Here is a 108,964-nt window from a genome sequence, read left to right as displayed (position 1 = left end):
GCGGCCAGGCTGTGGACTTTGCGGGTCGGGTGCCATTCATCCCAGTAGTAATGGCTATCCGGATCCGCACACACGGGTTTGACGTCCGGGTAGGTGGCTTGGCACGGGGTATCCAGATCCTTCAGGCCCGCCACCTCGGGTGCCGCGCGAAGCGTGTTGCTGAAGGCCAGATGGTCGAAGTAGCCAATGCTCACGTGATGGGCGTTAGCCAGTGTTGTCAGCACGGCGGGCAGTTTTTGTTCGAGTATCTGCTGGTAGTGCGTTGCGTTCTTGACTTGATTGCCCTGCACCACAGCCGGCACATGGCTCAAATCCGTGGTCCCCACCACCATCAGGTGCTTCGCCCCTGCGGCGATCAGCGTCTCGGTGCTCTTCTGTATGTTCGCCACGCTGTTCTGGCCAAGCACGTCAATCGTTTCCGGGTGCGCGAAGTCGGCCCATTCAAAAAAGTCGTTGGCTGAGATGAAAATGAAATACAGCGCATCCGGATCCGCCTTGTGTGTTTTAGCGGCCTTCAGGTGATCGGCGATTTGGCCGAAAACCCCAGTGTCGCGAGAGGGCTGCATCCAGGCGTAGTAGTTGCCGTTGCCGCTTTTGGCGCCGCCAATGGCGTAGTCGGTCAAGGGGATTTTCAAGGCCTGCGCCAAGTGCTCGACCGCGGTGGGACCATTGCTCCAGCGTCCCTGCCAATACAACGAACCGGGCAGCTCCTGTGCATCTTTGACCTTCTGCGCGGCCATGGTTTTGGTGAAGGTTTCACCCGCGCCATTGTCAGAGTAGCTGTCACCGAAAGCATAGAGATGATCGTAGCCCGGGCCGCCAAAGGCGGTTGCGGCAGTCATGGTCAATAGAGCGGCCAAGCAAGCGCGTCGAATCATTGAAAGTCTCCCGGGTGGTGCTCTTAGACTACCGGTGGCGACGTTTTGCCTCGCCACGCTTGCGACCTGTATTTAGCCGAGGGCGCAAAGAGTGTGCTGTTCGCGACAGGTCGGTGGCGGGTGAGTCCTGCGGGTGCGCCTTTTTTTTATCCCGCCTGTTGCCTTGGGTGCTTGGCAGCGCCGCACGGGTCGGCTTCAATAACCGCCCCTTTTCATGTTCAGGAGCTAGAAGGATGCAGCTTTATTACCGTTGGGCGGCCGCATGGGTCATGGCGTGGGTACTGGGAATCGGGCTGGCCCAGGCCGAGGAACGGCCACAGGTGGCGGACAAGATCCTGGCCTACACCGGGCCGCACGGGGTGAAGGTCTGGACCTTGCGCATCGGTGAGCGCAGCGCCAATCAGGCGCTGGTGCAGGTGGAAGACGCCGACCACGACTGGAACATGCGCATTCAGAAAATGAACGTGGAGCAAACCGATCGCGACACCCGTTACTTCACTCAGGTGGACGGGCAGAAGTTCGTGGTGCTGCTGCTTCAGGAAGGCTATGGCGAGTTGCATCTGCCGGGTGAGGCCAAGCCGCTGAAGGTGGGTTATGACAGCAACCTGTCCAGCTATGGCGATGCCCAGGCGTTTCTTAATGAATACCTCAAGGCCCAGTAAGCGCTTGGCGGGCGCTATATGGCCCGCCTTGATTGCCGCCAGTCGTGCTCGAAACGCCTCGATCGCGCCGGCAAAAACGCCTCCCTAGGGAGGCGTTATCGTTTTACCCGGTCTGAAGTGGCCTTGAAGCAGATCAAGCGACTCGGGGCCATCACCTGCCGCGGCCTATCAGTCAGCGACCCTGCGCTGCATTAGGTCCGTTTGAAAAACAACATTGCATCAACGAACCGCTGAGCCTTCTGCTGCGTGTCGACCTGCGAACTGTTCAGCACTCCACCTGCCTGGTTCCTGGTCTGCACGACCCAACGACCACGCTTTGAGTAGAGCGTGACGCTACCAATCGAGTTGAAGTAGATACGGGTTTGCACCGCTTTGGAGGAAGTCTTGGAGCTGCCGGCTGCTATGGCTCCTACACCGATAGGCGTTGCACTTGCAAAGCCACTGGTAGCAGAAATAGTCCCACTTCCGTAGCCAATGTATTCATCCGTGAAGAACACTTGTTCGGGCCTGGTTTTCAGCGGTTGTTCCATCAGTACCTGTTCAATGATCGATTCCGCCTGACCCTGTGTAATAGGCAATGCCTTGTATTCAACAACCTTTGCTACGCAACCTGTAAGTAACAGTAGCGCTGCGATGACAATAGCTTTCATCCCTGACTCCCTGAATTGATGCAGGGCATTTTGCCATAGTGGACCCAGCACCGCGCGAGTTCGCAGAGCCTTTTGCCTGACACTGATTCTGCTGCTGGGGGGAACAAGAGGGGTCGAGGAATTCGCCAGCACTTGCCACAGACAGCCGTAGCCCTCGACCTGAATACTCAAGTCGAGGGCCGCCAGTTGCTGGACGTTAATCCCCTGCCCTCAACGCAAATCGAACCGATCCAGGTTCATCACCTTGTCCCAGGCCGCGACAAAGTCGCGCACGAACTGCTCACCCGCATCCGCCGCTGCATACACCTCGGCCAGGGCCCGCAGTTGCGAGTTGGAGCCCAGCAGCAGGTCGACCCGGGTACCGCTCCATTTGTATTGCCCGCTGGCGCGGTCGCTGCCCTCGTACAGGTCGCGGGCCTCGGACTGGGGTTTCCATTGGGTGCCCATGTCCAGCAGGTTGACGAAGAAGTCGTTGCTCAGGGTGCCCGGGCGCGAGGTGAACACGCCGTGGGGCGATTGCCCGACGTTGGCCCCCAGCACTCGCAGGCCGCCCAGGAGCACGGTCAGTTGCGGGGCGGTCAGGGTCAGCAGTTGCGCTCTGTCCACCAGCAGGGCTTCGGCGGTGACGCCGCTGACCGGCTTGAGGTAGTTGCGGAAGCCATCGGCCACGGGTTCAAGGACGGCGAAGGAGTCGACGTCGGTCTGTTCCTGGCTGGCGTCCATGCGCCCCGGGGCGAAGGGCACGCTGATGCTGTAGCCGGCATTTTTCGCCGCCAGTTCCACCGCCGCGCAACCGCCGAGGACGATCAGGTCCGCCAGGGATACGCGCTTGCCAGTGCTTTGCGCGCTGTTGAAGGCGCTCTGCACCCCTTCCAGCGCGCGCAGCACCTGGGCCAGTTGTGCCGGTTGGTTAACCTCCCAGTCCTTTTGCGGGGCCAGGCGAATCCGTGCGCCGTTGGCGCCGCCGCGCTTGTCCGAGCCGCGGAAGGTCGAGGCCGATGCCCAGGCGGTGGACACCAGTTGCGCCACGGACAGGCCGGAATTGAGGATCTGTCCCTTGAGCTGCTGGATGTCCTGGGCGTCAATCAGCGGGTGGTTCACGGCGGGAATCGGGTCTTGCCAGATCAGTTCCTCGGCCGGCACTTCCGGGCCCAGGTAGCGGGCGCGCGGGCCCATGTCGCGGTGGGTGAGTTTGAACCAGGCCCGGGAGAAGGCTTCGGCCAGTTGCTCGGGGTGCTCATGGAAGCGCCGGGAGATGGCCTCGTAGGCCGGGTCGAAGCGCAGCGACAGGTCGGTGGTGAGCATCGACGGCGTGCGGCGTTTGTTCGGGTCGTGGGGGTCGGGCACGCTGTCGGCCCCGGCGCCGGCTTTGGGCCGCCATTGGTGGGCGCCGGCGGGGCTGGTGGTCAGCTCCCATTCAAAGCCGAACAGGTGGTCGAAGAAGTCGTTGCTCCAGCGGGTCGGGGTGGTGGTCCAGATCACTTCCAGGCCGCTGGTGATGGCGTCGCCACCGACGCCCGTGCCAAAGCTGCTTTTCCAGCCCAGGCCCTGCTCTTCCAAACCGGCGGCTTCCGGTTCCGGGCCGACATGGGTTGCGGGGCCGGCGCCATGGGTCTTGCCGAAGGTGTGGCCGCCGGCGATCAGGGCCACGGTTTCTTCGTCGTCCATGGCCATGCGGGCGAAGGTTTCGCGGATGTCCCGGGCCGCCGCCAGCGGGTCGGGGTTGCCGTTGGGGCCTTCCGGGTTGACGTAGATCAGGCCCATCTGCACCGCCCCCAGGGGGTTCTCCAGCTCGCGGTCGCCGCTGTAGCGCTGGTCGTCGAGCCAGGTGGTTTCGCTGCCCCAGTAGACGTTGTCTTCCGGCTCCCAGACGTCCTGGCGGCCACCGGCAAAGCCGAAGGTTTTAAAACCCATGGATTCCAGGGCGACGTTGCCGGTGAGGATGATCAGGTCGGCCCAGGAAATCTTGCGCCCGTACTTCTGCTTGATCGGCCAGATCAGCCGCCGCGCCTTGTCCAGGCTGACGTTGTCCGGCCAGCTGTTGAGCGGGGCGAAGCGCTGCTGCCCGCCCCCGGCACCACCCCGGCCATCGGCGATGCGGTAGGTGCCGGCGCTGTGCCAGGCCATGCGGATGAACAGCGGACCGTAATGGCCAAAATCCGCCGGCCACCAGGGTTGGGAATCGGTCATCAACGCCTGCAGGTCGCGCTTCACCGCGGCCAGGTCCAGGCTGTTGAATTCGGCGGCGTAGTCGAAGCCCTCGGCCATGGGATCTGACAGGCGCGAGTGCTGGTGGAGGATCTTCAGGTTCAGTTGGCCGGGCCACCAGTCACGGTTGCTGGTGCCTTCGCCGGCGGTGTGTTTGAACGGACACTTGGATTCGTTGGACATGGGACTCTCCTTCGGTCATCCCTACCCGGCTGCTCGATATGGGCCCGAGGCTGGACGTGCGTATGAAAAGCGTAGTGAACGGCAAGCGAAGGTAAAAATAGACCCGCTTGATGACCCTGGCAGAAAAAAACCATGACGCCTGCAAGGTTTCTGCGCGGGGCGCCCTGCCCCCTGGGAACCTGCCCCGGATCTGGCGAGCGGAGCCCAGGCTTGTTTAGCGCAGCCGATGCTGAACCGCGGCCTGAGCCTGGGCGTCCAGGCGGCGCTGGGTGTCGGCATCGATCTGCTGGCGCAGGGCCTGGAACAGCGGGCTGGCATCGGTGTAGCGGCGGCCGTAGCCGAGGTTGAAGCGATAGTCGAAACCCGCCGGGTTCTGGCCCTGGGTGTGTTGCAGCAGGGTTTCCAGCTTGTCCAGGGCCTTGACCGCGCGCGCCTCGTTGCTGGCGGCGCCTTCGTATTCGTCCCACAGCTCCAGCAGGTGCTCGCGGGCCGGGGCGTCCAGGGCTCGGGCCAGCAGTTGCAGGTCCGCGCGCTCCTGCTGGCTCTTGTCCGGGTGGGCGGCCTGGGCCACCGCCGGGATGTCGCCGTGAATGGCCTCCCCCAGGTCGTGGACGATGCACAGTTTCAGCACCCGCAGCAGGTCCAGGTCCCCCAGTTGGTCTTCGAACAGCAGCGCCATCAGGCATAGGCGCCAGCTGTGCTCGGCCGTGCTTTCCTGGCGGCCGCTGGAGGTGTGGGCGCTGCGCAGCACGTCCTTGAGTTTTTCCGCTTCACGGAGAAAGTCGAGGCGGCCACTGAGAAGTTCACTGTTCATGGAAAGACCTGCGCGGGTGGGCAAAACACAGCCGGCACTGAAAGGCGGCGAGCGATGGCTAACCAGACTAGCCAAGGGGTGCTGCCGGGGCCACGGATAAAATATCCGTGGCGCCGTTTCAGAGGGTTTCCACCAGCCGCACGGCGTTGCCGTCAGAGAGGTTGAGGCGGGTCCAGCGGCACTGGCTGGGGGCGATGGGCACGATGGCCGAATCGTTGTGGCCGCTGAAGAATTCCAGGGACGGCGGCGCCAGCACTTCGCGCCAGCCCAGGTCATCCAGGGCGGCTTCCTTGCGCACGATTTCCTCGGTGCAGAAGCCCCACAGGGAGTGCCCCAGCAGCTCACTCAAGGGCACGCCGAACTGCCCGGCGCGGGTGGCGGAACAGGCCAGCAGGCGGTGGGTCAGGTCGCACACCAGGTGCACGGCGCGCGGGCTGTCGTTCACCAGCCGCGCCAGGGCCTGATCGGCGGCGGCGCTGAGGTTGGCCGCCAGCAGTTGTTCCAGGCGCGCGCGTTCCGCCGGTTCCATGGCTTGCCGACCGTTTTCCCAGCGGGAAATGCTCGACTGCGCCACACCGAACAACTCGGCGGCGTGCTGCTGCTTGACCCGGTGCAACAGGCGCCAGCGCCTGAGGGCCAGGCCCAGATGGGGGGAGGTGAACGGGGCTGCGGGCATGGAATAAGTGATAGGGGTAAAGGGGCCGACAGTTTCGCAGCCCCGGCGCTTGACGGGCAACTGGCGCTGACCCACGCCATTCACCCGGCCTGCCACAAGTTGCTGGACAGCGCGGCCAAAGCCACGAAAAATCAGCGCCTTTGCCCTGCCCTCCATGGGCCGGGCGCCTGTGCCAAGGAGTTCGGCCCAATGCTCAATGTCCTGTTTGTCTGCAGCCAGAACAAGCTGCGCAGCCCCACCGCCGAGCAGGTGTTTGCCGACTGGCCGGGGATCGAAACCGCTTCGGCGGGGCTCAACCACGATGCCGAAGTGCCCCTGGGCCCGGAGCTGGTGCAATGGGCCGGGCTGATTGTGGTGATGGAAACCCGCCACCGGGAAAAACTGCGCAAGCGCTTCAAGGCGCAGTTGAACAACCAGCAGATTGTGTGCCTGAACATTCCCGATGATTACGAGTTCATGGACCCGGAGCTGATCCAGTTGCTGCGGCAGAAGGTGCCGCAGTTTCTTCCCGATGGCGGCGAGGCTCGCTGATATGCCCCTGATATTCAGGGCCCCACCTGAGCTGCGGGTGGAGCTGGACATCCTTGGCTACCAGTTCCCCGGCAGCCACGATCACCTGGACGCCAACTGGCTGATGGTGCAGGGCCGCATCGAGCATCCCCAGGGCGACTGGCGTTTCAAGGATGCCTGCCTGAGGACTCATGAGCTCGATCAATTGGCCCAGTGGCTACAAGCCCTGGATCAGCCCGAAGGCCCTCCCCGGCCCTGCTGGTTCACCGAGCCCTGCCTGGCGTTTCACTACCTGGGCGGCCCCGAGCCGCAGATCCAGATCCACTTTTGCCTTGAAGCCGCACCGCCCTGGCTGAACCCGGAGCAACGGCTGGACGGCTGCCAAGTGACGCTGCCCCTGGCCTGCAATTCCGTGCCTCGGCTGCTGGCAGGGGTGGATGCCCTGCGCCGGGATTTCCCCCATCGCTGAACCACAGCCGCCCGTCTGTAGCCGCTGCCGCAGGCTGCGATAGGCACCGAAGGGGCCTAGGCGCCAGGGGGATCGCCAGCGAGCCTGCGGCTCGTGCGCAGCCTTCGGCAGCGGCTACAAGAAGCGGGGCACGCGCGGGGTTGGACTCTTTGTGGCCGCGAAGGAGCCTCGGTGGTGGTTAGACGGAGCCGAGGGCGGCGATCAACGCAGGGGAGGCGTTGTACAGCGGCGTGCTGCCCTGCAACAGAATCTGCGCGCTACGCCGGTAGGCGGCGCCATCGATCAGCAGCTCTCCACCGGCCAGCCGGGCGTTGATCAGGGTCTCCAGCACCCCGGCGGGGTTTTCAATCGCCAGCGGGTATTCGCCCGGCTCCTCGCCTAGCACCGGCGCCCGCGCCAACAAGGCGTGGGCCACGGTGCCTTCGGCCAGGCAGGCCGCCGCCAGGCAGCAACCGCCGGACACCGCCAGGGACGGGTGGGCGTTCTGCGGGGTGAAGTAGCGGGTGGCAATATCGCCGCCTTCTCGCGCCGGGCTGACGATGCAGATCTTCGGGATGGTTTCGCTGCGCCGCAGCTCGTCGGCGCTCATCAGGCTGCCGTCGCGCTTGCGCAAGCCCATGCGCAACCCGCCCAGCACCATCAGTTCCAGCAGGCGCGCCTTGAATTGCGGGTCGGCGTCCAGCTGGGCCGGGGTTTCCTCGCCGGTCTTGCCCAGGTCCGCCGCGCGCAGGATGACCATGGGCACCGCCACGTCGATGCAGGTGGCGGCGATGCCGTCCAGCAGGTCCACCCGTTTGCCGGTGGGGAACAGCGCGCCGGTCTTGGCCCCCACCGGCTTGTCGAGAAACAGGTCGACCCCGGGAAACACCCCGTTGACCCCGGGAATCCGCGTGTCGCTCAGCAGCCGGCCATTGGCGAAGCCCAGGCGCGCATACATCGTGGTCTGGGTGTTGCTGTTGTAGATCTCGATCTGCCCACCGCCCTCCCCGGGCTCCAGCCAGCCGCGCTGCAGGGCATACAGCGGCAACGCCGCGGACATGTTGCCGCAGTTGACGCTCCAGTCGATGGCGCTCTTGCCCGCCGCCAGTTGCGCCAGTGTGCTGACCATGCGCGTCTCGCCGGGGCGGCGCTCAACGATGAATACCTTGTTGCTGGTGGGCCCGCCGCGCCCCAGGCCGGTGATCTGGGTATTGCCCGGCCACTCGCCATGCAGCGGCACGCCCATCAGGTGGCGCAGCAGTTCTTCCACCAGCGCTTCGTCCCGGGGCAGCGCTTCGCGGGCCAGGATCAGCCCGGTGGAGGTGCCGCCACGGGCGTGGCACACGGGGAATTCAGGGATGGCAGCAGGCTTGGGCAGATCAGGCATGGCGGGCGCCTCCAGGGTGGGCGAATGGAGCAGCCCCTTGTCGCACGGGCAACGGGCGGCAGCGCAGCATGATAAACCGTCGCGGCCGATCCCGGGGCTTGCCGCTTGGCGATCCGGGGTCGCCCGATTGCGCATCGTGCCCGGGGCCGATCACGACCTGGGCCTGAGCCATGCCGCCCAGGCGGCGCTATGGGCCGATCAGCACCTGGGCCTTGGCACGGGTGCTACAGGCTTGTAGTCCGAAGCGGCCGGGACGCCCTCGCGGCGCTTTTTTGACCGGCCCATTTGACTAACAGTCTTGAGCTTCTAGATTCCACTGGCGACCTCATGGAAGTGCATTTCGCCCGGTGCCCGACAGCTGTTGCGCCGCGCCCGGATGCTCGGTGGCCGCACGCTGCACAGCCGATGACACCCGGGCCTGGATCGCCAGGCCCATAGCGCGACAACAGGGAGCCGGACATGAACGAAAACATCGTGGATATCCTTGTCACCATTGACGTGGACACCATTCTGGAAAGCAACGGCAAGACCTTCGACGGCGGCAACACGCTGACCTTGAGCCAGCACAGCGCCACCCCCACTCAGCTCTACAACTACTACAGCAACGGCCAGCGCCTGTCCGACCAGGTGGTCTACATGGTGGCCCGCCGCGACAACACCGACGGGCCGGACGGCGGCTCCGAACTGGCGGTCAACCTGCGTCAGGGGGACATTGTCCGCTGGCGCGCCACCAGCCTGTCCAAGGGCATGTACAACGCGGTGCTGCTGTACCAGTACACCCAGACCAACCCGGTACCGAGTGCCGGCAATCCGCCCTATCTGACCGACGTCACCCCAATCGTCCTGGACAGCACGCCGCTGCCCATCATCGACAAGGACAACCCGGCCGGGCAGCCCATCGCGCAAAGCGTGCAGAACTACTACTGGCAGGCCAACGCCACCCGGGTCGGCTCGCGCATTACCTACACCTGGGCCTTCATGATCCTGGACAGCAACAACAAGGTGATCGCCTACTGCTCCTGGGACCCGTACTTCTCCATCCACTGATGGCCATGGCCTCTCCCCGTTGCGGGGAGAGGCTTGCTCCAGGCTTCAGGCGCGCCGGGCCAGCAACAGCACCGAGGCCGCCGCCGACAGCAACGCCGCGCAGCAGCGATTGAACAGGCGCTTGCCCGCAGGCTCGCTGAACCAGCGGCGCATGTGCAGGCCCATCAGCGCATAAGCGCTGATGGCGATCCACTCCAGCAGCAGGAACAACAGCCCCAGCACCAGGAACTGCGAACCCACTGGCGCCCCGGGCTCGACGAACTGCGGCAGAAACGCGGTGAAGATCAGGATCGCCTTGGGATTGCCGCAGGCCACCAGAAATTCCTGCCGGCTGAGGGCCAGCAGCCCGGACACCCGGCTGCGCTCCGCACTCTGCACCTGGGGGTCCGCGGTCCACAGCTGATAGGCCAGGTACAGCAGGTAGCCCGCGCCGAGAATCTTGATCCCGTAGAACAACAGCTCCGAGGCTTGCAGCACCACCGCCAGGCCGGCGGCGGCCAGGGCGATCATCAGGGCGAACGCTGCCAGGCGGCCGATGCCCGCCAGGCACGAGGTGCGAAAACCGTAGGTGCTGGCATTGCGCACCGACAGCAGGTTGTTCGGCCCGGGGGCCATGTTCAGGGCGAAACAGGCCGGGAGAAATAGCGCCAGGGTGGCGAGGTTCATAGGCACTCCAGAATCGGCAAGGCGTCGTTGTTGACCGGCAAGGAACATAAAACGCCTGGGCCCCGGGACACAAGCCAGCCCCGGCGATTACGCCCCGGCCAGGCGCAAGGCATAGGCACGGATGTCCTGCGGCCAGTCCTCGATGCACTGTTGCAGGCGCGCCAGGTCCGCGGCGAACAGCGCCCGGGTGGCTTCCTCATAACCGGGAAGATCGCCGCCCATGGCCAGCATGAACTGGTAGGCCGCCTCTTGCGCGGCCCGCTGGCGCTGCGGTTCGGCGCCATGTCGCCGGGCTTCGTCCACCAGCCGGCGCAGCACCGCCGAGGCGCCACCGGGCTGCTCGGCCAGCCAGTCCCACTGGCGCGGCAACAGGGTCACTTCCCGGGCGATGACCCCCAGCTTGGGTCGCCCCCGCCCCCGGGGCGCAGCCTCTTCGCCCTCGACCGGCGCAGCAGCAGGCTGGCGCGGGCGATAGCGCCCGTTGCCCGGCGCCGGCGTGGCGGCCAGGCGCTGGCGCACTTCGTCCGGGGTGCCCCGCAGGTCGAGGTCGATGACCCGGCCGCTGGCATCGTCGAACACCAGCAACGGCTGCGGCGCCGCCTCTTCGCTGGCACGCTTGACCGCCAGCGCGACCTCCAGCAACGGGCCGGCTGCCAGCACCTGCTGGGCCTGAAACGCAGTGACGGGTTGGGCAAGTGAGTCGGACATGGTTATGGCCTCAAGGAAACGAGGCTGCATATTACCCGGGTATTAATAAGACAAGCAATAATACCCGGGTAATATTTAAACGGCGGTCGGCCCTCGCGACTGCCGCTGTGGGGCCGGCTCGCTGTCGGCGGGCATCTCGATGCCCCAATCGCCGTCCAGGTACCAGTCCTCCCCGAGCATTTCCGCCGGGTGCATGGTGCGATCGGAACCATTGCCGCAAGCCAGGGCATTGGCCGCGCAGTAGCGGTCGCAGCCCCAGCAGATCCGCTCGGGGTGTTTGGGGCGCAGGGGAAAGGGCTTGGCCATGACGGCTCCCGGAACCTGGATGAAGGAGCCTGCACCTTAGAACCTGCGGGACCTTCGAGCCTTGATCCCGATCACAATGGCAGGGTGCGGTCCTGGATCACCTGCTTCATCACCAGGGTCGAGGTCAGGCGCTGGACGTTGGGCAAGGTCGACAGGCGTTCGTCATACAACCGCTGGAACGCCGGCAGGTCGCGGGTGATCACCTGCAGCAGGTAATCGGGTTCGCCAAACAGCCGCTGCGCCTCGACGATCTGGACAATGCCCTGCAAGGCAGTTTCGAAGGCCGCCACGGCCTGATGATCGCCCTCGCGCAGGGTGACGAACACCATGGCCGAGAAATTCAGCCCCAGGGCGCTGGGCGCCAGTTGTGCGCGATAGCCCAGGATCACCCCGGACTGCTCCAGCGCCCGTACCCGGCGATGGCAAGGGGACAGGCTGAGACCGACCCGCTCGGCCAGGTCGGTGACCGAAAGGCGGCCGTCGGCTTGCAGCTCGGCAAGAATCTTCTGATCAATCCGATCCATTTGAATAACTCTCCCCATTCGAAGGTTTGCAGTTGGAATATTAGAGAAAAAATCCCCCTCGATCTTCACTATTCTTTCTTCACACCTTGAAGCCCCTGTTCACCGCAGCTGTGCGGCGGTCGAGCCCCTGATGACCGTGAGAAAGCCCCATGCCCTACCCCCTTGCCAAGCCGCACCCTGCGCTGCCTAGCGCGACCGCCTGCCCCGCCCACGCTACCTGCAGCCAGCCGAGGTAAGCCAACATGGAACCGAGCATGTTGGCCGCGTTCTGGGCAGTGTCGCTGCTGTTCGTGATCACCCCCGGCGCCGACTGGGCCTATGCCATCTCTGCCGGGCTCAACGGCCGGGTGGTGATTCCCGCGGTATCCGGGCTGCTGAGCGGGCACCTGCTGGCGACCCTGGTGGTGGCCGCCGGGGTCGGCGGGCTGGTGGCGCGTTACCCCCTGGCCCTTGCGGGCCTGACCGTGGCCGGTGCCGGCTACCTGCTGTGGCTGGGCGTCGGCCTGCTGCGCCACCCGTCCACGCCCCAGGCCGGCGCAGGCCAGGCCGATGCTTCCTGGGCGCGCTGGTCGTTCAAGGGCCTGTGTGTCAGCGGCCTCAATCCCAAGGTCTTCCTGCTGTTCCTGGCCCTGCTGCCACAGTTCACCAGCCCCGCGGCCGCCTGGCCGGTGTCGCTGCAGATCCTCGCCCTGGGGCTGCTGCATGCCTTCAGTTGCGCGGTGATCTACCTGTTGGTGGGCTTCGGCTCGCGCACTGTTCTGCAGGCGCGGCCGGTGGCGGCGCTGTGGGTCAGTCGCCTGTCGGGCGGGTTGATGGTCCTGATTGCGCTAGTGTTGCTGGCGGAACAACTCCTGGCTTGAGGAAGACCCATGCACAGCTTCAGACAACGAGCGGCTCGCGGGCTGCAAAGCGGTGACAGCTTCAGCCTGTCGCGATGCTTCACTCCCCAGGACATCCAGCGCTTTGCCGAGATTTCCCGGGACTACAACCCGGTGCACTACCACCCGCCCTTCGCCGAGGCCCGAGGGTTTCGCGAACCGGTGGCCCATGGCCTGCTGACCGCCAGCCTGGTGACCGAGATCGGCGGGCAGATCGGCTGGCTGGCCTCGGCGATGAGCTTCCAGTTCCGCCGCCCGGTCTATGCGGGGGATACCGTGACCTGCCGCTGGCTGATCACCGAGGTGGATGCCCGGGGCCGGGCTACGGCGGTCATCACCCTGAGCAACGAAGATGGCGTGATCGTGCTCGAAGGCGAAACCCGCGGCGTGCTTCCCGGCGAACAGGAACGGCAGTTACTGAGCCAGATGCTCGCCGAAGGCGACCCGGGCAACCCCTTGGCTCGGTAGGCCTCAAGCCCTGCGACGCACCCGAAGCCCCCTTCGCTGGCAAGCCAGCGCCTACGCAAAGCCCCACCACTACCCCACCTCGTAGGAGCCGGCTTGCCGGCGAAGAGGCCCTCAAGCCCTGCGGCGAACCCGAAGACGCCTTCGCTGGCAAGCCAGCTCCTACGCAAAGCCCCGCCACCACGCCATCTCGTTGGGGCTGGCCGGGCACAGAATTTTCTCTGACAGCGGCTACGGGATCGCTATGATGGATCACCATGAACCCCAGCCCCGCGATCCGCCAACCCTGTCCGCCCGGCGCCTGCATTTGCGAGCGCGAGCAGTTGCTGGACACCCCCGGAGCCGACCTGCGCATCCTCAATCTCACGCGCCAGGAGGAAAAGCGCCTGCTCGAACGCCTGGAAAACCTCAAGGACCTGGCGGACCTGGAACACATGCAGCGGCGGATGTACGAACAACTGGGCATCCGCGTCCAGATCAGCCCCAGTGACAACGTGGTCCGCAGCATGCGCGGCATCGCCATTTCCCTGGGCGAGTTGCCCGGCCTGTGCCGCAAGACCCGGCAATCGATCCCGGCCGCCATCCGCCGAGCCATGGAGCAGCGCCCGGAAATCGCCTACCGCCTGCTGGACTCCCAGGACCTGTTGCGCGGCACCTGAGGGCCGCGCACTCAAGCGCCGCCCATACCGTTCAAGGCTTGCAGCCCGGGGCCTGAACCCGGAAACTTGCCGCTGCTTTTTCCAGGACTTCTCTCATGCAAAACACCCCATTGAACGCCGCCGACTTCGAAACCCTCGAAGACACCCTGCTCAAGTACGGCGACGACCACTCGGTACTCAACCCCTGCGAGCTGGACGGCTATTTCACCGCGCTGGTGTCGGGCCCGACCCAGGTGGATATCGCCGAATGGTTCCCGGCGATCTGGGGCGGCGAGAACCCCAATTGGGAAACCCCGCAAGAGTGCCGGCAGTTCATCGACCTGTGCGTGCGCCACATCAACACCCTGGCCGAACAACTGGCCAGTGATGCCCAGGGTTTCCATGCACGTTTCGAAACCACCGAACACCAGGGCCAGGACCTGCTGCTGGCCGAAGAATGGTGCTTTGGCTACCTGCGTGGGGTGGCCGTGAGCAACTGGCCGCAGATGCCGGCACCACAGACCGGCCTGTTGCAGACGATCATCGACTGTGCCGAACAGGACAACTTCGAACTGCCGGCCGACCTCGACCTGGACCAGCATCGCCAGCAGGTAGCGGCCATCGAACCGGCCGCTCGGGCGCTGCATGCCTACTGGGCGGCGCAGCGCTGAAGTAAACCGCATCCAAAAAAAACGCCGCGGGCTCCAATCAGGGCCCGCGGCGTTTTTGTCTGCGTCCTGCCAGCAGCGCGAGGCTTACAGCAGTTTGCGTTGCACCGCTTCATCCAGGGTGCTGCGGGCCAGTTGCTGGACCACGTCGCGGGTATCCGCCTGGAAAGGAATCGCCACGATCAGCAGCAGTTGCATCCAGGTGCGCACCGACTCGCTCTTGCGAATCCGCCCCAGTTCCTTGCCGTCCTTGTCCTTGAACACCGTCTCCAGGGTGAAGGTGTTCTTCGCCGTGGACGGGATGATGAAGAAGGTGGCGCCGGTGATGATGGCCGAGGCCATGCTGAACTGCTCGTTGTTGTACAGGGTGGCTTCGGCGTACAGGTCCGACTCGACCTTGTCGGTGCTGACCCGGGCAAAGCGCCCGGACTGGCGGTAGGTATCGGCCACCGCCGCTTCCCAGGCGGCGGCCGGGGCGCCGGCGGCAGCATTGGCCGGGCCGCCATTGACCTGGTTCATCGCGGTGGTGCGCACGAAGGCCGTGGGTTTGTGTTGCTCCGCCTGGGCGGTGGGTGGCCAGGCCGTGACCGGTGCCAGTTCGTGTTGCGAATAGGACACGCAGCCGCTCAGCAGTACCGCGGCCAGCACCAGTAGGTGCTTGATGGAACCGAACATGTGACGCTCCTTGATCCTAGTGCGCCAACCGGGCGGTGGCGTTGTCGAGCAATTTGCCAACCAGCTCGTTGAGCTGCTTGGCGCCCTGGGTCGGGGCCCAGTATTCGCGCCCGTAGAGACCGACATTGCGCTCGAACTTGAGCTGCTCCCTGGCGCTGGCCAGTTCCTTGCCGTCGCGATCGACGATCGACAGATCACCGGCCAGGTCGAAGCTGTCGACGTAGATCGGGCCATTGACCCAGATCCACAGCGTCAGGGTCAGCAGGGCCCCCGGTACATAGCCCGGGTGCGGCCCGCGATGGCCCTTGAGGGAGGTCATGTTGAACTTCAGCACCACGTCGTTTTCCCCCAGGCGGGTAGGAAACTCGCTGAGTTGCGGGAAGTAGCCGGCGCTCTTGACGTAGGGCGTCAGTTGGGCGGTCAGGGAGCGACTGATGGCGGTACGGGTGGCTTCGTCGATACCGGCGGCGGAAACCTGCACATCGGCGATTTGCGCGGTGCGCGGGCTGCTGGCAGGCGCGGGATGCAGCGGTGCGCCCAAGGGGCCGGTGACGTTGTAGGACACACAGCCGGTCAGCGCCAGGGTGGCGACAAGGGCGGTGGCCCTGAGGAGGGTTCTGAACACGAAATATCCTTATTGAGGGACGGACAGCACCAACGTCTCGACCCCGGCGCCCAGAACTTTAGGAAAACCTCGCATTCGGTTGGGCGGGACAGGCCCGCTCCCGGGCCTTATTGATAGTCCTCTTCATAGGCCTGGAGCAGATTGAACAAGTGCTCCTGGGGCATCGCGCAGTCCTCCAGCGCTTCGGGCGCAACGCCGTTCCACTCCTCATCGGGGTCGCTTTCGACAATCAGCAGCGGCACCTGAGCGTTGTTGCAGAAGGCGAGGATGTCGCGCAGTTCCTGCTCACGTTCCACATGGTCGTTGTGAAACAGCTTGGCGCTGTAGAAGAAGCCCTCGGCGCCACGGCGCAGATAGCCCTGGGCAACGCTCAGGGACAGGCCCAGGCGTTGATGGAGAAACTTGACCAGCGCCAGGTCAGTGCTGGGAGTCGCGGCGGCGATGCTTATTCTGGACATGGCAGGTTCCTTGATAAATCGGCGGGCAGCCCTCGCCCTGCTACTCGGGCCGCCACAGTTCGAGCCCCTCCACATGGCGCTCGATGTCGTCCATGTCGTCCTCCCCCAGGGTACGGTCGAAGGGTTCGCTGAGAATCCTGCGCACCTGGGCCAGGCGCTGGGTGACCTGCTGGTTATCGATGAAATCGGTGGTGGCGCGCTGGTAGTCGGCCACGGGTTTATCCATGTAGTAGGCGCCCATCTTGTGCAACGAGATCAAGACGAACTCCAGCTCCGCCAGGGCCTGCAGCGCCTGCTCGCCAGAGAGGGTGATGGTGCGGTTGCTTTCCAGCATCGAAACTTCCTTGGTGCTCAACAGTTGGACAGAACGCCGCCTGGGTGGCGTGCGGCGCGCGCTTCAATCAGGCAGGCCACGGCCCATGCTGATCATGGCCTGGCCGGGCTGAACAACAGGCCCGGCTGACACCGCTCACCGACTCGGTGCCGGAGCCAGCTTGAGCCGGGTCGGATCGACCGCGCAGGCCATGTTGCGCAGCTCCCCGATCAACGATTGACGGGGAAAGGCGGCCCATTGCGCAAGATCGTCCTTGCGCATGACCTCCACGCCCTGGGCGAAGGGCTCGGAGAAGTACACCCGGCCGAATTGCGCCGACTCATCCTTCTCGCAGTTGATCACCCGGGTCGCGCGGGAGCTGTAGATCGGCGGCTTGCCACCGCCCAGCGCAGCAGGCTTGGCGTAGTTGTTGACCAGATAGAACTGCCGCAGGTTCGGGTTGTTCTGGTAGAGGGCCAGCGAGTTGGCGGCAAAGTAGGTGGCCAGTTCCGGGCTTTCCAGCACCTTGAACATGCCGTCCGGACGCTGCGGCGCCGGGGCCTCCCCGGGGGTACCCGAATGCGCGCAACCGGCGAGCAAAAGCGCCGCGCTCAAGCTCGACAGCTTGTTCATCGGCCCGCTCCCTGGGCCAGGTCCGGCCGCTCCTGCTCCAGCAATGGCTGATCGACAGTGCCCTGCAGCGAGCAGAGCAAACGGGTCTTGCCGTCTTCCTGGCTGAGCATGAGGATCTTTTCCGCGGAGCCCGGCGCCGGGGCGATGCCCGAAGCGGCGGCCGGGTTGTCCTGCCAGGGGGTCGCGGCGTTGAGTTTGATCTGCGGCCGGGAGACGAAGTATTCGCCAGTCTCCTGCCAACCGGCCTGGGGCAGCGCGGCCATGACGGCCTCGCGGCTGGCATCGATTTCAAAGCCCCAGAAGTGAAAGGTGCCCTGCTCGCCCAGGTCGAACTGGCGGTCGTAGTAGGCGGTCAGGGGCAGGCCCTGATCCAGCAGCGGCCGGGAAAACGCCATCAGCGCGGTGGCGCTGTCGCGGCGCTCCGCCACCGGAATCCAGGCGATGCCCTGGCGCTGATTCTCCGCCAGTTTCACCACCTGCCCGAGTTCGGCGCGCTGCTGATACAGGGCCTTGAAAAAGCTCGGCTGGCACTCCAGCAGGCTCTGGCTGAGGCTGGCTGCCTGGGCAGCGCCGGCACTCAAGCCCAGGAGCAAGGCCAACAGCGGTGAGGTGGAAAGGCGGGGCAAGGTGCGCGTCCGTTGCATGGTCTGGAGCATCCTGAGCAGGCGAAAAAAACGCGACTCTACTCCCGCCGGCACCGCCGAGACAAATCCGCCTGCAGGCACCAGGCCTGCATGGCAGAGCGGCGCCGCAGCCGGTTCAGAGGAAAATACGGCCCTTGAGGTACAAGGCGCCGTAGCCGCTGATAATCACCCGCCCGTTGTCCAGCACCTGACACTCCAGCTGGCCCTTGCGCGCCCCGCCCTGCTGCGCCCGCAACTGACGCTTGCCCAGGCGCGCGGCCCAGTAAGGCGCCAGGGAGGTATGGGCGGAACCGGTGACCGGGTCTTCATTGACCCCGACCCGCGGGCCGAACCAGCGCGAGACGAAATCGAATGCTCGGGACGGCGCCGTCACGGCGATGCCGCGCACATCGAAGGCGGCCAGTGCGGCGAAATCGGGCTTGAGCGCCTCCACCAGAGATTCGTCGTCCACCACCAGCAGGTAATCGTCGGTGCGATACAGGGCCTCGGCCGCCGGCAACCCCAGGGCTTGCAGCAGGGCCGGAGCAATCGCCACGGCTTCGGGCTGCTTGGCGGGAAAGTCCATGGACAGCAGGCCGCCCTCGCGGCTCACCCGCAACTCGCCGCTGCGGGTGGCAAAGCGCAGCACGTCGCGGCGCTCGCCCAACTGCTCGAACAGCACCCAGGCCGCCGCCAGGGTGGCGTGCCCGCACAGGTCGACCTCCACCGTGGGGGTGAACCAGCGCAGTTCGAAGACTTCGCCCCGGGGCACGAAATAGGCGGTTTCCGACAGGTTGTTCTCCAGGGCGATGCGCTGCAGGACCTCGTCCGGCAACCAGGCATCCAGGGGGCACACCGCCGCCGGGTTGCCACCGAAGACGTGGGAGGTAAAGGCATCCACTTGAAAGATATCGAGCTGCATCGCGGTCATTCCTCGGCGCCTTGGGCGCGGATCTGTTCCAGGTAGTTGTAGATGGTGTAGCGGGTCACCCCCAGGGCCGCGGCGGCCTTTTCGATCCCGCCCTTGACGATGAACACCCCGCGCTCCTGCATCTGGCGCACGGCGTCGAGCTTGTGTTGCTTGCTCATGCGCGCCCCGTTTCCCGGGCAGGCGCCCTGGATGATCTGGGCCAGCAACTGTTCCATGTCGGGGGCTTCGTCGCGGCGCGGCGCAGGCGCGCTGCCCAGGCCCAGCAACTGCCCGAGGCAGGCATGAGCGGCGGCGATACCGCTCAGGTCGCTGTTGCTGCACAGGCTGGCGAAGGGCTGCCCGCTGCTGTCGCGAAAGATCACCGTGGAACTGCGCAGCTCGCGGCCGTCGGGGGCCAGGGTCGGGTAGTTCTCCAGCACCAGCGGGGTCGCCGCGGAGCGGTCTTGCAGGGCGCGTCGCACCGCGGCAAAACCCAGGTCCTGGCGCGGCCCGACCAGCACCGGGTCGCCTACCCGGCGCCCGGTGACATGACCATTGGCGATGGCGACGATCGAGCACTCGGGGCGGTCCAGGTCATGCAGGACAATCTCCACGTGCCGGCCGACCACGCTGCCCAGCATCTGCAAAGTGCTGTGCAGCACCTGCAGCACCAGCTGACGTTCGGCAAGCAGGGAAGCGCAAGATCGGTTCATGGGTGACTACCAAGGTGAACGGCCAGGAAAAATATCAACACTTTGTTGAATATTCAACTTCTTGTTCGATTGATCCCGGTCATGCCCGCCCATCATGGCAATTGCATAGCCAAGGGCATTGCTGCAATATTCGCAAATGTAAAACGTTCTCATTAAATATTTCCATTCAAGTGCTCTGCCCCATGACCCCCAACCTGCTTCTCGTGGAAGACGACGCCCGACTGCGCGACGACCTGGACCTGCATTTCCGCCAGCGCGGCTTTACCGTCACCACCTGCACCGACGGCCGCCAGGGGCTGGCCGCGGTGCGCGCCGGCCACTTCGACCTGGTGCTGCTGGACATCATGCTGCCGGGCATGGACGGCCTGGCCCTGCTGGAAACCCTGCGCCAGGAACAGGGCACGCCGGTGATGCTGATGTCGGCCCTGGGCGCCGAGCAGGACCGCATCACCGGCTTTACCCGAGGCGCCGACGACTACCTGCCCAAGCCCTTCAGCCTGGCCGAACTGGACGCCCGCGCCGACGCCCTGTTGCGGCGCATGGCCCGGGTGCAACAGCTGCAGGCCACGCGCCAGGACCCGATCCTCAGCTTCGACGACCAGGCCCAGGACGTGCTGCACCAGGGCCGCGCAGCGGGCCTGACCGGCTCGGAATACCGGCTGCTGGTGACCCTGCGCGAGCACCCCGGGGAAACCCTGAGCAAGCCGTTTCTCTATCAGCACGTACTGCACCGCATCTACACGAGGCTCGATCGCGGCCTGGATGTGCACGTGTGCAACCTGCGGCGCAAACTCGCGGACCTTGGGGTGCAGCACCTGCAGATCCAGGCGGTGCGCGGCGCGGGCTACATCCTGGTGGAAGCGGAACGCCACTGATGCGCCGTCACCCCCTGCTGTGGAAACTGGCGCTGTTGCAGATCGGCTTCTGCCTGCTGCTGACCTGGATCATCTGGACCTGGGGCCTGTCGGCCGAGCGCAGCACCTATTTTCTCGACCCCGCCGACCGCCAGTACCTGGCCAGCTACGCCCAGCAGGCCGAGCACGCCTGGCGCCAGGGCGGCGTGGCCGCGGTCGATGAGTTCCAGCGACAACTGGCAACCCGGGAAGACACCTGGGTCGCGGTGATCGGCGATCGCCTGCAGAGCCTGGGCAGCACGCCGCTGACCGCCGAGGAAGCCAGCCACCTGACCTTCATGCGCAAGCTCGACTGGCCCATGAGCCGGCGCCTGCAGGACGAGTTGCCCTACGTCAGCATCGAATTCCCCGAGCACCCGGAGCAAGGCCGGCTGGTGCTGCAACTGCCCGAGCGCCTGCTGCCCAGTGGCCTGACGCCCTGGACCCACCTGCTCAGCCATGGCGTGGTGCCGACCCTGCTGGCCGCCCTGCTCGGCCTGTTGCTCTACCGCCACCTGGTGCTGCCGTTGAACCGCCTGCGCGACCGCGCCGATGCCTTGCGCGCCGACGACCTGGAAAGCCAGGGCCTGGGCACGCCCCTGGTGAACCGCCACGACGAACTGGGGGAACTGGCCCTGGCCTTCGAGCACATGGCCGAGCGCCTGCGCCAGAGCCTGGCCCAGCAGCGCCTGCTGCTGCGCACGCTGTCCCATGAGCTGCGCACGCCCCTGGCGCGGTTGCGCATCGCCCATGACAGCCGGTTGCCGCCGGAGCAGTTGCGCCAGCGCCTGGACCGGGAAATCGCCGACATGCAGCGCCTGCTGGAAGACACCCTGGACCTGGCCTGGCTCGACACCGAGCGCCCGCAACTGCCTACCGAAGCGGTGCAGGTGCTGTCGATCTGGGAAGCCCTGCGCCAGGACGCCTGCTTCGAAAGCGCCTGGGACGCCGAGCGCCTGCCCTGCCTGCTGGACGCCGAGTGCCGGGTCCAGGTGCACCTGGACAGCATCGCCCAGGCCCTGGAGAACCTGCTGCGCAATGCCATCCGCTACTCCCCCGCCGGCGGCCGGGTGAGCCTGCGCGGCTGGCGCGAAGGCGCCTATTGGCACCTGTGCCTGGAAGACCAGGGACCAGGGGTCGCCGAACAGGACCTGCAACGCATCTTCCAGCCCTACCAGCGCCTGGACTCGGCCCAGGGCGACGGCTTCGGCCTGGGCCTGGCCATCGCCCGGCGCGCCGTGGAGCTGCACCAGGGGCGGATCTGGGCCAGCAACGGCCACCCCGGGCTGTGCATGCACCTGCTGCTGCCCGCCGCCTAGGCCCGACACAAGCGCGCCCGGCTCCCTGACAGAACCTCGTACCGACCTGGAAGTGTTTAGAAAGTTAATGCGCTTTACTCGCAAATAGCAGTCATTATCATTCGTGATCTTCTGTTTCTGCCTCTGTCCGGAGATCACCGATGTCCATGCGCTCGATGCGTCCTTTCGCCCCTTTCCTGCTGTCCACCTGCTGCCTGCTCAGTCAGGCCGTGCAGGCTGCCAATGAAGGCTCGACCCAGCCGGTCCTGGAGCTGGAACCCCAGAGCGTCATCGCCACCGCCAAGGAAGAAACCAAGCAGGCACCGGGGGTCTCGGTGATCACCGCCGAGGACATCCAGAAGCGCCCGCCGGCCAACGACCTGTCGCAGATCATCCGCACCATGCCCGGGGTCAACCTCACCGGTAACTCCACCAGCGGCCAGCGCGGCAACAACCGGCAGATCGACATCCGCGGCATGGGCCCGGAAAACACCCTGATCCTGGTGGACGGCAAGCCGGTGGGCAGCCGCAACTCGGTGCGCTACGGCTGGCGCGGCGAGCGCGACAGCCGCGGCGACACCAACTGGGTACCGGCCGACCAGGTCGAACGCATCGAAGTGATCCGCGGCCCGGCGGCGGCCCGCTACGGCAACGGCGCCGCTGGCGGGGTGATCAACATCATCACCAAGCAGGCCGGCATCCAGACCCACGGCAACGCGACGATCTACAGCTCGTTCCCGACCCACAAGGACGAAGGCGCCACCCAACGCATGAGCTTCGGCCTCAACGGCCCGCTGACCGACAGCTTGAGCTACCGGGTCTACGGCAACGTGGCCAAGACCGATTCCGACGACGCCGACATCAACGCCGGCCATGAATCCCTGCGCACCGGCAACCAGGTCGGCACCCTGCCCGCTGGCCGCGAAGGGGTACGCAACAAGGACCTCAACGGCCTCTTGAGCTGGCACCTGACCCCGGACCAGAGCCTGGACTTCGAAGCCGGCTTCAGCCGCCAGGGCAACATCTACACCGGCGATACCCAGAACACCAACAGCAACAGCACGGTGAAAAACCTGCTGGGCCACGAGACCAACCGCAGCTACCGCGAGACCTATTCGGTGACCCATCGTGGCGAATGGGACTTCGGCAGTTCCATGGCCTACCTGCAATACGAAAAGACCCGCAACACGCGGATCAACGAAGGCCTGGCTGGCGGCACCGAAGGCATCTTCAGCAACAGCGAGTTCTACACCGCGGTGCTGCGCGACCTGACCGCCCATGGCGAGGTCAACCTGCCCCTGCGCGCCGGCTTCGAGCAGACCCTGACCCTGGGCAGCGAATGGTCCCAGCAAAAGCTCGACGACCCCAGCGCCAACACCCAGAGCACCAGTGAAGGCGGCGCCGTGGGCGGCCTGAGCTCAAGCAACCGCAGCACCCAGTCCAGCGCGCAGATCTTCTCGCTGTTCGCCGAAGACAACATCGAACTGCAGCCGGGCACCATGCTCACCCCCGGCCTGCGTTTGGACCACCACAGCATCGTCGGCGACAACTGGAGCCCGTCTCTCAACCTGTCCCACGCCCTGAGCGACACCCTGACCCTCAAGGCCGGCATCGCCCGGGCCTACAAGGCGCCGAACCTGTACCAGCTGAACTCCGACTACCTGCTCTACAGCCGCGGCCAGGGCTGCTACGGCCAGAGCACCAGCTGCTACCTGCAGGGCAACGACAAGCTCAAGGCGGAAACCAGCGTCAACAAGGAACTGGGCCTGGAATACAAGGCCGACGGCTGGGTGGCCGGCCTGACCTACTTCCGCAACGACTACAAGAACAAGGTGGAATCCGGCCTGGCCCCGGTGAGCCATGCCAGCGGCGGCAGCGGCGCTTACCGCAACTCGGCGATCTACCAGTGGGAAAACGTGCCCAAGGCCCTGGTGGAAGGCCTGGAAGGCACCCTGACCATTCCGTTGGCCAGCCAGCTGACCTGGAACAACAACTTCACCTACATGCTGCAATCGAAGAACAAGGAAACCGGCGACTACCTCTCGGTGACCCCGCGCTACACCCTCAACTCGATGCTCGACTGGCAGGCCACCCAGGACCTGTCGCTGCAGGCGACCGTGGCCTGGTACGGCCAGCAGACGCCGAAGAAATACGACTACCACGGCGACCGCGTCACCGGCAGCGCCACCCAGCAACTGGCGCCGTACGCCATTGCCGGGGTCAGCGGCACCTACGCCCTGACCCGCAACCTGAGCCTGACCGCCGGGGTCGACAACCTGTTCGACAAACGCCTGTTCCGTGAAGGCAATGCCCAGGGCGTGAACAACATCGCCGGGGCCGGCGCCGCCACCTACAACGAACCCGGGCGCACCCTGTACACCAGCCTGACCGCTTCGTTCTGAGCCATTACCAAGAGCCATCACCAAGAGCCTGCCGAGAACGCCTGATGAGAACTTTTTTCCTGCCCCTGGCCCTGGCCTGGGGCCTTGCGGGAGCGGCCCTGGCCGCCCCCGCCCCGGACCAGCCCATGGACCGCAGCCTGCTGCAACGCCAGGACCTGCCCTACCGCTTCACTAGCCTGCAACTGGATTCCGCCGACGGCCAGCGGCACTACCAACTGTGGATCGGCAAGCCGTTGCAGGCGCCGCCGCCACAGGGCTACCCGGTGCTGTGGATGCTCGATGGCAACGCCGCCATCGGCGCCCTCGACCCCGAGCAGCTCAAGCGCCTGGACCAGGGCCAGGCGCCGCTGCTGGTGGCAGTGGGTTACCAGACCCCGCTGCGTATCGAGCGCAACGCCCGCACCTATGACTACACCCCGCAGCAACCGGGCCAGGCGCAGCAGCAAGACCCGCTGACCGGGCAACCCAGCGGCGGCGCGCAAGCCTTCCTGCAACTGCTGCGCGAGCGCATGCGCCCGGCCGTGGCGGCCCAGGCACCGATAGATACCGCGCAACAGACCCTGTGGGGCCACTCCTATGGCGGCCTGCTGGTGCTGCAGGCGCTGTTCAGCCAGCCCCAGGCGTTTCGCCACTACGCTGCCGCGAGCCCTTCGCTGTGGTGGGGCGACGGCCTGATCCTGCCCCAGGCCCAGGGCCTGGCCGAGCGCCTGCAGGGCCATCATGCGCAATTGCTGCTGATGCGCGGCGGCGCCGAGCCGGGCAACCCGCGCCAGCCAGCAGGGCCCGAGGCCGACCAGCGCGCCCGACAGTTGCAGGCGCAACTGGCCCAGGTGCCGGGGTTGGCCCTGGACTACCACAGTTTTGAAACACTCAGCCATGGCCAAACCCTGGCGGCCTCGTTGCACTACGTGCTGGAGCGGCTCTACTTGCCGGCGACCAAGGACTGAAAACCCTGCGCCCGGGTGCAAGGCCCGGGCCGCGAGTTCCAGCGCAAGAGACAGGGTGCAAGCCTTGGGGCGGCGGGCTAATCTGCCGCTCGCCCCGCCACTTGTTCCGGATCACCAATGCCCACCTGCCCCGCCACTCGTTTTCTTGCCGCACTGGATGCCGACTGGGCCGCGCTGATCGCCGCCGTCGGCCCCTGCCTGCACCAGCCCCGCCCGGAGCGCGAGCCTTATCAGGCGCTGGTGCGCGCGGTGGCCTACCAGCAACTGCATGCCCGCGCGGGCGACGCGATACTCGGCCGCCTGCGCGCTTTGTTTCCCGGGCAGGACTTCCCTACGCCCGGGCAACTGGCCGATGCCAGCCTGGAGAGCCTGCGCGGCTGCGGCTTTTCCGCACGCAAGGTAGCGACCCTGCAGGGCATCGCCCAGGCCACCCTGGACGGCCGCGTCCCCGATGCCGCCAGCGCCCGTGGCCTGGATGACGAACAGTTGATAGAGCGCCTGATCCAGCTGCCCGGCATTGGCCGCTGGACCGTGGAGATGCTGCTGATCTACAGCCTTGAGCGCGAGGACATACTGCCCGTGGACGACTTTGGCGTACGCGAAGGTTATCGCCGACTCAAGGGCCTGGAACAACCGCCCAGCCCCCGGCAGCTGCGCCAGATCGGCCAGGCCTGGAGCCCCTGGCGTACCACCGCTGCCTGGTACCTGTGGCGCGTGCCGACGGCCTGAACACCGCGCACTTGACCCGGTGCGGACTGGCCGCTGCGCGGTTCGCCGGCAAGCCGGCTCCTACGGGATTATGCGCGCCTGTAGGAGCTGGCTTGCCAGCGAAAGCGCCCGCAAGATCGCCCATTCCCTCGCCATCAACCGCGCCCAATGGCCGCTGCGCGGTTCGCCGGCAAGCCGGCTCCTATGGGGATATGCGCGCCTGTAGGAGCTGGCTTGCCAGCGATGGGGGCGCTACATGCCCAGCCAGTTGGGCAAGGCCAGGGAGATCAGCGGCACGTAGGTCACCAGGATCAGGAACAGCAGCAGGATCATCAGCCACGGCATCGCCGCGCGGATGGTCTGGCCCAGGGTCAGGCCGGTCACCGCCGAGGTCACGAACAGGTTCAGGCCCACCGGCGGATGCACCAGGCCAATCTCCATGTTGACCACCATGACGATGCCCAGGTGAATCGGGTCGATCCCCAGCTTCATGGCAATCGGGAAGAAGATCGGCGCCAGGATCAGCACGATCGCCGAGGGCTCCATGAAGCTGCCCGCCACCAGCAGCACCACGTTGACCATCAGCAGGAAACCGATCGGCGTCAGGCCTTCGGAAATCACCCAGGCGGTGATTTCCTGGGGGATCTGTTCGGTGGTCAGCACATGGGCGAAGAGCATGGCGTTGGCGATGATGAACATCAGCATGATCGACAGCCGGCCCGACTCCAGCAGCACCTTGGGGCAGTCCCGCAGCTTCATGTCGCGGTACACGAACAGGGCGACGAAGGCCGAGTACACCGCCGCCACCGCCGCCGCCTCAGTGGGCGTGAACATGCCGCTGTAGATGCCGCCAAGGATGATCACCAGCAACAACAGGCCCCAGAACGCCCGGCGCGCAGCACTCAGCCACTGGCCAAAGGTGGCCCGTGGCTGGGCCGGCAGCTTTTTCACCCGGGCCACGATGTAGATCGCCACCATCAGCAGCAGGCCCAGCAGCAACCCGGGCACCACGCCGGCCATGAACAGCTTGCCCACCGAAGTCTCGGTGGCCGCCGAGTACACCACCATGACGATCGACGGCGGAATCAGGATGCCCAGGGTCCCGGCGTTGCAGATGATCCCGGCGCCGAACTCCTTGGGATAGCCGGAGCGCACCATGCCCGCCACGGCAATCGAGCCTACCGCCGCCACGGTGGCCGGCGAGGAACCGGACAGCGCGGCGAACAGCATGCAGGCCAGCACCGCGGCAATTGCCAGGCCGCCACGGATGTGGCCGACGCAGGCGTTGGCGAAGTCGATCAGGCGCTGGGCCACGCCGCCGGTGGTCATGAAGGCCCCGGACAAGAGGAAGAACGGAATCGCCAGGAAGGTGTAGGCGTCGGAGGTCTCGAACAGCTTGATCGCCAGGGAGCTCAGGGAGTCCTGGCTGAACATCAGGATCGACACCGCCCCCGACAGGCCCAGGGCAATGGCGATGGGCACGCCGAGGAACATGAACACGAACAGCAGCAGAAACAGACAGAGCACGGCCATCAGTGACGCTCCTCATGGCTGCCCGCCAGCTTGCTGGCCTCGCCCGCCTCGTCGGCCAGGCCCAGGCCGAACTGCCGTCGGGTGAAGATGCGGTAGAAGATTTCCAGGTAGCGGATCAGCACCAGGGCGAAGCCGATGGGCACTATCACCACGATATGGCTGACCTGGATGCCGAAGCGGTCCAGGTCTTCGGCGCCGATATGGGCGGCCATGATCGCGCTCAGCCACTTGAAGCTGGCGACCATGAACAGCCCGGCGTACACCAGGCAGCACAGGCAGGCGAGCAGCGCCAGGTAGCGCTGCACCGGGCGCGGGGTCAGGCGCACCAGGGCGTCCACCCCCAGGTGCCCGGCGGTGCGCACGCCATAGGAGATGCCGAAGAAGATCAGCCAGCCGAACATCGCCTTGGTCAGGGCCACGCTCCAGGTCATGTCCTGGGCCAGGCCCATGGTGGCGTCGCCCAGAGCGTTGAAGAAGGCGCTGCTGGCGGCCCATTTGTCGGCCAGCGCGAAGAACAGGGTGTAGATGTTGTTGAGCATCACGTAGACGAAGGTCACCAGGGTCATGGTCGCCAGCAGCAGGGCAATCAGGCCCTCCTCCAGGTGCTCCCAGATACGTCTCAGGGACTGCATAGAGATACCTCGCGAAACGGGCAGTGGCCGTCCGCCGCGGACGGCCGGGAGGGCGTATCAGTGGCGCTGGTTGGCGGCGTCGGCGGCCTTGATCAGGTCGGCGCCGATCTCGTCCTCGAACTTGCTCCACACCGGGCGCATGGTGTCGCGCCAGGCCTGGCGCTGCTCGGGGGTCAGTTCGATGATTTCGCTGGTCCTGGCCTCGACGATCTTCTGCCTGGCGCTCTGGTTCAGGGCCTCGGCCTGTTTGTTCACCTCCAGCGAGACCTCGGCCATGATGGCTTCCAGCTCGCCGCGCACGTCCGCCGGCAGGCCGTTCCAGAAGCTCGCGTTGGTGATCACCATGTAGTCGATCAGGCCGTGGTTGGACTCGGTGAAGTACTTCTGCACCTCATTGACCTTCTGGCTTTCATAGTTCGACCAGGTGTTCTCGGTGCCGTTGACGGTGCCGGTCTGCAGGCCCTGGTAGACCTCGGCGAAACTCATCTTGCGCGGGTTGGCGCGCATCGCCTTGAACTGCTCTTCGAGCACGCTGGAGGCCTGCACGCGAAACTTCAGGCCACGGGCGTCCTTGGGTTCGTGCAGGGGCTTGTTGGCCGACAACTGCTTCAGGCCGTTGTGCCAGTAGGCCAGGCCGAGAATGCCCTTGCCCTGCATCGAGGTCAGCAACTGCTTGCCCTCGGCGGCCTGGAAGCGGTCCACCGCCGCCAGGTCGTCGAACAGGAACGGCAGGTCGTAGATCTGGATCTTTTTCGTGTACTGCTCGAATTTGGCCAGGGACGGTGCCAGCATCTGCACATCCCCCAGCAGCAGCGCCTCCATTTCCTTGCCATCGCCGAACAGCGACGAGTTGGGGTAGACCTCGACCTTGACCCGCCCCGGCAGGCGCTCCTCGGCGAGCTTCTTGAACAGCAGCGCGCCCTGGCCCTTGGGGGTGTTCTCGGCCACCACGTGGGCGAACTTGATGATGATCGGGTTGCCGGTGGATTCGGCGGCCTGGGCCACCCCGGCAGCGAGCAATGCGGCGGCACAGAACAGCGCTCTTGAGAGCTTGAACATGGACTTCACCTTTTTATTGTTGTGATTGAGGGAAGAGTGCCTAAGGCATGGCGTATAGAGAATTTCGAATTTTTGATACCCGCGTTCACCCCCGCCGAACGCTCCGCCCCATGTAGGAACCGGCTTGCCGGCGAAAGGGCCCCCGAGTCCTGCGCCACCCCCGCCAGCGCCTTCGCTGGCAAGCCAGCTCCTACAACGGGCAGTGCCTGCGCAATCGGCGCCGCCCACCTCCCCGTAGGAGCCGGCTTGCCGGCGAAAGGCCCTCGAGCCCTGCGCCGCCCCCGCCAGCGCCTGCAAGGGGCAATTGAACCGCGGGCGCGTAACCCCTAAAGTCACGCCTCCCGATATCACTCTGAGATCGTCGATGACCGCCCTTCGCTTGACCACCCTGCATACCACCCAAGCGGTGCTGGACGCCTTCCGTGACAGCGACGTACCCGCCCAGGTGCTGCTGGAGGGCAGCGGCATCCAGCTGGCGGACCTGGAGCTGCCCAACAGCCTGATCAATATCAGCCAGGAAATGCGCGTGTTCAGCAACGCCGTGCAGTTTCGCCAGGACCTGGGGCTGGTGCTGGGGCGCAACCTGCACATTTCCGCCTACGGCATGTTCGGCCTGACCCTGCTGACCAGCGCCACCCTGCGCGAAGGCTGGTCCCTGGCGCTGCGCTACCCCTTGCTGCTGGGCACCTTCTTCCGCCTCGACCTTGAGGTCCGCGACGGCCTGGCCTGGCTCACCGCCGACCAGTACAGCGAAAGCGAACTTGAGGTGTTCAACACCGATTTCTGCATGTCGTCCTACCGGGTCACCTGCCAGGACCTGCTGGGTTGCTCCCTGCCCCTGCGCCAGGTGCAACTGATGCATGGCCCCCAGCCCTATATGGACAGCTACGAGCAGGCCTTCAATTGCCCGGTGCAGTTCAATGCCGGGCGCAATGCCATCGGCTTCGACATGGAGTGGCTGGACCGGCGCCTGCCCCTGGCGGACCTGGTGACCCAGAACGACATGCTGCAACGCTGCATCCGCCTCAACGAGGAGCTCAGCGCGCGGCCGACCTGGATCGACCAGGTGCGGCGCATCCTCAATGAACAGCTGCACGCGGTGCCGGATTTCGACAGCCTGGCGCGCCAGGTGCACTGCTCCCCCAGCACCCTGCGCCGACGCCTGCGAGCCCAGGACACCAGCTATCAGCAGTTGCTGGACGAGTTGCGCTACGCCCGCGCCCAGCAGTTGCTGGGCCAGCACAGCCTACCCATCTACCGCATCGCCGAAGCCCTGGGCTTCAAGGAAACCGCAAGTTTCCGCCACGCCTTCCAACGCTGGAGCGGCGTCGCTCCCGGGCGCTTCCGCCAGCTGGCCGGCCAGCTCGGGCCGCTCTCGGACTGCGCCGAAGATTGACGCTAAATATCCCCTATTGACCGTTGCAAGCATTCTCTCTGCGACCTATCCGACGAAAAATGTCCGCCTCGGATGGTTCCGCTCATTTCGGACATGGAGTTGTCATATGAAATCGTTGCACACCGCCCTCTCCCGCCTCGCCACGGCCTGCACCCTCGGTGCCCTGGCCCTGGCCGCCTCTGTCACCGCCCAGGCCGCCCCCGAGCGCACGGTGAACATCTTCAACTGGTCGGAGTACATCGCTCCCAACACCATCAAGGATTTCCAGGCCCAGAGCGGGATCAAGGTCAAGTACGACATCTTCGAAAGCAACGAAGTGCTCGAAGCCAAACTGCTGACCGGCAACAGCGGCTATGACGTGGTGGTGCCCTCCAGCGGTTTCGTCAGCAAGCAGATCAGCGCCGGCGCCTTCCAGCCCCTGGACCGCGGGCAGTTGCCGAACTGGAAGAACCTCGACCCGGCCGTGATGAAGCTGCTGGAGCAGAGCGACCCGGGCAACCGCTACGTGATTCCCTACATGTGGGGCACCAACCTGATCGGCTACAACCGCGACAAGGTCCAGGAATTGCTGGGCAGCGACGCGCCGGTCAACAGCTGGGACTTGGTGTTCAAGGAAGAGAACCTGAAGAAGCTCAGCCAGTGCGGCGTGACCTTCCTCGACTCGCCCACCGAAATGCTGCCCCTGGCCCTGCACTACCTGGGCCTGGACCCCAACAGCCAGAACCCCGAGGACTACCGCAAGGCCGAGGCCATGCTGCTCAAGCTGCGTCCCTACGTGCGCTACTTCCATAGCGCCAAGTGGATGGGCGATATCGCCAACGGCAACATCTGCGTGGCCGTGGGCTACTCCGGCGGCTTCCTGCAGGCGGCCAACCGCGCCAACGAAGCCAAGAACGGCGTGCACATCGAAATGCGCATTCCCAAGGAAGGCACCCTGGTGTGGATCGACACCGTGGCCATTCCCGCCGGCGCCAAGCACGTGGACACCGCCCACGCCTTCCTCAATTACCTGATGGAACCCAAGGTCATTGCCTCCATCAGCAACTACGTCGGCTACCCCAACGGCGTGACCGATTCCAAGCCGTTCATCCAGCAGTCGCTGCTGGACAACCCGGACCTGTTCCCCAGCGCCGAGACCATGACCCGCCTCTACCCCCTGGCCCCGCTGCCGGCCAAGGCCGAGCGCACCCGGACCCGGACCTGGGTCAAGGTCACCAGTGGCCGCTGAGTCATTCACTGCGAAGGCCCGCCAGGACGCCGCCAACGGCGTCCATGCCGCCTTTCCACGCCGTGGCGCAGCCCGCGCCCGGCGTGCTTGAACGAAGAGCCGAATATGCCGTTGCCCACTTCCAGCCAAGCGGCCCTGCCGCACCTGTCGATCGAGGCGCTGCTGCAGGGTTTCGCCACCTTGCAGTTCACCCCGGTGGACGTGCTGCAGGCCGTGCTGGCGCAGATCGAGCGCCACGAGCCACAGCTCAACGCCCTCTGCGAACGCCAGGACCCGGCCTCGCTGCGCGCTGCCCAGGCGTCCACCGCGCGCTGGGCCGCCGGGCAACCCATGGGCCGGCTGGATGGCATTCCGATCCTGGTCAAGGACAACAACGACGTACAGGGCTGGCAGACCCGCAGTGGTTCCCGGGCCCTGGCCAACCGCCCGGCCATGACCCGGGACTCCAGCCTGGTGGCACGCCTGCGTGAAGCCGGGGCGATCTTCATCGCCAAGACCACCCTGCCGGAACTGGGCAGCACGCCCCTGACCGACAGCCCGTTGACCGGCATCACCCGCAACCCGTGGAACCTGGCCCTGCATGCCGGTGGCAGCAGTGGCGGCAGTACTGCGGGGGTCGCAGCCGGTTATGCCCCGGCCGCGACAGGCAACGATGCCGCCGGTTCGATCCGTACCCCGTCGAGCTTTTGCGGCGTGGTCGGGTTCAAGCCCAGCCATGGCCTGGTGTCCGCCTGCCCGAGCATCGACCCGGGCGGCATGGCCGCCGAAGGCCCGATTGCCCGCCACGTGCGCGACATTGCCCTGTTGATGGAGCTCATGGCCGTGCACGAGCCCGGCGAGCCCTTTGCCTGGCCCCATGGGCCCAGGGATTTCCTCAGTTCCATCGAGGACGGCGTCGCCGGCCTGCGCATCGCCTTCAGCGCCGACCTGGGCTACGCCGCCCATGTCGACCCGCAGATCGCCGCAGCCTGCCTGAACGCTGCCAGGTTGTTGCAGGAAGCCGGCGCCACCCTGGTCCTGGCCTCGCCGGACATCGGCAACCCGGCGCCGAACTACCTGCGGGCCTGGCCGGTGGAAGTGGCCTGCGCCGTGGCCCAGGAAATACCCGCCGAGGACCGCCATCTGGTGGGGGACTTTCTCCAGCAGGCCCAGGTCCGCGCGCGCCAGCTCAATGCCCTGGACTACGCCTGTGCGGTGCAAGAGCGCCATAAGGTGGCGCAGAAGCTTCACGCTTTCCTGGGTGAGTACGACCTGCTGCTGACCCCTGCCGCGGTGGTCGAACCCTTCGCCGTGGAACGCCTGTTGCCGCCGGACTGGCCGGAACAGATCAGCGCCATGTGGCAGCCCACCACCTTCCCGTTCAATTTCAGCCGCCAGCCAGCGTTGAGCCTGCCTTGCGCCCTGAGCGAGGCGGGCCTGCCCATCGGCCTGCAGATCGTCGCCCGCTTCGGCCGCGACGCCCTGGTACTGAGGGCCGCACGGGCCCTGGAAAAACGGCTGCCCGAGGGGGTGTTCCGCCACCCCGCCGGGCTGCACGACGCCCCCCAGGCGTCACCCGCAAACCGCTAGACCCGCACAGAACACAATGCCGACGCCGGCCACGGCGAAGGCTCACGGACAAGGAGGTGGACCATGGATTCTTCAAGCAGTTGGTATCAAGACACCCAATTCGACCACGACATCTACGTGATGATCATTCGTGAACCGAGCTCTCCCAGCCTTGATCCCCATCAGTCCGGTTCCAGCTACAGCTACGTCGGCCGCCTCACCGGCCACGGCCAGCACCCGTGCTTTTCCGTGCACTTCGCCTGCCCGCCCTACGGCAATGACTACGCCAGCACTGAAGCCGCGCTGCAGGCCGGCCTGGCCCATGGCCGGGCGCTGATCGAGCACTGGCGCACCCGTGGGCGCAAGCCACCGGCACGCACCGCCGAAGTGGCGCTGTCCAGCTACAGCAACTGACGCACCAAGGCCCCTGGCTGGCAGGAGGGCAGCGGCTGTCGTAGGCTGCCCTGCCGCCCGTTCATGTGCCATCACCTGGAGTGTCGATCCATGCCCTATATCAACCTGCAGATCACCAAGGGCGCCACGCGCCAGCAGAAGGCCCAACTGGTCAAGGAATTCACCGAATCCCTGGTGCGGGTACTGGGCAAGAAGCCCGAGCATACCCACATCGTGATCCAGGAAATCGACGGCAGCGATTGGGGGTTTGCCGGCGAGCTCAGCGACGACGACCAGGCCTGAGCCGCTGCTGGGCGCAGGTATCACGAGCTCAGTCGCACGCCAGTGAGTTCAGGTAATCCGTGGCCTGGCGGTACTTCTCCAGGCGCCGCAGGTCTTCGGCACCCGGTTCGGGGATGCGCGACAGGTCGCTGTTTTCCGCCAGATCCGCCAGCTTCACTTGCCGCGCCAGGGGGTTCGCGCCTGCGCGGCGGATGAACGCCGGGTAGTCCTCGCCTGCAACCTTGGTCAGCGCCAGCAGCGCCGCCAGCACCTCTTCGCTGAAGCCCTCGCCCCGCAACTGCTCCGGGGTGATGGGGCAGTCTTCCAGGACATCGTGCAGCACCGCGACAATCCGCGCCTCGGGGTGTGTCAGGCGCAGCATCACGCGCAAGGGATGCAGGATGTAGGGCGCGCCGCCCTTGTCGACTTGCCCGGCATGGGCCTGGGCGGCCAGCGCGATGGCCCGCTCCAGGCTGCTCATCGGACGCTACCGCAGGTGAATGGGGCTGAACCGTGCATGGTGCCACCTCGATAAAAAGACCGCGCCATTCTACCTGCGCCGCGGCCCGGGCGCAGGCTCAGGCCATCGCCAGCAAGCGCTGGGCCCGCAGCAGCACCGGGGCATCGACCATCTGCCCATCCACCTGGTAGGCCCCGGCACCCTCGCGCCCGCCTTCCACCACCCGTTGGGCCCAGGCCAACTCCTCGGCGCTGGGCGCCAGGGCCTGGTGGATCACCGGCACCTGGGCCGGGTGGATGCACAGCGCACCGGCAAAGCCCATGGCGTAGGCGTGGCGGACCGAGGCGGCCAGGCCCTGGCTGTCGGCGATGCCGGGAAACACCCCGTCCAGCGGCGCCTGCAGCCCCGCCGCCCGGGAGTGCAGGATCAGCGCCAGCCGCGCCTGGTCCAGGGCGAACTGGGCCGCCGCCGAGCCGCTGCTGAGGTTGAGGTCCAGGGCCAGGTCCAGGCCGCCGAACGACAGGCGCTGGACCCCGGGGGCGCTGGCGATCTCGCCCAGGGTCAGCAAGCCCCGGGCACTTTCGATGATCGGCCAGACCAGGCGGCCGCTGGCGGCCACCCGCGCCACTTGGGCTGCGCTCTCGACTTTCGGCAGGAGAATGCCCACCACACCGGCATGGGCCTGGCAGAACGCCAGGTCGGCCAGGTGCTGGGGGTGCTCGGGTGCGTTGATTCGCACCCAGGCCCGCACCTGGGGCTGCGCCAGCAGGAAGCGCCCCAGGTGCTCTCGCGCCTGCACCTTGAGGGGTTCCTCGACGGCGTCCTCGAAATCGACGATCACCGCATCGGCGCCACAGGCCAGGGCCTTGGCGAAACGCTCGGGGCGGCTGCCGGGGACGAACAGCGCGGAGCGGACAATGGGGTTGGACATGTTCGGATCCTTGTTATTGGAAGACCAATGGCGGCCAGGCTTGCTGCCCGGCCCCTACGGCAAGAGCCTGGTGTTGCCCTGCCCTCCGTAGGAGCCGGCTTGCCGGCGAAGGCGATCTCGCGGCCTCTACGCTGGCAAGCCGGCTCCTACGGCGAGGTTGGGGTTCAGATGACTCCACGGGCCTGCAGTTGCTCGATGCCTTGCGGGCTCAGGCCCAGCTCGGCGAGTATCGCTGCGCTGTGCTGGCCCAGCGCCGGGACTGCGTCCATGCGCGGCGCATAGGCGCTGTTGCGCGCCGGTGGCAACAGCGCCGGCAGGCGGCCCGCCGGGCTGTCCACCTGGCGCCAGGCGTCCCGGGCCGCCAGTTGCGGGTGCTGCCACACGCCCTGCATGTCGTTGACCCGGGCGTTGGCGATCTGCGCCTGCTCCAGCCGTTCGATCACCTGGGCGACGCTGAGCCGGGCAAAGCGCTCGACGATGATCTGGCGCAGCGCCTCGCGGTTGGCCGAACGCTTGAAGTTGGCGCCAAAGCGCTCGTCCGTGGCCAGTTCGGGCAGCTCCAGCACCTTGTCGCAGAAGGCCGCCCATTCCCGTTCGTTCTGCAGGCCGAGCATCACCGTACCGCCGTCACCCGCGGGAAACGGCCCGTAGGGGTAGATGGTGGAATGGGCCGCGCCGGCCCGGGGTGGCGGTTCGGCGCCTTCGAAGGCGTAGTACAGGGGGTAGCCCATCCACTCCACCAGGCTTTCCAGCATGCTGATGTCGATGCGGCTGCCCAGGCCGGTGCGCCCACGCAGTAGCAGGGCCGAAAGAATGCCGCTGTAGGCGTACATGCCGGCGGCAATGTCGGCGATCGAGCAACCGGCCTTGGCCATCTGCTCCGGTTCGGGGCCGCCGGTCACTGATACAAAGCCGCCTTCGCTCTGGATCAGCAGGTCGTAGGCCTTTTTCCGCTCATAGGGGCCGCCTTCGCCGTAGCCGGAAATATCGCAGACGATCAGCCGCGGAAAGCGCTCATGCAGCGCCTCGAACGACAGCCCCATGCGCGCCGCCGCCCCCGGTGCCAGGTTCTGCACCAGCACGTCGGCCCCGGCCAGCAGGCTGTCCAGCAGGCCCTCGGCTTCGGGCTGCTTGAGGTCCAGGCTCAGGCTTTCCTTGGAGCGGTTGGTCCACACGAAGTGCGAGGCCAGGCCCTTGACCCGCTGGTCGTAGCCCCGGGCGAAATCGCCGCTGCCGGGGCGCTCGACCTTGATCACCCGGGCGCCCAGGTCCGCCAGCTGGCGGGTGCAGAACGGCGCGGCAATGGCGTGTTCCAGGCTGACCACGGTGATGCCGTCCAGGGGCCGTGGCTGTGCTGTGTTATCAGTCATGTTCGGTCCTCGCCCTGTTCGATGTCGGGCATTCAGAGCAATGAGTTGAGATCGGCAGCGTCCCGCAGGGCCCAGACCCGACGGATCAAGGCATTGCCCTGCTCCGGGGTGCGGGCGCCGGAGAACTGCAGCAGGCGCTGGAACTTGTCTTCCAGCTCAGCCCGGGACAGGCCATTGCCCGGGTCACCCTTGGGCTCATCGATGGCGCCGTGCAGGGTGCGGCCGTCCACGCACTGCACCTCGACCCGGCCCAGCCAGCGCGCTGGATAGGCCGCATCGACTTCAGGGTCCAACTGCATGCCGACCTTGTCGCGAAACGCCGCGACCCGGGGGTCGTTCAGCCCATGGCGCTGGAACTCCGGCAACCCGGCCTTGCCGTGCACGGCGATCAGGCCGAGCACGGTGCCCATGGAGAACTTGGCCTGGTGCACGGTCTGCGGCACCTGGACCCGGCCCAGCACATCGATGGCGCCCTGGTGCACCCGGGTCAGCACCCGGGCAATCTGCCCGTGTTCCAGGCCTTCGCGCTGCATCACCTCAAGCAAGGCATCGGCGGCGGGATGGGTGTGGCGGCACGAGGCGTGGAACTTGAACGAGGTTTCCAGCAGCGCCCAGCGGCTGCCCAGGCGGGCACTGAGCAATGCCGGTTCGGCATCCCGGGACATGCCGGCGGCCATGCCCTGCTCGCCTTCGAGGATATTGCGCGCGCCGCTCAGGCCGTCCCGGGTCAGGTAGGCGGCCAGCAGGCCATCAGCGGCGGCCTTGGCGGTGTGCAGTTGCTTGGAGTCGGCGGCGTCGCGCAAGAATTCCCAGAGCCCGGCGGCCTGGGTTCCGGCGCTGCCCAGCAGGTTGATGAACTGCTCGCTGTCGAATTCCATCAGCTTGCCCACCGCCACCGCAGCGGCCAGGGTGCCGACGGTGGCCGTGGTGTGGAAGATCCGGTAGTGGGAACGGCCCATGAATTCGCCGATGCGGATCCCCGCCTCATAACCGGCCACCGCCGCCAGCAGCAGCTCGCGGCCGGACTTGCCCAGGTCCTGGGCCGCCGCCAGCGCCGCCGGGAACACCACGGTGGCCGGGTGCAGCACGGAGCTGTTGTGCAGGTCGTCCTGCTCCACCAGGTGCGACGAGGCAGCGTTGACCAGGGCGGCGAAATACGCCGAGCTGCCGGCCCCATTGACCAGGATGCGCGCCGGGCCACTGGCCGGGCCCATGTGCCGGGCATAGGCCTCGAACAAGGGGATCGGGTGCGCGCCCTGGGCCGCCAGGGCCGAGCCCAGCCAGTCGAGGAACAGCTCTTGGGTGCGCAGCAGGACGCTTTCCGGCAGGTCGGCGTAGCGCAGGCCGGCAAGGAACCCGGCCAGATCGTGGGTATGGCTCATGGGGGCTCCTTAGAAGCTGCGGGGCAGCTCCAGCAAATGCTCGGCGACGTAGGACAGGATCAGGTTGGTGGAGATCGGCGCCACCTGGTACAGCCGGGTCTCGCGGAATTTGCGCTCGACGTCGTACTCGCAGGCAAAGCCGAAGCCGCCGTGGGTCTGCAGGCAGGCGTTGGCCGCCTCCCAGGAAGCCTTGGCCGCCAGGTACTTGGCCATGTTGGCGCTGGCCCCGGCGTTGTGCCCGCTGTCGTATTCCTCGCAGGCGCGCCAGCGCATCAGGTCGGCGGCCTCGATCTCGATATGGGCCTCGGCAATCGGGAACTGCACGCCCTGGTTCTGGCCGATGGGCCGGCCGAACACCACCCGGTCGCGGGCATAGGCGCTGGCCTTGTCGATGAACCAGCGGCCATCGCCGATGCATTCGGCGGCGATCAGCGTGCGCTCGGCGTTGAGGCCGTCGAGGATGTACTTGAAGCCCTTGCCCTCCTCGCCGATCAGGCTGTCGGCGGGCAGCTCCAGGTTGTCGAAGAACAGCTCGTTGGTCTCGTGGTTGACCATGTTGGCGATGGGCTGCACGGTCAGGCCGTTGCCGATGGCCTGGCGCAGGTCCACCAGGAAGATCGACATGCCTTCGGACTTCTTGCGCACCTCGGCCAGCGGCGTGGTGCGGGCCAGCAGGATCATCAGGTCGGAATGCTGAATGCGCGAGATCCACACCTTCTGCCCGTTGATCACGTACTTGTCGCCGCGGCGGATGGCAGTGGTCTTGATCTTGGTGGTGTCGGTGCCGGTGGTGGGCTCGGTGACGCCCATCGATTGCAGGCGCAGTTCGCCGCTGGCGAGCTTGGGCAGGTAGTAGCGCTTCTGCGCCTGGCTGCCGTGGCGCAGCAGGGTGAACATGTTGTACATCTGCCCGTGCACGGTGCCGGAGTTGCCGCCGCAGCGGTTCACCTCTTCGAGGATCACCGAGGCTTCGGCCAGCCCCAGGCCGGAGCCGCCGTACTCGGCAGGGATCATCGCCGCCAGCCAGCCGGCCTCGGTCAGGGCCTTGACGAAGGCTTCCGGGAAGCCCTTGCGCTCATCGATGCCGCGCCAGTAGGCGGCGTCGAATTCGGCGCACAGGGCACGCACGCCTTCACGGATGGCATTGAGTTCTTCAGTGTCATGGGGGGTCATCAATCGGCACTCCGCCTTTGCTTATTGTTGGAATTCAGTCGAACTGCACTTCGCCGCGCTGGGCCAGCCCGGAGCCGTCGCCGGCCCACAGTTCGGCGTGGCCAGGGGCGCTGATGCGCCCGCCGACCTCGAAAGGCTGCGGGGCAATCAAGGGCCGCAGGCCGCGGTAGGCGAAATGGCGCAGGCGCGCCTCGGGGTGGGCCCGGCAGAAGGCCCCCAGGCTCAGGGTGGCGATCAGCGGGCCGTGCACCACCAGCCCCGGGTAGCCCTCGGTGGCGGTGACGTAGGGATAGTCGTAGTGGATGCGATGGCCGTTGAAGGTCACCGCGCTGTAGCGAAACAGCAGGGTCGGCGTGGGCTCCACCGGCTCGCGCCAGTCGCCTTCGGGCAGCAGCTCGCCACTGCTCATTTTCGGCGGGGACGCTTCGCGGTAGACGATGTCCTGTTCTTCGCGCAGCGCCAGTTGGCCGCCCTGAAAATATTCGTGGCACAGGGTGACGAACAGCAGCTTGCCGGTGCGCCCGGCCTTTTCCTCGACCTGGAGGATGGTAGTGGTGCAACTGGCCTCGGCGCCGGCCCGCAGCGGCCGGTGAAACGCCAGGCGGCCACCGGCCCACATGCGGTTGCGGTTGGCCGCCGGCGGCAGGAAACCGCCCCGCGCCGGATGCCCGTCGCCGCCCAGGGCCGAGGCCGGCTGTGGCTGCTGGAAGAAACACCAGTGCCACAACGGCGGCAGGGCCTCGCCCGGGGCCGGGGCGGGCTGGCCGAACGTGGCGGCGATGCGGGCCAGCAGGTTATGGCTGAGGTGGTCGTCGATCCGCTGGCTGCGGCCGATCCAGGCGCTGGGGTCGGTGGCACTCATGGTGGCAGGGTCCTGTGGCACGAAGGTGATGGCGGCCATCATGCAAGGGGCTGGCGCGTATGGAGAATTTGCATTTCTATAAACCGGCGTTCGTTTATGCTGAACGCCATTCGCCCCTACCCCTGCCTTCAGGAGCCCGGACATGCATTTCGATCTGGCGGACCTGCGCCTGTTTATCCATATTGCCGAATCCCCCAGCCTGACCCAGGGCGCGCGCCGCGCCTTCCTCTCGCCAGCGGCCGCCAGCGCGCGGATCAAGGCCCTGGAAGGCCAGCTCGAAACCCGCCTGCTGTACCGCGACAGCCGTGGCGTGGAAGTCACCCCCGCCGGCGAACGGCTGCTGCAGCACGCGCGGCTGATCATGCGCCAGGTGGATTACCTGAAAAGCGAATTCACCCAGTACGGCGGTGATTCCTCCGGGCACATCCGCATCTTCGCCAACACCACGGCGGTCACCGAATTCTTGCCGGAAGTGCTGGCGAAATTTCTCTCGGTACGCCCGGGAGTCACGGTGGACCTGCAGGAGCGCCTGTCCCGGGACATCGTTCGCGGTGTGCTGGACGGCACCAGCGACATGGGCATCATCGCCGGCCCGGTGGAAGCCAGCGGCCTGCAGGTGCTGCACTTCAGCACCGACCACCTGGTGCTGATGGTGCCCGTGGGCCACCCGCTGTCGGGGCAGGCTTCGGTGACCCTGGAACAGACCCTGGCCTACCAGCACATCGGCCTGCATGAAGGCAGCACCCTCTTGACCTTCCTGCGCGAGCACGTGGAGCGCCTGGGCAAGCAACTCTCGCTGCGCATCCAGGTGTCGAGCTTCGAAGCGATCTGCCGCATGGTGGAAGCCGGGGTCGGCATCGGCATCATTCCCGAGTCCGCGGCCTTGCGGCACAGCCGCACCATGCAGCTGGTGACGGTGAAGCTGGATGAAAGCTGGGCCGTGCGCGAACGCAGCATCATCGTCCGCGAACTGGAGGCCCTGCCCGGCAGCGTGCGGGCGCTGATCGCGACGCTGATGCCCGATGCCCGGAGCCCGCAAGCCTCGTGACCGGTGATCGCCCTGGCCGGCAGCGCAAGCAGAGACATTGATGCCGATCAAGTGCCCGCCTCGCCAGCGGAGTAAACCTGAAGCCAATCAGGGCTGTGTGCGCAGCCCGCCCTTTGGCTCCGCGGAGACTTGACCATGCCCAGCACCGCTCTCGATACCCTCGCCCACCCGCCGTTCCCGGCGCAGCAAGGCCAATACTGGATCGACGCCCTGAACGACGGCAGCCATGTGCTGATCCGCCCGCTGCGGCCCCAGGACCGGGAGCGGGAAAAGGCCTTTATCGAAAACCTCTCCCCGGCCACCCGGCACCAGCGCTTTCTCGGTGAGATCAAGGAAGTGGGCGAGCAACTGCTCAATCAACTGATGGATGTCGGCACGCCGCAGCGGGTGGCTTATGTGGCCCTGGTCCACGACAACGGCGAACTGCGGGAAGTGGGGATCAGCCGCTACGCCCAGGTCGACGAGCAGCCCTCGCATTGCGAGTTCGCCGTGACCATCGCCGATGAGTGGCAAGGCAAGGGCCTCGGCGCGCTATTGATGCAGCACCTGATCGACGAAGCCCGCAACAACGGTTTCCAGCAGATGTACTCGGTGGATTCCGCCGCCAACTACAGCATGCGCCGCCTGGCAAAACAGCTGGGCATGCGCAGCGCCATCGACCCCGATGACGCCACCCAGGTGATCCACAGCCTGGCGCTGTAATGCCAGAGCGCTCCGCGCCTCGGCCCGAGGCGCGGCCGCATTGCCCGCAGAACCGCCCCGCCGCCGATACTGAAGTCAAGCCACAGCCGACAGGTGCTCGTAGAGAATTCCCGAGCCGACGATGATCAGCACCACCCCGCCCAGCACTTCGGCGCGCTGGCCCATCACCGTGCCAATGGCGCGGCCCAGCATCACTCCCAGGGTGACCATGGTCATGGTGGCCAGGCCGATGGCGCTGGCCGCGACCCAGATGTTGACGTTGACGAACGCCAGCCCCACCCCCACCGCCAGGGCATCGATGCTGGTGGCCAGGCCGGTCACCGCCAGCAGCCAGAAGCCGTGCTGGCGCGGTTTTTCTTCCTCGGCCTCAGCCTGCTGGCGGGTGCCGTTGTAGATCATGTGCAGGCCCAGCAACAGCAGCAGGCTGAAGGCGATCCAGTGGTCCCAGTTGGCCACCCATTGAGTCGCGGCCTGGCCGATGAACCAGCCCACCACCGGGGTGATGGCTTCAATGACGCCGAAGATCAGGCCGATGCGCAAAGCTTCCAGCAGGCGCGGCTTGAGCATGGCCGAACCCTTGCCCACCGCGGCGGCGAAGGCATCGGTGGACATGGCGAAGGCGAGAAAGATGATCGAGGCTGGGTTCACGTTGAGTCTTCCGGTCGGGCTTGAGTCCACGACATGCCCACGCGCCCGACTTCAGCGCAGGTATGTCGATGGTCTCACCAACCGAAACGGTGCCCGTACCACGGCAGGTTGCCGAGAATGTTGATACGGGCGCCACCGCAGGGCGCGGTGGCAGGTTACTCCCCAAAGAGGCGCGCAGCTTAGCCGGCCACATGTGAAAATTTCATCGGCACCGCGCCACGACAGCTGCTCGCACAGCGGCTAGCCTGTGCAATCCACCCGTTGATTCGTGGAGGTACCCCATGCAACTCCAGGGCTCCTGCCATTGCGGCGCCGTGCACTTCAGCCTGTCCAGCCGCCATCCCTATCCCTACCAGCGCTGCTACTGCTCGATCTGCCGCAAGACCCAGGGCGGTGGCGGCTACGCCATCAACCTGGGGGGCGATGCGGCCAGCCTCAAGGTACGTGGACGCAAGCACATCGTCATCTACCATGCCCGGCTCAAGCCCGCCGGTGCCGCCCGGGCCCACAGCAGCAGCGCCGAACGGCACTTCTGCGGGCGCTGCGGCTCCGGGCTGTGGCTGTTCAGCCCGCAATGGCCGGAGCTGATCCACCCTTTTGCCTCGGCCATCGACACCCCGTTGCCTGTGCCGCCGCAACACACCCACCTGATGCTCGACTCCAGGGCGCCCTGGGTCGAGGTCGATGCCGGGGCGCACGACCTGCAGTTCGCCGAATACCCCGAGGAATCGATTGCCCAGTGGCACCAGCGCCTGGGGCTGGAGGCCTGAGCGCAACCGGGTCTTAACAGTCTTTGACAGTTTCCCGACAAAGCTGTCAAAGACTGCCACGCCCCCCTTCCCTAGCATCCGCTGATCCAATTGGCCCTCGGGTGCTGCATGTCCCGCAAACTTCTCGGCCTGCCGCTGGTGGGCCTGCTCTTGAGCAACCTCGGCTGCAACGGCCAGCCTCCAGCGCCGCCGCCCATCGCGCCCGGCGATTACGCCAGCATCATCGGCTACCTGAAGCAGTACATCCCGCAACAGATGGCCGAACATCAGGTGCCCGGGCTATCCATAGCCCTGGTGGACGGCCAGCAACTGATCTGGGCCCGGGGCTTTGGCTTCGCCGACCAGGCCCGGGGCCTGCAAGTGACCGAAAACACCGCGTTTCGCGCCGGTGCCCTGTCGCAATTGCTGACTGCCACGGCGGTGATGCAACTGGTGGAACAAGGGCGCCTGCAACTGGACGCGCCGCTGCAGGACACCCTCAGGGAGTTCTACGTCCGCTCGCGCTTCCACGAGGACCAGAACGCCGCCGACCGGGCCGTGACTCTGCGCCGCCTGCTCAGCCACCAGGGCGGCATTCCCAGCGAATACCTGCGCGACGCACGCACCCCCAACGCCCTCGACGAACTGCCGGGAAAGCTCAGCGGGCTGTGGCTGAGCAACGCTCCGGGAACCCAGACCGCCTACTCCAACCTCGGTTATGCCCTGCTCGGGGCAGCGGTGGAGCGCAGCAGCGGCGTGGATTTCGAACAGCAGTTGCAGAAGAGCCTGCTGCGCCCACTGGGCATGAGCCAGTCGAGCTTTGTCGGGGACAGCCGCGCCCAGCCCTACCGGGCAAAAGGCTATGAAGACGGTGTCAGCAGCGATGCGCTGGTCCGCGACCTTTCCGCCCAGGGCCTGTGGAGCAGCCCGCGGGACCTGAGCCGCTATGTGCGCATGCTGTTCGCCCAGGGCCGGTACCAGGACCGCCAACTGCTCTCGGCGGCATCCATCGACGAAATGGTGCGCACGCAGAACGCCGGCAACCCGCTGGATTTCGACTGCCAGGTAGGCCTTGGCTGGTTCCTGTCGCCCTGCGGCGAGGAATGGGTCCGGCCAGATATGCGCACCTGGCAGCAAAGCGGTTTCGGCGAGGGCTTTCATGCCCGGATCAGCGTGCTGGCCGAGCAGCAGCTGGCGGTGATCGTGATGAGCAATTCCGACAGCGGCGAGGCCCTGGCCCAGCCCCTGGTGCCCCAGGTACTGCGCATGCTGCTGCAGGCCCACGGCACCCCGCCACCGCCACCGCAACCGGCCACGCCCCCCCAGGCCCAGCAACGTCGGGTTCCGCAAGCGGCGGATCGCCGGCACCTGGCGGGCTTCTATGCCACCCGCTGGGGTGTGCTGCGGATCCGCGACCAGCACCAGCGCCTGTACGCCGAGCTGGCCGGCGAGCGCTACGAACTGCTGCGGGACGAACAGGGCTGGCTAAGGGTGCGCAAGAAGCGCCTCGGGCTCTGGCCCCAGGACCTGGGCCCGCTGGGGCAGCTGCAACTGGACGTGATGCAGGTCCAGGGCCATCGGGTGTTCACCGCCAAGAGCCACGGCCAGTTGCTGGCGGTGGGAGAACGGATCGAACCGGTGCCCCTGACGGACAACTGGCTGGCCACGGTCGGCACCTACCAGGCTCTGAGCGACGCCCCCGGCGAACCGCCCATCAACGGCATGGACATCGCCCTGGAGGATGGCTTCCTGATGATCCGCAGCCTGCAGCGAGGCCGTCCCCTCACCGACTACATCCTCGCCCCGGTGGACAACGCCCACGCGGTGATCGCCGGCAACGGCCCGGGCCTGGGCGACACCGTGCGCCGCCAGGTCAACGGGGTGAACGTCCTGGGCTACTCATTCAAACGCACCTATAACGCCAACCACCTGAGGTTCTGACCCTTCATGAAAACCCTGAAACACTCCACCACCGCCGCCTTGTGGGCCGGCACCCTGGGCCTGAGCACGGTCTGCGGCACGCTGCACGCCGAAGACTGGAAGTACGGCGTGCACGCCGGGGTGGCCAGCGTGCCGCGCTACAGCGGCAGTGACGAACGCGCCCTGGCGCCGATTCTCGGCGGCGAGATCATCAGCCCCTGGGGCGTGTTCCTCAATACCGACCAGGGCCTGGGCTGGGGCAACGAATGGGGCGACCTGTCGTTCAGTACCTGGGTCGGCCCGAGCGAATCACGGCGCGACAAGAACCACCTGGGCCAGGGCTCCAAGCGCCTCAAGGGCATGGGCGAAATAAAGACCCGGGCACAGTTCGGCGCGCACCTGGGCTATGACCTGGGGCCGTTCGAACTGGGCGCCACCCTGACCCACGCGGTGAAGAAGAACGACAACCGCGACACCGGCTCGGCCTACAGCGCACTGGAACTGAGCATTGGCAGCAACCTCTACCAGGGCCGCTTCGGCAGCCTGGATGCCAGCCTCAACAGCCTGTTCGGCAACGCCGACTACATGCAGACCTGGTACGGGGTGAGCGACACCCAGGCGGCCCACAGCCGCTTCGGCGCCTACCGGGCCAAGGGTGGACGGGTCAGCAGCGGCGCCGACCTGGCCTGGACCCTGCCCCTCAATGAGCAGACCAAGATCTCGACCCTGCTGTCGATGAAGTACCTGAGCAAGGAAGCCGGCGACAGCCCGATCGTCGACCGGCGCATGCAGACCAGCATCGCCACTCAACTTGAGTACAGCTTCTAAGAAAGGGAACGCGCGGCCCGTGATCACGGGCCGCGTTGCTGCGCAGGTTCAGGGCTGCGCGCGAACCTCAGTCGAGGTGGGCCCAGGTCATGCGGAACGAGGCACCGCCCCACTCCGAATCCGCCACTTCGACCTTGCCGCCGTGCCATTGCGAGACCCGCCGCACCAGCGCCAGGCCCAGGCCGAAACCGCCGGTACGCCGGTCACGGCTGGCGTCGAGGCGGGAAAACGGCTCGAAGATCTTCTCCCGGCCATCCACCGGCACCCCGGGACCATCATCGTTGACCCGCACTTCGTAGCCATGCTCCAGGCGCACCAGGGACACCTCGACCCGGCGGTCGGCGTAGCGGATGGCGTTGCGCAGCAGGTTGATCACTGCCCGGGCCATGAAGCGCGGTTCGATGCGCACGTACTCCACCTGGCAGGAACGGATCAGCAGTTGCACCCCGGCTGCCTCGGCCTCCAGGGCCACGCTGCCGACCACGCTGTCGAGCCAGCTCTGGGCCTGGATGTTTTCCCGGTTGATGGTGGCCGCGCCATGTTCCAGGCTGGCGTAGCTGAGGAGTTCGGAGACCATTTCCTCCAGCTCGCCGAGGTCGGCATACATGTCGGCGATCAACTCGCGGTTTTCATCCGGATCTGGCTGTTGCTGCAACTGGTCCAGCTCGAAGGACAGCCGGGCGATGGGCGTGCGCAGTTCGTGGGACACCGCGTTGGTCAACTCGCGCTGATTGGCGATCAGCCCCTCGATGCGCGCCGCCATGCGGTTGAAGTGCTGGGCCAGGTCGCGGATGTTGGAACGCCGCGACAGGTGCAGCCGGGTGCCCAGGTCGTTGTCGCCAAAACGTTCGGCGGCCAGGCGCAGGCGCTCCAGGTCGCGCCAGTGCGGGCGCACCCAGAAGTACAGGACGATGGCCAGCAGCGCGCCGAGCAAGGCATAGGCGGCGATGTTGTAGAGCAGGGTCAGGGGCGGGTCTTCCGGCAGCTTGATGCTCAACAGTTGCTTGCCACCGTCGATGCTGCCGATGAATTCGGTGAACTCCTCGCGCACCACCAACTGGTTGGAATCCAGCAGGGCCTGTTCGCGCACGCTCAGGTCCAGGTCGTCGGCCTGCACCAGTTTGAGCAGCAGCCCGTAGTGCGGCTTGAGCTGCTCCAGCTGCTGTTGACGCCCGGCCTCGTCGAACGGCCGCAACTGTTCGCTCAGGCTGTAGGCCGGCCCGCGCACCGCATCGCGGTTGTAGGACTCGATCAGGTCGGCGGCCAGGTAGTTGATGAAGATGTGTTGCACCGCGGTCATGGCCCCGGCGAAGCCCAGGGCCAGGAACAGGTAGAGCCCCAGAAACAGACGCAGCATTCAAACCTCCCAGGCGAACGGATTGAACAGGTAGCCCTTGCCCCACACGGTCTTGATGCACACCGGCTCGCGCGGGTTGTCCTTGAGCTTGCCCCGCAGCTTGCTGATGTAGACGTCGACACTGCGGTTGAGGCCGTCGAACTCGATGCCGCGCATGCGGTTGAGGATGTCGTCCCGGGACAGGGTCTTGCCCGGCGCGCTGGCCAGCAGCCAGAGCAGCTCGAATTCCATGGTGGTCAGTTCCACCGGCTCGCCCGCCAGGCGCACCTCGCGGCTGTTGCGGTCGATGCTCAGCACGCCGAATGCCAGGGCCCCGCGCAGGGTGGTGGTTTCCGGCACCTGGCGCCGTTGCAGGGCCCGCAGGCGCGCCAGCAGCACCGCCGGTTTTATAGGCTTGATCACGTAGTCATCGGCGCCGGATTCCAGGCCGAGAATGTGGTCCAAGTCGTCTTCCTTGGCGGTAAGGATGACGATGGGGGTGTCCGCCACGGCGCGGATCTCCCGGCACACGTGCAGGCCGCTCTGGCCGGGCAGCATCAGGTCGAGCACCACCAGTTTCGGTTTGAATTCGAGAAATGCCGCCAGGGCGGTATCGCCGCGGTGGACCGTCAGCACTTCAAAGCCGTGCTGGGACAGAAAATGCGCGATCAGCCCGGCGAGCTTCTCGTCATCTTCCACCAGCAACACCTTGCCAAGACCCAGGTTTTCCATATTTGCCAATCTGTGAACGCACAATTTGTGCGCGCGCATTATAGGGGGCAAGAGGTTAAGGAAAGGATAACGCAAGCCACAAAACCCGGGACTTGCAGCGGTTTTGCGCGATATTTCATTCTTTTAAGAGTTTTTAACAATTTGCCCCTGCTTTTACACAAGGGCAGTCGTTCACCAGGCCGGCACGCCACTGTGAAAACGGAACTCCGGATCCGGCGACTCGATCAGTTCCTGCTCCGCCGCCCGCACCCGGTCGATGACCTGGGCGATGTCCTTGGCGTCGCCATACTGATAGGCCAGCTTCAGGTAGCCTTGGTAGTGCCGGGCCTCGCTTTTGAGCAGGCCGAAGTAGAACTTGCCCAGTTCCTCGTCCAGGTGCGGCACCAGGGCTTCGAAACGCTCGCAGCTGCGGGCCTCGATAAAGGCGCCCACCACCAGGGTGTCCACCAGCTTCACCGGCTCGTGGCTGCGCACCACCTTGCGCAGGCCCGAGGCATAGCGCCCGGCATGCAACTGGCGCAGCTCGACCTTGCGTTTCTTCATCAGGCGCAGGACCTGCTCATGGTGCACCAGCTCTTCCCGGGCCAGGCGCGACATCATGTTGATCAGGTCGACATGGGCGTGGTACTTGGCGATCAGGCTCAAGGCGGTGCTGGCGGCCTTGAACTCGCAGTTCTTGTGGTCGATCAGCAGGGTTTCCTGGTCGGCCAGGGCCGCCTGGACCCAGGCGTCGGGCGTGCGGCAGCCAAGAAAGTCGGGAATTTCAGGAAAGTTCATCGGCGCATTTCCGAACAATCAGCCACCACCGCAAAGCGGCAGGCAGCACTATCAGTGATCGTTAACATGAGGCTCACGGGACAAAAGGCTTCATAGCGAAAGGCCGGCGATTATACCGGCCGGGCCGCAGACCACCAGCGGCCGCGATTGATATGCATCAACATCCGGCCCGGGCGCCAGCAACTATAGTTGTGCACGCTAGGGTCTGTTCCCGTTTGGTGACGAGCCGCGTTGCTGGGCCAAACGGGAACAGACCCTAACCGTTCATCCCTTCCTGGAGATCCCGATCATGCAAAGCATCCGCAGTATCCTGGTGGTCATCGATCCCACGCCCGGCGAAAGCCTTGCCCTCAAGCGCGCCAAGCTGATTGCCGGGGTCACCCAGGCCCACCTGCACCTGCTGGTCTGCGACAGAAAGCACGAGCATTCGGCGCTGCTGAGCGTACTCAAGAGCAGCCTCACCGGCGAAGGCTACAGCGTCACCACCGAGCAGGCCTGGAACGAAAGCCTGCACGAAACCATCATCGATGTGCAGCAGGCCGAGGGCTGCGGCCTAGTGATCAAGCAGCACCTGCCGGACGCCCCGCTGAAGAAAGCCCTGCTGACCCCGGCGGACTGGAAACTGCTGCGCTACTGCCCGACCCCGGTGCTGCTGGTCAAGACCGCCACGCCCTGGGTCGGCGGCGTGGTGATGGCCGCCATCGACGTCGGCAACATGGACGGCGAGCACCGGGCCTTGCACGCCAGTATCGTCGACCACGGCTTCGATATCGCCAGCCTGGCCAAGGCCCAGTTGCATGTGATCAGCGCTCACCCGTCGCCGATGCTGTCGGCCGCCGACCCGGTGTTCCAGCTCAAGGAAACCATCGAGGCGCGCTATCGCGAGCAGTGCAAGGCGTTCCAGGCCGAGTTCGACATCGACGACGCCCACCTGCATATCGAGGAAGGCCCGGCCGATGTGCTGATTCCCCACCTGGCCCACAAGCTTGGCGCCGTGCTGACCATCATCGGCACCGTGGCCCGCACCGGGATTTCCGGGGCACTGATCGGCAACACCGCCGAAGTGGTGCTCGACTCCCTGGACAGCGACGTGCTGGTGCTCAAGCCGGCGGACATCATGGATCACCTGGAAGAGCTGGCGGCCAAGGCTTGAGCCCCCTCCCCGCAACGCCATCGCGTAATCTGCGCCGTCCATGACGGCGCTTTCGCTGGCAAGCCAGTCCTACAGAACCCGATCAACCTCACCCCGTAGGAGCCGGCTTGCCGGCAAAGAGGCCCGCAAGCCTTGCACCGCCCTGGCGGCCGTCTTCGCTGGCAAGCCAGCTCCTACAGAGCCCGATCAACCTCACCCCGTAGGAGCCGGCTTGCCGGCGAAGAGGCCTACAAGCCTTGCACCGCCCTGGCGGCCGTCTTCGCTGGCAAGCCAGCTCCTACAGTGGCATTTGCGTGGGAGTTATTCGCGTAGCGAAGCACTCAGCCGAGGGCATCCTTGAGAAAGCCGGGGGCGATGTAGCGCTGGTAGTGGGCTTCGGACAGCAGGAAGAATTCCCGATCAATGGCGTCGCGCAACTCCGGCAAGGCCCAGTCGCGAAACTCCGGCAGCAGCACCATTCCATAGGCATCGAGCTGGTTGATCACTCGCGCGCCGCGGGCAATCAGCTGGTAGGCCCAGCAATACTCGGACTGATGGGGCACGAAGCGGATCTTGCGCTGCTCCAGCTGCTCGCGCAGGCGCGCCGGATCGAAGACTTCCAGCTTGGCCGCCATCACCTGCACCAGCAGGTGCTCAAGACGCAGCCAGACCGCGCGTTTTTCCTCCTCGTTGTAACCATTCCAGTTGATCACTTCATGGTGGAAACGCTTGCAGCCACGGCATACCAGATCGCCGTAAACCGTGGAACAGAGGCCGACGCAGGGGGTCTTGATGGTCTGATTGGGCATAGATAGACAACGCACGCAAAAGCAAAACAGTGGGCAATGTTAGCCCTTTGTCTAAGATTGATCACCCCTCAAACTTCAATACAGCAACTTACGTTGAGGCTTTTTTTACCGTAGAATCAGCCAGCCTTTTTAGGCGCCAATGTCCGTTTGAAGCTGTTTTCAAAGCGTCACGAGCACAGTCGTTCCTTCAGAGCGGTGTTGGCGAGGGGTTTTTCCAGCGGGGAAAAACCCAACGCCAACCCTCATCAGCTCCCCGTTCTGCAGGCGTAAAACTTTGAAAGCAGCTTCTGTAAGGAATTGTCGGTAATTCTGGCTAAGTGGCCCACAACGCCACGCAGCGCATGAGTACGGCAATTTCGGGATGAGCGTCCCGGACACCCATTTGGGACCACTGATGAGGGTAATAACTGTGCTTGAAGCCTACCGCAAACATATCGAAGAGCGTGCAGCACTGGGTATCGTTCCCCAGCCGCTTAACGCCGAACAAACTGCAGGCCTGGTCGAGCTGCTGAAGAATCCCCCGGCTGGCGAAGAAGCTTTCCTCGTTGACCTGATCACCAACCGCGTTCCACCAGGAGTCGACGAAGCCGCCTACGTCAAGGCCGGTTTCCTCTCCGCGCTGGCCAAAGGCGAAGCCTCCTCCCCTCTGATCGACAAGAAGCGCGCCGTTGAACTGCTGGGCACCATGCAGGGCGGCTACAACATCGTGACCCTGGTGAACCTGCTGGACGACGCCGAGCTGGCGCCAGTGGCCGCCGCTCAACTCAAGCACACCCTGCTGATGTTCGACGCCTTCCACGACGTCGCGGAAAAAGCCAAGAACGGCAACGTTCACGCCCAAGGCGTACTGCAATCCTGGGCCGACGGCGAGTGGTTCAAGAACCGCCCGGTACTGGCCGACAAGATCAGCCTGCGAGTGTTCAAGGTCACCGGCGAAACCAACACCGACGACCTCTCCCCTGCTCCTGATGCCTGGTCCCGCCCGGACATCCCGCTGCACGCCCTGGCCATGCTGAAAATGGCCCGTGACGGCATCGTTCCGGACGAGCAAGGCAAGACCGGCCCGATGAAGCAGATCGAAGAAATGCGCGGTCAAGGCTTCCCGATCGCCTACGTCGGTGACGTGGTCGGTACCGGTTCCTCGCGTAAATCGGCCACCAACTCGGTGCTGTGGTTCTTCGGCGACGACGTGCCTTATGTTCCGAACAAGCGTGCCGGCGGCTTCTGCTTCGGCAGCAAGATCGCCCCGATCTTCTACAACACCATGGAAGACGCCGGCGCCCTGCCGATCGAATTCGACGTGTCGAAGATGAACATGGGCGATGTGATCGACCTGTACCCGCACGCAGGCAAAGTCTGCAAGCACGGTACCGACGAAGTCCTGGCCACCTTCGAAATGAAGACCCCGGTCCTGCTCGACGAAGTCCGTGCCGGCGGCCGTATCCCGCTGATCATCGGCCGTGGCCTGACCGAGAAGGCTCGCGCCGAACTGGGCCTGCCTGCGTTCGACCTGTTCAAGAAGCCCGAAGCCCCTGTTGAAAGCACCAAGGGCTTCACCCTGGCGCAGAAGATGGTCGGCAAGGCCTGCGGCCTGGCAGAAGGCAAAGGCGTGCGTCCTGGCACCTACTGCGAACCGAAGATGACCACCGTGGGTTCCCAGGACACCACCGGTCCAATGACCCGTGACGAACTGAAAGACCTGGCGTGCCTGGGCTTCTCCGCTGACCTGGTGATGCAGTCCTTCTGCCACACCGCGGCGTATCCGAAGCCGATCGACGTGACCACCCACCACACCCTGCCTGACTTCATCATGACCCGCGGCGGCGTTTCCCTGCGTCCGGGCGACGGCATCATCCACTCGTGGCTGAACCGCATGCTGCTGCCAGACACCGTCGGTACCGGTGGTGACTCCCACACCCGTTTCCCGATGGGCATCTCGTTCCCGGCCGGCTCCGGCCTGGTGGCGTTCGCCGCTGCCACCGGCGTCATGCCGCTGGACATGCCGGAATCGATCCTGGTGCGCTTCAAGGGCAAAATGAAACCTGGCATCACCCTGCGTGACCTGGTCCATGCCATTCCTTACTTCGCCATCCAGAACGGCCTGCTGACCGTCGAGAAGAAAGGCAAGAAAAACGCCTTCTCCGGCCGCATCCTGGAAATCGAAGGCCTGGAAGGCCTGACCCTGGAGCAGGCGTTCGAACTGTCCGACGCCTCGGCCGAACGTTCGGCTGCCGGTTGCACCATCAAGCTGTCGAAAGAGTCGATCACCGAGTACCTGCAGTCCAACATCACCCTGCTGCGCTGGATGATCGGCGAAGGCTACGGTGACGCACGTACCCTGGAACGTCGCGCTCAAGCGATGGAAGCCTGGATCGCCAACCCTGAGTTGATGGAAGCCGACGCCGACGCCGAATACGCCGAAATCATCGAAATCGACCTGGCCGACATCAGCGAGCCTGTACTGTGCGCGCCGAACGACCCGGACGACGCCCGTCTGCTGTCCAGCGTTGCTGGCGAGAAGATCGACGAAGTGTTCATCGGTTCGTGCATGACCAACATCGGTCACTTCCGCGCTGCCGGTAAACTGCTGGATCAGGTCAAGGGCCAGCTGCCAACCCGTCTGTGGCTGTCGCCGCCGACCAAGATGGACGCTCACCAACTGACCGAAGAAGGCTACTACGGCATCTACGGCAAGGCCGGCGCACGCATGGAAATGCCAGGCTGCTCGCTGTGCATGGGTAACCAGGCACGCGTCGAGCCGAACAGCACCGTGGTGTCGACCTCGACCCGTAACTTCCCGAACCGTCTGGGTGATGGCGCCAACGTCTACCTGGCTTCGGCCGAGCTGGCGTCGGTGGCTTCGATCCTGGGTCGCCTGCCGACCGTCGAGGAGTACATGGAATACGCTGGCAAGATCGACAGCATGGCGGCCGATATCTACCGCTACCTGTCCTTCGACCAGATCGCCGAGTTCCGTGAAGCGGCTGCCAACGCCAACATCCCGGTGGTGCAAGCCTAAGGCTGTAGCGTTGTAAGAAGGAACGCCGCGTATTCCACGATACGCGGCGTTTTTTTATGCCTGGGAAATAGCCCCGGCCTTCCAGCCCCGCAGGCTCTCCTGCAGCGTGTCGTCGACGCTGGTGCCGCTGAGCAGCACCTGGTACTCGCGGCTCGACGGCAGCAGTGCCAGGGCGTCCTTGGCCTCGTGCTTGAGCCGCGCCAGGGCCAGGTGCTTGTGCTCCAGGCTGACCTGGCGGAAGAACTCGTCCAGGGCCTCGATGCTGGTGCCGTCCAGGTCCGGGGACTCCTCCAGGCTGAGGATGATGCTGTGGATCGGCGCCTGCACGTGGCGGATCAGGCGCAGGGCGCCGCCAAGGATGCGTTCGGCGTTGGCGAAGAACAGCGCCTCCCCCGGCCGCAGGATCAGCACGCCGGGCACCTGTCGGGCCTGAGGATGACGGCTGAGATCGACAAAGTCGTGGCCGCTGCCCAGTTGCCCGAGGATCTGGATATCCGCCGCCGACATCTGCCGCAGCAGCAACAGGATGCTGATGCCCACTGACAGCAGCAGCCCGTCCAGCACCCCCAGCACCAGCACCGCGCTGACCGCGCAGATCACCAGCACCCGGTCACGCCGCCAGATGAAGTAGCGCCCCAGGGGTTGCAGGCTCAGGCCATGGCCCAGGGCGTACATGACAATCGCCGCCAGCACCGGCTCCGGGGTCAGGGCGATATAGGGCAGCACGGTCAGCACGATGAGCAGCATCACCGCCGCCGCGGTCAGCCCTGCCAGGCGCGAGCGCGCCCCGGCCGCTTCATTGGCGGAGGTGGCCGAGTAGCCGGCCCCGGCGGGCATGCCATGGAACAGCCCCGAGAGCAGATTGGAAGCGCCCAGGGCCAGCAGGTCGCGGTTGGAGGAAACCCGGTCGCCATGCTTCAGGGCAAAGGAGCTGATGGAACCATAGGATTCGGCATACAGGATCATCACCAGGGCGAACGCCAGCTCCCCCAGGCGCAGCCAGTCGGCAAAAGGCAGTTGCGGCAGGCTCGGCACCTCCAGCTTGAGTTCGATGACCCCGATCAGGTCGACGCCATGGGCCGGCAGGTTGAACCACTGGCCGGCGCCAATGCCGATCACCACCGCCACCAGCCCGCCGGGCACATAGGGAATTCGCGAGCAGATCCCCAGCACCAGCAGCGCCACCGCCGCCACCGCGGCGCCGGCCCAGTTCCATTGCGGCCACTGCTCCAGCAACTGCGGCAGGAAGCGCACCAGGTTACCGGTGCTCAGGTGCACCCCGACCACGGTGGCGAACTGCTTGAGGACAATGGTCAACGCCAGGCCGAAGGCAAAGCCGCGCAGCACCGGCTTGGCAATGAAGGCGGTCACGCCGCCCAGGCGGAACAGCCCGGCCAGGAGGAAGAACACCCCAGTGAGCAGCACCAGGGCAAAGGCCAGGCTCAGGCGCAGCTGGGCGTCGCCACCGGCCAGGGACAGGGTGGCCGCCGCCAGCACTGCGGCCGACGATGAAGTGGCAGAAACAATGGCAAAGCGGCTGGTGCCCAACAGGCCGTAGCACAGCAACCCGGCAAACAGGGCAATGACCCCGGCCTGAGGCGGCAAGGCGGCGATGCTGGAATAGGCTACGGCTTCCGGCAACAACAGGCCGGCAATGGACAGGCCGGCCAGCAGGTCGCGGGTGCGCTTGGGTGCAGCGGTTGGGTGGATCAGGGGTTCAGTGGCCAATCGGGTTCATCCGTGACAACGCAAAATCCAGATTCAGGGGGTGTCGCCCAACGGAATAAACATGTTTGGGCAGGCTTGCAGCCAGAGGGGCGGGAATGGCCATGGGCGGGTTCCTGGCAGCAATAAGAGCACCAGCTTAGCCCTTTATTCAAGGCAGCAAACAATCCTGATCAATGCCTTGAACGACAACGCCGCCGGTACAGTGAAGTACCGACGGCGTTGTGTGCAGCAGCGGGTTCGCCAGGGAGGCGTCCGCGCGCCTTGCAGTTGGCTTGCGGCGCCGGCAAGCCGGCTCCTACCGGAAGGCGCCGGGAGGCTGTCAGGACGCCAGGGAGTACACCAGGGCAGTAATGGCCACCAGGCCCACCAGGGTCACGAAGACGTTGGAAGCCTGGCCGCGGTAGCGGGCCATGGCCGGCACCTTGCGGATGGCGTACATCGGCATCAGGAACAGGATCGCCGCGATCACCGGGCCGCCCATGGTCTCGATCATCGTCAGGATGCTCGGGTTGAGGGTGGCCACGGCCCAGCAGATCACCAGCATGAAGGCGGCGGTGACGCGGTCCAGGGTTTTCGTGCCCGGGCGCCGGCCGCTCTTGCCGATCAGGCCCTTGAGGCCTTCGCTGGCACCGATGTAGTGGCCCAGGAAGGACTTGGCGATGGCCACGAAGGCAATCAACGGCGCGGCGAAGGCGATGGTCGGGTTCTGGAAATGGTTGGCCAGGTAGGACAGGATCGACAGGTTCTGCGCCTTGGCTTCGGCCAGCTGCGCCGGGTTCAGGGTCAGTACGCAGCTGAAGACGAAGAACAGCACCATGCCCACCATCAGCAGGTGGGCACGCGAGAGAATCTGCGAACTGCGCTCTTCGGCGTGCACGCCATAGCGGCGCTTCTGGTCCACGGCAAAGGCCGAGATGATCGGCGAATGGTTGAACGAGAAGACCATCACCGGAATCGCCAGCCACAGGGTATGCAGGAAGGCCGAAGGCGCCGGGACATCGCTGACGGTGGCGAGGATGCCGCCATTCCAGTGCGGGATCAGGAACACCGCGAGGAACAGCAGGGCCACGATGAACGGGTAGACCATCAGGCTCATGGCCTTGACGATCACCTGCTCGCCGCAACGCACCACCACCAGCAGGCCGAAGATCAGCACCAGGGCCAGGATCGCCCGCGGTGGCGGCGCGATGTGCAGTTGGTTGGTCATGAAGCTGTCGACGGTGTTGGTCAGGGCCACGCTGTAGATCAGCAGGATCGGGAAGATCGCCAAAAAGTACAGCAAGGTGATCAGGGCACCGGCGGTGAGCCCGAAGTGCTCTTCCACCACGTCAGTGATGTCCGCACCGTCACGCCCGGAAAGCACGAAGCGGGTCAGGCCGCGGTGTGCATAGAAGGTCATGGGGAAGGCCAGCAGCGCCAGGATCAACAGCGGCCAGAAACCGCCGATGCCGGCATTGATGGGCAGGAACAGGGTACCGGCACCGATGGCCGTGCCAAACAGGCCGAGCATCCAGGTGGTGTCTTGGCGGTTCCAGCGGGTCAGGGTCGCTGGGGCCGCGGTTTCAAAGCGTTGATCAACGCTGTTGGCCTGATCATTCATCCGGTGGGATCTCCACATTCCGGTCGTTTGCCATTCACCCGGGCGTATCGGAGTACCCGACAGGCAGTGCCCGAGCGAAAAGAGGGGGCGCGATTGTCCGGGATTCCAAGGGCGCTGCATAGACTCAGCTGAGGAACGGTTTATGCGCTGCAGGTATTTTTTCGTTTGATGGGAAAGCGTCTGGCCCGGCCCTCTCCCGCTCAATCCGGGTTCCGCAGGAGCTGGCTTGCCAGCGAAGTTGCCCGCCTGAAGACGCCATTCGCCGGCAAGCCGGCCCCTAGCGGGCCGCGTTGACAAGCCTCACGGGCAGGCGGCATGATCGGACCCCATGAATATCTACGCGCTGAACCCTACCTCCACCACCACGACTGCCTCCGGCGGGTCGTGTGGTGGCTGTGCGGGATGACACAAGCACAGTAGAACCAAGGCCCCGCCAGCAATGGACGGGGCCTTTTGTTTCTCCGTCCAGCTGGCACTACAAGGAGAGACAAGATGCCTTTATCCAACGCCAAGCGTGCCCTGCTGGTAATCGACATGCAGGTCGGGTTGTTCAATGGACCGGACAAGCCCTACAAGCGCGAGCAGGTCCTGGAAAACATCAACCAACTGATCCGCCGCGCCCGCCAGGCCGGGGCGCCGATCTTCGCCGTGCGCCATACCGGCCCCGCCGAATCCCCGATTGCCGCTGGCAGCCCCTTCTGGCAACTGCTGCCGACCCTGGAAGTAGATGAAGAGCTGGACTGCGTACTGGACAAGACGCGCCCCAGTTGCTTTGTCGGCACCGGGCTGGCCGAGCGCCTGCAGGAGGCTCAGGTCAATGAACTGGTGATCGCCGGCATGAAGACCCAGTACTGCGTCGATACCACCTGCCGCGCCGCCGGCGACCTGGGCTTTGCCGCCGTGCTGGTGGAGGACGCCCATACCTGCATGGACACGCCGCTGATCGGGGCAAGAACCATCATCGCCCACCATAACGCCACCCTGAACGGCCCCTTCGTGCGCCTGGCCACGACCGCCGACGTAACCTTCTGACCCCATCGTTCCCACACCGCCCCGGGCACGCCGAACATGGCGTGATTCCCCCGGGAACGGTGCCGGCGAGCATTGCCAAAATCCCTCGCAACCCGCACCCTTGAGCCTTCGCCCCTGCCCGTATGGAACCCTCCATGAGCGCCACGACGATCGCCGGCTGCCTCCTCTACAGCCTTGATCCACCTTCCCTCGCCCGCTTCTATGCCGAACTGCTGGGCTGGCCCATCACCGAACAGCAAGCCGACTACCAGCAACTGGCCCACCAGGGCTTCGAGCTGACCCTGGTCCAGGTGCCGCCAGCGATTGCTGCGCGCATCGTCCTCCAGGAACCGCCGCTGCCCCGCAGCGATTGCGCCTGCAAGCCGCTGTTCCAGGTAGACGACCTGGCCCGGGCCCGACAGCGCGCTGCCAAGGCCGGTGGCCGGGTGTACGAGGCCGAGCGCGAATGGCAATTCAAGGACGCCCGGGCCTGCGACGGCATCGACCCGGAAGGCAACATCTTTCAATTGCGCCAACCCCTGCCCCGCTAACCCACGAGGAGTCCGCCATGCGCGCCACCGTTCTGGTCCTGGTTGAAAACGTCAACGCCTACCTGCCGCACCTCGAAGACCTGGGTTTCAGGCTGATCCTGGCACCCACCCCACAGACCCGGGCCCAGGCGATCCGGGACCACGCCGGGCAGATCGATGCGGTGCTGACCCGTGGCCCCCTGGGGCTGAGCGCGGCGGAAATCGCCGCCCTGCCCCGATTGCAGATCATCTGCGTGATCGGCGCCGGCTATGAGCAAGTGGACCTGCAAGCGGCGAGCAATCGCGGGATCGCGGTAACCAATGGCGCCGGGGTCAACGCCTCGTCCGTGGCCGATCATGCCCTGGCCCTGTTGCTGTCTCTGGTGCGCGGCATTCCCCAGTCCGACGCCGCGGTACGCCAGGGACACTGGCCGAAGGTGCTGCGCCCGTCCCTGGCCGGCATGCGCCTGGGGGTGCTCGGCCTCGGCGCCGTGGGCCAGGCCATCGCCCGGCGCTGCGCCCTGGGTTTCGACATGCCGGTGAGCTACCACAGCCGCCAGCCACGCCCCGAGCTGCCCTACCGCTTCTGCCCGACCCTGGTGGAACTGGCCCGGGACTCGGACGTCCTGGTGATCGCCACCCCGGGCGGCGCCGACACCCGGCACCTGGTGGACCAGCCGGTGCTGGAAGCCCTTGGCCCCGAAGGTTTCCTGGTGAACATCGCCCGGGCCAGCGTGGTGGACACCAACGCCCTGCTGCAGGCCCTGCAGCAGCGGCGGATTGCCGGCGCGGCCCTGGATGTGTTCGATGACGAACCCCAAGTACCGGACGGTTTCAAGGGCCTGGACAATGTGGTGCTGACCCCTCACGTCGCCGGCCTTTCGCCCCAGGCCAGCCGCGATACCGTGGCGATGGTCGGCCAGAACCTGCTGGCCCACTTCGAAGGCCGGCCACTGCTGACCCCGCTGGCCCTGCCGGCACCGAACTGACCCAGCCCCGAGTCAACGCCTATGCTCGTGGGGCGGACAACCTCTGTGCCTGCATGACTGGTGTAGGAGCCGGCTTGGTCTCATCGGGTCGTAGACACACGGGGCTAAATTCAAACGCTTGTATCAAAAGCAATGATTGTCCGGCAACACGCGCACCTATAAAGGCCCGCCGCGATTGTGAGGGGCCGGTAGGCGCATTAGATTAGCCAATAATCTCTGGCCTCCAGAATAAGCAGAAGGGATAAGCATGGCGCTTACAGACCAGTCCACCCGCACTCGCTCCGGCGAGGAACTCGATGCCAACCTGATCGACCCGTACCTCAAGGCGCACATTCCCGGCCTGAGCGGTACGCCGCAGATCAGCCAGTTCCCGGGCGGTGCCTCGAACCTCACCTACCTGCTGGAATACCCCGGGCAGGAGTTTGTCCTGCGTCGCCCGCCCTTCGGCCACAAGGCCAAGTCGGCCCACGACATGGGCCGCGAGTTCCGCATTCTCAACCAGCTCAAGGACGGTTTCCCCTACTGCCCCAAGGCCTACGTGCACTGCACCGACGAGTCGGTGATCGGTGCCGAGTTCTATGTCATGGAACGGGTCAAGGGCATCATCCTGCGCTCCGACCTGCCGCCGGAGCTGGGCCTGGATGCCGGCCAGACCGAGGCCCTGTGCAAGAGCTTCATCGATCGTTTCGTCGAGCTGCACCGGGTCGACTACAGCGCCTGCGGCCTGGGTGACCTGGGCAAGCCCGAAGGCTATGTGCAGCGCCAGATCAAGGGCTGGAGCGACCGCTACGAGAAGGCCCTGACCCCGGACGCGCCGCACTGGGAAAAGGTCAAGGCCTGGCTCAACGAGAAGATGCCCGCCGACCACCCGACCTCTAGCATCGTGCACAACGACTACCGCTTCGACAACGTGATCCTCGACCCACAGAACCCGATGCAGATCATCGGCGTGCTGGACTGGGAGCTGACCACCCTGGGCGACCCGCTGATGGACCTGGGCAACACCCTGGCCTACTGGATCGAGGCCGGCGACCCGGCGCCGGTGCAACTGATGCGCCGCCAGCCGAGCAACGCCCCGGGCATGCTCACCCGCCAGCAGTTCGTCGACTACTACGCCGAGCGCGCGGGAATCGAAATCGGCAACTTCGACTTCTACTACACCTACGGCCTGTTCCGCCTGGCCGGCATCGTGCAGCAGATCTACTACCGCTTCTACCATGGCCAGACCCAGGACAAACGCTTCGCGCAGTTCATTCACATGAACAAACTGCTGGAGCAGATGAGCCTGCAGGTCATTCACAAATCCAGCCTCTGACCGCGCCCCGGCGCTCGACAGCCAAAACAAGGAAAAACCATGTCCAAGACTCAGTTGTTCGACCTCGACGGCAAGATCGCATTCGTCTCCGGCGCCAGCCGCGGCATCGGTGAGGCCATTGCCAAGTTGCTGGCCCAGCAAGGCGCCCATGTCATCGTGTCGAGCCGCAAGCTCGAAGGTTGCCAGCACGTGGCCGACGCGATCATCGCCGCCGGCGGCAAGGCCACCGCCATTGCCTGCCACATCGGTGAAATGGAGCAGATCAGCCAAGTCTTCGCCGGCATCCGCGAACAGTTCGGGCGCCTGGACATCCTGGTCAACAACGCCGCGACCAATCCGCAGTTCTGCAACGTCCTGGACACTGACCTGGGGGCCTTCCAGAAGACCGTCGACGTCAACATCCGCGGCTACTTCTTCATGTCGGTGGAAGCCGGCAAGCTGATGCGCGAAAACGGCGGCGGCAGCATCATCAACGTGGCCTCGATCAACGGCATCTCGCCGGGGATCTTCCAGGGCATCTACTCGGTGACCAAGGCTGCGGTGATCAACATGACCAAGGTCTTCGCCAAGGAATGCGCGCAGTTCGGCATCCGCTGCAACGCCCTGCTGCCGGGCCTGACCGACACCAAGTTCGCCTCGGCCCTGGTCAAGAACGACGCCATACTCAAGACCGCCCTGGCGCAGATCCCCCTCAAGCGCGTAGCCGACCCCAGCGAAATGGCCGGCGCGGTGCTCTACCTGGCCAGCGACGCCTCCAGCTACACCACGGGTGTCTCGCTCAATGTGGACGGCGGCTTCCTCTCCTGAGGCCCGCTTGCACCACAAAAAAGGCAGCCTCCGGGCTGCCTTTTTCATTTCCCGCAGGAGCTGGCTTGCCAGCGAAGAGGGCCTTGAGCCCGGCGCAACTCAGGCGGCCCTTTTCGCCGGCGAGCCGGCTCCTACAGGCGTCTTTCAAAATTTTAATTCCACCAATTGTAATTAAAGAATATTTATTCCATAACTAGCCCTCCCTAGAACAATAATTCTGCAGGTGCGGTTATGGACGAGCTCGGCATTGGTTTGATCGGCACCGGTTTCATGGGGCGTGCCCACGCCCTGGCGTTTCGCAGTGCCGGCGCGGTCTTCGAATTGCCGGTACGCCTGCACCTGGCGGCCCTGGCCGACGCCGACGCCCAGCGCGGCGAACACTGCGCCGGCGCCTGGGGCTTTGCCCAGGCCCATGCCGACTGGCAGGCCCTGGTGGCCAACCCCCGGGTCAACCTGGTGGCCATCACCACTCCCAACCACCTGCACTTCCCCATGGCCATGGCGGCGCTGGCCGCAGGCAAGGCGGTGTACTGCGAAAAGCCCCTGGCGGTCAGCGTCGAACAGGCCCGGCAGATGCACCACGCGGCCCAGGCCGCCGGGGTGGTGACCCGGGTGGGCTACAACTACCAGCACAACCCGGTGATCGCCCAGGCCAGGGACATGATCGGCAACGGCGAACTGGGGCAACTGGTGAGTTTCCAGGGCGAGTTCAGCGAAGACTTCATGGCCGACCCGGATGCCCCCTGGTCCTGGCGTTGCGAGCCGCAGCACGCCGGCGGCGCCCTGGCGGACCTGGGCAGCCACCTGCTGGCCATGGCACGCTTTCTCATGGGGCCGGTGCAGGCGGTGTGCGCCGATACCCAGACCGTGCACCTGCAACGCCCCACCGAAGCCGGCAGCCAGGAACGCCGCGCCATCGCCGTGGATGACCAGGCCCATGCCCTGCTGCGCTTTGCCAATGGCGCGCGGGGCACGCTGAGCAGCAGCTGGATCAAGCATGGTTACAAGAACCACCTGAGCTTCGAGATCAGCGGCACCCTCGGCACCCTGGCGTTCGACCAGGAACGTCTCAACGAACTGCGCCTGTACCGGGTCGGCCAGAAGGGTTTCCAGCGTCTGCTGGCCGGGCCCGCCCTGCCCGGCTACGCGGCCTTCAGCCCGGCCCCGGGGCACCAGCTGGGCTACAACGAACTCAAGACCCTGGAAGTTCACGAATTGATCATGGCCCTGTGCGGCCAGGGCCGGGACGGCACGGATTTCGCTGAAGCCTGGGAAGTGGAGCGCCTGGCCGCGGCGATCCGCACTGCCGCCGCCGAACAGCGCTGGGTGGCACTGTAGGAGCCGACTTGCCGGCGAAGGCGATCTTGCGGGCGCCTTCGCTGGCAAGCCAGCGCCTACGGTTGGTGGTTGGCCAGGCGCGCGGCCAGGGCCTTGGCCTGCAGGGCGACGTCGGTGACGGCGGTGCTTTCCCACCACAGGCCGCGCAGGGGCGGCCCCATGGCGAACAGGCGCTCGCAGGCCTGGCCCTGGGCGTTGTGCACGGCACCATCGGGTGCGGCGCTGATGCCCAGGGCCAAAGGCCCGGGTGTCACCAGGCCGCGGGCCAGCAGCTGGCGCGGCAAGGGCCGCGCCACCCGGCGCCAGTCGTATTCGATGCCGCTGGAGTTGATCAGGGCATCGCCCGCCATGCGCACGCTGTCCTGGCTGCCGCGGTAGCGCAGGCGGATCGCCAGCCGGCCTTCGTCGCCCGGCTCCAGGCCCTGGTAGCAAGCGGCATGAATCCGCAACCGCCCTTCTTCATGCAGGCGCGCCACCAGCTCGGCGCTCAGGGGCGGCGAGCGATGGTGATGGCTTTCCCACCAGGGCCGTACATGGCGCACGAACTGGCGTTTGTGCACCTCGCTGGCCTGGCTCCACAGGCGCCCTATATGCACCCGCACCGTGTCCAGCGGGGCCTGCCAGTCGATGCCCTGGGCCTCGGCCGCGCGGCATTGCCGGCGCAGCGCCCGCAGCAGTTGCCGAGGGCTGCGGATGCTCGGGTCGGCGCCGAGAAAGTCTTCCCAGGCCGGGGGCTGGCGGCGCACGTGCGGCAGCAGCCCATGCCGGGAAAACACCTCGATCGGCCCACGATGCCCGGCCTGCTCCAGGGACACCACGGCGTCCACCATGGTCAGCCCGGAACCGATGATCAGCACCGTCGCCCGGGGATCGAGGCGGGCCATGGCGGCCACATCCCAGGGGTCCAGCGCCGCGGCATTCAGGCCGCTGGAACGGGTCTGCGGGGTACGCGCCGCCGGGAACATGCCGGTGGCCAGCACCGCCACCGCGCCGGGCAGTTGCCGGCCATCGGCCAGGGTCAGCAGCACGCCGTCAGGGCCGGTTTCCAGGTCCACCGCCTCGCCCTGCACATGGCTCAACGAGGAGCCCTGCGCCCGGCCCTGCACCTGGGCCTCGGCCAGGCGCTGCTGGACGTAGACACCAAACAGCCCGCGGGGTGGAAACAGTTCGCTGACCGGCACATGCTGGCGGTCCGACTCGGGCCAGCCGCCCTCGGCAATGTGGCGGGCCAGCCATTGGGTCAGGTCGTCGGCGTTGTCCGGGTCGACGCTCATGCGCGCGGCGTTGCCATTGAGGGTGTGCCCCAGCTCCACGGCGCTGTAGGCCTCGCCGCGCCCCAGCTCGCTGCGCGGTTCTATGACCAGGATCCGTCGCTGGCCCGGCAGGCGCAGCAACTGGGCGGCCAGCAAGGCGCCGCTGAGGCCGCCGCCGACGATCAGGATTGGCGCATCACGGGTGGCAGGGGTTGCCTGTCCGGTGTGGGTTTGGCTCATGGAATGCTCACGGTCAGTGTTTGCCCAGGTAGAAATCCTGCAGGTCGCCCCGGGCCAGCAGTTGCTCGGCGCTGCCGGACAAGGCCACGCGGCCGGTGTCCAGCAGGTAGGCATGGGAAGCGTACTTGAGCGCCAGATTAATGCTTTGCTCGGCGATCAGAAAGCTCACCCCCGCCTCGCGATTGAGCTGGGCGACGATCTGGAAAATCTCCTGGACGATAATAGGCGCAAGGCCCATGGACGGTTCATCCAGCAGTACCAAAGTAGGACGAGTCATCAACGCCCGGCCGATGGCCAGCATCTGCTGCTCGCCACCGGAGGTCAGCCCGGCGCGCACCCGGCGCTTGGTCAGCAGCCGCGGAAACCAGCTGTAGATACGCTCCAGGTCCTGTTCCAGCTGGCGCCGGCCCAGGCCACGGACAAAGCCGCCGGCGCGCAGGTTGTCTTCCACCGTCAACTGGGGGAAGACGTGGCGCCCTTCCAGCACATGCACCATGCCCTGGCGCACCCGCTGGCTGGGGTCGACCCCGGCCAGGTCCTGCCCGGCAAAGGCGATGGCGCCGCGGCTGAGCTCGGCACGCTCGGCCCGCACCAGCCCGGAAATGGCCTTGAGGGTGGTGCTCTTGCCGGCGCCATTGGCCCCCAGCAAGGCGACGATGGCCCCCCGGGGCACGCTCAAAGATACCCCGGCCAGCGCCAGGATCACGCCGTCGTAGATCACCTCGATGTCCTGTACCTGCAGCAAGGTCTCGGCCGTCGCGGCCGTGGCGCTGTGGCTCATGGTTCAGTCAGCCTCGTTGCATGTACGGGGCACCAGGCGCTTCTCCTTGGCAAAGGCCGCGGCCTTTTCGTCGATCAGCGGCCGTAGCAGCGCGCGGTCGGCGGCAATCCACTCGCTGATCAGGGTCCAGTTGGCGCCGTCCCATTGCTGCACCCGGGCCGCGCCGCCGCCTTCGTGATCGCGGCAGGACAGCTTGAGGTTCTGCATCAGCCCCAGGTAACCCATGTCCTTGAGCCGGGCGTCGTCGATGTTCAGGTGTTCCAGGCCCCAGCGCCCTTCCTCGCCATTGAGCGGGCGCTTGCCGAACTTGCCCTGGGCGGTCCGGATCGCCTCCACCGCCACCGCCGCGTTCACCAGGCCGGAGTTGTAGTACACGCTGCCGAAATTCTTCAGGTCCTTGAGGTCGCTCTTGCCGGTATCGAGGATGTACTGCTTCAGGCGCTTGTGGATCTCGAAGTCACTGCCCGCCGGGTAGGGCGTCAGCGCCAGGTAGCCCTTGGCCGCGGCGCCGGCCGGCAGCACGTCTTCGCTGGAGCTGGCCCAGATATCGCCGATGATGTGGTCCACCGGGAAGCCGAAGCGCGCGGCGGTCTTCACCGCCACCGGGGTGGACACGCCCCAGGTGCGCAGGAACACCCAGTCCGGGTTCTGCTGGCGGATCTGCCGCCATTGCGCCGACTGCTCGTTGCCCGGGTCGGCCACCGGGATCTGGATGTTCTCGAAACCGTACTTCTCGGCCAGCAGCTTGAGTGGCCCGAGGGTTTCCCGGCCATAGGCGGAGTCGTGATAAAGCGTGGCGATCTTCTTGCCCTTGAGCCGGTCGAACCCGCCCTCGCGCTGGGCGATGTAGTTCACCAGGGTCGAGGCCTCGCTGTAGAAGGTCAGCATCACCGGGAAGTTGTAGGGGAACACCGTGCCGTCGGTGGCTTCGGTGCGGCCGTAGCCCAGGGTGATCAGCGGGATTTTGTCCACCTCGGCACGCTCACTCAGGGCATAGGCCGCCGGTGCGCCGTTGGGCTGGTAGACCGCTACCGGTGCGCCATCCAGGCCGTTCTTGAAGCGCTCGTAGCACTCGATGCCCTTCTCGGCGGTCCATTCGGTCTCGCACTCCTGCCACACCAGCTTGACCCCGTTGATGCCGCCCTCCACCTGGTTGATGTAGTTCAGGTAGTCGATCATCCCGGCCCACACCTGCACCCCGCTGGAGGCATAGGCGCCGACGCGGTAGGTGACCAGGGGGAAGAACTGCTGGTCCGGCCCGGCCTGGGCTGCCGGGGCAACGGCCGCCGCCAGCAGCAACGCCGCGCCGGCCAGGGAAGCTTTCAAGGATGCACGCATGTTGTCTCTCTGTTCTGGGAGGAGGAATTCAGAAGCGCAGCGGCCAGTGCCGCAGGCGCTCGCGCAAGTTGCCCAGCAAGCGGATCAGGCCCTCGGGTTCCTTGATCAGGAACAGGATGATCAGCACGCCGAAAATGATTTTCTGCAGGTTCTGCAACTGCCCGGCGTCCACCGCCCCGCCCAGCAGTGCCTGCCCGGCATGGCTGAGGAGAATCGGCAACAGGCTGATGAAGGCCGCGCCGACGAAGTTGCCGGCCACGCTGCCCATGCCGCCGATAATGATGATGAAGAGGATCTGGAACGAACGATTGATATCGAAGCTGCTGGCGCTGGCGGTACCCAGGTAGGCGAAGGCCCACAGCGCACCGGCGATGCCCAGGTAGAACGAGCTGACGGCAAACGCCTGGCGTTTGTAGCGGGCCACCGGGATGCCGATCACCGCGGCGGCGGTGTCCATGTCGCGGATCGCCATCCAGTTGCGCCCGACCTGGCTGTGCACCAGGTTCTGCGCGACCCAGGTCAACAGCAGCACCGTCACCAGGGTCAGCAGGTAGCGCCCCTGGGGGTGGTTCAGGTCATGGCCCAGCAGGCTCAACTGCGGCGCCGAAATGGTGCCCGAGGAACCGTAGTTGTAGAACCAGGGAAACTTGACGAACAGCCACTCCAGGAAGAACTGCGCCGCCAGGGTGCTGACCATCAGGTAGAAACCCTTGATCCGCGAGCTGGGCAGGCCGAACAGCCAGCCCACCAGGGCGCTGATCAGGCCGCCGCCGAGCAGGGCCAGGGGCAGCCCCAGCTGCGGCAGGCGCAGCAGAATACCGTAGGTGGCAAAGGCCCCCACGGCCATGAAGCCGGCGGCGCCCACCGAGGTCTGGCCGGTGTAGCCGGTCAGCAGGTTGAGCCCGAGCCCGGCCAGGGACAGCACCAGGAACGGAATCAGGATCGCGTTGAGCCAATAGTCGTTGCCCAGCACCGGCACCACGCCGAAGGCCAGCAGCAACAGGCCGGCCAGGCCCCAGGGCAGGCGGCGCTGGACCATCAGCAAGGGGGCGGTTTGCCGCGTCAGAAGAAGGGACATCAATTCACACTCGCTCGATGGCCCGCTCGCCGAACAGGCCGGCGGGGCGGATATAGAGGAAGGCCAGGGCCAGGACATAGGCGAACCAGGGGCTGATGCCGCCGCCAATCAGCGGGCCGATATAGACCTCCGCCAGGTTTTCGGCGGCGCCCACGATCAGGCCGCCGGCAATCGCCCCGCCGATCGAGGTGAAGCCGCCGATGATCAGCACCGGCAGCGCCTTGAGCACCACCAGCGATAGAGAGAACTGCACCCCCTGGCGTGCCCCCCAGAGCAGCCCGGCCACCAGCCCTACCACCCCGGCCACCGCCCAGACGATCTGCCAGATGCGGTTGAGGTTGATGCCGATGGACAGCGCCGCCGTGGTGTCGTCGGCCACCGCCCGCAGCGAGATGCCGATGCGGGTCTTGTTGAACAGCAGCGCCAGCACCGTCACCAGCACCAGGGCGGTAGCCGCGGCAATCAGGTCGAACTGGCTGACCATCAGCGGCCCGAGGAACAGCGGTACATCGTCGATGCCCAGGTCCAGGGCCCGCACCTGGGAGCCCATCAGGCCCTGGGCCAGGCCCTCGATGATGAACGACAGGCCCAGGGTGGCCATGAACAGGGTGATCGGCGAGCGGTTGACCAAGGGCCGCAGCACCAGGCGTTCGATCAGCCAGGCGCCGAGGATCATCACCAGCACCGTCAGCAACAGTGCCAGGGCGAAAGGCACGCCCTGCTCGTGCAGGCTGACGAAGGTCAGCGCGGCGAACAGCAGCATCGAGCCCTGGGCGAAATTGAACACGCCACTGGCCTTGTAGATCAGCACGAAGCCGATGGCCACCAGTGAATACAGGGTGCCGGCCAGCAGACCGCCGAGCAGGGTTTCGAAGAAGAATGCCATCAGTGCACGGCCCCCAGGTAAGCGGCGATCACCTCGGGGTTGGCCTGGACCTCGGCCGGTGTGCCATCGCCCACCTTGCGTCCGTAGTCGAGCACCACCACGTGGTCGCACAGGTCCATGACCACCGCCATGTCGTGCTCGATCAGCACCACGGTGGTGCCCAGGTCACGGTTGATGTCGGCGATGAAGCGGGCCATTTCCTGCTTCTCCTCGGCATTCATTCCGGCCAGGGGTTCGTCCAGCAGCAACAGGCTGGGCCCGGCGATCAGCGCCCTGCCCAACTCGACGCGCTTTTGCAGGCCATAGGCCAGGTTGCCCACCGGCACATCGCGCAATGCCTGCAATTCCAGAAACTGCAGGATGCCTTCGGCCAGCTGGCGGAATGCCCGGGCTTCACGGCGGGCCCGGGGCAAGCCCAGGGCCTGTTCGATGAAGCGCGCGCGGGAGTGGCGCGAAAGGCCGGTGAGCAGGTTGTCCAGCACGCTCATCTTCTTGAACAGCGCGTTGTTCTGGAACGTGCGGCCGATGCCCCGGCGCGCGGCGTCCAGCGGGTCGATGCGCTGCAACGGCTGGCGCTCGAACACGATGGTCCCGGCGTCAAAGCGATAGACCCCGTTGAGCACGTTGAGCAGCGAACTCTTGCCCGCGCCATTGGGGCCGATCAGGGCACAGATCTCGCCCCGGCGCACCTCGAACGACAGTTGATTGATGGCCTTGACCCCCTTGAACGACAGGGAGATGTCACTGACTTGCAAAATGGATTCGGCGTGGCTCATGCAATGTTCCGTGTGAATTCGACGATCCAGGCCGGGGTGGCCGGTGGCGTCGTGGCCTGGGGGGCCTGCCAGATGAATTGCAGGCGAGCAAAGCCCAGCAGGCGGCGCACCCGATGCTTGAGCAGGCGCGCCAACAGGCCCTGGGGATGGGCCAAGGCCCACTCGCACAGGCGTCGGCGCCAGCTGTCGGGGGGCGCCAGGCGGCTCTCGATCTCGTCCGCCAGGCGTTGCAGGCGCTGGGGCGACAGCAGCAGGCCGCTGGGGGCTACCTCCCGCCGGTCGCGGCTGGTCGAGCCGCGGCTTTCTGCGAAGGCCAGGCACTGGCCACTGCCCAGCCATTGCTCCAGCAGCACCGTCAGGCCCTCCTGCCATTGCGTGCCCTCCTCGCTCCACAATTGGCCGCTGCCGACCGGGGCGCGCCAATTGGCCTGGCGCCGGGGTGGCTCGCCCCGGCCCAGCAGCTCGCGCAATTCCAGCAGGGGCAGATGCGCGCCTTCCGGCAGGCGCGGCAAGGCTTGCCCGGCAATCAGCAACTGCGGGGCCAGAGCGTTTTCACTGGCGGCGACCCAATCCAGCACCTGCTGGCGCGAATGCACGAAGGCGTGGCTCGGTTGCAGGCGCCACAGGGTCTGGCGCAGGGCTTGGGGCGGCAGCTCGTCGTCCAGGCTCAGCACCTCGGCGCCAAGGCTGTGGGCCGCCAGAGCCAGCAGGAGCAGGTCCGGTTCGAAGCGGGCGCTGACTGCCAACCGCGAATCCGGCGTCAGGCCCTGCTGGCGCAGGCCGTCGGCCAGGCGCTCGACGTCCCGCAGGGCGTCGATCCAGCGCCAGGCGTACCAGTGGCCGTGGCGCTTGTGGCGCAAGGCGTTGTGCAACGGGCTGACCTGAGCCCAGTGGCGCAACCGCTCCAGGGCCCCGCTCAACTGCAGCCGGGCCTGGGGCGCTGGCGAATCCGCGCTCGGCGCACGCTTGAGTTCATGCACGCTCATGAGTTGACCTCGATCTCTTGGCAATCGCGTGCGGTGGTCCGCTGGCTGGAAATGAACGGGGGCCTTGTGGGCCTTTTCGCTTGTAGGAGCCGGCTTGCCGGCGAAGGCGTGGGCCCCTTCGCTGGCGAGCCAGCTCCTACAGGGCGCGGGGTTCAGGCGCTGGCACGTTGTGCGGCTGCTTGGCGTTGCCCGCCCAGGTTGCGCCAGGCGCTGCCCGGGTGGCTTTCGGGCAGGCGCGGGCCGGCGCCGAAGAGTTTTTCCCGCAGGGTGCCCGGGGCGTATTCGGTCTTGTAGACGCCCCGCTTCTGCAACTCCGGCACCAGCAGTTCCACGGCGTCGATAAAGCTTTCGTGGGTCAGCGCATACGCCAGGTTGAAGCCGTCGACGTCGGTTTCTTCCACCCATTCCTGAAGCAGGTCGGCGACGGTTTCCGGGCTACCGACGAACAACGGGCCAAAGCCGCCGATGCCCACCCAGTCCGCCAGTTCATGGGGTGTCCAGACCTTGTTCGGGTCTGCCGTGGAGAAGGCCTCCACCGCCGACTGGATGGCGTTGGTGTGCACGTGCTTGAGGGGCTCGTCGGGCTTGAAGCGGCTGAAGTCGATGCCGGTCCAGCCGGAAATCAGCGCCATGGCGCCCTCATAGCTGACCCAGGATTTGTATTCCTCGAACTTGGCCTTGGCCTTGGCGTCGGTCTCGCCCAGGATCACCGTCTGCAGGTTGAAGATCAGGATCTTCGACGGATCGCGCCCGGCCTCGGCGGCCCGGCGGCGGATGTCGGCCACGGTCTTTTTCAGCAGCACCTTGGACGGCGCGGCGACGAACACGCATTCGGCCTGCTCGGCGGCGAACTGCTTGCCCCGGCTGGATGCCCCGGCCTGGTAGAGCACCGGGGTACGTTGCGGCGACGGCTCGCAGAGGTGGATGCCCGGCACCTGGAAGTGTTTGCCGACATGGCGGATCTCGTGGATCTTGCTCGGGTCGCTGAAGATCCGTCGCTCGCGGTCGCGCAGGATCGCGCCGTCTTCCCAACTGCCTTCCCAGAGCTTGTAGCAGACCTCCAGGTACTCCTCGGCGTAGTCGTAGCGAGCGTCGTGTTCGGTCTGGGCCTGCTGCCCGATGTTCTTGGCCCCGCTCTCCAGGTAGGAGGTGACGATGTTCCAGCCGGCGCGGCCCTTCGTCAGGTGATCGAGGGTGGATAGGCGCCGGGCGAAGGGGTACGGGTGCTCGAAGGACAGCGACGCGGTGAGGCCGAAGCCCAGGTGCTCGGTGACCAGGGCCATGGGCGGGATCAGCTGCAGCGGGTCGTTCACCGGGACCTGGGCGGCCTGGCGGATCGCTGCCTCGCCGTTGCCGTTGTAGACGTCGTAGATGCCCAGCACATCGGCGATGAACAACCCGTCGAACTTGCCCTTTTCAAGGATTTTCGCCAGGTCGGTCCAGTACTCCAGGTCCTTGTACTGCCAGGAGCGGTCCCGGGGGTGGGCCCAGAGGCCCGGCGACTGGTGGCCGACACAGTTCATGTCGAAGGCATTGAGGCGGATTTCACGGGACATCACACAACACTCCTGAAACCTTGGGGTGGCACGCCATTGAGGCGGTAGTTGCCGATCAGTTGGTATTTCCAGCGCAGCGGGTCATCCAGGGTCTGGGGCTGCGGGCTGCGCTGACCGGTGAGTTCGAACTCGGCGTCGCTGGCCGCCAGCAGCGCCTGGCCCGCGGCAATCGCCGCCTCGGCCAGGGCCACCGCAACTTCCGCCGGGTCCGGCTCTTGCTCTATCTGGTGCTGGGCCCGTTCCTGCAGGGCCGCGGCCAGGTCGATGCGGATGTTCAGGTCGCCAAAGCGGCTGATCACATAGGGGTCGTCGCTGGCCCTGGCCAGGCCGCTGCCGCTCCAGGGCCGGGCCTGCTCGCGGATGAAATCCAGGGTTTGCTGCAGCAGGACGCGGGCCCGCTGCAGGACCTGGGCGTTGTGTTCCAGGGCCGCTTGGGGGGTGTCGGGGCGGGTCAGTGCATTCATGGCGCAGTCCTTCAGTTCCAGGCGTGGCGGGCCGGCTTGATGCCGTTGAGCAGGTAGTTGCCGATCAGGTGATATTTCCAGCGCGCCGGATCGTGCAGGGTGTGGGTGCGGGCGTTGCGCCAGTGGCGGTCGAGGTTGTACTTGCCCGACACCGAGCGGGTGCCGGCCAGTTCGAAGAGTTTGCTGGCGGCGAGCAAGGCACTCTCCGCCGACAGCACCTTGGCCTGGGCCACCACCAGGGAGGCCTGGGCGACGCTGTCTTCGCTGGGGCTGGCCAGGGCCTGATCGACCGCCTCGGCGGCCTTGGCGAGGATTGCCTCGGTGCCGTGCACCCGCCATTCCAGGTCGCCGATGGCGGCGATGGTGAACGGGTCCTGCCAGCCATGGTCCAGGCCGCTGTCGATCCATGGCCGGGATTGCCGGGCATGGTGCTTGGCGTCTTCCAGGGCGGCGACGGCGATGCCGGTGTCCACCGCGGCCTGGATGATTTGCGAGATCGGGCCATCGGCGGTGGGCTGGTCGAAGGCCCGATGGGCCGGGATCACCGCGCTGCGTGGCACCCGCACCGCCTTGAGGCTGACCCCGCCGCTGGCGGTGGTGCGCTGGCCGAAGCCGTCCCAGCTGTCGACCACCGTGAGGCCAGGGTTGTCGCGCTCGATAAAGGCAATGTGCGCCTGGTTGTGTTCGTCCACCGCCACCGCCGGGACGATGTGGGCGAACAGCGCCCCGGTGCAGTAGAACTTCTCGCCGTCGATCTGCGCCTGTTCGCCGTCGAAACGGATCTGGGTTTCAAAGGCGCCGACGTGCTTGCTGCCGGCCTCGGAAAACGCATTGCCGAAGCGGTAGCCCTGCAACACCTTGGCGAAGTAATGGCGCTTCTGCTCTTCGCTGGCGGTCTGCAGCAGGATGTCCACCACCCCCAGGTGGTTCTGCGGCAACTGGCCGAGAGACGGGTCGGCGGCGGAAATGAGCTTGATGACTTCCACCAGGGTGGCGTAGGACACCCCGGCGCCGCCGTACTCTTTGGGGATGGTGATGCCCCACAGGCCGCTGGCGGAAAATTCGTCGAGCTCTGCCCGAGGCAGGCGCCGCTCGCGATCACGCAGCGCCGCCTCCACGGCAAAGCGCTGGGCCAGGGCCCGGGCCACGCTGATGGCTTGCGCATCGTTCTGGATGAGATGGGCACTGCGAGAGGGTTGGGCTGGGGCTGTCATGGGCCGACTCCGCTTCCTGAACATCAAGGTGAACACCCGTCGCGGGGTTCTTTCCAGGACAATTGCAGGAGTCGTGCCTAAATATAAAAACCTTTAATATCAGCAAGTTGCTTGACAATTCAGCTAAAAGACATCAACTGAAAACAGGCAAAATGTCCAACTGCTGTTGCTGGGCAAACAGCGCTTGCCGGGCCACGGGGCGTCAGATCACCACGTTGCGCACGAAGCGCGTGGCCCGGGTGCCGTCGTTGCGGTAGCCGTGGGGCACGTGGCTGGCGAACATGAAGAAGTCACCGCATTCCAGGCGCCGTTCAGTGTCGCCGAAGAACACCGTCAGGCAGCCTTCGAAGACGTAGATCTGCTCGCTCCAGCCCTCGGCGTCGCACTCCGAGTGATAGACCTCGCCAGGCTCCAGCTGCCATTCCCAAAGCTCCACTTCACGGGTGGCCTCGGCCTTGGCCAGGAGCAGCGCCTTGCTGCCGGGGATAGCACCGGCCCAGGCCAGCTCATTGATGCGGCTCGGGTCCCGGGCATCCGGGGCCTGGATCAGGTCGCTGAAGGCCACGTTCAAGGCTTCCGCCACCCGGTCCAGGGTGCCGAGGCTGACGTTCTTCTCCCCCGCCTCTATCGCCACCAGCATCCGCCGGCTGACATTGGATTTTTCCGCCAGGGCGCTCTGGCTCAAGCCCGCGGCATTGCGCAGGCGGCGGACGTTGAGGCTGACATGTTGCAGGACCGAGGCCCGCTGGACGTTTTCTTTGTGCACTATATTGCTCACTCCTGGGGCCTGCGCAGTATACTGCCCAACTTCCGGCGCATTGTGCGTCCCCCTCAGGTAGCACGCAAGGCCATGACAGCAACGCCCTCCCGCGGATTCCAGTTCAAGTTGAGCAAGGCCGAAGCCGTGCTGGTGCTGATCACCATGATCTGGGGCGGCACCTTCCTGCTGGTGCAGAACGCCATGAGCGTCAGCGGGCCGATGTTCTTCGTCGGCCTGCGCTTTGCCGCAGCGGCGTGCATGGTCGGTGCATTCTCACTGCGCCACTTGCGCGGCCTGACCCTGTTCGAACTGCGCGCCGGGGCCTTTATCGGCACCGCCATCATGCTCGGCTACGGTTTGCAGACCGTGGGCCTGCAAAGCATTCCCAGCAGCCAGTCGGCGTTCATCACCGCCCTTTATGTGCCCTTCGTGCCGTTGCTGCAATGGCTGTTCATGGGCAAGCGCCCGGGGTTGCTGCCGAGTATCGGCATCATGCTGGCGTTCACCGGGCTGATGCTGCTGTCCGGGCCCAATGGCGCGTCCCTGGACTTCAGCCCCGGGGAGATCGCCACCCTGATCAGTACCGTGGCCATTGCCGCGGAGATCATCCTCATCAGCAGCTTCGGCGGGCGGGTGGATGTGCGCCGGGTCACCGTGGTGCAACTGGCGGTCACCTCGCTGCTGGCGTTCGCCATGGTGTGGCCGACCGGGGAAGCGCTGCCGGGGTTTTCCTGGCTGCTGCTGGCCAGCGCCCTGGGCCTGGGGGCTGCCAGCGCGGTGATCCAGCTGGCAATGAACTGGGCGCAGAAAAGCGTCTCGCCGACCCGCGCCACCCTGATCTATGCCGGCGAGCCGGTGTGGGCCGGGATTGTCGGGCGCATCGCCGGGGAGCGCCTGCCGGGGCTGGCGTTGCTGGGCGGCGCCTTGATCGTGCTGGCGGTGATCATCAGCGAATGGAAGCCCAAGGCAGAAGCCGGACAGCAGAGCGGCGAGGCGATGGAGTCCTGAGCAACGGCCCGCTGCGGGGGGCGGCTTGCTGGTGAGGGAGCTCTTGAGGGCCCTTTCGCTGACAAGCCAGCGCCTACGGCTGGCTGGGGTAGTGGTGGGGACTGCAGGAGCCGGCTTGCCGGCGAAGGTGCTCTTGCAGGCGCTCTCGCTGATAGGCCAGCGCCTACAGTGCGGGGTCCCCGGGGGCATAGAGCCAGGTGGGGACGGTCAGGGAGCCCTTGTGCTTGGGCTCCAGCAGTACCCGGTCATTTTCAGGCTCGCCGTGATAATAGAAGTAGGCGTGGTAGAGCGCGTGCCCCTCGGCAAAGGCGCGGTCGAAATAGAGCACCGTGCCCGGCGGCAGCACATAGTTGCGCTCATCCCCCTGCGGGCCTTCGATGACCAGCGCCTGGCGGGTCTTGAGCATGTCGGGGCGGTCCAGATAATGCTCCAGGCCAATGCCCGATGCCGCACCAAAGGCGGTGAACAGCACGGCGAACGCGCCCCGTCGAAACAGCCGGCCCAAGGCCGATCCTTTAATCATGTGCACCCTTGTCGATCCTTGTGGCGGCTTGAGCTGGGCAGGGCATTTGCCCCACAGCACCCGGTGAACGGGCGCATCAGGCATTTGTCTCCTACCTTTGAAAGCGTATGTAACATTTCTTAGGGGGCCCGGGCCGCGCATGGCGGTTGGTGATCCAGGGCCTGGCACGTATTATGCGTCATACTTTTCCGCAGATTAGAAGCCTATGTCCCTGATAGTTCTACTGCTTCTGCCATTCATCGGCAGCTGTCTGGCGGCCCTGTTGCCGCACAACGCACGTAACACCGAATCTCTGCTGGCCGGCCTGGTGGCACTCATTGGCACCATCCAGGTGGCTCTGCTGTACCCACAGATCGCCGATGGCGGGGTGATTCGCGAGGAGTATGCCTGGCTGCCGAGCCTGGGGCTGAACTTCGTGCTGCGCCTGGACGGCTTCGCCTGGCTGTTCTCGCTGCTGGTGCTGGGCATCGGCAGCCTGGTGGCGCTCTACGCGCGTTATTACATGTCGCCGCAAGATCCGGTGCCGCGTTTCTTCGCCTTCTTCCTGGCCTTCATGGGGGCCATGCTCGGCCTGGTGATTTCCGGCAACCTGATCCAGATCGTGTTCTTCTGGGAGCTCACCAGCCTCTTCTCCTTCCTGCTGATCGGCTACTGGCACCACCGCTCCGATGCCCGCCGCGGCGCCTACATGGCGTTGATGGTCACCGGTGCCGGGGGCTTGTGCCTGCTGGCCGGGGTCATGCTGCTCGGCCATGTGGTGGGCAGCTACGACCTGGACCAGGTACTGGCTGCCGGAGACAAGATACGCGCCCACGCGCTCTACCCGATCCTGTTGCCCCTGATCCTGCTGGGCGCCCTGAGCAAGAGCGCGCAGTTCCCCTTCCACTTCTGGCTACCCCACGCCATGGCCGCACCGACCCCGGTCTCGGCCTACCTGCACTCGGCGACCATGGTCAAGGCCGGGGTGTTTCTCCTGGCCCGCCTGTGGCCGTCGTTGTCCGGCACTGAAGAATGGTTCTACATCGTCAGCGGCGCCGGGGCCTGCACCCTGGTGCTGGGCGCCTACTGCGCGATGTTCCAGAACGACCTCAAGGGCCTGCTGGCCTATTCCACCATCAGCCACCTGGGGCTGATCACCCTGCTGCTGGGCCTGAACAGCCCGCTGGCCGCGGTGGCGGCGGTGTTCCACATTCTCAACCACGCCACGTTCAAGGCCTCGCTGTTCATGGCGGCCGGGATCATCGACCACGAAAGCGGCAGCCGTGACATCCGCAAGCTCAACGGCCTGATCAAGCTGATGCCCTACACCGCGACCCTGGCCATGGTGGCCAGCGCCTCCATGGCCGGGGTGCCGCTGCTCAACGGCTTCCTGTCCAAGGAGATGTTCTTCGCCGAGACGGTGTTCATCAACTCCAGCGCCTGGGTGGAAATCGCCCTGCCGGTGATCGCTACCATCGCCGGGACCTTCAGCGTCGCCTACGCCCTGCGCTTCACGGTCGACGTGTTCTTCGGGGAGCCGGCCACCGACCTGCCGCACACGCCCCACGAGCCGCCGCGCTGGATGCGTGCCCCGGTTGAACTGCTGGTGTTCACCTGCCTGCTGGTGGGGATCTTCCCGGCGCAGATCATCGGCCCGCTGCTGGCCGCCGCGGCGCTGCCGGTGGTGGGCGGAACCCTGCCCGAGTACAGCCTGGCCATCTGGCACGGCCTCAATGCCCCGATGATCATGAGCCTGATCGCCATGTCCTGCGGCATCGTCCTCTACCTGCTGCTGCACAAGCCGCTGGTGGCGGGCCGTTTCGCCTACCCGCCGGGCGTGGGCCGTCTCAACGGCAAGCTGTTGTTCGAGCGCAGCCTGGTGGGCATGACCCGCCTGGCCCGGCGCCTGGAACGCCGGTTGAGCACCAAGCGCCTGCAGACCCAGCTGTTCGTGCTGATCCTGGCGGCGGTGATCGCCGGGCTGATCCCCATGCTCTACAGCCAGCTGACCTGGGGCGACCGGCCGAAGATCCCCGGTTCCATCGTCTTCGTGACCTTCTGGCTGCTGGCCATCGCCTGCGCCCTGGGCGCCGCCTGGCAAGCCAAGTACCACCGTCTGGCCGCCCTGACCATGGTCAGCGTCTGCGGCCTGATGACCTGCGTGACCTTCGTCTGGTTCTCGGCGCCGGACCTGGCCCTGACCCAGCTGGTGGTGGAAGTGGTGACCACGGTGCTGATCCTCCTCGGCCTGCGCTGGCTGCCACGGCGGATCGAGGACGTCTCGCCCCTGCCCAGCAGCGTGCCCAAGGCGCGCATCCGCCGCCTGCGCGACCTGAGCCTGTCGGTGGCCGTGGGCCTGGGCATGGCAGTGCTGTCCTACGCCATGCTGACCCGCCCCACTCCCAACGACATTTCCTCGTTCTACCTCAGCCGCGCCCTGCCCGAAGGCGGCGGCACCAATGTGGTCAACGTGACCCTGGTGGACTTCCGCAGCTTCGACACCCTGGGCGAGATCACCGTGCTGGCGGCGGTGGCCCTGACCGTGTTCGCCCTGCTGCGCCGCTTCCGCCCGCCCAAGGAAAGCATGCAGTTGCCGGCGCAGCAGCGCCTGCTGGCCCCGGACGTGGTCACCGACCTGGTCAACCCGCGCCAGGCCAGCGACACCGCCCTGGGCTTCATGATGGTGCCGGCGGTGCTGGTGCGCCTGCTGCTGCCGATTGCCCTGGTGGTGTCCTTCTACCTGTTCATGCGCGGGCACAACCTGCCGGGTGGCGGTTTCGTCGCCGGGCTGGTGATGTCGGTGGCCTTCATCCTCCAGTACATGGTGGCGGGCACCCAGTGGGTCGAGGCGCAGATGAGCCTGCGGCCGCTGCGCTGGATGGGCACCGGGCTGCTGGTTGCCCTGGCCACCGGCCTCGGCGCCCTGGCCTGGGGCTACCCGTTCCTGACCACCCACACGCTGCATGTGGACCTGCCGCTGTTCGGTGATATCCACATCGCCAGCGCGCTGTTCTTCGACATCGGCGTGTACGCCGTGGTGGTGGGTGCGACCCTGCTGATCCTCACGGCCCTGGCGCACCAGTCGGTGCGGGCCCACAAGCCGGCCAGCCAGGCCAAATCCCTGACTCAGAACGGAGCCGCCTGATGGAAGAAGTCATCGCAATCGCCATTGGGGTCCTCGCCGCTTCCGGAGTCTGGCTGGTGCTGCGCCCGCGGACCTTCCAGGTGGTGATGGGCCTGTGCCTGCTGTCCTATGCGGTCAACCTGTTCATCTTCAGCATGGGCAGCCTGTTCATCGGCAAGGAGCCGATCGTCAAGGACGGCGTGCCCCAGGACCTGCTGCACTACACCGACCCGCTGCCCCAGGCGCTGGTGCTCACGGCCATCGTCATCAGCTTCGCCATGACTGCGCTGTTTCTGGTGGTGCTCCTGGCTTCCCGGGGCCTGACCGGCACCGACCACGTCGATGGCCGGGAGCCCAAGGAATGAATCCGTTGTCGCACCTGATCGTCGCCCCCATCCTCCTGCCTCTGCTGACCGCGGGCATCATGTTGCTGCTGGGGGAAAAGCATCGCCCGCTGAAAGCCCGGATCAACCTGCTCTCCACCCTGCTGGGCCTGTGCCTGGCGGGCTACCTGCTGTACTGGACCCAGGTCCAGGGCGCCACCGGTTCCTTCGGCGTGTACCTGCCCAGCAACTGGCAGGTGCCGTTCGGCATCGTGCTGGTGGTCGATCGCCTGTCGGCGCTGATGCTGGTGCTCACCGGTATCATCGGGGTCAGCGCGCTGCTGTTCGCCATGGCCCGCTGGGACGGCGCCGGGGCCAGTTTCCATGCCCTGTTCCAGATCCAGCTGATGGGCCTCTACGGGGCCTTCCTGACCGCCGACCTGTTCAACCTGTTCGTGTTCTTCGAGGTGCTGCTGGCGGCGTCCTACGGCCTGATGCTGCACGGCTCGGGGCGCGCGCGGGTGTCTTCGGGGCTGCACTACATCACCATCAACCTGCTGGCCTCATCGCTGTTCCTGATCGGCACGGCGATGATCTACGGGGTCACCGGGACCCTGAACATGGCCGACCTGGCGATGAAGATCCCCCTGGTGCCGGAAGCCGACCGCGGCCTGCTGCACGCCGGTACGGCGATCCTGGCGATCGCCTTCCTGGCCAAGGCCGGGATGTGGCCACTGAACTTCTGGCTGGTGCCCGCCTACTCCTCGGCCAGCGCGCCGGTGGCGGCACTGTTCGCCATCATGACCAAAGTCGGTGTGTACACCGTACTGCGCCTGTGGACCCTGCTGTTCTCCGGGCAAGCCGGGGCCTCGGCCTATTTCGGCAGCCAGTGGCTGGTGTACGGCGGCATGGCGACGATCTTCTGCGCGGCCCTGGCGATTCTTCCGGCCCAGCGCCTGGAACGCATGGCCAGCCTGAGCATCCTGGTGTCGGCCGGCATCCTGATCTCGGTGATCGGCTTCGCCCAGCCGGCCCTCACCGGCGCGGCGCTGTTCTACCTGTTCAGCTCGACCCTGGCGATGTGCGCGCTGTTTTTGCTGGCAGAACTGATCGAGCGTTCGCGCTCGGCCAACGAGATCCCCCTGGAGGATGAAGGCGAGATCCTGCCGCGGCCCATGGAGTCGCTGCACCCGCCACGGGGCAGCAACCTCGACGATGAACAGAAAGTGGTGGTCGGCCAGGTGATCCCCTGGACCATGGCCTTCCTCGGCCTGAGCTTCATCGCCTGCGCCTTGCTGATCATCGGCATGCCGCCGCTATCGGGCTTCATCGGCAAGCTCAACCTGATTGCCGCCCTGCTCAACCCCGAGGGCCTGGGGGCCAGCGAGGGCGCGCCGATCACCCCGGCGGCCTGGTGCTTCCTGGCGCTGTTGATCCTCTCGGGCCTGGCCTCGCTGATTGCCTTTGCCCGCCTGGGTGTGCAGCGCTTCTGGACCCCGGAGGAACGCCCTTCGCCGGTGCTGCGGCGCCTGGAGTGCCTGCCGATCGTGGCGCTGCTGGGGCTCTGCGTGCTGCTCAGCTTCAAGGCCGAGCCGTTGCTGCGCTTCACCCAGGCCACCGCCGACAGCCTCAACCACCCGGAGCATTACGTGATGGCGGTGCTGGGCACCCGCACCGTGCTCAGCCCTGAATCCAAGACCGCAGCGGCAGTGGAGGTGCACCCATGAAGCGCCTGTTCCCCGCGCCATTCCTGTCCCTGGCACTGTGGCTGCTCTGGCTGGTGCTGAACCTGTCCCTCAGCCCGGGCAACCTGCTGCTGGGCGCCCTGCTGGGCTTTCTCGCGCCGCTGCTGATGCAGCCCCTGCGGCCCCTGCCGATCCGCATCCGCCGCCCGGGCACCATCCTGCGCCTGTTCCTGGTGGTGGGCCGCGACGTGCTGGTGTCCAACCTTCTGGTGGCCTGGGGCGTGCTCAACAACGGCCGGCGCCCGGTGCACTCGGCCTTCGTCAAGATCCCCCTGGACCTGCGGGACGCCAATGGCCTGGCGGCGCTGTCTACCATCACCACGGTGGTACCGGGCACGGTCTGGTCCGAGCTGTCCCTGGACCGCAGCCTGCTGTTGCTGCACGTCTTCGACCTGAAGGACGAGGCGCAATTCATCCAGCACTTCAAGGCCACGTACGAGCGCCCGCTGATGGAGATTTTCGAATGAGTGTCCTGCTGACCAACGCGATCTTGCTGAGTCTGTTCATTTTCTCCCTGGCCATGGTCCTGACCCTGGTGCGCCTGTTCAAGGGCCCCTCGGCCCAGGACCGGGTTCTGGCCCTGGACTACCTGTACATCCTGGCGATGCTGATGATGCTGGTGCTGGGCGTGCGCTACGCCAGTGACACCTACTTCGAGGCGGCGCTGCTGATCGCCCTGTTCGGCTTTGTCGGCTCCTTCGCCCTGGCCAAATTCCTTCTGCGTGGCGAGGTGATCGAATGAACAGCCTGGAACAATTGCCACTGTGGGTGGAAGTGCTGGTGGCCCTGCTGCTGGTGATCAGCAGTGTGTTTGCCCTGATCGGGGCCCTGGGCATCCTGCGCATGAAGAGCTACTTCCAGCGCATGCACCCGCCGGCCCTGGCCTCCACCATGGGCTCCTGGGCCGTGGCCCTGGCGTCGATCCTGTACTTTTCCGCGCTCAAGTCCGGGCCGGTGCTGCACGCCTGGCTGATCCCGGTGCTGATGTCCATCACCGTACCGGTGACCACCCTGCTGCTGGCGCGGGCCGCGCTGTTTCGCAAGCGCATGGCCGGCGACGATGTGCCGGCGGAAATCAGCAGCAAACGCAGCGAAACCGGCAACTGAGCATATCCGCTGCACCTAGGAGCCGGCTGCCGGCGACGAGGCCCGTGAGCCTTGCGGCGACTTCGAAAACGCCTTCGCTGGCAAGCCAGCTCCTGCACCAGCCAGCACCTGCACTGGCCAGCGCCGGCTGACTGCCCTCAGGCCCAGGCCAGCACCAGCAACCCGGCCCCCAGCACCACGCACAGGGGGGAATAGAACAGGGTGTCGAGGCGGGCGAATTTCGAATCCCGGACTTCCTTGAAAAAACCCACCAGCTCGGAGTCGCCGATGGCCCGGGCGAACATCAGCAAGGCAATGGCGCTGATCACCCACTGCAGAGACGGATGGGTCACGGTCGGCAGGTAGAGCCCGACCCTCAGGCACACCAGCATCGCCACCAGCAACAAAGCCACTGCCACCAGCATCGTGGCCAGGGCCGGCGGGCGGAACGCCGGCTGGGTCATGCCGGGCCCTGGCCCCGGCACTTCGGGGATCACTGCATCACTGCCACGCTTGCCACCCGCAGCCCAGTACAGATGGATCAGACTGATCAACAGGAAGCTGCCAGCCACCCCCTGTGCGAGCAGAAGATTCATGTTCAGACGTCCGTGCAGAAAATGTCGCTGAAGAATGGACTCGATTGACCGTTTTTGTAAGTACGTTCGTCGCCTTCGATGATAAAGTGCCGCCCCATGAAATTTGCCCGTTCCGATCGCTCGCTCGTTGCCTGGATGCTCTATTGCTGCGTCCTGTTCAACGTGTTCGCCTGCAGCATCGGCCACGGGCAGATGCTCGGCATGCAGCTCAACGGCATCGGCGGGCAGTTCTGCAGCGTCGACCCTGCCACCCAGGCGCCGCTGCAGAAACCGGCCGACCAGGGCTCCCTGCCCACTCTATCCAAAGCCTTCGGTTGCCCGCTGTGCTCCACCGGCGGCATGGGCCCGGCCCTGAACTCCAGCCTGACCCTGGCCCTGCTGCCGCAGCCCCAGGCCCCGCCTGCGCGCACCCTGGCCAAGACCGACCTCCCCGCCCGCTCCACCTGGCCCGCGGCCCATCCCCGGGCACCGCCTCTCGCCTGATTCCTGCTCGTGCTCAACCTGCCCACTGCGCTGTCGCGCGGCGCGCGTTCGTGGGCCTTTTCCTAGCCAAGAATTCAGGATGCACCGATGAAACACCTTCCTTTGCTGGCGAGCCTGCTGGGCTGCCTGTCGATCAATGCCTGGGGCCAGCCGAGCCTCGAACTGGCCCCCACCACCATCGGCGCCGATGAGGCCGATGCCGAGCCGGGCCTGAACCTGGACCAGTCCAGCGGCATGGCCTCGCGCCTGGGCCTGAGCCTGCGCGAAACCCCGGCCTCGGTGGCCGTGGCCAGCCGCCAGGACCTGGAGCAACGCGGCGCCCGCACCTTCCAGGAAGCGGCCAACGCCCTGCCCGGGGTCAACGCCAGTGCGCCGCCGGGGTTCGGCGGCTTCGTCTCCTACCGTGGTTTTACCAGCAGCCAGATCACCCAGATGTTCAACGGCATCAACGTCGCCACCGGCCTGGCCCGGCCCGTGGACGCCTGGATCTACGACCGGGTGGAGCTGGTGGGCGGCCCCTCGTCGCTGATCAATGGCGCCGGCTCCGTGGGCGGTTCGCTGAACTACGTGACCAAGCTCGCGGACCGCCGCGAACAGGCTGCCGAAGGCCTGCTCGGCTACGGCAGCTACGACACCACGCAGACCGCTTTCGGGGTCAACCATGCCCTCAGCCCGGCCGGTGCCGAGGTGCAGCACTACGCGCGCTTGGACGTCAGCCACAACACCAGCAACGGCTACATCGACCGCCAGGAAAGGGATGCCTGGAGCCTGGCCTTCTCCCTGCTCAGCGACCTGACCCCGGACCTGTCCCACACCCTGGCGGTGGAATACCAGGATGAACACGAGGACAGCCCCTACTGGGGCACCCCGGTGCTCAATCCCAAGGCCGGTGAGCTGAAGATCGACAAGCACAACCGCTTCAACAACTACAACGTCGCCGATGGCCTGTATGAGCAACGCACGGTGTGGCTGCGCTCGATCATCGACTACCGGATCAACCCCAGCACCAGCCTGCGCAACACCCTCTACCACCTGGACAGCCAGCGCGACTATCGCAACCTGGAGACCTACCAGTACAACGCCGACAACAGCCGGGTGAACCGCTCGACCGCCTACCTGGTACGGCACCAGGGCCAGCAGGACGGCAACCAGTTCGAACTGCGCCACGATGATCAGCTGTTCGGCCTCGACACCACCTGGTCCGGGGGGTTTGAGTACAAGGTCAACAGCACCACCAACTTGCCCTGGAACGTGCCGGCCAGCAACAGCGTCGATCCCGGCAACTTCCAGCCGGGGTACTTCTATGACCTGAAGGGCACCCGCCAGGGCTGGGCCAAGGACAAGACCAACCAGGTCACCACCCGCGCCCTGTTCGTCGAGAACCGCTTGGCCCTGACCGACGAGCTGTCACTGCTCAGCGGCCTGCGCTACGACGCCATCGACCTGGACGTGACCAACCACCGGCTGATCACCGCCAGCAACCCGCGCCACCTCAAGCGCAGCTGGGAACCGGTCACCGGGCGCCTGGGCCTGACCTGGCAGTTCCTGCCCAGCGCCAATGTCTACGTGCAGTACAGCACCGCCGCCGAGCAGCCCAGTGGCACTCAGAACTTCGAGGTGTCCACGGGCAAGCAATGGGAAGTGGGCAGCAAGTTCGACTACCTGCAAGGACGGGGTTCGGCGACCGTTGCCGCCTATCGCATCGAGCGCAAGGACTTTGCCGTCACCGATCCCCTGGACCCGGCCAACAGCATCCCGGTGGGCCAGCAGACCTCCAGGGGCATCGAGCTGGCCAGTTCCCTGCACATCACCCCCAAGCTACTGGCGCAAGCCAACTTCGCCTGGGTGGATGCCGAGTACGGCGAGTTCAACGAGAAGATCGCCAGCGGCGCGGTGGTTTCACGCAAGGGCAACACGCCGACCAACGTACCGGACCGGCTGGCCAACCTGTGGCTGACCTATGACCTGTCGCCCAACTGGCAGACCGGGGTCGATGCGCGCTACGTGGCCTCGGTATACGCCGACAACGCCAACACCCTGCGGATGCCCGCCTACACCCTGTACGGCAGCTTCCTGCGCTACAAGGTCGACAGCCACACCACGGTGACCGGCCGGGTGCGCAACCTGACCAACGAAGTCTATGGCCAGTTCGCCCATGTGTCCCCGGCGTACTACCTGGGCCAGCCGCGAACCTTCGAGGTGGCGGTGCAGACCCGCTTCTGACCCCTGCCCTGCACCCGCCGGGCGCAAGGTTCAAGGGCCCATTCGCCGGCACGCCGGCGCCTACAAGGTGGCGGCGATCCTGTCCGCCACGTCCCGGGGCACCCAGGCGCGCCAGACGTCGGGGTGCTGCTTGAGGAAGGCCCGGGCCGCGTCCCGCGGGGCACTGTGATTCTCGCTCATCTGCGCCAGGGCGCGGTTCAGGGGCTCGATGGGCAGGTCAACCTTGGCGAAGAACTGCGCCAGTTGCGGGTACTGCTTCTGGAATGGCGTGGATACCCCGATCGACAACCTGGAGGCCAGGGAACGGGTTGGCCGGGGGTTGGGGTTGGCGGCGTCGGTCAGGGTCTTCCAGGCTTCGGCGTCAAAGGGCGGTTCTTGCAGTTGCACCAGCTTGAAGCGCCCGAGCAGCGGCGTGGGCGACCAGTAGTAGAACAGGATCGGCTTGCCGCGACGGATCGCCGAGCTGATCTCCGCATCCAGGGCCGCTCCGGAACCGCTGCGAAAATTCACGTAGCTGTCCTGCAGGCCATAGGCCTTGAGCTTCTGCTGGTTGACGATCTCCGAGGTCCAACCGATCGGGCTGTTGAGGAAACGCCCCTTGTCCGGGCTCTCCGGGTCCTTGAACACGTCCTTGTAGCGGGCCAGGTCGGTCACGCTGCGCAGCTCCGGCGCCAGGGGCTTTATACCCTTGGCCGGGTCGCCCTTGATCACGTATTCCGGCACCCACCAGCCTTCGGTGGCGCCCTTGACCGTATCCCCCAGGGCCTGCACCTTGCCTTCGGCCTCGGCCTTGACCCACACCGGGCTGCGCCCCGCCCACTCTTCGCCGATCACCTGGATGTCGTTGTTGGCCAGGGCCGTTTCCAGGGTGATGGTGGTGCCGGGCAAGGTGTCGGTGGGCAAGCCATAGCCCTGCTCCACCATGATCCGCAGGATCTCGGTGATCAGGCTGCCGCTTTCCCAGTTCAGGTCGGCGAAATGAATCGGTTGCGGCGCCGCCACAACCGGCTGCACCGTACTCAGGGCGGCAAGGCTCAACAGGCTGCTGGCCAGCAGCGCGCGGATTCCTTTCATCGGGGTACACCTCTTGGGTCAGGACCTGGGCCACAGGGGCAGGCAGCGCCTAAGCGCACGGCCCCCAAAGCATTAAGTCAACTGACTGTAGTAGAGGTTCAGTAGTTTCAACCCCAGGCCATTCCCGGATGGCCGCTCAAGAGGCCGGAGGCTCCTGCAACCGCTGTAACTCGCGGCGCACCATGCTGGCGTAGGCCGCGGGGCGCAGGTTGTACAGCTGGGCGGCGACCCAGTTCAGCCAGGCGCCCTGGAGCACGGTCTTCTGCGCGAACAGGCGCTGGGCTTCAGCGCTCGCAGCCTGTTGATGCTCATGGTGAAACGCGGCGCGGCCCTGGCTCATCACTCGCTGGCCTTGAAGCTCACCAGTTCGCCCTTGCGCCATTTGGCGGCCTTGGCGGTCACCGCCTTGAGGGTCTTGGTCAGGCCTTCCTGCAACTGCTCGTTGGCGGCAAACACGGTCACCACCGAATGGCCTTCCTTGAACAGGATGCCCTGCCCCAGGGGGCTGCTGACAAAGGCGTAGTCGCCCAGGCCGTAGACCGTCAGCTTGATCTCGCGAAAGCGGATCTCCATCTTGCCGCCTTCACGGCTGGGCAGCACGGCGGCGCGAAAATGATCGCCGACCTTGAGTTCAAGGCGCGGCTTGTCGTCCACCACCAGGGCCGTCTCGGTGTCGATCTCGGCGACGTAGATGCCTTCGGCGGACTGTTCGGTGAGGTAGACAAAACGAGATTGGAACTGCTTGACCAGCTTTGCGCGCAAATCACCCAACACGAACAATGCATGCATTTCAAGATTACTTACTGCCAAGGAACACTCCCCGATACTCAAAATGATGTCGCCCGGAAAAAAACGGACGGCACGAAAAAACCGCCATGACGGCGTAGTCACCCCAATCGGTTACCCAATACACACAAGTGCAGCTGGCACTCCTGGCCACGACGCTGGCGGCGGCACTGGGCAAGGGGCATTTCGCCGATGCATCAGGCACATGTCGAAGGCGTGAGGAGTGAGCTCTGACCCGCAAAGCGTGGCGGCGCGTCGTCGGGGGTGGGTGCTGGAACAGGCCTGCTGGCCGGATGCACCCGGGTCACGATTCCCCCGGTCGGCAGCCACTTCGGGTTGCAGAGGCAATTCTAGAGCAACTTTGTGCATTTCGACTATTTAAAGCGCACACCGGCTTCGCGCGCACCCACTTCAGCAAAAGCCGGAGTTGACGCGCAGCCGGTAATATTACCCAGCAACAGAAGCAGGAAGTTTCAGATTAGATCATCAGAATAATCGCCACCTAGAATCCAAATGATATAACTCAGCCCGCCATCACCCAACAACTGCCATACTCCGCCATTGATTGAATGCCCCCCTCTTGGGGGGCGTTCAAGCACTCACTCATCTCCAAGGGAAGGCTAGAAGTGACCGAACTAGATATTGGCGAGTTTTTCATTCGTGGCGAGTGCAGAGAAGTCGAAGGCGAGTTCCAGGCCGTGATTGCCATGCGCGCCAAACCCCCACTGACCCAGGTCACCTTCCACCAGGTGGAACGCGATCGCTGGTTCAAGACCTCGGAAGACGCTGCCGCGGCTGCCAGAGCGTCGGCCAAGGCCCTCAAGCAGGCCATCGACCAGGGCGCCCTGAACGCCTGACAGACAGCGCCAGTCAAGGATCCGACAGCGCGACCGATACAAAGGCGAGATCCGTTTAAGAGCATCATGATGATCGACTTGAAACCCCCATCTCGCCTGGCCGACTTTCTCAAGCCGGATCCAAGCACTGCGGTACTGGAAGCCTCGGACGACGGCGAGACCCTGGTCCTGAGCCGCTCCAGCGCGCAAACCCCGGAAGAGGCGCTGTTGCTGGCGAAGAAGAAACGCATCCGCCAACTGAAAAAGCAGATCGAGCTGCTGCAACAGAAACTGCAACGGGCCAAGGCCCGCCTGGCCACGGTCAAGGGCGCCAGTTCCGGCTCCGACACCGGCCGGGCCATGGCCCTGTCGTCCGCCCGGGCCCAGGTCATGGCCTACAGCACTGCCCTGTCCATGGCCCAGACGGCGTTGTTCCAGGCCGAGAGCGGCACCCTGGCCTGAACCCTTGGATCGAACTTGCGCGCCTGCCATGCCTCAGATGCACTGAGGCAGCGCCGGTGCTGCCCGTCACCCAAGGAGATCACCATGGAAGCGCCCACCCATAACCTCGAAGGGCTGTTCGACCAGTTGGGCCTGGATTCCAGCCCCGCCGCCATCGATGGTTTCATCGCCCGGCACTCGCCCCTGGACGAAGACCTGAAAATGATCGACGCCCCCTTCTGGACGCCCCAGCAAGCGGCCTTTCTCAAACAGCAACTGCGCGAAGACGCCGACTGGGCGCCCGTGGTGGACGAGCTCAACCTGCGCCTGCACCAGGCCGGTTAAGCCGAATGCCGCAGGTGCCGGCCGCCGGGCAGCAGCACCTGCAGCTGCTGCTGCCAGGCCAGCCGGCACTCCTCGGCCTCGGCGCGGCTGGCAAAGGCCGTGCCGCGCTGCTCGCCATTGACCAGAACCACCCAGCACGCACGACGGCCCTCGGCCCGCAGGCTGGCTGGCACGCCGCTGCCAATCATCACCGCTACATCGACTTTGCTGTGCATGGAGCTACCTCCAGAAAATTAGTTAGCTGCCTAACGATGTTGGCATACTAACTAACTTGCCGGCCCCTGGAACAGCCTGTTCCTGCATTGCAGCATTACCGATAGCGTAACAATGGAGGCCTCAGCCCTTGCCCGAGCCTGGCGCCTGCTCGGGTTTGTAACCCAGGCGCAGCCCGCCCCAGTGCCGGCCGCGGACCATGATCGGCACCGAAAGGTCATGCATCAGCTCGCCGGTATCCCGGGTATAGGTCTGCAGAAGCAGCGGTTGCTGGTGGCTGCCACAGCGGATCCCCGTGCGGTCGGCGAACTTGCGCTTGCTGCGGTTATGCAGGTTGTCCACCTCGGGGTCGCCGGTCAGCGGCTGGGAAAAAACCTTGTTGTGGGTCGGCACGTAGCCTTCCTGGGTACAGGCGATGGCGAACACCAGGCCATCGTGGCGCGGCAGCAGGGATTCCTGGATCGGCGGCAGCACCTGATCGGTGTAGCGGTCGAAGCGGGTCTGGTATTTGGCCGGGTCGGTGTTGGCGATCAACTGGTAGTGACGATCGAACAGATCGTCGAGGCTGATGCGGTTCTGCTCCAGGTCGGCCTCGAACTGCTCGGCAATGCGCCGCGCGCCTTCGCGGGCCAGGTCGTAGATGCGCTGGTGATAGTCATCCAGGCCCACCGCCGCCAGGCGTTCGCTGATGGTTTCCGCCTGCCCTTCCATCTGCACCGCGGCCTGCGCCAGGCTGCGGGTCTGCTGGTCGCTGACCGCCAGGTCGCTGCGCATCTGCTCCACGGCATGAAACAGGCTGTCCAGTTGCTCGCGGTTGGTCTCGGCGCCCCGGGCGATCTCGCTGACCTGCCCTTCCACCCCGGCCGCCAGGCGCGCGATGTTGTCCAGGTGACGACCGGTGTGCTCCACCTGCTCGACCCCCAGGTTGAGGTCGTCGGCCAGCTGGCGGATCTGCTCCACCACGTCGCTGGTGCGCTGCTGGATATCCGCCACCATCACCCCGACCTCGTCGGTGGCCGCGGCGGTGCGCCCGGCCAGCCCGCGCACCTCATCGGCCACCACCGCGAAACCGCGCCCGTGTTCCCCGGCCCGGGCTGCCTCGATGGCCGCATTCAGCGCCAGCAGGTTGGTCTGGCTGGCGATGGACTGGATCACCAGGGTCACCCGCTGGATCTCCTCGCTGCGCTGGCTCAGGGCCTCGATCAGCTCACGGCTGCCATTGGCGCGCTGGCTGAGCAGGTGCATGCGGCTGATGGATTCCCCCAGCACCGTGCGCCCTTCGGCGCTGCTGGCGTGGGCCTCGCTGGCGGCGCCCAGGGCCTGCTGGCTGAGTTGGGAGGTGACCTGCTCGGTCTTGATCATCACTTCGGCGTTGCCGACGATGCGCGCGGCGGCGTCGAGCTGGGATTGCAGCTTGCCTGCCAGCTGGGTCACCGAGTAGGCCACGCCCGCCGCAGACAGTGCGTTATGGGTGGTGCTGTAGGACAGGTCGCGGGTCAGCGCCGACAACTGATCGTCAGCCGTCGCGTTCGCCACCAGGGGCCGCCCGCGCCCGCGCAACCGCGGCAGCCAGATCACCAGCACCGCCACGGGCAGGCACAGGTACAGCGACCAGCCGCCCAGGGCCTGGCCGGCGAACAGCGCCATCAGCGCCGCGCTCTGCAAGGACGGCGCCCACCAGCGGGCGGCGGTTTCGGGTGTTGCCAGCGGCTGTGCGACCGGCGCCGCTAGAGATCCATCTCTTGACATCTGTGTCACCCCACATCGTTCTAATTGTTTGCGGCATTAGACGCCACTAGAGGGCCATTATCCATGGTCCCTTAGTCGCGGGTTTGCAGCAGATCAAGAGAATGTGCGGGCGGGCACTGCCCGAAAAAACAGAGCCCCCGCTGTGGCGGGGGCTGGCGATCAGGCTTGACGCTGATGCTTGTCAATCTGCTCGTGGCGCTCTTGGGCCTCGATGCAGTACTTGGTGGTGGGGCTGATCAGCAGGCGCTTGAGGCCGATCGGCTCGCCGCTGTCGTCGCACCAGCCGAAGCTGTCGTCGCTGATCCGGCCCAGGGCCTGTTCCAGTTGCGGCAGCATGCGCTGGTCGCGATCAATGGCGTTGACCAACCAGGTGCGCTCTTCTTCGACGGAAGCGGCGTCGGCCGGGTCAGCCGGGGTGTCCAGGCTTTCAATGGCGATCCGGTTCTGTTCGATGCGCTCGTGGGTTTCCACCTTCATGGCTTGCAACAGGTCGCTGAAAAAAGCGTGCTGCTCGGCATTCATGTAGTCATCCGCCGGCATGGCCAGCAACTTTTCCTTGGTCATTGATTTCTCTATAAAAAATACGTGCATTAAGGCGAATTCAAACTGTTTCCGGTTGACCCGTCAGGTCATCAGAAAGGCGCCATACCTTCCAAGCGCCACCCGGCACTCAATTTACGAGGGGCGGCAGTCTAAGGCCGGTTTGAGGGCGCAGCAACTGAAATGACAGCGAATCTGTCCGACAAACCGCACAAAGCCCGCAAATGCGGGCTTTGGTGGCGTTTATTGGAGTGCGTTTATAACAAAAAATTCCATAGCCATGGGTCTGTTAGAAGACAAACGGCAGTGCCGGACGGCGGATTCTGGCCGTTTTCAACGATTTCCAGGGGCACCGGCCGGCCGGCGAAGAGGCCTTTGGAGCGGGCCAGGGCTCGGGAGCGTATTCGCTGGCACGCCGGCTCCTGCACCAGCCGGCGCCTCTCCCCTGCTCAGCGCTTGAGCTTGCGCTTGTTGCGGTACTGGTCGATGACCACCGCCACCACGATGATCAGGCCCTTGATGATGTCCTGGATGTAGGCATCGACCCCGACAAAGGTGAAGCCACTGGCCATGACCCCGAGGATCAGCGCGCCGATCACGGTGCCGGTGATGCGCCCCACCCCGCCGGCCAGGCTGGTGCCGCCGATCACTGCCGCGGCAATCGCGTCCAGCTCGTAGGACATGCCCATCCCCGCCTGCCCGGTGGCCGCACGTGCCGAGGCCACCACCCCGGCCAGCCCCGCCAGCAGCCCGGCAATGCTGTAGACAATCACCAGGTGGCGCTTGACGTTGATCCCCGAAGTCCGCGCCGCCTGCATGTTGCCGCCGATGGCATAGGTGTACTTGCCGTACTTGGTGTAGCGCAGGGCGATATGAAAGATCAGCGCCACCACCAGGAAGATCACCACCGGCATCGCCCCGTGGCCGATGGCGGTGTAGGAATCGGAGAGCATGCTCACCGGCTGGCCCTGGGTGTAGTAACGCGCCAGCCCCCGGGCCGAGACCATCATCCCCAGGGTGGCAATAAAGGGAGGAATGCCGGTCAGGGCAATCACACTGCCGTTGATCGCCCCCGCCAGGAGGCCGACCCCGAGCCCGGCGAGCACCGGGATCCACACCGGCAGGTCGGTCAGCGAGGGAAACACCGCCCGGGTGAAGTCCGAGGTCTGGGCCAGGCTGGCGGCAATCATCGCCGACAGGGCCAGCACCGAACCGGAAGACAGGTCGATGCCAGTGGTAATGATCACCTGGGTCACGCCGATGGCCAGCAGGCCGATCACCGAGACCTGGAGAATCATCAGCACCAGGCGCTGGGAATTGAGCAGGAAACTCTGGTCGCGGACGATCCAGCCAAACAGCTCGAACACCAGGCCGATACCGATCAGCACCAGGAAGATGCTCAGCTCGGTGGGCAGTCGTCGCCGGGGCTTGACTGCCACCGCCGCGGGTTTGTTGTCGATTATCGCGTTCATTGCCAGCCACCACCCTTGGGTTGAATGTCGTCTAGTTCAGGCCCGAAGCCAGTTGCATGACCCGTTCCTGGGTCGCCTCGTTGCGGTCCAGGGTGCCCATCAGTTGCCCTTCGTGCATGACCATGACCCGGTCGCTCATGCCCAGCACCTCGGGCAGTTCCGAGGAAATCATGATCACCGCCATGCCCTCACCGGCCAGACTGGCGATCAGGCGGTAGATCTCGGCCTTGGCCCCCACGTCAATGCCCCGGGTCGGCTCGTCGAGAATCAGGATCCGCGGCTGGGTCATCAGCCAGCGCGCCAGCAGAGCCTTCTGCTGATTGCCCCCGGACAGGGTGTCGATGCATTGCTCCAGGGACGGGGTCTTGACCCGCAGCTTCCTGCACATGTCCTCGCACAAGGCGCGCAAGGCCTTCTGCTGGACAAAACCGCCGCCGGCGTAGTGCGGCAGTACCGCCACTTCCATGTTTTCCAGGACCGACAGGCAGGGGAACAGGCCACTGAGCTTGCGATCCTCGGTCAGCAGGGCAAGGCCCTTCTCGATCGCCCGGTGCGGGTCGCCGATGCGCAGGGGCTGGCCGTCGAGGACAATCTCGCCGCCATCGCTTGGGGTGATGCCGAACAGGGTTTCGGCGACATTGGTCCGCCCCGAGCCCATCAGCCCGGCAATGCCGAGGATCTCCCCGGCATGCAGATCGAAGGACACGCCCTTGAACACCCCGTCCAGGCGCAAGTCGCGGACCTTGAGCAGCAGCTCGCCGATAGGCTTCTCGCGCTGGGGAAACAACTGGCTCAGCTCGCGCCCCACCATCATCGAGATCAGGCTGTCGCCGTCCAGGCTGTCGGCCCGTTGCAGGCCGATGTAGGCGCCATCGCGAAACACCGCCACCTCATCGGCGATGGCGAACACTTCGTTCATCTTGTGGGTGATATAGACGATGCCCTTACCCTGGGCCTTGAGGTCGGCAATGATCGAGAACAGGTGCGCCACCTCCTTGTCGGTGATGGCCGAGGTCGGTTCGTCCATGATCAGCACGTCGGAGTCGTAGGACACCGCCTTGGCGATCTCCACCATCTGGCGCTCGGCGATGCTCAGGTTGCCCACCTGCTCCTCGGGGTCCAGTTCGATGCGCAGGCGGGCCAGCAAGGCGGCAGTGCAGCGGTGCATTTCCCGGTGGTCGATCAGGCCCAGGCGGTTCTGTTGCTCGCGGCCGATCCAGATGTTCTCGGCGATGCTCATGTGCGGCATCAGGTTGAGTTCCTGGTGGATCATGGCGATCCCCGCCTGCAGCGCCGCCAGCGGCGTGGTGAAGGTCACCGGCCGGCCCTTGAGGCGCAGTTCGCCGGAGTCGGGCTGATAGATGCCCGCGATGATCTTCATCAGGGTCGACTTGCCGGCACCGTTTTCGCCCATCAGCGCCAAGACCGTGCCGGGGCGTACCCGCAGTTGCACGTTGGCCAGGGCCACCACCCCGGGAAAGCCCTTGCTGACATTCAGCACTTCCAGCAGGTAGGGCTCCTGGGGCGCCACGGCCGGGCTCAGGGAGTGCAGGCTCGAAGCAGTAGCACAAGCGTTCATGATCAGCTACTCCAGCGGCCGGGCAGCCAGCGCCGCCCGACCCGCGTGTGATTGAAGGGCCGGCGCCTACTTGAACTGGGCGACCGTTTCCGGGGTGATCAGGCGGTAGGGAATCCACACCGCGGCGTCCACCGGCTGCTTGTTGGCCATCTTCACCGCGGTTTCCACCGAGCCGTCGGCCTGGCCCTTGGCGTCCTGGAACACCGACACCGCCAGCTCGCCGCGCTGCACCGCGCGCAGCCCGTCGGGGGTGCCGTCGACCCCGGCGATCAGCACGCTGCCCTTGGCCACCCCGGCCTGGTTCAGGGCCATGGCCGCACCGATGGCCATCTCGTCGTTGTTGGCCACCACCGCATTGAACTCGCGGCCCTGGGTCAGCCAGTCGTTGACCAGGGTCATGCCCTTGTCCCGCAGCCAGACGCCGGTCTGTTCCTGGTCGACCTTGATCCCGGGGTACCGGGCCAGCACCTCCTTGACCCCCTTGGTGCGATTGGTGGTGGAGTTGTTCGCCAGGTCGCCGAGAAGGATCACGATGCTGCCCTTGCCGCCCATTTTCTCGGCCAGGTACTGCATCTGCATCTTGCCTGCCTCCAGGTCGTCGGAGGCCACGGTGACCACGCCCTTGGGCAGGTTCAGGTCGTCCGGGCGACGGTTGACGTAGACCAGGGGAATCCCGGCCTTGACCGCCGCCTCGGTGATCTTGCGAGTGGCGGCGGTATCCACCGGGTTGACCACGATGGCGTCCACCTTCTGGCTGATGAAGCTTTCCACCTGGCTCAGCTGCTTGACCACGTCACTGCGGGCGTCCTCGAACTGCAACTGCACGCCTTCGGGCATGGACCTGGCCTTCTGGTCCATGGACTCGCGCAGGTAGGTCAGCCAGGTGTCGTCGAACTGCGACATGCTCACGCCGATGCGCACCTGGGCCAGCGCCGCGCCACTGAACAGCAACAGCGACAGGGCAAGACACGCCACTCGGTTCTGAATGTTCATTAAGAATCGTTCTCCACATGCTTGTTGGTGGGTGGCCGTGCTCAGGCCGGCGAATACAGAACCGGGGCCCCGGGCATGCAGCCCAGCAGCGCGCCCTGGTGTTCGACACACAGGCCGCTGAGCAGGGTCAATAAACGAGAGGACCAGGGAGTGACGGGCAGATCGCGGGAGGCGGCGCCCCGGGTACGGGACAGCCATTGCAGAGCAGAGCGGAAGGTTTTCATCGACGGCACCTGTTTGTTCTTGTTGGTGGGTTCTCCAGGGCTCAAGCGGGGCTTGAAGGCCATGGGAACCTTGTAGGGTCGGCTACCTGGAAACGACTTTATTGGAAAATAATTTCTATATCAACTCATTTTAGAATTTTACTGCAATTGCATTTCCAGCAGTCAGATCCCTCGCTTCCCGCAGGAGACGGCTTGCCGGCGAAGGGGCCCGCACGCCTTGCAGTGCCCTGGAAAACACCTTCGCTGGCAAGCCGGCGCCTACAGAAATCCCGGGGTTCAGGCGTAGAGCGCCGGGCGCTGGGGCAGGCTGATGGGGACGATCGCCCCGCTCTGCTGGGCCTCGATGCAGGCGTCGGCCGCCACCGCCGCGGCCAGGCCGTCCCAGGCCGAGGGCCCACCCACCCGGCCAGCGCGCACGCCATCGACAAAGGCCTGCAGCTCGACGTCATAGGCGGCGATGAAGCGCTCCTTCCAGTCCATCAGGATCGCGCTGGACAGGCTGGCCGCGCTGCGCAGCTGGACCTGGGGCGGCTCCGGCAGGCGGGCGATGCCGCTCTCGCCCACCACTTCGCACTGGATGTCGTAGCCGTACTGGCAGTTGACGAAGATCTCCACGTCGATCCGCGTGCCCCGGGCGGTTTCCAGCAGCACGATCTGCGGGTCGCGCAGTTGGGCGTGGGCCTTGCCGGTCTTGCGCGGGAACAGCACCTGCACCGACACATAGTCGTCCGCCAGCAGCCAGCGCAGCACATCCAGCTCGTGGATCAGGGTGTCGGTGATGGCCATGTCGGTCTTGTAGTTCTCCCCCACCCGCGGGTTGCGGTGAGCGCAGTGCAGCATCAGCGGCTCACCGATGCGCCCACTGTCCACCACCGCCTTGAGCGCCTGGTAGCCGGCGTCGTAGGGGCGCATGAACCCCACCTGCACCAGGCGCCGGCCGTGGGCAATCTCGGCCTCGACGATGCGCCGGCAGCCGGCGGCGGTCACCGCCAGGGGCTTTTCGCAGAACACCGGCTTGCCGGCGGCGATGGCCGCCAGCACGAACTCTTCGTGGCTCGGGCCCCAGGACGTCACCAGCAGCGCCTGGACCTCCGGCGCCTGGATCAGGGCATGGCCGTCGGGGTAGACCTCGGCCTCAAGCGTGAGCCCGGCCAGCACCCGGGCCGCCTGCTGCGGGTCGATGTCGGTCACCGCCACCACCCGGCAGCCCTGCAGGGTCTGGCTGCAACGCCGAATGTGATCCTGACCTATGGCACCAGTGCCGATAACGCCTAGCTGCAAAGACATGGGTGTACTCCTGTGGTTGTTCGGTTGGGGAGTTTCAGTACTGGCGCGCCTTGGCCAACTGCTGATCGATGGCGGCGGCCGCGGCGGCCACCCTCTCACTGCCGCTGACCTCGGCCACCGCCACATGCCACCAGGACAGGTAGCCGTGGAGCATGGTCTTGGGCAGCACCTTGATATCGATCAGGGTCGAGACCCGCTGCAGCCGGGCGTCCGCCAGGGCGGCGTGGAGCTGCTCCAGGTTCCTCACCTTGTAGGTCTTGCAGCCGTAGGCCGCGGCGCTCATGGCGTAGTCCACCGGGATCAGGCCGCCGTCTAGCTGGTCGCTGTCTGGGTTGCGGTAGCGGAACTCGGTAGCGAAGCTGTCCAGGCCCTGGCCCAGTTGCAGGTTGTTGATGCAGCCGAAGGCCATGTTGTCCAGCAGCACCACGTTGATCTTGCGTTGCTCCTGGATCGAGGTCAGCAGCTCCGAATGCAGCATCAGGTAGGAGCCGTCGCCCACCAGGGCATAGACCTCGCGCTCGGGGGCGGCGAGCTTGACCCCCAGGGCCGCGGCAATTTCATAACCCATGCACGAATAGCCATATTCCACGTGGTAGGTGTTGAGCCCCTTGCTGCGCCAGCTGCGTTGCAGGTCCCCGGGCAAGCTGCCGGCAGCGGCGACAATCACCGCATCGTCGGCCAGGGTCTGGTTGAGCACCCCCAGCACCTGGCTCTGGGTCAGGCAGGAGCCGGTCAGCTCGATGAACTCGCGCAGCACCGCCGGGTCCAGCGCGTCCTTGACCTCCGGCACAAAATCCTCGCCCTGATAGTGCACGCCGTGGACCCGCTCCAGCTCGGCATCCAGCTGCGCCCTGGCCTCGGCCACCCGAGTGCCCCAGCCGGCGCGGTAGGCGCTGCCGGCCAGGGCCTCGCCCAGTGCCTGCAAGCCGGCCCGGGCATCGGCCAGCAGTTGCACGCCATCGAGCTTCACGGCATCGCCGGGGTTGATATTGAGGTTGAGAAACTGCACCTGGGGGTGCTGGAACAGCCACTTGGACGAGGTGGTGAAATCGCTGTAGCGGGTACCGACGCCAATGATCAGGTCGGCCTCCCGGGCCAGCAGGTTGGCCGCCAGGCAGCCGGTTTCACCGATGCCGCCCACGTTCAATGGATGGCTGGACAGCAGCGCGCTCTTGCCGGCCTGAGTCTCGGCCACCGGGATCGCGAAGCGCTCGGCAAAGGCCTGCAAGGCCTGGTTGGCCGCGGCGTACTTGACCCCGCCACCGCAGATCAGCAACGGCTTGCGCTTGCCCCGCAGCAGCGCCACGGCGTCCGCCAGCATCGCTTCGGTGGGTGGCCGCCGGTCGATGCGATGCACCCGTCGGGCGAAGAAGCTCAGCGGGTAATCGTAGGCCTCGGCCTGCACATCCTGGGGCAGCGCCAGGGTCACCGCGCCGGTTTGGGCCGGGTCGGCCAGCACCCGCATCGCCTGCAGCGCCGCGCTCATCAACTGCTCCGGGCGGTTGATCCGGTCCCAGTATTTGCTCACCGCCTTGAAGGCATCATTGGTGCTGATGCCCAGGTCATGGAACTGCTCGATCTGTTGCAGCACCGGGTCCGGCTGGCGGCTGGCGAACACGTCGCCGGGCAACAGCAGCAAGGGAATGCGGTTGGCCGTGGCGGTGGCCGCGGCGGTCAGCATATTGGCCGCGCCGGGGCCCACCGAAGCGGTGCAGGCATAGACCTTGCGCCGCAGGTGCTGCTTGGCAAACCCGATGGCGGCATGGGCCATGCCCTGCTCGTTGCGGCCCTGGTGCACCCGCAATTGGCCCGGGTCCTGCTGCAGCGCCTGGCCGATGCCCAGCACATTGCCGTGGCCGAAGATCGTAAAGACCCCGGCAATGAACCGGCTCTGCTGCCCGTCCACCTCGACGTACTGGTTATCGAGGAATTTCACCAGGGCTTGGGCCATGGTCAGTCGAATCGTGCTCATCTGTGTTCCTTCAATGGCCATACAGCACTCTCACTGTTCTTTGTGCGGAAGCCGGCTTGCCGGCGCCTACAAGGGGGGTCAGGCCAGGGCCTGGCGCAGGTGCCGGATACTGCGCTCCAGAGCCTGCTGCAGGTCCGGTCGATCGTGAACGCTCGCGGCAAAGGGCTCGAAGGACAGGTAGCCGCGGTAACCGCCCGCCAGCAACGCGGCGATCTGCGTCGTGTTGCCCAGCCGGTCCGCCGCGCCCACCAGCACCCGATGACCGTCCCGCAGCGCTGCCAGAGGCAGTGGCGGCCCCTCGACACCGGAGAGGTGCACCAGCCCGGTGAGCTCGGCGAACAGCTGGGGTTCGCCGGCCAGTGTGTGGTGGAAGGTGTCGTGCACCAGGCTCAGCACATCCAGCGCGCCAACGGCGCGGATCGCGTCCACGGCGCTGCGCTTGTCACGCAAGGCGCACTCGGCAAACCCCAGGGGCTCGACAAAACCGCGCAGGCCATGCTGGCGAAGAACCTCCGCGATCCGGGTCAGGGCGGCCGCCAGCCCCTGGGCCCGCTGACCCGCGCTGCGCCGGTCGCCGGGGTCGTTCAGCGGGCACAACACCAGGCCCTCGGCACCGCAGGCGCGGGCATAACCGGCCAGGTGCAGCAACTGCTGGCGGCGCTGTTCATCCCACAGGTCGAAGGGGTACAGGGCATTGATCGACAGCAGCCGGATGCCACGCTGCTCACACAGCTCGCGGACCTGCTCGGGGGGCGTGCCATCCTCGATCTCCACACCCTTGAGGTCATTGCGCAGCTCCACCCCATCGATCTTCAAGGCCAGTGCCAGGTCAAGAAAATCCGCCAGAGGCAGGTGCGGTGCGACCATTCGGTTCAAGGCAAAACGCAAAGGCTGAGTCATGTTCCAGCTCCCCGAAAATCGGCAAAGGTGCGTCGCTCACAGATCCAGCAGCCAGCTGTGCCGGGGGTCGTTATGGAACTGCCAGACCCGCTTCGGCCCGGCCATCACGTTCAGGTAATAGGACTCGTAGCCATAGGGCACGCTGACCGGGTGGTACCCCCTGGGCACCACCACCAGGTCGTGGTGCTCCACCGCCATGGCCTCGTCCAGGCTGCGGTCGTCGGTGTAGACCCGCTGGAAGACGAAGCCCTGGGGCGGGTTGAGCTGGTGGTAATAGGTCTCTTCCAGAAAGCTCTGGTGCGGCAGGTCGTCGGTGTCGTGCTTGTGCGGCGGGTAGCTGGAGGAATGCCCGGACGGCGTGCGCACCTCCACCACCAGCAGGGAATGGGCCGGCTCGCTGTCGGGCAGGATGTCGCAGACGTAGCGAGTATTGGCGCCCTTGCCGCGCACGCTGCGCCTGCACTGTTCCGGGCGGATCAGCCGTGGGCCGAGGTCGTTATCGACTGCCCCCGGGGCGGCACACACAGCGATCTGCACATCGCTCAAGGCGGTGACACGGGCCCGGCTGCCCGGCGGCAGGTAGGCAGCAAAGGGGGATTTGTCTTCGAACACCGATTGCCGGTCACCCAGGTTGGGCCACTGGAAGGCGCCCTGGGGCGCTTCGCCCTGCACATCGATACGGCCGCTGAGCAGCACCAGGCACAGCTCCTTGTCGCCGGCGCTGACCGGCAGGCTTTCCCCCAGGCCCAGGCGGTAGGCACTGAACCCCACGTATTCCAGGGCGCCCTCTTGCAGCTGGACCATGGTCCGGCCCTTTGCAGCGCTTTTAACCAGCAGGCTCATTGGGCAGCCCTCCTGCGTTGCAGGCCAGCGTCCAGCAGGGCCCGCAGGGTGTCGTAACCTTTTTTTGCGTAGACGTAGCTCGGCGCCACCGCCGGGTCCTGCTCGGCCTCCACCACCAGCCAGCCCTGGTAGCCTGCGTCCAGCAGCACATCGAGCAAGGCGGCGAAGTCAATGTCGCCATCGCCGGGCACGGTGAAGGTGCCGTTGACGATGCAGTCCGGGAAGCTCCACAGGTTGTTGCGCGCCAGTTGCACCACCGGCTTGCGCACGTCCTTGAAGTGCACATGGCACACCCGCCCGATATGCCGGCGCAGCACCTCCAGGGGTTCGCCGCCGCCCATGTAACAATGGCCCGAATCGAACAGCAGGCCGACTTCCTCGCCGGTCAGGCGCATCAGCGTGTCGATGTCCGCCGGGGACTCGACGTAGGCGCCCATGTGGTGGTGATAGGCCAGGCGCACGCCCTGGGACAGGGTGAAACGCGCCAGCTCCGTGAGTTTGTCCGCGTAAACCTGCCAGGCCTGTGCACTGTGCCAGCGCGGGCGCTCGATCAGCCGCACCGGCAAGCCCTGGATCGAGTCGGCCACTTCGCCGTAGACCAGCACCGAGGCGCCGTTGCGCTTGAGCAGTTCGACGTGGCTGGCAATGGCGTCGATTTCCTCGGCCACCGAACGCCGGGCCAGGCGGCTGGAGTACCAGCCCGAGACCAGCGCCAGGTCATAAGGGCGCAACACATCGCCCACGCCCTTGGCGTCCTTGGGGAACTTGCCGTTGAGTTCGAAGCCTTGGTAACCGATCTCGCGGCCTTCGCTGAGGGCGGTGCTCAAGGGCGTTTCACCGCCCAGGGCCGGCAGGTCGTCGTTGCTCCAGGAGATCGGGTTGATGCCAATTCGGATCGCGGGCATGGCTGCACCTTTTGTTGTTATTCATGAAAGCGTGGAGAACGGCCTTGCACTCGCAGGAGCTGGCTTGCCAGCGAAGGCACCGGCGAGCCTGGCACCAGGCTCAAGACCCTCTTCGCCGGCAAGCCGGCTCCTACACAGGGCGGGCGCTGCGCCAGGCGTTGATCAGTTGCTCGAAGGTGCCCTGCACTTGCCGGATCAGGGTGTCGTCGTCGATCTCCCCCGCCAGCCACGCTCGGCTGGGCTCCTGGAAAATCGTGCGGCCCACGGCAAACCCCCGGCAGGTGCGGCTGTCGGCCGCTTGCCGGAAGCCCTCGGCGAGGGCTTCGGCCGAGGCATTCAGGCCCAGCAGCACCACGCCACGGCAATAGGGGTCGCGCTCCTGGATCAGCTCATCGAGCTTTTTCCATTCCTCGGCCGACTGCGCTTCGATCTTCCACCACGCGGGGTAGATGCCCAGGTTGTACAGGCGCTTGAGGCTGCGGTAGAGCACCTCGGGATGAGCGCCGGGCAGGTCCCTGGGCGGGATGATTTCCAGCAGCAGCTCATGCCCGCTGACCTGGGACGCCTGGTACAGGCCACGGATCTGCGCTTCCTGTTCCAGGCGCAGCAAGGGCTCGTCGTCCGGGTGAAATTGCACCAGGCACTTGATGATCTGTTCCTGGGGCCAGGCGATCAGGTTGCTGCCCACCGAGCGCCCGTGCTCGAACGCCAGGGGCCGCGAGCCCTGCACTTCCACCGGCCGCGCCACCCACCAGCCGCGCCCGGTGGCGGCGTTCAGCGCCTCCTGGCCGAAGCGCTGGTCGGCCAGCAGGCCGACATCGGCTTCGATGCCCCGGCGCCGCAGGTCGGCTTCGACCCGCTGCACCGCTTCTATGAAGAGTTGCTTGAGCTGACCGATGGCCTTGAGCTCGCGCCCACCTTGCTGCGCCAGTTCCACCAGTTGCCCACGGTGGTCGAAGGCGAAGACGAACAGGGGCTTCCAGGCCTTGCGCGGCACACTGACCTGATGCAGGCGTTGCAGCACCGGGTCCTGGTCGGGACGGGTGATGGGCACCGGGCTGCTGAACAGGTAGTCCAGTTCGGCCCGGGTCGGCATCGCCGGGGCGCAGGCGTGGCGCGACACCACCAGGCCGCCGCAGGCGTTGGCCAACTGGCAGCAGCGCTCGTCACTGGCCTCTTCCAGCCAGCCACTGAGGAAGCCGGACATGAAGGCATCGCCGGCGCCCAGTACGTTGAGCACCTCCACCCGCACGCCGGGGTAGATCGCCCCGTCTTCCAGGCGCTCCGGAATCTCGCCGTGGATCACCGTGCAGCCCTGCGGGCCAAGCTTGACCACCAGGGTCGCGGCACTCAGTGAACGCACGGTGCGCAGGGCCGTCAGCAGGTCGTCGCTGCCACCGGCAATCAGGAATTCCTCTTCGGTGCCGACGATCAGGTCGAAGCGCGGCAGGATGCCCTGCACATGCTGGCTGACCTGCGGGTCGGCCACGAACCGGGTCTGGCCGTCGGCCTTGCCCGCCAGGCCCCAGAGCACCGGCCGGTAGTCGATGTCCAGGACCCGCTTGACCCCGTGCTTTTGCGCGTAGTCCAGGGCCTGCAGGCTTGCCCGGTAGACGCCGTCAGCGGAAAAATGGGTGCCGGTGATCAGCAGGGCCTTGCTGGAGGCGATGAAGGCTTCGTCGATGTCGGCGGCGCACAGCGCCATGTCCGCGCAGTTCTCGCGGTAGAACACCAGGGGGAAGGTTTCACGGTCCTTGAGGCCCAGCAGGACCAGGGCGGTGAGGCGCTGCGGGTCGACCTTGACGGCGCTGACGTCACAGCCTTCGCGCACCAGCGACTCCAGCAGGAAGCGCCCCATGTGGTCATCACCGACCCGGCTCAGCATCGCCGACTTGAGGCCCAGCCGCGCAGTGCCAAAGGCAATGTTCGCCGACGAGCCGCCGAGGTATTTGGCAAAGCTTGCGACGTCCTCCAGCCGGGCCCCCACTTGCTGCGCGTAGAGGTCGACGCCCAGGCGTCCGAGGCAGATCAGATCCAATTGACGCCCACTGGCAAAACGAGTCTGGCCCATGCTGGCTCCTGTTATTTTTATCAGCCGCTGCCTGCCGTCGCGCACTGCCCCGGCAGGCCTACTTGGTGGATGCAGACTAGAACGTCTCCCGGCGCCAATCAATATTTATTCTATAAATTTTTTACGTAGAATATTTTTTCCATTAAACTTTTCTGCAATGCCCAAGGCTGCGCCGTGCATCGTTTCAGCAAGGCGCCCGGGGCCCGGCCCCTCAAGATTTTCCCGGCGCCGACCCTGTAGACTGCCCGCAGCCCATTTATTGTCAGGGGGCGACGCCCGCGGTCGCTCCCATCAGTACCCTCAGAAGGATCCGTTATGTCCCGCACCGATCAGCCGGCCCTGTCCGATCGCACGCCCGAGAGCGACCTTGCCAGCCCTCCGGCCAATGCCGAGCGGCTGCTGCAGTTGATCACCGAGGAGTACGAGAGCCTGCCGCGCCAGCTCAAGCGCATCGCCAGCTACATGAGCCAGCAGAGCGACCGGATCATGGTCGACCGGATCAGCGACATCGCCCGCGAGTGCGAGGTGCACCCTTCGGCCATCGTGCGTTTTTCCCAGCGTTTCGGCTTCAGCGGCTTCAGTGAAATGCAGGCGCTGTTCCGCCAGGCCTACACCCACAAGGCCACGCCGGTGCAGAACTACCAGCAGCGCATCCGCAGCCTGATCGCCAACAAGTCGCAGAAGGCCAGCGACGGCGACCTGGCGCGCGACTGCATCAGCGCCACCCTGTCGGGGATCGAGCGCCTGGGCCTGGAGCTGGACGACGCGGCCTTCGAGCAGGCCGTGGACCTGGTGGTCAACACCGACAATATCTATGTGGTGGGGGTGCGCCGCTCCTTCGCCGTGGCCGACTACCTGGTGTACAACCTGCAGCACACCAACAAGCGCATCCACCTGGTGTCGGGGCTGGGGGGCAGCTACCGCGAGCAGATGCGCAGTATCCGCCCCAACGACCTGGTGATCGCCATCAGCTTCACCCCCTACGCCAAGGAAACCCAGCACTGCCTGCGCATTGCCCAGCACAACCAGGCCAAGACCCTGATCATCACCGACAGCACCCTGTCGCCCCTGGCCAAGCGCGCCAACAGCGTGCTGCTGGTCAACGAGGGCAGCTCCTTCGCCTTCCGCTCACTGAGCGCCACCCTGTGCCTGTGCCAGGCGCTGTTCATTGCCGTGGCCTACCGCCTGGAACTGAAGATGGACGAGATTCACGAACAGGGCGGCTTCGACGACTAGCCCTTCGGCTGGCGCAGCGCTATTCGTAGATCTTGCCGCAGTACAGGAACACCGCGAAGCGCTGCCAGGGCGAAGCCTCCACCAGCCCCTGGGTGGCACCGATGCCGGTGGCCTCGGCCCAGGCGTGGGCGCCGTCGAGAAAATCCTCGATGCAATGGTTCTGCCAACTGTCGGCCTCGCCGGCCTGGGCCATGCGCTGCGCCTGGCGGCGGTCGGCAATCAGCGCCTGGACGAAGTCGAGGAAGCTCTGCTCGTCATGCACCTGCTGCAAGCGTTGTTCAAGGTCCATTGGGGCTCTCCGGGGTCAGGACGTTGCCTGGAGCGCCAGGCCCTTGCGCAGCAGTTCCTTGCGCAGGATCGGCCGGCCCGGGCAATGCACGCCGTCCAGGGTGCTGCACTCTAGCAGCCGTTCCAGCTTGCGGGCACTGCCCGGGCTGCCGGTCAGCAGGTAGCTCGTGCCTTCGCCGAGGCTGATCAGGTTCAGCAGCCAGTCATCGCCCCACTGCCCCAGCACCTGCTCGATCAGGCTGCGCTGGCGCACCAGCAGGCCCTGGGCATGCCACAGGGTCAGTTGGGCGAAACGCCGCGGCAGGTTGCTGGACGCTTCGAACACTTTCAGGTCCTTGAGCAGGGCCTCGGGCAATTGCGCTTCGATCTGCTGCTGGCACTGCTTGAAATAGTCTTCGGGCCAGTCGGGGCCCAGGCCGGCCAGCGCGGCCAGGTCGGCGTAGGCCTGGCGGTCCGACGCGGTGCACCCCTGGTCGGTGAAGTTCAGGGTGTTGTCGAGAATGCCCGCCGCCAGCAGTTGCGCGCTGTCGCGGCTGATCCTGGGCAGCAGCCCGGAGTCGCGCCAGCGCTGGTAGACCTGGGTACAGGCGGCACCGATCTGGCGGATATCCGCGTGCTGGCCCAGGCGCTCGTTCCAGAAGGCCTCGAAACCCGGGTGATGGTCGATGACCTCCACCACCCGGTCCAGGTCCACCAGCGGGTCCAGGTGCAGGTGGTTGGAAATGTCCACCAGCACGAACTGCTCGGTCCCTTGCGGAACATGGGCGTCCAGCCCCTTGAGACGCTGGCGGAAAGTGCCCGGGATGCTCTCGTTGAGCGGCGCGCTGCTTAGGGCCCGGGCCGGGCGGCCGCTGAGGTTGAGCCATTCGGCATAGGCAATGCAGCCGGCGTAGGCGTCGATATCCAGATAGGCCGCGCCGGCGGTGACAATGATCATGACGTCCCTGTAATCCACAAAGGCCGGAGGCCGGGGCGCCGAGGGTGCCTGAGCCACATGACAGCCAGATGACAGTCAGCGGCCCTCTACAGGCCCTGCCTCGGCCACCAGCAGCGCCGCCAGCCGCGAGCCGCTGAAGCGGATCTGCGCCAGGCTCAGGGCCGCGTAGCCGACGATCACCGCCGCCGGCCGGCGCACCTGCTGGCAGTGCTCGGCCAGGCCCTGCAACAGCAGGCCCTGCTGGGCCGCGCGCTGGCGAAAGCGCGCCTCATCGCTGCCCGGCGGCAACGTCAGCAGCAGATGCAGCCCGGCCTGCTGGCCGCTGATGCTGTAGCAGCCCGGTGCTTCACTGGCGAGGATCGCCAGCAGCAGGTCGCGGCGTTCCTGATAGGCCTGGCGCGCCGCCCGCAGATTGCGCAGGAAGGCGCCGCTGGCGATGTAGTCGGCCAGGGCCAGTTGCTCGATCACCCCCACCGAGCGCCCGGTGTCCTGCAAGGTGGCCAGCAACCGTGGGCGCAGGCGCTCGGGCAGCAGCATGAAGCCCACCCGCAGGCCGGCGAACAGGGTCTTGTTGAAGCTGCCGCAGTAGATGACGCGGTCGTCCCGGTCCAGGGACTTGAGGGCCGCCAGGGGCGCGCTCTGGTAGTTGAATTCGCTGTCGTAGTCGTCCTCCACCACCCAGGCCTCGCTGTGCCGGGCCCACTCCAGCAGGGCCAGGCGCCGGGACACCGGCATGGTCATGCCCAGGGGCGCCTGATGGGCCGGGGTGACATAGACCATGCGGGCATCCTGATGGTGTTGCAGCTGCTGTACATCGATCCCGTCCTCCTCCGCCGGAATCGGCACCAGCCGCGCTCCGGCCAGGGCGAACAGGCTCCGGGCCGACAGGTAGCCGGGGTCTTCGAGGCACACCTTGTCGCCCGCTTGCAGCAGGCTGCGGGCCAGCAGGTCGAGGCCATGGCGGATGCCGGTGGTGATCATCACCTGCTGCGGCTCGCAGGCGATGCCCCGGTGCTGCCCCAGGTACTGGGCGATCTGCTGGCGCAGGGCCGGCAGGCCGCCGGGGTCGGCGTCCCACAGCGACTGCGCCGAGGCATTGCCCAGGGCCCGGGTCAGGGAGCGGGTCCAGCGTTGCAGGGGAAACAGCGCCGGGTCGGCCAGCCGGGCGACAAACGGCTGGCCGGCCCGCACGCTGAGCGGCGGGTACGGTGGTTCGCTCTCGCTGACGATGGGTGCCGCCGCCCGTGCCGGGGCGCTCAGGTACAGGTCCGGCACCACCGCGCAGACCCGGGTCCCGGAACCGCTGGCCCGGCTCACATAACCTTCGCTGCGCAAGCGGTCGAAGACCACTTCCAGGGTGCCCCGGGACAGGCCCCAGCGCTGGGCCAGGGTGCGGGTCGAGGGCAAGCGGCAGCCGGCCGGCAGGCGTTTTTCCAGGATCGCCTGGCGCAGGGCACTGTAGGCGCTGTCCTGTTTGCCCAGGGCTTCATCGCAGTGCTGGGGCAGCGGCAGGTCGAGGGGCACGGGGTGTTTTCCACGGCTCATAGTGGTCCAGTCAAAAGCGGCCTAAATGGTGCTCGGCATTAAACCACAAACCCCTTAATTTCAGCGCCATCGCCCTCTGCCCCGAGCCTGCCATGCCGCCCGCCAGCCCCATCACCACCCGCTCCATCGCTGTTGAACGCCCCCTCGCCCCCTGGCTCTGGACCCTGTTGCTGCTGGTGGTGGTCTGCCTGCCGCGGATCAGCATCGACCTGTACCTGCCGGCGCTGCCGGCCATGGCCGACCAACTGGGGGCCAGCGACGCCCAGCTGCAACTGACCCTGAGCCTGTACATGCTCGGCTATGCCCTGTCGATGCTGCTGGGTGGCCCGCTGTGCGACCGCTATGGCCGGCGCCCGGTACTGCTGGCGGGCACAGCGCTGTTTCTCGCGGCCAGCCTGGCCTGCATGCTGGCCGCCAGTGTCGAAGTACTGATGGGCGCCCGCCTGCTGCAGGCCCTGGGCGGTTGCTGCGGCACCCTGGTGGGCCGGGTCATGGTCCGCGACCGCTGCCCGCCCGAGGAGCAGCCGCGGCTGCTGGGCCTGTTGTCCATGGGCATTGCCCTGTCGCCGATGCTGGCACCGCCCCTGGGCAGCCTGATCGACCAGTTGCTGGGCTGGCGTGGCCTGTTCCTGTGCCTGAGCCTGGTGGCCGCGGCGGCCTGGCTGCTGATGTTCAAGCGGCTGGCCGAAACCCGCCCGCCGCAGCTCGCGCCAGTGGCCGTGAAAAGCCTGCCGCGCCTGTACCTGCGCCTGCTGGGCGAGGCCTACTTCATGCGCTATTCCCTGGCCATCGGCTGCCTGTACTGCACCTACTTCCCGTTCATTGTGCAATCGCCGGCCCTGTTGCAGCGCCAGCTGGGGCTGTCGCCCACGGCCTACGCCCTGGTGTTCGCCGCCACCGTGGCCGGCTACCTGATGGGGTCGCGACTGTTCCAGCGCCTGGGGGTACGCCACAGTGCCGACCGCCTGATCACCGCGGCCTGCCTGTTGAACCTGGCCGGCGCCGGCCTGTTGCTGCTCACCCGCAGCCTGTGGCCCGACAGCCTGTGGGCCATCGTGCTGCCGATGCTGGCGCTGATGCTCTCGGTGGGCCTGGCGATTCCCGCCTGCCAGCTGGCGATCCTGCAGCCCTATGCGGCGGTGGCGGGCACCGCCTCGGGGCTGTTCTTCTTTATCCAGATGGCCATGACCGCCGGCTGCGGGCTGCTGGCCAGCCTGCTGGCGGACAGCCCGGCGGGCTCGCTGCAGGCCCTGACCGGCCTGTTCAGCCTGGCCCTGGGGCTGGCCTGGTGGTGCCTGCGGCCACGGCGGCGGTAGGCGCCGGCTCGGAACGCCTTCATGCACCCCTGTAGCCGCTGCTGAGCCTGCGAAGCTGCGAAAGGCCGGGCCGCGTTCGGTACGCAGGGCCTTGCGTGGCGGTCTCCAGCCGAACCTCTGGCGCCTTCAAGATCCCCGCGTCTTCTTCGAAGCCGTTCGCAGCCTGCGGCAGTGGCTACAGGTTTGCACTGTGCAAGGCCGCTTCAATA

General features: G+C 65.9%; 111 protein-coding genes and 1 riboswitch (1 of these 112 cut by a window edge). Of the genes, 45 read left to right on the top strand and 66 right to left on the bottom strand.

The window, feature by feature from the left end:
• A protein-coding gene (locus AC1RMG_RS03760) for an SGNH/GDSL hydrolase family protein (RefSeq protein ID WP_401156524.1) crosses the window boundary here: on the bottom strand, positions 1–878 show its 5' portion. The gene continues 37 nt to the left of window position 1, outside the view; the window shows 878 of its 915 coding nt (coding positions 1–878); it begins with the start codon at positions 876–878; the stop codon falls past the left edge of the window.
• Between the two features lie 233 nt (positions 879–1,111).
• On the opposite strand from AC1RMG_RS03760, the gene AC1RMG_RS03755 reads away from it, so the two are divergent.
• Positions 1,112–1,540: a hypothetical protein gene (locus AC1RMG_RS03755; protein WP_315869309.1), complete on the top strand. Its 429-nt coding sequence runs from the start codon at positions 1,112–1,114 to the stop codon at positions 1,538–1,540.
• Positions 1,541–1,731: 191 nt separating this feature from the next.
• On the opposite strand, the gene AC1RMG_RS03750 is transcribed toward AC1RMG_RS03755, so the two are convergent.
• The 4 genes from AC1RMG_RS03750 to AC1RMG_RS03735 form a co-directional block, all read right to left on the bottom strand.
• Positions 1,732–2,190: a hypothetical protein gene (locus AC1RMG_RS03750; RefSeq protein ID WP_401020226.1), complete on the bottom strand. Its 459-nt coding sequence runs from the start codon at positions 2,188–2,190 to the stop codon at positions 1,732–1,734.
• A 210-nt stretch (positions 2,191–2,400) separates the two neighbouring features.
• A complete protein-coding gene (katG, locus tag AC1RMG_RS03745) occupies positions 2,401–4,581 on the bottom strand; it encodes a catalase/peroxidase HPI (RefSeq protein WP_493168369.1) in 2,181 nt (726 codons plus the stop codon).
• 214 nt (positions 4,582–4,795) lie between these two features.
• Entirely contained in the window at positions 4,796–5,395 is a 600-nt protein-coding gene (locus tag AC1RMG_RS03740) for an HD domain-containing protein (RefSeq protein WP_123473266.1), read from the bottom strand.
• Between the two features lie 118 nt (positions 5,396–5,513).
• The gene (locus AC1RMG_RS03735) at positions 5,514–6,071 is read right to left on the bottom strand and encodes a helix-turn-helix domain-containing protein (protein ID WP_493168366.1); all 558 of its coding nucleotides are present in this window, start codon (positions 6,069–6,071) and stop codon (positions 5,514–5,516) included.
• Between the two features lie 189 nt (positions 6,072–6,260).
• Here AC1RMG_RS03735 and AC1RMG_RS03730 point away from each other — a divergent pair, with 189 nt between their 5' ends.
• Together AC1RMG_RS03730 and AC1RMG_RS03725 are read left to right on the top strand one after the other, a co-directional pair.
• The gene (locus tag AC1RMG_RS03730) at positions 6,261–6,602 is read left to right on the top strand and encodes a low molecular weight protein tyrosine phosphatase family protein (RefSeq protein WP_220224263.1); all 342 of its coding nucleotides are present in this window, start codon (positions 6,261–6,263) and stop codon (positions 6,600–6,602) included.
• Position 6,603: 1 nt separating this feature from the next.
• Positions 6,604–7,050 carry a WapI family immunity protein gene (locus tag AC1RMG_RS03725; RefSeq protein ID WP_401027561.1) on the top strand — a complete coding sequence of 149 codons (447 nt, stop codon included), beginning with the start codon at positions 6,604–6,606 and terminating at the stop codon, positions 7,048–7,050.
• Positions 7,051–7,228: 178 nt separating this feature from the next.
• Here the strand turns inward: AC1RMG_RS03725 and AC1RMG_RS03720 are convergent, their stop codons facing one another.
• Entirely contained in the window at positions 7,229–8,416 is a 1,188-nt protein-coding gene (locus tag AC1RMG_RS03720) for a PrpF domain-containing protein (RefSeq protein ID WP_077933989.1), read from the bottom strand.
• A gap of 459 nt (positions 8,417–8,875) precedes the next feature.
• On the opposite strand from AC1RMG_RS03720, the gene AC1RMG_RS03715 reads away from it, so the two are divergent.
• A complete protein-coding gene (locus tag AC1RMG_RS03715) occupies positions 8,876–9,463 on the top strand; it encodes an AidA/PixA family protein (RefSeq protein WP_011060980.1) in 588 nt (195 codons plus the stop codon).
• Positions 9,464–9,508: 45 nt separating this feature from the next.
• Here the strand turns inward: AC1RMG_RS03715 and AC1RMG_RS03710 are convergent, their stop codons facing one another.
• The 4 genes from AC1RMG_RS03710 to AC1RMG_RS03695 all read right to left on the bottom strand — a co-directional run bounded on the left by AC1RMG_RS03710 (position 9,509) and on the right by AC1RMG_RS03695 (position 11,667).
• Positions 9,509–10,129, bottom strand: a complete 621-nt coding sequence (locus AC1RMG_RS03710; protein ID WP_493168363.1) for a LysE family translocator — start codon at positions 10,127–10,129, stop codon at positions 9,509–9,511.
• An 87-nt stretch (positions 10,130–10,216) separates the two neighbouring features.
• Positions 10,217–10,867: a DUF2239 family protein gene (locus AC1RMG_RS03705; protein WP_103291076.1), complete on the bottom strand. Its 651-nt coding sequence runs from the start codon at positions 10,865–10,867 to the stop codon at positions 10,217–10,219.
• A 45-nt stretch (positions 10,868–10,912) separates the two neighbouring features.
• The gene (locus AC1RMG_RS03700) at positions 10,913–11,143 is read right to left on the bottom strand and encodes a DUF3079 domain-containing protein (RefSeq protein WP_072442137.1); all 231 of its coding nucleotides are present in this window, start codon (positions 11,141–11,143) and stop codon (positions 10,913–10,915) included.
• 71 nt (positions 11,144–11,214) lie between these two features.
• Positions 11,215–11,667 carry an Lrp/AsnC family transcriptional regulator gene (locus tag AC1RMG_RS03695; protein WP_011060976.1) on the bottom strand — a complete coding sequence of 151 codons (453 nt, stop codon included), beginning with the start codon at positions 11,665–11,667 and terminating at the stop codon, positions 11,215–11,217.
• Between the two features lie 242 nt (positions 11,668–11,909).
• Between AC1RMG_RS03695 and AC1RMG_RS03690 the strand changes: the two genes are divergently transcribed.
• The 4 genes from AC1RMG_RS03690 (at position 11,910) to AC1RMG_RS03675 (ending at position 14,319) form a co-directional block, all read left to right on the top strand.
• A complete protein-coding gene (locus AC1RMG_RS03690; RefSeq protein WP_011060975.1) occupies positions 11,910–12,527 on the top strand; it encodes a LysE family translocator in 618 nt (205 codons plus the stop codon).
• Between the two features lie 9 nt (positions 12,528–12,536).
• Positions 12,537–13,013 (top strand): MaoC family dehydratase, encoded by a 477-nt coding sequence (locus AC1RMG_RS03685; protein WP_065363863.1) that lies wholly within the window; start codon positions 12,537–12,539, stop codon positions 13,011–13,013.
• 254 nt (positions 13,014–13,267) lie between these two features.
• A complete protein-coding gene (locus tag AC1RMG_RS03680) occupies positions 13,268–13,669 on the top strand; it encodes a hypothetical protein (RefSeq protein ID WP_015635375.1) in 402 nt (133 codons plus the stop codon).
• 95 nt (positions 13,670–13,764) lie between these two features.
• A complete protein-coding gene (locus tag AC1RMG_RS03675; protein WP_210456784.1) occupies positions 13,765–14,319 on the top strand; it encodes a UPF0149 family protein in 555 nt (184 codons plus the stop codon).
• Between the two features lie 84 nt (positions 14,320–14,403).
• Here the strand turns inward: AC1RMG_RS03675 and AC1RMG_RS03670 are convergent, their stop codons facing one another.
• The 8 genes from AC1RMG_RS03670 to AC1RMG_RS03635 form a co-directional block, all read right to left on the bottom strand.
• Complete coding sequence (locus tag AC1RMG_RS03670; RefSeq protein WP_210456785.1) at positions 14,404–14,991, bottom strand: hypothetical protein; 588 nt, start codon at positions 14,989–14,991, stop codon at positions 14,404–14,406.
• Between the two features lie 16 nt (positions 14,992–15,007).
• Positions 15,008–15,616: a hypothetical protein gene (locus AC1RMG_RS03665; protein ID WP_493168360.1), complete on the bottom strand. Its 609-nt coding sequence runs from the start codon at positions 15,614–15,616 to the stop codon at positions 15,008–15,010.
• Positions 15,617–15,723: 107 nt separating this feature from the next.
• Positions 15,724–16,074 carry a hypothetical protein gene (locus AC1RMG_RS03660; RefSeq protein WP_103407495.1) on the bottom strand — a complete coding sequence of 117 codons (351 nt, stop codon included), beginning with the start codon at positions 16,072–16,074 and terminating at the stop codon, positions 15,724–15,726.
• A 40-nt stretch (positions 16,075–16,114) separates the two neighbouring features.
• Positions 16,115–16,408, bottom strand: coding sequence for a hypothetical protein (locus AC1RMG_RS03655; RefSeq protein WP_011060967.1), 294 nt, complete (start codon positions 16,406–16,408; stop codon positions 16,115–16,117).
• Between the two features lie 135 nt (positions 16,409–16,543).
• Positions 16,544–17,020 carry a surface-adhesin E family protein gene (locus AC1RMG_RS03650; protein ID WP_011060965.1) on the bottom strand — a complete coding sequence of 159 codons (477 nt, stop codon included), beginning with the start codon at positions 17,018–17,020 and terminating at the stop codon, positions 16,544–16,546.
• Complete coding sequence (locus AC1RMG_RS03645) at positions 17,017–17,664, bottom strand: hypothetical protein (RefSeq protein ID WP_093408610.1); 648 nt, start codon at positions 17,662–17,664, stop codon at positions 17,017–17,019. The genes AC1RMG_RS03650 and AC1RMG_RS03645 overlap by 4 nt, the downstream gene beginning before the upstream one ends.
• A gap of 115 nt (positions 17,665–17,779) precedes the next feature.
• Positions 17,780–18,565, bottom strand: coding sequence for a PhzF family phenazine biosynthesis protein (locus tag AC1RMG_RS03640; protein ID WP_123577649.1), 786 nt, complete (start codon positions 18,563–18,565; stop codon positions 17,780–17,782).
• Positions 18,566–18,570: 5 nt separating this feature from the next.
• Positions 18,571–19,266, bottom strand: a complete 696-nt coding sequence (locus tag AC1RMG_RS03635) for a helix-turn-helix transcriptional regulator (protein WP_011060962.1) — start codon at positions 19,264–19,266, stop codon at positions 18,571–18,573.
• 182 nt (positions 19,267–19,448) lie between these two features.
• Here AC1RMG_RS03635 and AC1RMG_RS03630 point away from each other — a divergent pair, with 182 nt between their 5' ends.
• From AC1RMG_RS03630 to AC1RMG_RS03610, 5 genes are all read left to right on the top strand, one after another.
• Positions 19,449–20,141 carry a response regulator transcription factor gene (locus tag AC1RMG_RS03630; RefSeq protein ID WP_210456787.1) on the top strand — a complete coding sequence of 231 codons (693 nt, stop codon included), beginning with the start codon at positions 19,449–19,451 and terminating at the stop codon, positions 20,139–20,141.
• The gene (locus AC1RMG_RS03625) at positions 20,141–21,478 is read left to right on the top strand and encodes a HAMP domain-containing sensor histidine kinase (RefSeq protein ID WP_015635365.1); all 1,338 of its coding nucleotides are present in this window, start codon (positions 20,141–20,143) and stop codon (positions 21,476–21,478) included. Before AC1RMG_RS03630 ends, AC1RMG_RS03625 begins: the two co-directional genes overlap by 1 nt.
• A 146-nt stretch (positions 21,479–21,624) precedes the next feature.
• On the top strand, positions 21,625–23,859 hold the full coding sequence (locus AC1RMG_RS03620; protein ID WP_374046143.1) for a TonB-dependent siderophore receptor: 2,235 nt from the start codon (positions 21,625–21,627) through the stop codon (positions 23,857–23,859).
• Positions 23,860–23,903: 44 nt separating this feature from the next.
• Positions 23,904–24,806, top strand: coding sequence for an alpha/beta hydrolase (locus AC1RMG_RS03615; RefSeq protein ID WP_493168357.1), 903 nt, complete (start codon positions 23,904–23,906; stop codon positions 24,804–24,806).
• Between the two features lie 117 nt (positions 24,807–24,923).
• Entirely contained in the window at positions 24,924–25,535 is a 612-nt protein-coding gene (locus AC1RMG_RS03610) for a DNA-3-methyladenine glycosylase family protein (RefSeq protein WP_125063922.1), read from the top strand.
• 231 nt (positions 25,536–25,766) lie between these two features.
• On the opposite strand, the gene dctM is transcribed toward AC1RMG_RS03610, so the two are convergent.
• The 3 genes from dctM to AC1RMG_RS03595 are packed head-to-tail and all read right to left on the bottom strand — an operon-like array spanning position 25,767 to position 28,738.
• A complete protein-coding gene (dctM, locus tag AC1RMG_RS03605; protein WP_011060956.1) occupies positions 25,767–27,047 on the bottom strand; it encodes a C4-dicarboxylate TRAP transporter large permease protein DctM in 1,281 nt (426 codons plus the stop codon).
• Positions 27,047–27,679: a TRAP transporter small permease gene (locus AC1RMG_RS03600; RefSeq protein ID WP_011060955.1), complete on the bottom strand. Its 633-nt coding sequence runs from the start codon at positions 27,677–27,679 to the stop codon at positions 27,047–27,049. Before AC1RMG_RS03600 ends, dctM begins: the two co-directional genes overlap by 1 nt.
• Positions 27,680–27,736: 57 nt before the next feature.
• On the bottom strand, positions 27,737–28,738 hold the full coding sequence (locus tag AC1RMG_RS03595) for a TRAP transporter substrate-binding protein (protein ID WP_019093787.1): 1,002 nt from the start codon (positions 28,736–28,738) through the stop codon (positions 27,737–27,739).
• A gap of 364 nt (positions 28,739–29,102) precedes the next feature.
• Here AC1RMG_RS03595 and AC1RMG_RS03590 point away from each other — a divergent pair, with 364 nt between their 5' ends.
• From AC1RMG_RS03590 to AC1RMG_RS03570, 5 genes are all read left to right on the top strand, one after another.
• Positions 29,103–30,134: an AraC family transcriptional regulator gene (locus tag AC1RMG_RS03590; protein ID WP_262214760.1), complete on the top strand. Its 1,032-nt coding sequence runs from the start codon at positions 29,103–29,105 to the stop codon at positions 30,132–30,134.
• 106 nt (positions 30,135–30,240) lie between these two features.
• A complete protein-coding gene (locus AC1RMG_RS03585; protein WP_011060952.1) occupies positions 30,241–31,362 on the top strand; it encodes a polyamine ABC transporter substrate-binding protein in 1,122 nt (373 codons plus the stop codon).
• A 105-nt stretch (positions 31,363–31,467) separates the two neighbouring features.
• A complete protein-coding gene (locus AC1RMG_RS03580) occupies positions 31,468–32,931 on the top strand; it encodes an amidase (RefSeq protein WP_220224249.1) in 1,464 nt (487 codons plus the stop codon).
• A gap of 63 nt (positions 32,932–32,994) precedes the next feature.
• Entirely contained in the window at positions 32,995–33,324 is a 330-nt protein-coding gene (locus tag AC1RMG_RS03575) for a hypothetical protein (protein ID WP_011060950.1), read from the top strand.
• A gap of 90 nt (positions 33,325–33,414) precedes the next feature.
• Positions 33,415–33,606, top strand: a complete 192-nt coding sequence (locus AC1RMG_RS03570; RefSeq protein ID WP_011060949.1) for a tautomerase family protein — start codon at positions 33,415–33,417, stop codon at positions 33,604–33,606.
• Positions 33,607–33,634: 28 nt separating this feature from the next.
• Here the strand turns inward: AC1RMG_RS03570 and AC1RMG_RS03565 are convergent, their stop codons facing one another.
• From AC1RMG_RS03565 to AC1RMG_RS03540, 6 genes are all read right to left on the bottom strand, one after another.
• Positions 33,635–34,066, bottom strand: coding sequence for an HD domain-containing protein (locus tag AC1RMG_RS03565; protein ID WP_011060948.1), 432 nt, complete (start codon positions 34,064–34,066; stop codon positions 33,635–33,637).
• A 97-nt stretch (positions 34,067–34,163) separates the two neighbouring features.
• Positions 34,164–34,976: an HpcH/HpaI aldolase/citrate lyase family protein gene (locus AC1RMG_RS03560; protein ID WP_493168354.1), complete on the bottom strand. Its 813-nt coding sequence runs from the start codon at positions 34,974–34,976 to the stop codon at positions 34,164–34,166.
• 164 nt (positions 34,977–35,140) lie between these two features.
• The gene (locus AC1RMG_RS03555; protein WP_015635354.1) at positions 35,141–36,346 is read right to left on the bottom strand and encodes a CaiB/BaiF CoA transferase family protein; all 1,206 of its coding nucleotides are present in this window, start codon (positions 36,344–36,346) and stop codon (positions 35,141–35,143) included.
• A 32-nt stretch (positions 36,347–36,378) separates the two neighbouring features.
• Positions 36,379–37,728 (bottom strand): MmgE/PrpD family protein, encoded by a 1,350-nt coding sequence (locus AC1RMG_RS03550; RefSeq protein ID WP_015635353.1) that lies wholly within the window; start codon positions 37,726–37,728, stop codon positions 36,379–36,381.
• Positions 37,729–37,737: 9 nt separating this feature from the next.
• On the bottom strand, positions 37,738–38,901 hold the full coding sequence (locus AC1RMG_RS03545) for an acyl-CoA dehydrogenase family protein (RefSeq protein WP_072442177.1): 1,164 nt from the start codon (positions 38,899–38,901) through the stop codon (positions 37,738–37,740).
• A gap of 34 nt (positions 38,902–38,935) precedes the next feature.
• Positions 38,936–39,763 (bottom strand): HTD2 family dehydratase, encoded by an 828-nt coding sequence (locus AC1RMG_RS03540; protein WP_370059026.1) that lies wholly within the window; start codon positions 39,761–39,763, stop codon positions 38,936–38,938.
• Positions 39,764–39,905: 142 nt separating this feature from the next.
• Here AC1RMG_RS03540 and AC1RMG_RS03535 point away from each other — a divergent pair, with 142 nt between their 5' ends.
• Both AC1RMG_RS03535 and AC1RMG_RS03530 read left to right on the top strand, forming a co-directional pair.
• The gene (locus AC1RMG_RS03535) at positions 39,906–40,811 is read left to right on the top strand and encodes a LysR family transcriptional regulator (RefSeq protein WP_019093783.1); all 906 of its coding nucleotides are present in this window, start codon (positions 39,906–39,908) and stop codon (positions 40,809–40,811) included.
• Positions 40,812–40,946: 135 nt separating this feature from the next.
• Positions 40,947–41,513, top strand: a complete 567-nt coding sequence (locus tag AC1RMG_RS03530; RefSeq protein WP_011060939.1) for a GNAT family N-acetyltransferase — start codon at positions 40,947–40,949, stop codon at positions 41,511–41,513.
• Between the two features lie 75 nt (positions 41,514–41,588).
• Here AC1RMG_RS03530 and mntP read toward each other — a convergent pair whose 3' ends face one another.
• Positions 41,589–42,161: a manganese efflux pump MntP gene (gene mntP / locus AC1RMG_RS03525; RefSeq protein WP_019093782.1), complete on the bottom strand. Its 573-nt coding sequence runs from the start codon at positions 42,159–42,161 to the stop codon at positions 41,589–41,591.
• 10 nt (positions 42,162–42,171) lie between these two features.
• Positions 42,172–42,332: riboswitch (yybP-ykoY riboswitch) on the bottom strand.
• Positions 42,333–42,442: 110 nt separating this feature from the next.
• On the opposite strand from mntP, the gene AC1RMG_RS03520 reads away from it, so the two are divergent.
• The 3 genes from AC1RMG_RS03520 to AC1RMG_RS03510 all read left to right on the top strand — a co-directional run bounded on the left by AC1RMG_RS03520 (position 42,443) and on the right by AC1RMG_RS03510 (position 45,658).
• The gene (locus AC1RMG_RS03520) at positions 42,443–42,931 is read left to right on the top strand and encodes a GFA family protein (protein WP_011060937.1); all 489 of its coding nucleotides are present in this window, start codon (positions 42,443–42,445) and stop codon (positions 42,929–42,931) included.
• Between the two features lie 108 nt (positions 42,932–43,039).
• Positions 43,040–44,851 (top strand): serine hydrolase domain-containing protein, encoded by a 1,812-nt coding sequence (locus AC1RMG_RS03515; RefSeq protein ID WP_493168351.1) that lies wholly within the window; start codon positions 43,040–43,042, stop codon positions 44,849–44,851.
• A gap of 6 nt (positions 44,852–44,857) precedes the next feature.
• Positions 44,858–45,658 (top strand): MipA/OmpV family protein, encoded by an 801-nt coding sequence (locus AC1RMG_RS03510; protein WP_065363846.1) that lies wholly within the window; start codon positions 44,858–44,860, stop codon positions 45,656–45,658.
• 67 nt (positions 45,659–45,725) lie between these two features.
• On the opposite strand, the gene AC1RMG_RS03505 is transcribed toward AC1RMG_RS03510, so the two are convergent.
• The 3 genes from AC1RMG_RS03505 to AC1RMG_RS03495 form a co-directional block, all read right to left on the bottom strand.
• Positions 45,726–47,015 carry an ATP-binding protein gene (locus tag AC1RMG_RS03505; RefSeq protein WP_011060934.1) on the bottom strand — a complete coding sequence of 430 codons (1,290 nt, stop codon included), beginning with the start codon at positions 47,013–47,015 and terminating at the stop codon, positions 45,726–45,728.
• On the bottom strand, positions 47,016–47,726 hold the full coding sequence (locus AC1RMG_RS03500) for a winged helix-turn-helix domain-containing protein (RefSeq protein ID WP_011060933.1): 711 nt from the start codon (positions 47,724–47,726) through the stop codon (positions 47,016–47,018).
• Positions 47,727–47,897: 171 nt separating this feature from the next.
• Positions 47,898–48,503 carry a MiaE family protein gene (locus tag AC1RMG_RS03495; RefSeq protein WP_011060932.1) on the bottom strand — a complete coding sequence of 202 codons (606 nt, stop codon included), beginning with the start codon at positions 48,501–48,503 and terminating at the stop codon, positions 47,898–47,900.
• Positions 48,504–48,792: 289 nt separating this feature from the next.
• On the opposite strand from AC1RMG_RS03495, the gene AC1RMG_RS03490 reads away from it, so the two are divergent.
• Positions 48,793–49,656, top strand: coding sequence for a universal stress protein (locus tag AC1RMG_RS03490; RefSeq protein WP_011060931.1), 864 nt, complete (start codon positions 48,793–48,795; stop codon positions 49,654–49,656).
• A 320-nt stretch (positions 49,657–49,976) separates the two neighbouring features.
• Here the strand turns inward: AC1RMG_RS03490 and AC1RMG_RS03485 are convergent, their stop codons facing one another.
• Positions 49,977–50,444: a DUF1289 domain-containing protein gene (locus tag AC1RMG_RS03485; RefSeq protein ID WP_368994981.1), complete on the bottom strand. Its 468-nt coding sequence runs from the start codon at positions 50,442–50,444 to the stop codon at positions 49,977–49,979.
• Positions 50,445–50,853: 409 nt separating this feature from the next.
• On the opposite strand from AC1RMG_RS03485, the gene acnB reads away from it, so the two are divergent.
• Positions 50,854–53,463 carry a bifunctional aconitate hydratase 2/2-methylisocitrate dehydratase gene (gene acnB, locus AC1RMG_RS03480; protein WP_019094305.1) on the top strand — a complete coding sequence of 870 codons (2,610 nt, stop codon included), beginning with the start codon at positions 50,854–50,856 and terminating at the stop codon, positions 53,461–53,463.
• A 54-nt stretch (positions 53,464–53,517) separates the two neighbouring features.
• On the opposite strand, the gene AC1RMG_RS03475 is transcribed toward acnB, so the two are convergent.
• Together AC1RMG_RS03475 and AC1RMG_RS03470 are read right to left on the bottom strand one after the other, a co-directional pair.
• The gene (locus AC1RMG_RS03475) at positions 53,518–55,191 is read right to left on the bottom strand and encodes a SulP family inorganic anion transporter (RefSeq protein ID WP_265578222.1); all 1,674 of its coding nucleotides are present in this window, start codon (positions 55,189–55,191) and stop codon (positions 53,518–53,520) included.
• Between the two features lie 319 nt (positions 55,192–55,510).
• Positions 55,511–56,791, bottom strand: a complete 1,281-nt coding sequence (locus tag AC1RMG_RS03470; protein WP_011060927.1) for a serine/threonine transporter — start codon at positions 56,789–56,791, stop codon at positions 55,511–55,513.
• Positions 56,792–57,283: 492 nt separating this feature from the next.
• Between AC1RMG_RS03470 and AC1RMG_RS03465 the strand changes: the two genes are divergently transcribed.
• From AC1RMG_RS03465 to AC1RMG_RS03440, 6 genes are all read left to right on the top strand, one after another.
• The gene (locus tag AC1RMG_RS03465; protein ID WP_019094302.1) at positions 57,284–57,823 is read left to right on the top strand and encodes a cysteine hydrolase family protein; all 540 of its coding nucleotides are present in this window, start codon (positions 57,284–57,286) and stop codon (positions 57,821–57,823) included.
• Between the two features lie 134 nt (positions 57,824–57,957).
• Positions 57,958–58,353, top strand: a complete 396-nt coding sequence (locus AC1RMG_RS03460; RefSeq protein WP_019094301.1) for a VOC family protein — start codon at positions 57,958–57,960, stop codon at positions 58,351–58,353.
• Between the two features lie 17 nt (positions 58,354–58,370).
• A complete protein-coding gene (locus AC1RMG_RS03455; protein WP_493168347.1) occupies positions 58,371–59,321 on the top strand; it encodes a 2-hydroxyacid dehydrogenase in 951 nt (316 codons plus the stop codon).
• A gap of 247 nt (positions 59,322–59,568) precedes the next feature.
• Entirely contained in the window at positions 59,569–60,636 is a 1,068-nt protein-coding gene (locus tag AC1RMG_RS03450) for a phosphotransferase family protein (RefSeq protein WP_011060923.1), read from the top strand.
• A gap of 39 nt (positions 60,637–60,675) precedes the next feature.
• Complete coding sequence (locus AC1RMG_RS03445) at positions 60,676–61,443, top strand: SDR family oxidoreductase (protein WP_011060922.1); 768 nt, start codon at positions 60,676–60,678, stop codon at positions 61,441–61,443.
• Between the two features lie 231 nt (positions 61,444–61,674).
• Positions 61,675–62,781: a Gfo/Idh/MocA family protein gene (locus AC1RMG_RS03440; RefSeq protein WP_011060921.1), complete on the top strand. Its 1,107-nt coding sequence runs from the start codon at positions 61,675–61,677 to the stop codon at positions 62,779–62,781.
• A gap of 56 nt (positions 62,782–62,837) precedes the next feature.
• Here the strand turns inward: AC1RMG_RS03440 and AC1RMG_RS03435 are convergent, their stop codons facing one another.
• The 11 genes from AC1RMG_RS03435 to AC1RMG_RS03385 form a co-directional block, all read right to left on the bottom strand.
• Positions 62,838–64,274, bottom strand: a complete 1,437-nt coding sequence (locus AC1RMG_RS03435) for an FAD/NAD(P)-binding protein (RefSeq protein WP_262214770.1) — start codon at positions 64,272–64,274, stop codon at positions 62,838–62,840.
• Between the two features lie 13 nt (positions 64,275–64,287).
• Positions 64,288–65,055: an ABC transporter ATP-binding protein gene (locus AC1RMG_RS03430; protein ID WP_015635334.1), complete on the bottom strand. Its 768-nt coding sequence runs from the start codon at positions 65,053–65,055 to the stop codon at positions 64,288–64,290.
• A 3-nt stretch (positions 65,056–65,058) separates the two neighbouring features.
• A complete protein-coding gene (locus tag AC1RMG_RS03425) occupies positions 65,059–66,393 on the bottom strand; it encodes an ABC transporter substrate-binding protein (RefSeq protein WP_493168344.1) in 1,335 nt (444 codons plus the stop codon).
• Between the two features lie 28 nt (positions 66,394–66,421).
• Positions 66,422–67,471 (bottom strand): branched-chain amino acid ABC transporter permease, encoded by a 1,050-nt coding sequence (locus tag AC1RMG_RS03420; protein WP_493168343.1) that lies wholly within the window; start codon positions 67,469–67,471, stop codon positions 66,422–66,424.
• A 4-nt stretch (positions 67,472–67,475) separates the two neighbouring features.
• Positions 67,476–68,357, bottom strand: a complete 882-nt coding sequence (locus AC1RMG_RS03415; RefSeq protein WP_011060916.1) for a branched-chain amino acid ABC transporter permease — start codon at positions 68,355–68,357, stop codon at positions 67,476–67,478.
• Positions 68,357–69,133 carry an ABC transporter ATP-binding protein gene (locus AC1RMG_RS03410; RefSeq protein WP_011060915.1) on the bottom strand — a complete coding sequence of 259 codons (777 nt, stop codon included), beginning with the start codon at positions 69,131–69,133 and terminating at the stop codon, positions 68,357–68,359. The genes AC1RMG_RS03415 and AC1RMG_RS03410 overlap by 1 nt, the downstream gene beginning before the upstream one ends.
• The gene (locus AC1RMG_RS03405) at positions 69,130–70,119 is read right to left on the bottom strand and encodes an AMP-binding protein (RefSeq protein ID WP_041117778.1); all 990 of its coding nucleotides are present in this window, start codon (positions 70,117–70,119) and stop codon (positions 69,130–69,132) included. The genes AC1RMG_RS03410 and AC1RMG_RS03405 overlap by 4 nt, the downstream gene beginning before the upstream one ends.
• Positions 70,120–70,271: 152 nt before the next feature.
• Complete coding sequence (locus AC1RMG_RS03400) at positions 70,272–71,675, bottom strand: LLM class flavin-dependent oxidoreductase (RefSeq protein ID WP_019094297.1); 1,404 nt, start codon at positions 71,673–71,675, stop codon at positions 70,272–70,274.
• Positions 71,675–72,139 carry an acyl-CoA dehydrogenase gene (locus tag AC1RMG_RS03395; protein WP_493168340.1) on the bottom strand — a complete coding sequence of 155 codons (465 nt, stop codon included), beginning with the start codon at positions 72,137–72,139 and terminating at the stop codon, positions 71,675–71,677. The genes AC1RMG_RS03400 and AC1RMG_RS03395 overlap by 1 nt, the downstream gene beginning before the upstream one ends.
• A gap of 11 nt (positions 72,140–72,150) precedes the next feature.
• Entirely contained in the window at positions 72,151–73,353 is a 1,203-nt protein-coding gene (locus AC1RMG_RS03390) for an SfnB family sulfur acquisition oxidoreductase (protein ID WP_493168338.1), read from the bottom strand.
• Positions 73,354–73,555: 202 nt separating this feature from the next.
• Positions 73,556–74,119 carry a helix-turn-helix domain-containing protein gene (locus AC1RMG_RS03385; RefSeq protein WP_493168336.1) on the bottom strand — a complete coding sequence of 188 codons (564 nt, stop codon included), beginning with the start codon at positions 74,117–74,119 and terminating at the stop codon, positions 73,556–73,558.
• On the opposite strand from AC1RMG_RS03385, the gene AC1RMG_RS03380 reads away from it, so the two are divergent.
• The gene (locus AC1RMG_RS03380) at positions 74,114–75,121 is read left to right on the top strand and encodes a DMT family transporter (protein WP_125063789.1); all 1,008 of its coding nucleotides are present in this window, start codon (positions 74,114–74,116) and stop codon (positions 75,119–75,121) included. The genes AC1RMG_RS03385 and AC1RMG_RS03380 overlap by 6 nt on opposite strands.
• 163 nt (positions 75,122–75,284) lie before the next feature.
• Here AC1RMG_RS03380 and AC1RMG_RS03375 read toward each other — a convergent pair whose 3' ends face one another.
• Positions 75,285–75,644, bottom strand: a complete 360-nt coding sequence (locus AC1RMG_RS03375; RefSeq protein ID WP_169891825.1) for a hypothetical protein — start codon at positions 75,642–75,644, stop codon at positions 75,285–75,287.
• Positions 75,645–75,849: 205 nt separating this feature from the next.
• On the opposite strand from AC1RMG_RS03375, the gene AC1RMG_RS03370 reads away from it, so the two are divergent.
• Genes AC1RMG_RS03370 through AC1RMG_RS03345 form a run of 6 tightly spaced genes read left to right on the top strand, consistent with a single transcriptional unit; the run spans position 75,850 to position 81,922 of the window.
• Entirely contained in the window at positions 75,850–78,768 is a 2,919-nt protein-coding gene (locus tag AC1RMG_RS03370; protein WP_011060907.1) for a monovalent cation/H+ antiporter subunit A, read from the top strand.
• Positions 78,768–79,112, top strand: coding sequence for a Na+/H+ antiporter subunit C (locus tag AC1RMG_RS03365; RefSeq protein WP_011060906.1), 345 nt, complete (start codon positions 78,768–78,770; stop codon positions 79,110–79,112). The genes AC1RMG_RS03370 and AC1RMG_RS03365 overlap by 1 nt, the downstream gene beginning before the upstream one ends.
• Entirely contained in the window at positions 79,109–80,797 is a 1,689-nt protein-coding gene (locus AC1RMG_RS03360) for a monovalent cation/H+ antiporter subunit D (RefSeq protein ID WP_015635327.1), read from the top strand. The genes AC1RMG_RS03365 and AC1RMG_RS03360 overlap by 4 nt, the downstream gene beginning before the upstream one ends.
• Positions 80,794–81,282, top strand: coding sequence for a Na+/H+ antiporter subunit E (locus tag AC1RMG_RS03355; protein WP_011060904.1), 489 nt, complete (start codon positions 80,794–80,796; stop codon positions 81,280–81,282). The genes AC1RMG_RS03360 and AC1RMG_RS03355 overlap by 4 nt, the downstream gene beginning before the upstream one ends.
• Positions 81,279–81,557 carry a K+/H+ antiporter subunit F gene (locus AC1RMG_RS03350; RefSeq protein WP_011060903.1) on the top strand — a complete coding sequence of 93 codons (279 nt, stop codon included), beginning with the start codon at positions 81,279–81,281 and terminating at the stop codon, positions 81,555–81,557. Before AC1RMG_RS03355 ends, AC1RMG_RS03350 begins: the two co-directional genes overlap by 4 nt.
• On the top strand, positions 81,554–81,922 hold the full coding sequence (locus AC1RMG_RS03345; RefSeq protein ID WP_011060902.1) for a Na+/H+ antiporter subunit G: 369 nt from the start codon (positions 81,554–81,556) through the stop codon (positions 81,920–81,922). The genes AC1RMG_RS03350 and AC1RMG_RS03345 overlap by 4 nt, the downstream gene beginning before the upstream one ends.
• A 137-nt stretch (positions 81,923–82,059) precedes the next feature.
• Here the strand turns inward: AC1RMG_RS03345 and AC1RMG_RS03340 are convergent, their stop codons facing one another.
• A complete protein-coding gene (locus AC1RMG_RS03340; RefSeq protein ID WP_019094294.1) occupies positions 82,060–82,497 on the bottom strand; it encodes a DUF3995 domain-containing protein in 438 nt (145 codons plus the stop codon).
• A gap of 96 nt (positions 82,498–82,593) precedes the next feature.
• On the opposite strand from AC1RMG_RS03340, the gene AC1RMG_RS03335 reads away from it, so the two are divergent.
• Together AC1RMG_RS03335 and AC1RMG_RS03330 are read left to right on the top strand one after the other, a co-directional pair.
• Positions 82,594–82,980 carry a DUF2946 domain-containing protein gene (locus AC1RMG_RS03335; protein WP_026020110.1) on the top strand — a complete coding sequence of 129 codons (387 nt, stop codon included), beginning with the start codon at positions 82,594–82,596 and terminating at the stop codon, positions 82,978–82,980.
• Between the two features lie 87 nt (positions 82,981–83,067).
• Positions 83,068–85,203, top strand: a complete 2,136-nt coding sequence (locus AC1RMG_RS03330) for a TonB-dependent receptor (RefSeq protein WP_493168333.1) — start codon at positions 83,068–83,070, stop codon at positions 85,201–85,203.
• A 60-nt stretch (positions 85,204–85,263) separates the two neighbouring features.
• Here AC1RMG_RS03330 and AC1RMG_RS03325 read toward each other — a convergent pair whose 3' ends face one another.
• From AC1RMG_RS03325 to AC1RMG_RS03315, 3 genes are all read right to left on the bottom strand, one after another.
• Positions 85,264–86,277, bottom strand: a complete 1,014-nt coding sequence (locus tag AC1RMG_RS03325) for an ABC transporter substrate-binding protein (RefSeq protein WP_011060899.1) — start codon at positions 86,275–86,277, stop codon at positions 85,264–85,266.
• A 136-nt stretch (positions 86,278–86,413) separates the two neighbouring features.
• On the bottom strand, positions 86,414–86,617 hold the full coding sequence (locus AC1RMG_RS03320) for a hypothetical protein (RefSeq protein ID WP_015635322.1): 204 nt from the start codon (positions 86,615–86,617) through the stop codon (positions 86,414–86,416).
• On the bottom strand, positions 86,617–87,087 hold the full coding sequence (locus AC1RMG_RS03315) for a hypothetical protein (RefSeq protein WP_026020109.1): 471 nt from the start codon (positions 87,085–87,087) through the stop codon (positions 86,617–86,619). Before AC1RMG_RS03315 ends, AC1RMG_RS03320 begins: the two co-directional genes overlap by 1 nt.
• Positions 87,088–87,689: 602 nt before the next feature.
• On the opposite strand from AC1RMG_RS03315, the gene AC1RMG_RS03310 reads away from it, so the two are divergent.
• The 3 genes from AC1RMG_RS03310 (at position 87,690) to AC1RMG_RS03300 (ending at position 88,685) form a co-directional block, all read left to right on the top strand.
• Positions 87,690–87,920 carry a hypothetical protein gene (locus AC1RMG_RS03310; RefSeq protein WP_026020108.1) on the top strand — a complete coding sequence of 77 codons (231 nt, stop codon included), beginning with the start codon at positions 87,690–87,692 and terminating at the stop codon, positions 87,918–87,920.
• Positions 87,921–87,998: 78 nt separating this feature from the next.
• Positions 87,999–88,361 carry an HlyD family secretion protein gene (locus AC1RMG_RS03305; protein ID WP_169891827.1) on the top strand — a complete coding sequence of 121 codons (363 nt, stop codon included), beginning with the start codon at positions 87,999–88,001 and terminating at the stop codon, positions 88,359–88,361.
• 84 nt (positions 88,362–88,445) lie between these two features.
• Positions 88,446–88,685, top strand: a complete 240-nt coding sequence (locus AC1RMG_RS03300) for a DUF2789 domain-containing protein (protein WP_011060895.1) — start codon at positions 88,446–88,448, stop codon at positions 88,683–88,685.
• Here the strand turns inward: AC1RMG_RS03300 and AC1RMG_RS03295 are convergent.
• The 13 genes from AC1RMG_RS03295 to AC1RMG_RS03235 all read right to left on the bottom strand — a co-directional run bounded on the left by AC1RMG_RS03295 (position 88,682) and on the right by AC1RMG_RS03235 (position 103,433).
• Positions 88,682–88,900, bottom strand: a complete 219-nt coding sequence (locus tag AC1RMG_RS03295) for a hypothetical protein (protein ID WP_015635320.1) — start codon at positions 88,898–88,900, stop codon at positions 88,682–88,684. The genes AC1RMG_RS03300 and AC1RMG_RS03295 overlap by 4 nt on opposite strands.
• A gap of 121 nt (positions 88,901–89,021) precedes the next feature.
• Positions 89,022–90,647, bottom strand: a complete 1,626-nt coding sequence (locus tag AC1RMG_RS03290) for a methyl-accepting chemotaxis protein (RefSeq protein ID WP_077933960.1) — start codon at positions 90,645–90,647, stop codon at positions 89,022–89,024.
• 159 nt (positions 90,648–90,806) lie between these two features.
• Positions 90,807–91,211 carry a TraR/DksA family transcriptional regulator gene (locus AC1RMG_RS03285; RefSeq protein WP_011060892.1) on the bottom strand — a complete coding sequence of 135 codons (405 nt, stop codon included), beginning with the start codon at positions 91,209–91,211 and terminating at the stop codon, positions 90,807–90,809.
• Positions 91,212–91,636: 425 nt separating this feature from the next.
• Complete coding sequence (locus AC1RMG_RS03280; RefSeq protein WP_011060891.1) at positions 91,637–92,659, bottom strand: ABC transporter permease; 1,023 nt, start codon at positions 92,657–92,659, stop codon at positions 91,637–91,639.
• 31 nt (positions 92,660–92,690) lie between these two features.
• Complete coding sequence (locus tag AC1RMG_RS03275) at positions 92,691–94,238, bottom strand: sugar ABC transporter ATP-binding protein (RefSeq protein WP_370059017.1); 1,548 nt, start codon at positions 94,236–94,238, stop codon at positions 92,691–92,693.
• 66 nt (positions 94,239–94,304) lie between these two features.
• Positions 94,305–95,231, bottom strand: coding sequence for a sugar ABC transporter substrate-binding protein (locus AC1RMG_RS03270; protein ID WP_493168329.1), 927 nt, complete (start codon positions 95,229–95,231; stop codon positions 94,305–94,307).
• A gap of 41 nt (positions 95,232–95,272) precedes the next feature.
• Positions 95,273–95,518 carry a hypothetical protein gene (locus AC1RMG_RS03265; protein WP_011060888.1) on the bottom strand — a complete coding sequence of 82 codons (246 nt, stop codon included), beginning with the start codon at positions 95,516–95,518 and terminating at the stop codon, positions 95,273–95,275.
• Between the two features lie 213 nt (positions 95,519–95,731).
• Entirely contained in the window at positions 95,732–96,742 is a 1,011-nt protein-coding gene (iolG, locus tag AC1RMG_RS03260; protein WP_072442195.1) for a bifunctional inositol 2-dehydrogenase/D-chiro-inositol 1-dehydrogenase, read from the bottom strand.
• A gap of 34 nt (positions 96,743–96,776) precedes the next feature.
• Positions 96,777–98,714: a 3D-(3,5/4)-trihydroxycyclohexane-1,2-dione acylhydrolase (decyclizing) gene (gene iolD / locus AC1RMG_RS03255; RefSeq protein WP_065363831.1), complete on the bottom strand. Its 1,938-nt coding sequence runs from the start codon at positions 98,712–98,714 to the stop codon at positions 96,777–96,779.
• Between the two features lie 78 nt (positions 98,715–98,792).
• Positions 98,793–99,614, bottom strand: a complete 822-nt coding sequence (locus AC1RMG_RS03250; RefSeq protein ID WP_493168326.1) for a TIM barrel protein — start codon at positions 99,612–99,614, stop codon at positions 98,793–98,795.
• A 36-nt stretch (positions 99,615–99,650) separates the two neighbouring features.
• Positions 99,651–100,457 carry a 5-deoxy-glucuronate isomerase gene (iolB, locus tag AC1RMG_RS03245; protein ID WP_053151047.1) on the bottom strand — a complete coding sequence of 269 codons (807 nt, stop codon included), beginning with the start codon at positions 100,455–100,457 and terminating at the stop codon, positions 99,651–99,653.
• Positions 100,454–101,362 (bottom strand): myo-inosose-2 dehydratase, encoded by a 909-nt coding sequence (gene iolE, locus AC1RMG_RS03240; RefSeq protein ID WP_276494965.1) that lies wholly within the window; start codon positions 101,360–101,362, stop codon positions 100,454–100,456. The genes iolB and iolE overlap by 4 nt, the downstream gene beginning before the upstream one ends.
• 130 nt (positions 101,363–101,492) lie before the next feature.
• The gene (locus AC1RMG_RS03235; RefSeq protein WP_370059015.1) at positions 101,493–103,433 is read right to left on the bottom strand and encodes a bifunctional 5-dehydro-2-deoxygluconokinase/5-dehydro-2-deoxyphosphogluconate aldolase; all 1,941 of its coding nucleotides are present in this window, start codon (positions 103,431–103,433) and stop codon (positions 101,493–101,495) included.
• 315 nt (positions 103,434–103,748) lie between these two features.
• Here AC1RMG_RS03235 and AC1RMG_RS03230 point away from each other — a divergent pair, with 315 nt between their 5' ends.
• Positions 103,749–104,669 carry a MurR/RpiR family transcriptional regulator gene (locus tag AC1RMG_RS03230; RefSeq protein ID WP_011060881.1) on the top strand — a complete coding sequence of 307 codons (921 nt, stop codon included), beginning with the start codon at positions 103,749–103,751 and terminating at the stop codon, positions 104,667–104,669.
• A gap of 19 nt (positions 104,670–104,688) precedes the next feature.
• On the opposite strand, the gene AC1RMG_RS03225 is transcribed toward AC1RMG_RS03230, so the two are convergent.
• The 3 genes from AC1RMG_RS03225 to pdxR form a co-directional block, all read right to left on the bottom strand.
• Positions 104,689–104,958 (bottom strand): DUF7660 family protein, encoded by a 270-nt coding sequence (locus AC1RMG_RS03225; RefSeq protein WP_011060880.1) that lies wholly within the window; start codon positions 104,956–104,958, stop codon positions 104,689–104,691.
• 15 nt (positions 104,959–104,973) lie between these two features.
• Complete coding sequence (locus AC1RMG_RS03220; protein ID WP_210482198.1) at positions 104,974–105,894, bottom strand: DHH family phosphoesterase; 921 nt, start codon at positions 105,892–105,894, stop codon at positions 104,974–104,976.
• Between the two features lie 75 nt (positions 105,895–105,969).
• Positions 105,970–107,439 (bottom strand): MocR-like pyridoxine biosynthesis transcription factor PdxR, encoded by a 1,470-nt coding sequence (gene pdxR / locus AC1RMG_RS03215; RefSeq protein WP_410036975.1) that lies wholly within the window; start codon positions 107,437–107,439, stop codon positions 105,970–105,972.
• A gap of 92 nt (positions 107,440–107,531) precedes the next feature.
• Here pdxR and AC1RMG_RS03210 point away from each other — a divergent pair, with 92 nt between their 5' ends.
• On the top strand, positions 107,532–108,755 hold the full coding sequence (locus AC1RMG_RS03210) for a multidrug effflux MFS transporter (RefSeq protein ID WP_065363825.1): 1,224 nt from the start codon (positions 107,532–107,534) through the stop codon (positions 108,753–108,755).
• Positions 108,756–108,964 lie beyond the last annotated feature (209 nt).

This window comes from Pseudomonas sp. GW822-FHT04H02 (assembly GCF_058800645.1).
The sequence above is the reverse complement of the archived record's forward strand: the minus strand, read 5'-3'. Positions and strand labels throughout refer to the sequence as shown.

Excerpts from the sequence above, each read along its gene's own strand:
- AC1RMG_RS03755 (WP_315869309.1), top strand. The coding sequence starts at position 1,112 with ATGCAGCTTTATTACCGTTGGGCGGCCGCATGGGTCATGGCGTGGGTA.
- AC1RMG_RS03750 (WP_401020226.1), bottom strand. The coding sequence starts at position 2,190 with ATGAAAGCTATTGTCATCGCAGCGCTACTGTTACTTACAGGTTGCGTA.
- katG (WP_493168369.1), bottom strand. The coding sequence starts at position 4,581 with ATGTCCAACGAATCCAAGTGTCCGTTCAAACACACCGCCGGCGAAGGC.
- AC1RMG_RS03740 (WP_123473266.1), bottom strand. The coding sequence starts at position 5,395 with ATGAACAGTGAACTTCTCAGTGGCCGCCTCGACTTTCTCCGTGAAGCG.
- AC1RMG_RS03735 (WP_493168366.1), bottom strand. The coding sequence starts at position 6,071 with ATGCCCGCAGCCCCGTTCACCTCCCCCCATCTGGGCCTGGCCCTCAGG.
- AC1RMG_RS03730 (WP_220224263.1), top strand. The coding sequence starts at position 6,261 with ATGCTCAATGTCCTGTTTGTCTGCAGCCAGAACAAGCTGCGCAGCCCC.
- AC1RMG_RS03725 (WP_401027561.1), top strand. The coding sequence starts at position 6,604 with ATGCCCCTGATATTCAGGGCCCCACCTGAGCTGCGGGTGGAGCTGGAC.
- AC1RMG_RS03720 (WP_077933989.1), bottom strand. The coding sequence starts at position 8,416 with ATGCCTGATCTGCCCAAGCCTGCTGCCATCCCTGAATTCCCCGTGTGC.
- AC1RMG_RS03715 (WP_011060980.1), top strand. The coding sequence starts at position 8,876 with ATGAACGAAAACATCGTGGATATCCTTGTCACCATTGACGTGGACACC.
- AC1RMG_RS03710 (WP_493168363.1), bottom strand. The coding sequence starts at position 10,129 with ATGAACCTCGCCACCCTGGCGCTATTTCTCCCGGCCTGTTTCGCCCTG.
- AC1RMG_RS03705 (WP_103291076.1), bottom strand. The coding sequence starts at position 10,867 with ATGCAGCCTCGTTTCCTTGAGGCCATAACCATGTCCGACTCACTTGCC.
- AC1RMG_RS03700 (WP_072442137.1), bottom strand. The coding sequence starts at position 11,143 with ATGGCCAAGCCCTTTCCCCTGCGCCCCAAACACCCCGAGCGGATCTGC.
- AC1RMG_RS03695 (WP_011060976.1), bottom strand. The coding sequence starts at position 11,667 with ATGGATCGGATTGATCAGAAGATTCTTGCCGAGCTGCAAGCCGACGGC.
- AC1RMG_RS03690 (WP_011060975.1), top strand. The coding sequence starts at position 11,910 with ATGGAACCGAGCATGTTGGCCGCGTTCTGGGCAGTGTCGCTGCTGTTC.
- AC1RMG_RS03685 (WP_065363863.1), top strand. The coding sequence starts at position 12,537 with ATGCACAGCTTCAGACAACGAGCGGCTCGCGGGCTGCAAAGCGGTGAC.
- AC1RMG_RS03680 (WP_015635375.1), top strand. The coding sequence starts at position 13,268 with ATGAACCCCAGCCCCGCGATCCGCCAACCCTGTCCGCCCGGCGCCTGC.
- AC1RMG_RS03675 (WP_210456784.1), top strand. The coding sequence starts at position 13,765 with ATGCAAAACACCCCATTGAACGCCGCCGACTTCGAAACCCTCGAAGAC.
- AC1RMG_RS03670 (WP_210456785.1), bottom strand. The coding sequence starts at position 14,991 with ATGTTCGGTTCCATCAAGCACCTACTGGTGCTGGCCGCGGTACTGCTG.
- AC1RMG_RS03660 (WP_103407495.1), bottom strand. The coding sequence starts at position 16,074 with ATGTCCAGAATAAGCATCGCCGCCGCGACTCCCAGCACTGACCTGGCG.
- AC1RMG_RS03655 (WP_011060967.1), bottom strand. The coding sequence starts at position 16,408 with ATGCTGGAAAGCAACCGCACCATCACCCTCTCTGGCGAGCAGGCGCTG.
- AC1RMG_RS03650 (WP_011060965.1), bottom strand. The coding sequence starts at position 17,020 with ATGAACAAGCTGTCGAGCTTGAGCGCGGCGCTTTTGCTCGCCGGTTGC.
- AC1RMG_RS03645 (WP_093408610.1), bottom strand. The coding sequence starts at position 17,664 with ATGCAACGGACGCGCACCTTGCCCCGCCTTTCCACCTCACCGCTGTTG.
- AC1RMG_RS03640 (WP_123577649.1), bottom strand. The coding sequence starts at position 18,565 with ATGCAGCTCGATATCTTTCAAGTGGATGCCTTTACCTCCCACGTCTTC.
- AC1RMG_RS03635 (WP_011060962.1), bottom strand. The coding sequence starts at position 19,266 with ATGAACCGATCTTGCGCTTCCCTGCTTGCCGAACGTCAGCTGGTGCTG.
- AC1RMG_RS03630 (WP_210456787.1), top strand. The coding sequence starts at position 19,449 with ATGACCCCCAACCTGCTTCTCGTGGAAGACGACGCCCGACTGCGCGAC.
- AC1RMG_RS03625 (WP_015635365.1), top strand. The coding sequence starts at position 20,141 with ATGCGCCGTCACCCCCTGCTGTGGAAACTGGCGCTGTTGCAGATCGGC.
- AC1RMG_RS03620 (WP_374046143.1), top strand. The coding sequence starts at position 21,625 with ATGCGCTCGATGCGTCCTTTCGCCCCTTTCCTGCTGTCCACCTGCTGC.
- AC1RMG_RS03615 (WP_493168357.1), top strand. The coding sequence starts at position 23,904 with ATGAGAACTTTTTTCCTGCCCCTGGCCCTGGCCTGGGGCCTTGCGGGA.
- AC1RMG_RS03610 (WP_125063922.1), top strand. The coding sequence starts at position 24,924 with ATGCCCACCTGCCCCGCCACTCGTTTTCTTGCCGCACTGGATGCCGAC.
- dctM (WP_011060956.1), bottom strand. The coding sequence starts at position 27,047 with ATGGCCGTGCTCTGTCTGTTTCTGCTGCTGTTCGTGTTCATGTTCCTC.
- AC1RMG_RS03600 (WP_011060955.1), bottom strand. The coding sequence starts at position 27,679 with ATGCAGTCCCTGAGACGTATCTGGGAGCACCTGGAGGAGGGCCTGATT.
- AC1RMG_RS03595 (WP_019093787.1), bottom strand. The coding sequence starts at position 28,738 with ATGTTCAAGCTCTCAAGAGCGCTGTTCTGTGCCGCCGCATTGCTCGCT.
- AC1RMG_RS03590 (WP_262214760.1), top strand. The coding sequence starts at position 29,103 with ATGACCGCCCTTCGCTTGACCACCCTGCATACCACCCAAGCGGTGCTG.
- AC1RMG_RS03585 (WP_011060952.1), top strand. The coding sequence starts at position 30,241 with ATGAAATCGTTGCACACCGCCCTCTCCCGCCTCGCCACGGCCTGCACC.
- AC1RMG_RS03580 (WP_220224249.1), top strand. The coding sequence starts at position 31,468 with ATGCCGTTGCCCACTTCCAGCCAAGCGGCCCTGCCGCACCTGTCGATC.
- AC1RMG_RS03575 (WP_011060950.1), top strand. The coding sequence starts at position 32,995 with ATGGATTCTTCAAGCAGTTGGTATCAAGACACCCAATTCGACCACGAC.
- AC1RMG_RS03570 (WP_011060949.1), top strand. The coding sequence starts at position 33,415 with ATGCCCTATATCAACCTGCAGATCACCAAGGGCGCCACGCGCCAGCAG.
- AC1RMG_RS03565 (WP_011060948.1), bottom strand. The coding sequence starts at position 34,066 with ATGAGCAGCCTGGAGCGGGCCATCGCGCTGGCCGCCCAGGCCCATGCC.
- AC1RMG_RS03560 (WP_493168354.1), bottom strand. The coding sequence starts at position 34,976 with ATGTCCAACCCCATTGTCCGCTCCGCGCTGTTCGTCCCCGGCAGCCGC.
- AC1RMG_RS03555 (WP_015635354.1), bottom strand. The coding sequence starts at position 36,346 with ATGACTGATAACACAGCACAGCCACGGCCCCTGGACGGCATCACCGTG.
- AC1RMG_RS03550 (WP_015635353.1), bottom strand. The coding sequence starts at position 37,728 with ATGAGCCATACCCACGATCTGGCCGGGTTCCTTGCCGGCCTGCGCTAC.
- AC1RMG_RS03545 (WP_072442177.1), bottom strand. The coding sequence starts at position 38,901 with ATGACCCCCCATGACACTGAAGAACTCAATGCCATCCGTGAAGGCGTG.
- AC1RMG_RS03540 (WP_370059026.1), bottom strand. The coding sequence starts at position 39,763 with ATGAGTGCCACCGACCCCAGCGCCTGGATCGGCCGCAGCCAGCGGATC.
- AC1RMG_RS03535 (WP_019093783.1), top strand. The coding sequence starts at position 39,906 with ATGCATTTCGATCTGGCGGACCTGCGCCTGTTTATCCATATTGCCGAA.
- AC1RMG_RS03530 (WP_011060939.1), top strand. The coding sequence starts at position 40,947 with ATGCCCAGCACCGCTCTCGATACCCTCGCCCACCCGCCGTTCCCGGCG.
- AC1RMG_RS03520 (WP_011060937.1), top strand. The coding sequence starts at position 42,443 with ATGCAACTCCAGGGCTCCTGCCATTGCGGCGCCGTGCACTTCAGCCTG.
- AC1RMG_RS03515 (WP_493168351.1), top strand. The coding sequence starts at position 43,040 with ATGTCCCGCAAACTTCTCGGCCTGCCGCTGGTGGGCCTGCTCTTGAGC.
- AC1RMG_RS03510 (WP_065363846.1), top strand. The coding sequence starts at position 44,858 with ATGAAAACCCTGAAACACTCCACCACCGCCGCCTTGTGGGCCGGCACC.
- AC1RMG_RS03505 (WP_011060934.1), bottom strand. The coding sequence starts at position 47,015 with ATGCTGCGTCTGTTTCTGGGGCTCTACCTGTTCCTGGCCCTGGGCTTC.
- AC1RMG_RS03500 (WP_011060933.1), bottom strand. The coding sequence starts at position 47,726 with ATGGAAAACCTGGGTCTTGGCAAGGTGTTGCTGGTGGAAGATGACGAG.
- AC1RMG_RS03495 (WP_011060932.1), bottom strand. The coding sequence starts at position 48,503 with ATGAACTTTCCTGAAATTCCCGACTTTCTTGGCTGCCGCACGCCCGAC.
- AC1RMG_RS03490 (WP_011060931.1), top strand. The coding sequence starts at position 48,793 with ATGCAAAGCATCCGCAGTATCCTGGTGGTCATCGATCCCACGCCCGGC.
- AC1RMG_RS03485 (WP_368994981.1), bottom strand. The coding sequence starts at position 50,444 with ATGCCCAATCAGACCATCAAGACCCCCTGCGTCGGCCTCTGTTCCACG.
- AC1RMG_RS03470 (WP_011060927.1), bottom strand. The coding sequence starts at position 56,791 with ATGAATGATCAGGCCAACAGCGTTGATCAACGCTTTGAAACCGCGGCC.
- AC1RMG_RS03465 (WP_019094302.1), top strand. The coding sequence starts at position 57,284 with ATGCCTTTATCCAACGCCAAGCGTGCCCTGCTGGTAATCGACATGCAG.
- AC1RMG_RS03460 (WP_019094301.1), top strand. The coding sequence starts at position 57,958 with ATGAGCGCCACGACGATCGCCGGCTGCCTCCTCTACAGCCTTGATCCA.
- AC1RMG_RS03455 (WP_493168347.1), top strand. The coding sequence starts at position 58,371 with ATGCGCGCCACCGTTCTGGTCCTGGTTGAAAACGTCAACGCCTACCTG.
- AC1RMG_RS03450 (WP_011060923.1), top strand. The coding sequence starts at position 59,569 with ATGGCGCTTACAGACCAGTCCACCCGCACTCGCTCCGGCGAGGAACTC.
- AC1RMG_RS03445 (WP_011060922.1), top strand. The coding sequence starts at position 60,676 with ATGTCCAAGACTCAGTTGTTCGACCTCGACGGCAAGATCGCATTCGTC.
- AC1RMG_RS03440 (WP_011060921.1), top strand. The coding sequence starts at position 61,675 with ATGGACGAGCTCGGCATTGGTTTGATCGGCACCGGTTTCATGGGGCGT.
- AC1RMG_RS03435 (WP_262214770.1), bottom strand. The coding sequence starts at position 64,274 with ATGAGCCAAACCCACACCGGACAGGCAACCCCTGCCACCCGTGATGCG.
- AC1RMG_RS03430 (WP_015635334.1), bottom strand. The coding sequence starts at position 65,055 with ATGAGCCACAGCGCCACGGCCGCGACGGCCGAGACCTTGCTGCAGGTA.
- AC1RMG_RS03425 (WP_493168344.1), bottom strand. The coding sequence starts at position 66,393 with ATGCGTGCATCCTTGAAAGCTTCCCTGGCCGGCGCGGCGTTGCTGCTG.
- AC1RMG_RS03420 (WP_493168343.1), bottom strand. The coding sequence starts at position 67,471 with ATGTCCCTTCTTCTGACGCGGCAAACCGCCCCCTTGCTGATGGTCCAG.
- AC1RMG_RS03415 (WP_011060916.1), bottom strand. The coding sequence starts at position 68,357 with ATGGCATTCTTCTTCGAAACCCTGCTCGGCGGTCTGCTGGCCGGCACC.
- AC1RMG_RS03410 (WP_011060915.1), bottom strand. The coding sequence starts at position 69,133 with ATGAGCCACGCCGAATCCATTTTGCAAGTCAGTGACATCTCCCTGTCG.
- AC1RMG_RS03405 (WP_041117778.1), bottom strand. The coding sequence starts at position 70,119 with ATGAGCGTGCATGAACTCAAGCGTGCGCCGAGCGCGGATTCGCCAGCG.
- AC1RMG_RS03400 (WP_019094297.1), bottom strand. The coding sequence starts at position 71,675 with ATGTCCCGTGAAATCCGCCTCAATGCCTTCGACATGAACTGTGTCGGC.
- AC1RMG_RS03395 (WP_493168340.1), bottom strand. The coding sequence starts at position 72,139 with ATGAATGCACTGACCCGCCCCGACACCCCCCAAGCGGCCCTGGAACAC.
- AC1RMG_RS03390 (WP_493168338.1), bottom strand. The coding sequence starts at position 73,353 with ATGACAGCCCCAGCCCAACCCTCTCGCAGTGCCCATCTCATCCAGAAC.
- AC1RMG_RS03375 (WP_169891825.1), bottom strand. The coding sequence starts at position 75,644 with ATGATTAAAGGATCGGCCTTGGGCCGGCTGTTTCGACGGGGCGCGTTC.
- AC1RMG_RS03370 (WP_011060907.1), top strand. The coding sequence starts at position 75,850 with ATGTCCCTGATAGTTCTACTGCTTCTGCCATTCATCGGCAGCTGTCTG.
- AC1RMG_RS03365 (WP_011060906.1), top strand. The coding sequence starts at position 78,768 with ATGGAAGAAGTCATCGCAATCGCCATTGGGGTCCTCGCCGCTTCCGGA.
- AC1RMG_RS03360 (WP_015635327.1), top strand. The coding sequence starts at position 79,109 with ATGAATCCGTTGTCGCACCTGATCGTCGCCCCCATCCTCCTGCCTCTG.
- AC1RMG_RS03355 (WP_011060904.1), top strand. The coding sequence starts at position 80,794 with ATGAAGCGCCTGTTCCCCGCGCCATTCCTGTCCCTGGCACTGTGGCTG.
- AC1RMG_RS03350 (WP_011060903.1), top strand. The coding sequence starts at position 81,279 with ATGAGTGTCCTGCTGACCAACGCGATCTTGCTGAGTCTGTTCATTTTC.
- AC1RMG_RS03345 (WP_011060902.1), top strand. The coding sequence starts at position 81,554 with ATGAACAGCCTGGAACAATTGCCACTGTGGGTGGAAGTGCTGGTGGCC.
- AC1RMG_RS03340 (WP_019094294.1), bottom strand. The coding sequence starts at position 82,497 with ATGAATCTTCTGCTCGCACAGGGGGTGGCTGGCAGCTTCCTGTTGATC.
- AC1RMG_RS03335 (WP_026020110.1), top strand. The coding sequence starts at position 82,594 with ATGAAATTTGCCCGTTCCGATCGCTCGCTCGTTGCCTGGATGCTCTAT.
- AC1RMG_RS03330 (WP_493168333.1), top strand. The coding sequence starts at position 83,068 with ATGAAACACCTTCCTTTGCTGGCGAGCCTGCTGGGCTGCCTGTCGATC.
- AC1RMG_RS03325 (WP_011060899.1), bottom strand. The coding sequence starts at position 86,277 with ATGAAAGGAATCCGCGCGCTGCTGGCCAGCAGCCTGTTGAGCCTTGCC.
- AC1RMG_RS03320 (WP_015635322.1), bottom strand. The coding sequence starts at position 86,617 with ATGAGCCAGGGCCGCGCCGCGTTTCACCATGAGCATCAACAGGCTGCG.
- AC1RMG_RS03300 (WP_011060895.1), top strand. The coding sequence starts at position 88,446 with ATGGAAGCGCCCACCCATAACCTCGAAGGGCTGTTCGACCAGTTGGGC.
- AC1RMG_RS03295 (WP_015635320.1), bottom strand. The coding sequence starts at position 88,900 with ATGCACAGCAAAGTCGATGTAGCGGTGATGATTGGCAGCGGCGTGCCA.
- AC1RMG_RS03290 (WP_077933960.1), bottom strand. The coding sequence starts at position 90,647 with ATGTCAAGAGATGGATCTCTAGCGGCGCCGGTCGCACAGCCGCTGGCA.
- AC1RMG_RS03285 (WP_011060892.1), bottom strand. The coding sequence starts at position 91,211 with ATGACCAAGGAAAAGTTGCTGGCCATGCCGGCGGATGACTACATGAAT.
- AC1RMG_RS03280 (WP_011060891.1), bottom strand. The coding sequence starts at position 92,659 with ATGAACGCGATAATCGACAACAAACCCGCGGCGGTGGCAGTCAAGCCC.
- AC1RMG_RS03275 (WP_370059017.1), bottom strand. The coding sequence starts at position 94,238 with ATGAACGCTTGTGCTACTGCTTCGAGCCTGCACTCCCTGAGCCCGGCC.
- AC1RMG_RS03270 (WP_493168329.1), bottom strand. The coding sequence starts at position 95,231 with ATGAACATTCAGAACCGAGTGGCGTGTCTTGCCCTGTCGCTGTTGCTG.
- AC1RMG_RS03265 (WP_011060888.1), bottom strand. The coding sequence starts at position 95,518 with ATGGCCTTCAAGCCCCGCTTGAGCCCTGGAGAACCCACCAACAAGAAC.
- iolG (WP_072442195.1), bottom strand. The coding sequence starts at position 96,742 with ATGTCTTTGCAGCTAGGCGTTATCGGCACTGGTGCCATAGGTCAGGAT.
- iolD (WP_065363831.1), bottom strand. The coding sequence starts at position 98,714 with ATGAGCACGATTCGACTGACCATGGCCCAAGCCCTGGTGAAATTCCTC.
- AC1RMG_RS03250 (WP_493168326.1), bottom strand. The coding sequence starts at position 99,614 with ATGACTCAGCCTTTGCGTTTTGCCTTGAACCGAATGGTCGCACCGCAC.
- iolB (WP_053151047.1), bottom strand. The coding sequence starts at position 100,457 with ATGAGCCTGCTGGTTAAAAGCGCTGCAAAGGGCCGGACCATGGTCCAG.
- iolE (WP_276494965.1), bottom strand. The coding sequence starts at position 101,362 with ATGCCCGCGATCCGAATTGGCATCAACCCGATCTCCTGGAGCAACGAC.
- AC1RMG_RS03235 (WP_370059015.1), bottom strand. The coding sequence starts at position 103,433 with ATGGGCCAGACTCGTTTTGCCAGTGGGCGTCAATTGGATCTGATCTGC.
- AC1RMG_RS03230 (WP_011060881.1), top strand. The coding sequence starts at position 103,749 with ATGTCCCGCACCGATCAGCCGGCCCTGTCCGATCGCACGCCCGAGAGC.
- AC1RMG_RS03225 (WP_011060880.1), bottom strand. The coding sequence starts at position 104,958 with ATGGACCTTGAACAACGCTTGCAGCAGGTGCATGACGAGCAGAGCTTC.
- AC1RMG_RS03220 (WP_210482198.1), bottom strand. The coding sequence starts at position 105,894 with ATGATCATTGTCACCGCCGGCGCGGCCTATCTGGATATCGACGCCTAC.
- pdxR (WP_410036975.1), bottom strand. The coding sequence starts at position 107,439 with ATGAGCCGTGGAAAACACCCCGTGCCCCTCGACCTGCCGCTGCCCCAG.
- AC1RMG_RS03210 (WP_065363825.1), top strand. The coding sequence starts at position 107,532 with ATGCCGCCCGCCAGCCCCATCACCACCCGCTCCATCGCTGTTGAACGC.